94 protein-coding genes, 2 tRNA genes, 3 pseudogenes and 1 riboswitch are annotated in these 115,343 nt (G+C 41.4%); of the genes and pseudogenes, 73 read left to right on the forward strand and 26 right to left on the reverse strand.

Going from position 1 to position 115,343, the window contains the following annotated elements:
• Position 1: 1 nt before the first annotated feature.
• Positions 2-73, forward strand: a tRNA-Gln gene (locus tag SR187_RS00675).
• Between the two features lie 11 nt (positions 74-84).
• Positions 85-168: transfer RNA gene (locus tag SR187_RS00680), tRNA-Leu, on the forward strand.
• A 71-nt stretch (positions 169-239) separates the two neighbouring features.
• On the opposite strand, the gene SR187_RS00685 is transcribed toward SR187_RS00680, so the two are convergent.
• From SR187_RS00685 to SR187_RS00705, 4 genes and pseudogenes are all read right to left on the reverse strand, one after another.
• A complete protein-coding gene (locus SR187_RS00685) occupies positions 240-1,496 on the reverse strand; it encodes an ISL3 family transposase (RefSeq protein ID WP_120171193.1) in 1,257 nt (418 codons plus the stop codon).
• Positions 1,497-1,762: 266 nt separating this feature from the next.
• Positions 1,763-2,965, reverse strand: a complete 1,203-nt coding sequence (locus SR187_RS00690) for an IS110 family RNA-guided transposase (protein ID WP_120171194.1) — start codon at positions 2,963-2,965, stop codon at positions 1,763-1,765.
• A gap of 147 nt (positions 2,966-3,112) precedes the next feature.
• A pseudogene (locus SR187_RS00695) lies at positions 3,113-4,500 on the reverse strand (IS3 family transposase).
• A gap of 19 nt (positions 4,501-4,519) precedes the next feature.
• Positions 4,520-5,418: pseudogene (locus SR187_RS00705) on the reverse strand (ISL3 family transposase); the annotation flags it as partial.
• Between the two features lie 557 nt (positions 5,419-5,975).
• Here SR187_RS00705 and SR187_RS00710 point away from each other — a divergent pair.
• The 8 genes from SR187_RS00710 (at position 5,976) to SR187_RS00745 (ending at position 11,511) form a co-directional block, all read left to right on the forward strand.
• Complete coding sequence (locus SR187_RS00710) at positions 5,976-6,419, forward strand: zinc-dependent MarR family transcriptional regulator (protein WP_120171195.1); 444 nt, start codon at positions 5,976-5,978, stop codon at positions 6,417-6,419.
• A complete protein-coding gene (locus tag SR187_RS00715) occupies positions 6,420-7,124 on the forward strand; it encodes a metal ABC transporter ATP-binding protein (protein WP_024532267.1) in 705 nt (234 codons plus the stop codon).
• Positions 7,102-7,929, forward strand: coding sequence for a metal ABC transporter permease (locus SR187_RS00720; protein ID WP_162496979.1), 828 nt, complete (start codon positions 7,102-7,104; stop codon positions 7,927-7,929). Before SR187_RS00715 ends, SR187_RS00720 begins: the two co-directional genes overlap by 23 nt.
• Before the next feature lie 9 nt (positions 7,930-7,938).
• Positions 7,939-9,456: a zinc ABC transporter substrate-binding protein AdcA gene (locus SR187_RS00725; RefSeq protein WP_120171197.1), complete on the forward strand. Its 1,518-nt coding sequence runs from the start codon at positions 7,939-7,941 to the stop codon at positions 9,454-9,456.
• An 89-nt stretch (positions 9,457-9,545) separates the two neighbouring features.
• Entirely contained in the window at positions 9,546-9,866 is a 321-nt protein-coding gene (locus SR187_RS00730) for a transposase (RefSeq protein WP_120171198.1), read from the forward strand.
• A complete protein-coding gene (locus SR187_RS00735; protein ID WP_120171199.1) occupies positions 9,863-10,747 on the forward strand; it encodes an IS3 family transposase in 885 nt (294 codons plus the stop codon). The genes SR187_RS00730 and SR187_RS00735 overlap by 4 nt, the downstream gene beginning before the upstream one ends.
• 112 nt (positions 10,748-10,859) lie before the next feature.
• Positions 10,860-11,300 carry a CopY/TcrY family copper transport repressor gene (locus SR187_RS00740; RefSeq protein WP_162496980.1) on the forward strand — a complete coding sequence of 147 codons (441 nt, stop codon included), beginning with the start codon at positions 10,860-10,862 and terminating at the stop codon, positions 11,298-11,300.
• 1 nt (position 11,301) lies between these two features.
• Positions 11,302-11,511 (forward strand): heavy-metal-associated domain-containing protein, encoded by a 210-nt coding sequence (locus SR187_RS00745; protein WP_024532271.1) that lies wholly within the window; start codon positions 11,302-11,304, stop codon positions 11,509-11,511.
• Positions 11,512-11,751: 240 nt separating this feature from the next.
• Here SR187_RS00745 and SR187_RS00750 read toward each other — a convergent pair whose 3' ends face one another.
• Positions 11,752-12,153, reverse strand: a complete 402-nt coding sequence (locus SR187_RS00750) for an HIT family protein (RefSeq protein ID WP_024532272.1) — start codon at positions 12,151-12,153, stop codon at positions 11,752-11,754.
• A gap of 59 nt (positions 12,154-12,212) precedes the next feature.
• Positions 12,213-13,469: a tyrosine--tRNA ligase gene (tyrS, locus tag SR187_RS00755; protein WP_120171201.1), complete on the reverse strand. Its 1,257-nt coding sequence runs from the start codon at positions 13,467-13,469 to the stop codon at positions 12,213-12,215.
• A 317-nt stretch (positions 13,470-13,786) separates the two neighbouring features.
• Here tyrS and pbp1b point away from each other — a divergent pair, with 317 nt between their 5' ends.
• The 4 genes from pbp1b (at position 13,787) to SR187_RS00780 (ending at position 24,901) form a co-directional block, all read left to right on the forward strand.
• Complete coding sequence (gene pbp1b / locus SR187_RS00760) at positions 13,787-16,186, forward strand: penicillin-binding protein PBP1B (RefSeq protein ID WP_024532274.1); 2,400 nt, start codon at positions 13,787-13,789, stop codon at positions 16,184-16,186.
• 608 nt (positions 16,187-16,794) lie between these two features.
• On the forward strand, positions 16,795-20,355 hold the full coding sequence (rpoB, locus tag SR187_RS00765) for a DNA-directed RNA polymerase subunit beta (RefSeq protein ID WP_120171202.1): 3,561 nt from the start codon (positions 16,795-16,797) through the stop codon (positions 20,353-20,355).
• A 403-nt stretch (positions 20,356-20,758) separates the two neighbouring features.
• Entirely contained in the window at positions 20,759-24,406 is a 3,648-nt protein-coding gene (gene rpoC / locus SR187_RS00775; protein ID WP_024532259.1) for a DNA-directed RNA polymerase subunit beta', read from the forward strand.
• Between the two features lie 126 nt (positions 24,407-24,532).
• Entirely contained in the window at positions 24,533-24,901 is a 369-nt protein-coding gene (locus SR187_RS00780; RefSeq protein ID WP_120171203.1) for a DUF1033 family protein, read from the forward strand.
• Between the two features lie 37 nt (positions 24,902-24,938).
• Here SR187_RS00780 and SR187_RS00785 read toward each other — a convergent pair whose 3' ends face one another.
• The gene (locus SR187_RS00785) at positions 24,939-25,889 is read right to left on the reverse strand and encodes a S66 family peptidase (protein ID WP_024532257.1); all 951 of its coding nucleotides are present in this window, start codon (positions 25,887-25,889) and stop codon (positions 24,939-24,941) included.
• 161 nt (positions 25,890-26,050) lie between these two features.
• On the opposite strand from SR187_RS00785, the gene comGA reads away from it, so the two are divergent.
• The 11 genes from comGA to SR187_RS00840 all read left to right on the forward strand — a co-directional run bounded on the left by comGA (position 26,051) and on the right by SR187_RS00840 (position 34,117).
• Positions 26,051-27,001, forward strand: a complete 951-nt coding sequence (gene comGA / locus SR187_RS00790; RefSeq protein WP_120171204.1) for a competence type IV pilus ATPase ComGA — start codon at positions 26,051-26,053, stop codon at positions 26,999-27,001.
• Positions 26,922-27,953, forward strand: coding sequence for a competence type IV pilus assembly protein ComGB (gene comGB / locus SR187_RS00795; protein ID WP_120171205.1), 1,032 nt, complete (start codon positions 26,922-26,924; stop codon positions 27,951-27,953). The genes comGA and comGB overlap by 80 nt, the downstream gene beginning before the upstream one ends.
• The gene (gene comGC / locus SR187_RS00800; RefSeq protein WP_024532254.1) at positions 27,950-28,231 is read left to right on the forward strand and encodes a competence type IV pilus major pilin ComGC; all 282 of its coding nucleotides are present in this window, start codon (positions 27,950-27,952) and stop codon (positions 28,229-28,231) included. The genes comGB and comGC overlap by 4 nt, the downstream gene beginning before the upstream one ends.
• Positions 28,218-28,631: a competence type IV pilus minor pilin ComGD gene (gene comGD / locus SR187_RS00805; RefSeq protein WP_024532253.1), complete on the forward strand. Its 414-nt coding sequence runs from the start codon at positions 28,218-28,220 to the stop codon at positions 28,629-28,631. Before comGC ends, comGD begins: the two co-directional genes overlap by 14 nt.
• Positions 28,603-28,896 (forward strand): competence type IV pilus minor pilin ComGE, encoded by a 294-nt coding sequence (gene comGE / locus SR187_RS00810; protein ID WP_120172446.1) that lies wholly within the window; start codon positions 28,603-28,605, stop codon positions 28,894-28,896. The genes comGD and comGE overlap by 29 nt, the downstream gene beginning before the upstream one ends.
• The gene (gene comGF / locus SR187_RS00815; protein ID WP_120171206.1) at positions 28,883-29,317 is read left to right on the forward strand and encodes a competence type IV pilus minor pilin ComGF; all 435 of its coding nucleotides are present in this window, start codon (positions 28,883-28,885) and stop codon (positions 29,315-29,317) included. The genes comGE and comGF overlap by 14 nt, the downstream gene beginning before the upstream one ends.
• The gene (comGG, locus tag SR187_RS00820) at positions 29,295-29,708 is read left to right on the forward strand and encodes a competence type IV pilus minor pilin ComGG (RefSeq protein WP_120171207.1); all 414 of its coding nucleotides are present in this window, start codon (positions 29,295-29,297) and stop codon (positions 29,706-29,708) included. The genes comGF and comGG overlap by 23 nt, the downstream gene beginning before the upstream one ends.
• Before the next feature lie 4 nt (positions 29,709-29,712).
• Entirely contained in the window at positions 29,713-30,666 is a 954-nt protein-coding gene (locus SR187_RS00825; RefSeq protein ID WP_120171208.1) for a class I SAM-dependent methyltransferase, read from the forward strand.
• 49 nt (positions 30,667-30,715) lie between these two features.
• A complete protein-coding gene (locus SR187_RS00830) occupies positions 30,716-31,903 on the forward strand; it encodes an acetate kinase (protein ID WP_120171209.1) in 1,188 nt (395 codons plus the stop codon).
• Between the two features lie 173 nt (positions 31,904-32,076).
• Positions 32,077-32,167, forward strand: a riboswitch (THF riboswitch).
• Positions 32,168-32,207: 40 nt separating this feature from the next.
• On the forward strand, positions 32,208-32,762 hold the full coding sequence (locus SR187_RS00835) for a folate family ECF transporter S component (RefSeq protein WP_120171210.1): 555 nt from the start codon (positions 32,208-32,210) through the stop codon (positions 32,760-32,762).
• A gap of 98 nt (positions 32,763-32,860) precedes the next feature.
• Positions 32,861-34,117: a bifunctional folylpolyglutamate synthase/dihydrofolate synthase gene (locus SR187_RS00840; protein ID WP_120171211.1), complete on the forward strand. Its 1,257-nt coding sequence runs from the start codon at positions 32,861-32,863 to the stop codon at positions 34,115-34,117.
• 313 nt (positions 34,118-34,430) lie between these two features.
• Here the strand turns inward: SR187_RS00840 and pepA are convergent, their stop codons facing one another.
• Positions 34,431-35,492: a glutamyl aminopeptidase gene (pepA, locus tag SR187_RS00845; RefSeq protein WP_120171212.1), complete on the reverse strand. Its 1,062-nt coding sequence runs from the start codon at positions 35,490-35,492 to the stop codon at positions 34,431-34,433.
• Between the two features lie 238 nt (positions 35,493-35,730).
• Here pepA and SR187_RS00850 point away from each other — a divergent pair, with 238 nt between their 5' ends.
• From SR187_RS00850 to ytpR, 3 genes are all read left to right on the forward strand, one after another.
• Positions 35,731-36,015 (forward strand): DUF4651 domain-containing protein, encoded by a 285-nt coding sequence (locus SR187_RS00850; RefSeq protein WP_120171213.1) that lies wholly within the window; start codon positions 35,731-35,733, stop codon positions 36,013-36,015.
• Positions 36,012-36,332, forward strand: a complete 321-nt coding sequence (locus tag SR187_RS00855) for a thioredoxin family protein (protein ID WP_024532243.1) — start codon at positions 36,012-36,014, stop codon at positions 36,330-36,332. Before SR187_RS00850 ends, SR187_RS00855 begins: the two co-directional genes overlap by 4 nt.
• A gap of 75 nt (positions 36,333-36,407) precedes the next feature.
• Positions 36,408-37,031, forward strand: a complete 624-nt coding sequence (gene ytpR / locus SR187_RS00860; RefSeq protein ID WP_120171214.1) for a YtpR family tRNA-binding protein — start codon at positions 36,408-36,410, stop codon at positions 37,029-37,031.
• Positions 37,032-37,065: 34 nt separating this feature from the next.
• Here ytpR and SR187_RS00865 read toward each other — a convergent pair whose 3' ends face one another.
• Positions 37,066-37,845 (reverse strand): DUF2785 domain-containing protein, encoded by a 780-nt coding sequence (locus tag SR187_RS00865; protein WP_120171215.1) that lies wholly within the window; start codon positions 37,843-37,845, stop codon positions 37,066-37,068.
• Positions 37,846-37,909: 64 nt separating this feature from the next.
• Here SR187_RS00865 and SR187_RS00870 point away from each other — a divergent pair, with 64 nt between their 5' ends.
• Positions 37,910-38,305 (forward strand): single-stranded DNA-binding protein, encoded by a 396-nt coding sequence (locus SR187_RS00870; protein ID WP_120171216.1) that lies wholly within the window; start codon positions 37,910-37,912, stop codon positions 38,303-38,305.
• 83 nt (positions 38,306-38,388) lie between these two features.
• Here SR187_RS00870 and SR187_RS00875 read toward each other — a convergent pair whose 3' ends face one another.
• A complete protein-coding gene (locus SR187_RS00875) occupies positions 38,389-38,640 on the reverse strand; it encodes a hypothetical protein (protein WP_120171217.1) in 252 nt (83 codons plus the stop codon).
• A 210-nt stretch (positions 38,641-38,850) separates the two neighbouring features.
• On the opposite strand from SR187_RS00875, the gene groES reads away from it, so the two are divergent.
• The 21 genes from groES to glnA all read left to right on the forward strand — a co-directional run bounded on the left by groES (position 38,851) and on the right by glnA (position 70,028).
• Complete coding sequence (gene groES / locus SR187_RS00880; protein ID WP_024532238.1) at positions 38,851-39,132, forward strand: co-chaperone GroES; 282 nt, start codon at positions 38,851-38,853, stop codon at positions 39,130-39,132.
• 108 nt (positions 39,133-39,240) lie between these two features.
• A complete protein-coding gene (groL, locus tag SR187_RS00885; RefSeq protein ID WP_024532237.1) occupies positions 39,241-40,863 on the forward strand; it encodes a chaperonin GroEL in 1,623 nt (540 codons plus the stop codon).
• Positions 40,864-41,133: 270 nt separating this feature from the next.
• A complete protein-coding gene (gene rpsL / locus SR187_RS00890) occupies positions 41,134-41,547 on the forward strand; it encodes a 30S ribosomal protein S12 (protein ID WP_002940030.1) in 414 nt (137 codons plus the stop codon).
• 16 nt (positions 41,548-41,563) lie between these two features.
• On the forward strand, positions 41,564-42,034 hold the full coding sequence (rpsG, locus tag SR187_RS00895; protein WP_024532236.1) for a 30S ribosomal protein S7: 471 nt from the start codon (positions 41,564-41,566) through the stop codon (positions 42,032-42,034).
• Positions 42,035-42,545: 511 nt separating this feature from the next.
• Positions 42,546-44,627 (forward strand): elongation factor G, encoded by a 2,082-nt coding sequence (gene fusA, locus SR187_RS00905; RefSeq protein ID WP_024532235.1) that lies wholly within the window; start codon positions 42,546-42,548, stop codon positions 44,625-44,627.
• A 564-nt stretch (positions 44,628-45,191) separates the two neighbouring features.
• A complete protein-coding gene (locus tag SR187_RS00910; RefSeq protein ID WP_120171219.1) occupies positions 45,192-47,252 on the forward strand; it encodes a G5 domain-containing protein in 2,061 nt (686 codons plus the stop codon).
• Positions 47,253-47,260: 8 nt separating this feature from the next.
• The gene (locus SR187_RS00915; RefSeq protein WP_120171220.1) at positions 47,261-49,435 is read left to right on the forward strand and encodes a vWA domain-containing protein; all 2,175 of its coding nucleotides are present in this window, start codon (positions 47,261-47,263) and stop codon (positions 49,433-49,435) included.
• Positions 49,375-57,906, forward strand: a complete 8,532-nt coding sequence (locus SR187_RS00920) for an isopeptide-forming domain-containing fimbrial protein (RefSeq protein ID WP_120171221.1) — start codon at positions 49,375-49,377, stop codon at positions 57,904-57,906. The genes SR187_RS00915 and SR187_RS00920 overlap by 61 nt, the downstream gene beginning before the upstream one ends.
• Positions 57,907-58,049: 143 nt before the next feature.
• On the forward strand, positions 58,050-58,625 hold the full coding sequence (locus tag SR187_RS00925) for a TlpA family protein disulfide reductase (RefSeq protein WP_120171222.1): 576 nt from the start codon (positions 58,050-58,052) through the stop codon (positions 58,623-58,625).
• Between the two features lie 250 nt (positions 58,626-58,875).
• Entirely contained in the window at positions 58,876-59,886 is a 1,011-nt protein-coding gene (gene gap, locus SR187_RS00930; RefSeq protein WP_024531842.1) for a type I glyceraldehyde-3-phosphate dehydrogenase, read from the forward strand.
• A 470-nt stretch (positions 59,887-60,356) separates the two neighbouring features.
• Positions 60,357-61,040, forward strand: a complete 684-nt coding sequence (locus SR187_RS00935) for a GntR family transcriptional regulator (protein WP_227984840.1) — start codon at positions 60,357-60,359, stop codon at positions 61,038-61,040.
• A gap of 22 nt (positions 61,041-61,062) precedes the next feature.
• A complete protein-coding gene (locus tag SR187_RS00940) occupies positions 61,063-62,259 on the forward strand; it encodes an iron-containing alcohol dehydrogenase (protein WP_120171224.1) in 1,197 nt (398 codons plus the stop codon).
• A gap of 12 nt (positions 62,260-62,271) precedes the next feature.
• Positions 62,272-63,114 carry an aldo/keto reductase gene (locus SR187_RS00945; RefSeq protein WP_120171225.1) on the forward strand — a complete coding sequence of 281 codons (843 nt, stop codon included), beginning with the start codon at positions 62,272-62,274 and terminating at the stop codon, positions 63,112-63,114.
• A gap of 179 nt (positions 63,115-63,293) precedes the next feature.
• Positions 63,294-64,490 (forward strand): phosphoglycerate kinase, encoded by a 1,197-nt coding sequence (locus tag SR187_RS00950; RefSeq protein WP_024531838.1) that lies wholly within the window; start codon positions 63,294-63,296, stop codon positions 64,488-64,490.
• Between the two features lie 210 nt (positions 64,491-64,700).
• Positions 64,701-65,567 (forward strand): Rgg/GadR/MutR family transcriptional regulator, encoded by an 867-nt coding sequence (locus SR187_RS00955; protein WP_120171226.1) that lies wholly within the window; start codon positions 64,701-64,703, stop codon positions 65,565-65,567.
• A 273-nt stretch (positions 65,568-65,840) separates the two neighbouring features.
• On the forward strand, positions 65,841-66,008 hold the full coding sequence (locus SR187_RS09885; RefSeq protein WP_155971120.1) for a hypothetical protein: 168 nt from the start codon (positions 65,841-65,843) through the stop codon (positions 66,006-66,008).
• A 2-nt stretch (positions 66,009-66,010) separates the two neighbouring features.
• On the forward strand, positions 66,011-66,175 hold the full coding sequence (locus SR187_RS10305) for a class III lanthionine synthetase LanKC N-terminal domain-containing protein (protein ID WP_447466675.1): 165 nt from the start codon (positions 66,011-66,013) through the stop codon (positions 66,173-66,175).
• Positions 66,176-66,208: 33 nt separating this feature from the next.
• Complete coding sequence (locus SR187_RS00960) at positions 66,209-67,450, forward strand: MFS transporter (protein ID WP_120171227.1); 1,242 nt, start codon at positions 66,209-66,211, stop codon at positions 67,448-67,450.
• Between the two features lie 242 nt (positions 67,451-67,692).
• On the forward strand, positions 67,693-68,208 hold the full coding sequence (locus SR187_RS00965) for an FUSC family protein (protein WP_120171228.1): 516 nt from the start codon (positions 67,693-67,695) through the stop codon (positions 68,206-68,208).
• 75 nt (positions 68,209-68,283) lie between these two features.
• Positions 68,284-68,655, forward strand: coding sequence for a MerR family transcriptional regulator (locus SR187_RS00970; RefSeq protein ID WP_024531834.1), 372 nt, complete (start codon positions 68,284-68,286; stop codon positions 68,653-68,655).
• Positions 68,656-68,681: 26 nt separating this feature from the next.
• Complete coding sequence (glnA, locus tag SR187_RS00975; protein ID WP_024531833.1) at positions 68,682-70,028, forward strand: type I glutamate--ammonia ligase; 1,347 nt, start codon at positions 68,682-68,684, stop codon at positions 70,026-70,028.
• Between the two features lie 80 nt (positions 70,029-70,108).
• Here glnA and rnjA read toward each other — a convergent pair whose 3' ends face one another.
• Complete coding sequence (rnjA, locus tag SR187_RS00980) at positions 70,109-71,788, reverse strand: ribonuclease J1 (protein WP_024531832.1); 1,680 nt, start codon at positions 71,786-71,788, stop codon at positions 70,109-70,111.
• Between the two features lie 3 nt (positions 71,789-71,791).
• Complete coding sequence (locus SR187_RS00985; RefSeq protein WP_024531831.1) at positions 71,792-72,022, reverse strand: DNA-dependent RNA polymerase subunit epsilon; 231 nt, start codon at positions 72,020-72,022, stop codon at positions 71,792-71,794.
• A gap of 400 nt (positions 72,023-72,422) precedes the next feature.
• Here SR187_RS00985 and SR187_RS09890 point away from each other — a divergent pair, with 400 nt between their 5' ends.
• The 6 genes and pseudogenes from SR187_RS09890 to tsaD all read left to right on the forward strand — a co-directional run bounded on the left by SR187_RS09890 (position 72,423) and on the right by tsaD (position 75,437).
• Complete coding sequence (locus SR187_RS09890; RefSeq protein ID WP_155963954.1) at positions 72,423-72,596, forward strand: hypothetical protein; 174 nt, start codon at positions 72,423-72,425, stop codon at positions 72,594-72,596.
• Positions 72,597-72,703: 107 nt separating this feature from the next.
• The gene (locus SR187_RS00990) at positions 72,704-72,985 is read left to right on the forward strand and encodes an Rgg family transcriptional regulator (RefSeq protein WP_231996438.1); all 282 of its coding nucleotides are present in this window, start codon (positions 72,704-72,706) and stop codon (positions 72,983-72,985) included.
• A pseudogene (locus SR187_RS10225) lies at positions 72,975-73,220 on the forward strand (ATP-binding cassette domain-containing protein); the annotation flags it as partial. The gene SR187_RS00990 and the pseudogene SR187_RS10225, both read left to right, overlap by 11 nt.
• A gap of 99 nt (positions 73,221-73,319) precedes the next feature.
• Positions 73,320-74,003, forward strand: coding sequence for a tRNA (adenosine(37)-N6)-threonylcarbamoyltransferase complex dimerization subunit type 1 TsaB (gene tsaB / locus SR187_RS01000; RefSeq protein ID WP_120171230.1), 684 nt, complete (start codon positions 73,320-73,322; stop codon positions 74,001-74,003).
• On the forward strand, positions 74,000-74,440 hold the full coding sequence (gene rimI, locus SR187_RS01005) for a ribosomal protein S18-alanine N-acetyltransferase (protein ID WP_120171231.1): 441 nt from the start codon (positions 74,000-74,002) through the stop codon (positions 74,438-74,440). The genes tsaB and rimI overlap by 4 nt, the downstream gene beginning before the upstream one ends.
• On the forward strand, positions 74,430-75,437 hold the full coding sequence (tsaD, locus tag SR187_RS01010; protein ID WP_120171232.1) for a tRNA (adenosine(37)-N6)-threonylcarbamoyltransferase complex transferase subunit TsaD: 1,008 nt from the start codon (positions 74,430-74,432) through the stop codon (positions 75,435-75,437). Before rimI ends, tsaD begins: the two co-directional genes overlap by 11 nt.
• Before the next feature lie 117 nt (positions 75,438-75,554).
• Here the strand turns inward: tsaD and SR187_RS01015 are convergent, their stop codons facing one another.
• Positions 75,555-76,391: an AraC family transcriptional regulator gene (locus SR187_RS01015; RefSeq protein ID WP_024531825.1), complete on the reverse strand. Its 837-nt coding sequence runs from the start codon at positions 76,389-76,391 to the stop codon at positions 75,555-75,557.
• Positions 76,392-76,613: 222 nt separating this feature from the next.
• Here SR187_RS01015 and SR187_RS01020 point away from each other — a divergent pair, with 222 nt between their 5' ends.
• From SR187_RS01020 to SR187_RS01040, 5 genes are all read left to right on the forward strand, one after another.
• Entirely contained in the window at positions 76,614-77,888 is a 1,275-nt protein-coding gene (locus tag SR187_RS01020; RefSeq protein WP_120171233.1) for a sugar ABC transporter substrate-binding protein, read from the forward strand.
• 188 nt (positions 77,889-78,076) lie between these two features.
• Positions 78,077-78,970 carry a carbohydrate ABC transporter permease gene (locus SR187_RS01025; protein ID WP_120171234.1) on the forward strand — a complete coding sequence of 298 codons (894 nt, stop codon included), beginning with the start codon at positions 78,077-78,079 and terminating at the stop codon, positions 78,968-78,970.
• 10 nt (positions 78,971-78,980) lie between these two features.
• Positions 78,981-79,811 carry a carbohydrate ABC transporter permease gene (locus SR187_RS01030; protein ID WP_120171235.1) on the forward strand — a complete coding sequence of 277 codons (831 nt, stop codon included), beginning with the start codon at positions 78,981-78,983 and terminating at the stop codon, positions 79,809-79,811.
• Positions 79,812-79,820: 9 nt separating this feature from the next.
• The gene (locus SR187_RS01035; RefSeq protein WP_120171236.1) at positions 79,821-82,022 is read left to right on the forward strand and encodes an alpha-galactosidase; all 2,202 of its coding nucleotides are present in this window, start codon (positions 79,821-79,823) and stop codon (positions 82,020-82,022) included.
• A 237-nt stretch (positions 82,023-82,259) separates the two neighbouring features.
• Entirely contained in the window at positions 82,260-83,279 is a 1,020-nt protein-coding gene (locus tag SR187_RS01040) for a YeiH family protein (protein ID WP_032537859.1), read from the forward strand.
• Between the two features lie 147 nt (positions 83,280-83,426).
• Here SR187_RS01040 and SR187_RS01045 read toward each other — a convergent pair whose 3' ends face one another.
• From SR187_RS01045 to SR187_RS01060, 4 genes are all read right to left on the reverse strand, one after another.
• Entirely contained in the window at positions 83,427-83,816 is a 390-nt protein-coding gene (locus tag SR187_RS01045) for a hypothetical protein (RefSeq protein WP_120171237.1), read from the reverse strand.
• Between the two features lie 368 nt (positions 83,817-84,184).
• On the reverse strand, positions 84,185-85,807 hold the full coding sequence (locus SR187_RS01050; protein ID WP_120171238.1) for a hypothetical protein: 1,623 nt from the start codon (positions 85,805-85,807) through the stop codon (positions 84,185-84,187).
• A gap of 9 nt (positions 85,808-85,816) precedes the next feature.
• The gene (locus SR187_RS01055) at positions 85,817-86,515 is read right to left on the reverse strand and encodes an ABC transporter ATP-binding protein (protein ID WP_120171239.1); all 699 of its coding nucleotides are present in this window, start codon (positions 86,513-86,515) and stop codon (positions 85,817-85,819) included.
• A 173-nt stretch (positions 86,516-86,688) separates the two neighbouring features.
• Positions 86,689-87,855 (reverse strand): BaiN/RdsA family NAD(P)/FAD-dependent oxidoreductase, encoded by a 1,167-nt coding sequence (locus tag SR187_RS01060; RefSeq protein ID WP_120171240.1) that lies wholly within the window; start codon positions 87,853-87,855, stop codon positions 86,689-86,691.
• Between the two features lie 152 nt (positions 87,856-88,007).
• Between SR187_RS01060 and SR187_RS01065 the strand changes: the two genes are divergently transcribed.
• The gene (locus SR187_RS01065; RefSeq protein ID WP_024531435.1) at positions 88,008-88,505 is read left to right on the forward strand and encodes a DUF536 domain-containing protein; all 498 of its coding nucleotides are present in this window, start codon (positions 88,008-88,010) and stop codon (positions 88,503-88,505) included.
• A gap of 50 nt (positions 88,506-88,555) precedes the next feature.
• Here the strand turns inward: SR187_RS01065 and SR187_RS01070 are convergent, their stop codons facing one another.
• Positions 88,556-89,119, reverse strand: coding sequence for a GNAT family N-acetyltransferase (locus SR187_RS01070; protein WP_029751246.1), 564 nt, complete (start codon positions 89,117-89,119; stop codon positions 88,556-88,558).
• A gap of 87 nt (positions 89,120-89,206) precedes the next feature.
• Here SR187_RS01070 and SR187_RS01075 point away from each other — a divergent pair, with 87 nt between their 5' ends.
• Positions 89,207-90,967, forward strand: coding sequence for a glycerophosphodiester phosphodiesterase (locus SR187_RS01075; protein WP_120171241.1), 1,761 nt, complete (start codon positions 89,207-89,209; stop codon positions 90,965-90,967).
• A gap of 46 nt (positions 90,968-91,013) precedes the next feature.
• On the opposite strand, the gene SR187_RS01080 is transcribed toward SR187_RS01075, so the two are convergent.
• The gene (locus SR187_RS01080; protein ID WP_120171242.1) at positions 91,014-91,313 is read right to left on the reverse strand and encodes a YbaB/EbfC family nucleoid-associated protein; all 300 of its coding nucleotides are present in this window, start codon (positions 91,311-91,313) and stop codon (positions 91,014-91,016) included.
• 185 nt (positions 91,314-91,498) lie between these two features.
• Between SR187_RS01080 and SR187_RS01085 the strand changes: the two genes are divergently transcribed.
• Entirely contained in the window at positions 91,499-92,668 is a 1,170-nt protein-coding gene (locus tag SR187_RS01085; protein WP_120171243.1) for an SIS domain-containing protein, read from the forward strand.
• Between the two features lie 285 nt (positions 92,669-92,953).
• Here SR187_RS01085 and SR187_RS01090 read toward each other — a convergent pair whose 3' ends face one another.
• Positions 92,954-95,224 (reverse strand): Xaa-Pro dipeptidyl-peptidase, encoded by a 2,271-nt coding sequence (locus tag SR187_RS01090; RefSeq protein ID WP_120171244.1) that lies wholly within the window; start codon positions 95,222-95,224, stop codon positions 92,954-92,956.
• A gap of 390 nt (positions 95,225-95,614) precedes the next feature.
• On the opposite strand from SR187_RS01090, the gene SR187_RS01095 reads away from it, so the two are divergent.
• The 7 genes from SR187_RS01095 to SR187_RS01125 all read left to right on the forward strand — a co-directional run bounded on the left by SR187_RS01095 (position 95,615) and on the right by SR187_RS01125 (position 105,934).
• On the forward strand, positions 95,615-96,343 hold the full coding sequence (locus tag SR187_RS01095; RefSeq protein WP_120171245.1) for a CppA N-terminal domain-containing protein: 729 nt from the start codon (positions 95,615-95,617) through the stop codon (positions 96,341-96,343).
• Positions 96,340-97,290, forward strand: a complete 951-nt coding sequence (locus tag SR187_RS01100) for a serine hydrolase domain-containing protein (protein ID WP_120171246.1) — start codon at positions 96,340-96,342, stop codon at positions 97,288-97,290. The genes SR187_RS01095 and SR187_RS01100 overlap by 4 nt, the downstream gene beginning before the upstream one ends.
• A 312-nt stretch (positions 97,291-97,602) precedes the next feature.
• Complete coding sequence (locus tag SR187_RS01105; RefSeq protein WP_120171247.1) at positions 97,603-99,549, forward strand: YSIRK-type signal peptide-containing protein; 1,947 nt, start codon at positions 97,603-97,605, stop codon at positions 99,547-99,549.
• A gap of 124 nt (positions 99,550-99,673) precedes the next feature.
• On the forward strand, positions 99,674-101,269 hold the full coding sequence (locus tag SR187_RS01110; RefSeq protein ID WP_120171248.1) for a YSIRK-type signal peptide-containing protein: 1,596 nt from the start codon (positions 99,674-99,676) through the stop codon (positions 101,267-101,269).
• A 345-nt stretch (positions 101,270-101,614) separates the two neighbouring features.
• Entirely contained in the window at positions 101,615-103,510 is a 1,896-nt protein-coding gene (locus tag SR187_RS01115) for a YSIRK-type signal peptide-containing protein (RefSeq protein ID WP_120171249.1), read from the forward strand.
• A 395-nt stretch (positions 103,511-103,905) separates the two neighbouring features.
• Complete coding sequence (locus tag SR187_RS01120) at positions 103,906-104,577, forward strand: response regulator transcription factor (protein ID WP_120171250.1); 672 nt, start codon at positions 103,906-103,908, stop codon at positions 104,575-104,577.
• Entirely contained in the window at positions 104,558-105,934 is a 1,377-nt protein-coding gene (locus SR187_RS01125; RefSeq protein WP_120171251.1) for a sensor histidine kinase, read from the forward strand. Before SR187_RS01120 ends, SR187_RS01125 begins: the two co-directional genes overlap by 20 nt.
• A gap of 685 nt (positions 105,935-106,619) precedes the next feature.
• Here SR187_RS01125 and SR187_RS01135 read toward each other — a convergent pair.
• From SR187_RS01135 to pflB, 6 genes are all read right to left on the reverse strand, one after another.
• Positions 106,620-108,632 (reverse strand): LPXTG cell wall anchor domain-containing protein, encoded by a 2,013-nt coding sequence (locus SR187_RS01135; protein ID WP_120171253.1) that lies wholly within the window; start codon positions 108,630-108,632, stop codon positions 106,620-106,622.
• 613 nt (positions 108,633-109,245) lie between these two features.
• Complete coding sequence (locus SR187_RS01140; protein WP_120171254.1) at positions 109,246-109,350, reverse strand: putative holin-like toxin; 105 nt, start codon at positions 109,348-109,350, stop codon at positions 109,246-109,248.
• Between the two features lie 346 nt (positions 109,351-109,696).
• Positions 109,697-109,801, reverse strand: a complete 105-nt coding sequence (locus tag SR187_RS01145) for a putative holin-like toxin (protein ID WP_120171254.1) — start codon at positions 109,799-109,801, stop codon at positions 109,697-109,699.
• Between the two features lie 346 nt (positions 109,802-110,147).
• Positions 110,148-110,252, reverse strand: coding sequence for a putative holin-like toxin (locus SR187_RS01150; protein WP_120171254.1), 105 nt, complete (start codon positions 110,250-110,252; stop codon positions 110,148-110,150).
• A 346-nt stretch (positions 110,253-110,598) separates the two neighbouring features.
• On the reverse strand, positions 110,599-110,703 hold the full coding sequence (locus SR187_RS01155; protein ID WP_156010763.1) for a putative holin-like toxin: 105 nt from the start codon (positions 110,701-110,703) through the stop codon (positions 110,599-110,601).
• A 342-nt stretch (positions 110,704-111,045) separates the two neighbouring features.
• Entirely contained in the window at positions 111,046-113,391 is a 2,346-nt protein-coding gene (gene pflB / locus SR187_RS01160) for a formate C-acetyltransferase (RefSeq protein ID WP_024531581.1), read from the reverse strand.
• 316 nt (positions 113,392-113,707) lie between these two features.
• Between pflB and dinB the strand changes: the two genes are divergently transcribed.
• A complete protein-coding gene (gene dinB, locus SR187_RS01165; protein WP_120171255.1) occupies positions 113,708-114,775 on the forward strand; it encodes a DNA polymerase IV in 1,068 nt (355 codons plus the stop codon).
• Between the two features lie 324 nt (positions 114,776-115,099).
• A complete protein-coding gene (locus SR187_RS01170) occupies positions 115,100-115,324 on the forward strand; it encodes a hypothetical protein (RefSeq protein WP_024531583.1) in 225 nt (74 codons plus the stop codon).
• The last annotated feature ends 19 nt before the right edge of the window (positions 115,325-115,343 follow it).

Raw genomic sequence — 115,343 nt, forward strand, 5'->3', positions numbered from 1 at the left:
TTGGGGTATCGCCAAGCGGTAAGGCAAGGGACTTTGACTCCCTCATGCGTTGGTTCGAATCCAGCTACCCCAGTTAAGCTATATGCCGGCGTGGCGGAATTGGCAGACGCGCTGGACTCAAAATCCAGTGTCCTCACGGACGTGCCGGTTCGACCCCGGCCGCCGGTATAGTTAAAAAAGACAAGGTTTCCGAACCTTGTCTTTTTGGTTCTTTGTCAACTGTAGTGGGTGACTTATAGCTAAGCGCGAGAGGAGACGAACTTCGTCTTCTCATTTTTGATGTTCAAGGCGATTAAGATACGTTTCTTGAAATTGTCAAAGTTCTTGTAACCAAAGGCATTGCGCTTGATGTCTTTGATGAGTTTGTTAGTGGCCTCAAGTTTAGCGTTAGAGTAAGGCAATTCAATGGCGTTAGTGATGTAGTTTTTATAGCGAATAAATGTGCTCAAAGCGGTTTTAAAGGTGCGATTGAGATGAGGTAAAGCGTCTTGAATTAAGCCCCAAAACTGCTCAGTATTCTTCTCTTGCAGGTGGAAAAGGAGTAACTGGTACAGGTCATAGTAATCTTTAAGCTCAGGGACCAGTTTGAACATCTTATTGAGACATTCTCTAGGCGTTAGAGTCTCTCTAAAAGATCTAGAGTAGAAAGCCTTAGGAGATAGTTTCCGACTATCTTTTTGAATAAGTCTCCAGTAGTACTTAAGAGCTCTGTATTCAAGAGATTTATCGTCAAATTGCTTCATGATTTCAATACGTGTTTGCTTGAGAGCTCTATTGATGTGCTGGACAATGTGGAAACGATCGAGGACAATTTTGGTATTTGGAAATAATTTCTTAATGAGAGGGATATAGCTCCCTGACATATCGACAGTGACGACTTTAACTTTTTTTCTAGCTTCTTTCGAGTACTTGAAGAAATGATTTCGGATGGTTGTTTGACGTCTGTCATCAAGGATGGTAATGATTTTCTTGGTGTTAAAATCCTGAGCAATGAAGGCCAGTTTTCCCTTCTGGTAGGAGAACTCATCCCAGGAAAGCACTTCTGGCAAAGTAGTGTACTCCTCTTGGAAATGAAATTGCTTGAACTTGCGATAGACAGTAGAGGTAGAGATAGCGAGCTTAGCAGCGATATGGGTAAGAGCCTCTCTGTTGAGCAATAGGTGAGCGATTTTCTGTCTCACTATTTCAGAAATTTGGCAATTTTTCTGAACGAGAGATGTTTCAGAAACAGTTACTTTTCGACAGGACTTGCACTGAAATCGTCTCTTTTTCAAACGAATGAGGCTAGGGAAACCAGCAATCTCAATAAAAGGGATTTTAGAAGGTTTCTGGAAGTCGTATTTGATTTGTTTTCCTTTACAGTGTTTACATTTGGGAGGGTGATAATCAAGTGTAGCGGTGACTTCGATATGGGTATCGTGTTGAATGGCTTTATTTAAGATGATATTTTTGTCTTTAATTCCGATGAGTAATGTGGTATTATTGATGTGTTCCATAAGATACTTTCTAATGAGTTGTTTAAGCGCTTTTCATTATAAGTCTTATGGGACTTTTTTGATACTCAAAAAGCCCTATAATCTCCACAGTGGGGTTTACCCACTACAGAAATTATAGAGCCAGAAAAAAACAAGTCAAGATAGTAACTTTTGTAAGGTTGCTATCTTATTTTTGTCAGTTATTCAGCTAAAAAAGTGTACAGAAAAACAACACCTTATTTTGAATATTTTTGATAAGGTGTTACAATGATAGAGCACAGACAACTTTATTGATTTTGGGTCGAATCGTAATCGTAAAGCTTGTTATGCGTAATGAGGTAATACATTGTCTGAATGAGACGATGTATAGAGGCAATCGTATGTGGCTTAGATGAAGCTATTTGCGATTGTCTTTTTCGTTTCTCATAAAAGTCTGCGATATGGCAAGGATTGGTGTGGCTAGCTGAAGCGATATTGTGAATGCCCTTAAACAGAATCTTTCTGGCATAAGGGTTGCCACGTTTAGTGATGTGTTCCTTGGTCAGGAAGTTCCCAGATTCATAGTGTCTGAGATCAATTCCGATAAAAGCGTTGATTTGATTGGCAGACTGAAACCGACGAATGTCCCCGAGTTCGCCAATAATGCTTGTTGCAGTTGTTTCTGCGATATCAGGAATAGACAGTAGAATGTTGTACTCTGGTAAAGGTTGAGCTAGAATGACCATTTCATCTAAAACCGCTCGTCTGCGTTCAGAAAGTCTAAGTAATTCTTGGGCATAGTAACGAACCTCTTCCATCATCGGAGAGGTTTTCTTGACCGCACAGTAGGACTGTTTGGCGAGTTCAGTTAATTTGTCCGTCAGATAAACAACACGCTTTTCAGAAATGCGTGTTGAAGTAGATTGGCGAATAACCTCCATCAAATGACTTTGAGTTAGGCGCAATACAGACTCCTTACACGGAAAGGCCATGACCAGGTTCCAGTATTGTTCACCAGTTGGCGCTGATAAGATGTGTTCTATCTCAGGGAAAGTGACTTGTAGGACCTTATGTAGCCTATTCTTAGTTCGTACGATATCTTCTGTCAGGTTCTGATAGAAGCGACTTAAATCTCGTAGATTTTGATAGACTTCTTCTTGAACATAAGTCGGTTTACGATTCAGTACAAATTGAGATTGTGCTAGTTTTTCTGCATCAATTTTGTCTGTCTTACGGACACGTAGGCTGTCCAGTTGTTTCTTAGCTTCTAGAGGATTTAGTCGTGTATAAACGTAGCCATTGTCCTCGAGAAAAGCCTGAAGCCGACGAGGATAAACGCCTGTCGCTTCAAAGATAATCTCAGGGTTATGGACAGTTTTCAAATCGTTGGATAAACGAGCGAAGCCTACCGCATTGTTAGGCATGGTGTAGCCATGAACTTTTTCGCCATTGACTAAAATAGCCACTTCCGAATTTGCTTTACTGACATCAATCCCAAATACTGTACGCATGATATTACCTCTTTTGTCTTGAATGATTCCTTGTTTTAGTGATGTCATTTTCAATACACGACGTCAAGCGTCCCACATACTTTGATAACATTCTCCCTAAAACAGGTGTCTTGCCAGTTTTTGTTACGACGTCCAGCGTCAAGCGACTTAACAAGGCACCACTAATTTAACATAAAGAAAAAGTAGTGAGTACTTTCTCCCGTCGGAGATTTCCTCACTACTAATCTTAGTATGTTTTAGTTTTGTCTTAATGCGTGTGTTGTAGTAAAAAATATAGTCTGTAATTGCTCGTTCAAGCTGTTCTAGTGATTTGAAGGTCTTTTCATAGCCATAAAACATCTCGGATTTAAGGATGCCAAAGAAGGATTCCATCATCCCATTGTCAGGGGCATTGCCTTTGCGAGACATGGAAGGACGAATGCCCTTAAATTCCAAAAAATGATGATAGGACTGATGTTGATACTGCCAACCTTGGTCACTATGAAGGATCGTTCCTCGGTAAGAGTTACCTGGAAATGCCTTCTCAAGCATGGTTTGGACTTGTTTTAAGTCTGGCTAGCGTGATAAGGTGAAATCAATAATCTCACTATTATAACCATCAAGAACGGGTGATAGATAGAGCTTTCCTTCTGGTAGAGCAAACTCTGTCACATCTGTATAACACTTCTCATAGGGCTTAGCTGCTTCAAACTGACGATTGATCAGATTAGCAGCCTTCTTCCCAACGTCACCCTGATAGGAAGCATACTTGCGTTTACGGCGGATACGAGCAACCAAACCCATTTCTTGCATCAGGCGTTGAACTTTCTTGTGATTCACACAGAACCCACGATTACGAAGTTCTAAGTGAATCCGACGATAGCCATAATTTCCCTTGTGCCCAGTGTGGATGTCTTGAATCATCTTCTTTAACTCTTTATTCTTATCATCTTTCTCAAGTTGCTTCAGCTGATAATAATAGGTAGCACGGGCTAATTGAGCTGTTGTTAGGAGGTTATCTAGTCGGAATCCTCCCTCAACCATTTCTCTAATTGTTTCTGCCTTTCTCTCGCTAAGGCTTCGTCCCTGAGGCGCAGTTCCCTCAACTTTTTTAGATAGGGCACCTCAGTTCGTAGACGTTCATTTTCGTGCTGAAGGCGCTCCAATTCTGTCATTTCTTCCCAAGTTTTCTTTGGTTTACGTCCCATTTTAGGTATCCTTCCTCTAGGTTTCTCAAGAATAGCATACCCGTTTTTCTTGTATTGCGCTATCCAATTAGGTAGTGTCCCTATATTTGGCAGTGCGTAATCCAGTGAAACGTCTAGTTGAGAACGGCCTCTTAGTAGGACTTCATTTATGATTTCCTCTTTCAGCTCTGGTGAATAGTAGTTGTTTTTCCCTTTTTGGGCACAGTCTAAGCCATGTTTGTCAATCAGTCGGACCAAGTATTGGAGATGAGCTTTATTCACATCAAATTTTTGGCTGAGTTGTGGCCAAGTCCAACCTAATTGTTTTAAGTGATAGATTTCAACTTTATCGTTAGCGTTTAATGTCATAAGAAAAGCACCCCAATCGTTAGATTTTGTATCCAACTTTTGGGGTGCAGTTCAATGTCGTCTTCTCCTTTGTTACATTCAAAGCGAGATAAATCCGTTTTTTAAAATTGTCAAAGTTCTTGAAGCCAAAGGACTTGAGCTTGATGACTTTGATAAGATTATTCGTTGCCTCCAGTTTGGCATTTGAAGTTGAATGAACTTCCAATAACGCTTGAGAGCCTTATATTCAAGAGATTTTCTGTCAAACTGATTCATGACTTGGATACGCACACGGTTTGTAGCTTGGCTAAGATATTGGACAATATGAAAGCGATCTAGCACAATTTTAGCGTTTGGAAATAGTTTCTTAGCGATGTTATAGTAGAGACTAAGCATGTCCATGGTAATGACTTTGACTCGGCTTCTGATCTGTCTAGGATAGCGTAGAAAGTGATTGCGAGTAGTAACCTGAGTCCTTCTGTTAAGGATTGTGATAATGTTTTGTGAGTCAAAGCCTAGTACAATGAAATTCATCTTTCCCTTCTTGAAAGCATATTCGTCCCAATTCATGTGGGCAGGAAGCCAGTTCAGGTCTGTCTTGAACTTGAATTCCTTGAGTTTACGAATGACCGTTGATGGGGAGACAGCTAAGGCCTGAGCAATGGCTGTCATGGATTCTTTTTCGATGAGCTTTTGAGCGATTTTCTGATTGACAACCGTTGCAATTTGGTGGTTTTTCTTGACCAGAGATGTCTCGGCGACAGTTATCTTCCCGCACCTTGACAACGGAAACGCCGTTTGCGCAGTCGGATTAATGTCTTATACCCAGCACATTCCAGATAGGGGATTTTCGATGGTTTGTTGGAAGTCGTATTTGACTGTCTGACCGTGACAGTTGTGACATACAGGTGCTGGATAGTGCAAGCTATCGCTGATTTCTTATATGTATCGCAGTCCTAATAGTTCAAGATAGTGATGTTTGTTTTTTCCTAGAGTCTCAGGATTCTTCGTCAGAGTGTTTATTTTCACTTGGAACTTTTAACGTTTTCATATCTTGTATAGATGAGAAAAGGTGTACGATTTATCCTGCATGGTCTCATCGACATCCCAGACGCAGTACCAACGAATCATGTGACATAGTAGTGATAAAACTTATGTAATGGAAGTAGAGCAGGGAGCTGCTTATTTCAATTCTGTTCCTGAAAAGATGGTAGACTGAAAGCGTGAATGATGACTATTGTTCACAAATATAGAATAGCACAAATAGAATGAGATATGAGGGATTTATGTTCTCTCGTTAAAAGTTAGTTAAACTGTCGTGCGCTAGACTAGCACGCACGGTGGTGTGAGAGGGGCTGGAGATTAACCCCTACCCAATTTTTAGATAGATAGTATATTTGTTTGATTTACGGATAGAGGGTGGAGTGCTTTGCTCTTGTGTTTTTTCCTTATGCGTGATATACTTAATAGGTTAATTAAAGGGTTAAGGGCTTGTTATGAATCATATTGCGTTAGAAATTGAAAAGTGTCTTCATGAAATTGTCTTGAGTTCAGAAAACCAATTGGAGATTCTGGTTGGTTCTTGTAAAAGCACGGTTAAGCTGACGAACACCCAAGAGCATATTTTGATGCTGATTGAAAAAGAGGCTTATACCAATACAGAGATTGCAAAACAGTTAAATGTTAGTCAGGCAGCCATTACAAAGGCAACTAAGTCTCTAGTCGCTCAAGGGCTTTTGGTAGGGGTACGTGATGCGAAAGATGCTCGGATTGTGCGGTTCAGTTTGACAGAGGAGGCTAAGCCGATTGCGGTAGAGCATGCGCATCATCATGCCCATACCCTGGAGGTCTATGAGGAGTTGCTAGCAAATTACAGTGTAGAGGAGCAGGAGCTTATCGGGCGTTTTATGAATGATTTGGTGGAGAAGATTAAGAAATAGATGAGATATATTACGGTTGAAGATTTATCTTTTTACTATGACAAAGAGCCAGTTTTGGAACATATTCATTACCATCTTGATAGTGGTGAGTTTGTGACGCTGACCGGTGAGAATGGAGCTGCTAAGACTACCTTGATTAAAGCTACTCTGGGTATATTAAAGCCCAAGCAAGGGAAGGTATCTATTGCTGAGAAAAGCACCAAGGGGAAGAAGTTACGAATGGCCTATCTGCCTCAGCAAATAGCCAGTTTCAATGCTGGATTCCCAAGTACGGTCTATGAATTTGTAAAATCTGGTCGTTATCCCCGTCAAGGATGGTTTCGTCGGCTGACCGAACACGATGAAAAACATGTACGTATTAGCTTAGAATCTGTTGGTATGTGGGAACATCAGGACAAAAAATTGGGCTCTTTGAGTGGGGGACAAAAGCAACGTGCAGTGATTGCCCGTATGTTTGCATCAGATCCAGATATTTTTGTGTTGGATGAACCTACAACAGGGATGGACAGCGGTACAAAGGAGGCTTTTTATGATTTGATGCATCATTCTACAAAAAAACATGGTAAGTCAGTGTTGATGATTACCCATGATCCGGATGAATTAAGGAAGTATGCAGATAGAAATATCCATTTGATCCGCGATCAGCACTCTCCTTGGCGTTGTTTTAATGTCCATGAAACAGATGGGGAGGTTGCTCGTGTTTGATTTGTCTATTTTTAACTATGACTTTATGCAGCGAGCTTTTTGGGCTATCATTGCCATGAGTCTGTTTTCACCAATTTTGGGTGTATTTCTGATTTTAAGGCGACAAAGTTTGATGAGTGATACACTCAGTCACGTTTCATTGGCTGGTGTGGCTTTCGGTATAGTTTTGGGGATTTCACCAACTGTTTCAACGGTTCTTATCGTGATTGTTGCAGCTATATTCTTGGAATATCTGCGAACGATTTATAAGAATTTTATGGAAATCGGAACAGCTATTCTGATGTCAACTGGTTTGGCTATCTCGTTTATTGTGATGAATAAGTCTGGAGGGAAGTCGGGACTCAATTTGGAACAGTATCTTTTTGGTTCCATTGTGACAATCAGTCAAGAACAGGTGGCAGCACTATTTGGGATTGCCTTGATTGTCATCATACTGACCATGCTCTTTTTACGCCCCATGTATGTTTTGACTTTTGATGAGGATACGGCTTTTGTGGATGGATTACCTGTGCGGGTGATGTCCATTGCTTTCAATATTGTGACCGGTGTTGCGATTGCTTTGATGATTCCCGCTGCTGGAGCTTTGTTGGTTTCGACGATTATGGTTTTACCGGCTTCAATTGCCTTACGCCTAGGAAAAAGTTTTAAGACAGTACTCTTTATGGGGATGGTGATTGGGTTCCTTGGAATGGTTATGGGGTTGCTTACTTCCTATTATATGGAGACACCGGCTAGCGCAAGCATTACATTGATTTTCATTAGTATCTTTTTGCTGGTGAATTTGGTTCAGAAATTAAAAAAATAAGGAGTTAAAATGAAGAAGATTGGCTTATTGATGTTATTTGTTTCAGCTTTATTCTTGGGAGCTTGTGGGAATGGCAAGACTTCTACAAATGGTAAGTTGAATATTGTGACAACCTTTTATCCTGTTTATGAGTTTACCAAACAAGTAGTGGGTGATGAGGCTACTGTTGATTTATTAGTTAAGGCAGGTACCGAAGTTCATGGTTATGAGCCTTCAGCCAAAGATGTTGCGCGTATTCAGGATGCGGATGCCTTTGTATACGAAAACGAAAACATGGAAACTTGGGTTCCTAAGCTTAAGAAATCAATTGACGCGAAAAAGGTTACTGTGATTAACGCTACAGAAGGGATGCTCCTATTACCAGGTGGTGAGAAAGAGCATGAGGGCCATGATCATGGTCATGGGGAGGATGGCCATAGCCATGCTTACGACCCTCATGTATGGTTGTCTCCTGAACGCTCTATTGCCTTGGTAGAAAATATTCGTGATGGTTTGGTCGCTAAATACCCAAATAAGAAGGAAGTCTTTGAGAAAAATACAACAGCCTATATTGAAAAATTGAAGGCCTTGCATGCAAAATATTCTGAAACATTATCTGCGGCTAAGCAAAAATATTTTGTCACTCAGCATACAGCTTTTGCATATCTAGCTTTGGATTATGGTTTGAAACAAGTCTCTATCACAGGCGTTTCAGCAGATAAAGATCCAACGCCATCACGTTTGGCAGAATTGACAAAATATATCAATAAATATGGCATTAAATATATCTATTTTGAGGAGAATGCTTCTAAATCTGTAGCAGAAACCCTTGCCAAAGAAACCGGTGTTCAACTAGATGTGTTGAATCCTCTGGAAAGTTTGACAGACGAAGATATGAAGAAGGGGAAAGATTATATTTCTGTGATGGAAGATAATCTAGCTGCGCTTGAAAAAACAACTTCTCAGGCTGGTTCTGAAATTTTACCAGAGGAAGGCGAAACAACAGCCAAGACGGTCTATAATGGGTATTTTGAAGACAGTGCTATAAAAGATCGTACTCTTTCAGATTATGCTGGAGAATGGCAGTCAGTTTATCCTTATCTTTTAGATGGTACTCTAGATCAAGTTTTTGATTATAAGGCAAAGCTAAAGGGCGGCATGACTGCAAAAGAGTATAAAGATTACTATACTATTGGTTACAAGACAGATGTTGATCATATCAATATAAAAGATGATACAATGGAATTTGTAGTAGGTGACAAAAAAGAGAAGTTTACCTATAAGTATGTTGGTTACAAGGTTTTGACCTATAAAAAAGGGAATCGTGGTGTTCGTTTCTTGTTTGAAGCTACGGATGCTAATGCAGGTAGATTTAAGTATGTGCAATTTAGCGATCACAATATTGCTCCTGTTAAGACTGGTCATTTCCACATCTATTTTGGTGGAGAGAGTCAAGAAAAACTTCTGGAAGAATTGGAAAACTGGCCTACGTATTATCCAAATAGTCTAACTGGCTTGGAGATTGGACAGGAAATGTTAGCACACTAAAAATAAAAAGAAGGCCGAAGAGAAAAGAACCCCTTATAATGGACAGTATAAAAAGTACTATACTGTTCTTATAAGGAGGTTCTTTTCTCATGGCTAAAAAAGGAAGTAAATTTACAAAGTATCCACCTGAATTCAAAATACAAGTAGTCGAGGACTATCTTAGTGGGAAAAGTGGTGGTATGGACTCAATTGTAAAAAAGTATGGCTTGAAATCAAACAATCAAGTCCTCACATGGACTAGAAAATATCACGAAAATCCACAATTGCTCCACCAAGATTTAAGAGGTGCTAAATCAACTGGTCGCCCAAAATCAACCAATCTTGATGAAATGACAATAGAGGAACAGAATGCCTTTCTTCGTATGGAGAATGACATTTTAAAAACCTTAAGGACTCTCCTCAGAAAGTGAGAAGAGTCCACCTTTATCAAGTCGTTGAACAATTGAAAGAACGTTATTCCATCTCCCGTTTATGTGCCTATTTGGGTTTCCCTAGGTCATCATACTACCTCTGGTTAAGCAATGGAAAACCTGAACACAAGCGGTTTAACCCTGACCTAGCACAGGTCATTACAGCTATTTTTAATGAGACTCAGAAAGGTTATCGTTTCATTTGTTATCAACTGAGAAGAAAATACGATATTTTCTGTCATCCTAAAACTGTCCTACGCTATATGCGTATTCTGGGTTTGAAGTCGCCAATTCGAAAGAAACGCTATCATTCTTGCACACAGCGTGAGATAAATGAAAAGGCAAGACACGTCCACTACAACGTGCTTGCCCGAAACTTTAAAGCAGAACGTCCTCTCCAGAAACTAACAACGGATGTCAGTTATGTTTACCACAAACAGGGAAGGATGTTCCTTAGCGTCATAAAAGATTGTTATGACAACTCTATTCTAGCATATACTCTTTCAGATTATAACGATAATCAGCTCGTTTTTGAAAATTTAGACCTCGTCTTCAATGAAAATTGGGATGCCACACACATTTGTGTCTTGCATTCTGATCAAGGTTTTCAGTACACCAACCAACTTTATCTCAGAAAACTAGACCAGTATGGTGTTACGATTTCCCATTCTGGAAAAGGGAATTGTTATGACAATGCTTCTTGTGAAAATTTCTTTTCCCATCTCAAGAGTGAGTCCTTACGACTCTTTCCTCCTAATAACAGAGATGAACTCATCCAACAAATTAAAGAATACATGGACTGGTATAACTATGATAGACCACAAGAAATATTAAAAGGTATGACCCCTATGGAATTCAGGGAGTCATACCTTACTAACTAATATTCTTTTTTACACTGTCTATTTTAGACGGGGCTTGACAAAGAGAATTCGGTCTTTCTTCTTGACATGATTTGACTACAAGTGTAAACTGAAAATAATTGGAGGTGATGCGGTGGAACAGACTATTTCGGCTGCTGAGTGGCAGGTGATGCGAGTGCTATGGGCACAGCCTGGGGTAACCTCTCAGGAAATTATTCAGGCTTTACAGAAGGGGTTCGATTGGCAGGCAACAACGATTAAAACTCTTTTAGGGCGTTTGCGGAAAAAGAATTATCTACGTATGGTCAAGGAAGCTAGCAAGTATCGTTATTATCCGCTGGTTAGTGAAGAAGCACATTTGCAGAGGCAAGTAGAAACTTTGTTAGCGACTATGTGTTCAACAAAACAGGGGCAGGTGGTGGAAAAACTGCTAGACATAGGGATGTTTTCCCAAAAAAGTCTGGAGAATTTGGTGAAAAAAATTCGGCAGTTGCAGGAAACAGCGCCTGAACAGATTGTTTGTCGATGCTTAGCAGGACAATGTACTTGTGGGGGCCATCAGAAAGGAACTTGATATGAAACAACTCTTGAAATTGAAGAATATGTCTTGTCAAAATTGTGTCAAACATGTGACTAAGTATTTATTGGATTTGGAAGGTGTGGAGGAAGTGCACATTCATTTAAAGGAAGGATTGGCTGAGGTTGAGACTTCGGTAGTCTATGGATTGGAGCGCTATCAAGAAGTTCTGGAAGAGACGATTTATGATGTTGAGGAGCTGGTATAGTTTTCTAAAAAATAGGCTTACACATTGCGAATGTACTTTTTAAGATTTGCTCTAATGGGGCGGTTTTAGTCCATTTGTCTGGAATCTTTATGGAAATCTATATCTCCTCTACCTTCTGATTTTGAGTAACGGTTTGGGAAAATCATAAAAGGCTTAGAAGCACATTGGTAAAAATGTGGATACTAAGCCTTTTTTGAATGAGTCGTGTCGAGAATAGGCTCCTTCTACTGGGGAGAAGCATCAAAAGCGTTTTTCGTGACTGTCTTTTAGTGCTTGGAGGAAGTGAGTGAGGTCTAGCTGGATTCGTCTGGGGGATAGCTGCTCCCAAAAATCATCTGTGCGAAAACGAGGAATGAGGTGGATATGGAAGTGGGTACCAGGGTCAAACAAACGATCGTTGCAAGCAAGGGTCACTCCATCAATCGCTAGATGTTGGCAAAGCTGTTCGGTTAGGAGAGCTTCTAAGTCAGCCAACTCGTAGCGGGTGGCCGGGGGAAGTTGACTAAGTTTGTCATAGTGTTGTTTGCTGATAATGAGCAGGTGTCCAGTCTGAATAGGATCGATATCCCATACGATTTTGAAGTTCTCTGTTTGGTAGAGAATATCTTCTTTCCTGATTTGCTCACAAAAAATACAGGTCATAAGCGACTCCTTATAAAAATATGCCAAAAGGAAATCGGTTAGGATTTCCTTTGTTTGTTCTAATAAGTCAATACGGAGTATTTTTTCTTACCGCGGCGGATAACGGTCAGCTCATCATCAATCTTATCACTGTCTGAAAGGGTGTAGTTCAGATCTTGTATGCGTTCACCATTTATATAAATGGCACCGTTTTGCACATCTTCACGAGCTTGACGTTTGGAGCTGACAATACCGGAGGTAACCAGTAGTTCAATGATGTTAAGATTATCATCAGCTTGGACTGCATAGTTAGGAACATTGCTGAGCCCTTGCTTGAGTTCTTTGGCGGAAAGGTTTTTGATGTTTCCAGCAAAAAGTTGCTCGGTAATATTGAGGGCTTGTTTATAAGCTTCTTCACCGTGAACCAAGGTAACTACCTCACGAGCCAAGATTTTTTGAGCTAGACGTTCATGGCGGGCAGCATCAAATTCTTTTTCGATTTCAGTGATTTCATCCAAGCTTAAGAAGGTAAAAATCTTAAGGAAGCGGACAGCATCGTCATCCATGACATTGAGCCAAAATTGGTACATTTCGTAAGGAGAGGTTTTATCAGCATCTAACCAAACGGCATTACCTTCAGACTTACCAAATTTTTTACCGGTTGAGTCGGTAATAAGGGGAACTGTCAAGACATGCCCTTGCTTATCTGCTTTACGGCGGAGCAATTCGGTTCCTGCGGTCATGTTGCCCCACTGATCTGAACCTCCGATTTGTAAAGTGACATTGTGTTTGTCATTCAGTTCGTAGAAATCGTAACCCTGCATGATCTGGTAGGCAAACTCGGTGTAGGAAATTCCTGTTTCAATCCGTTTTTTGACGGATTCCTTGCTCATCATGTAATTAACAGTGTAGTATTTGCCAACATCGCGTAGGAAATCAATGAAACTGATAGAGCTGAACCAATCGTAGTTGTTGACCATCTCAGCCTTGTTTTCTCCGTTTTCAAAATCAAGGAAACGAGATAGTTGGTTTTGGATTTTACCGACCCAGCCATCAACAGTTTCTTTGGTTTGGAGGCTTCGTTCAGCATCTTTGAAGGAAGGGTCTCCAATTAGACCTGTTGCACCACCAACCAGAGCATAGGGCTTGTGTCCAGCTAATTGTAAATGCCGAAGGACTAGGATAGGAACCAAGTGACCTAGATGCAGACTGTCAGCCGTAGGGTCGTAGCCAGAGTAGAAAGAAACTTTTCCTTCTGTTAGGGCTTTTACTAGGGCTTCTTCGTCTGTTGTTTGAAAGACCAAGCCACGAGCTTGGAGTTCTTCAAAAATATTCATTAGACTTTCTCCTTAAAATAAGATACGAGACCGTAAAAATTCGAGAGAAAAATAGGAAATCGACACTGTGTCAACAGACACAAGGAGATTTATCTTTTTTCCGACGAATTTAGGTCGAGTTCAATTAAAAGATACGAGACCGTAAAAATTCGAGAGAAAAATAGGAAATTGACGTATGAGTACTCGACACTAGGAGACATATTCTTTTTCAACGAATTTAGGTCAAAATCAATTATAAAATTTCTTCTTCATTATACCACGAAATTGCGGAAAATAAACAAAATTTGGTATAATGGAGCAATGAGGAGTTATTTATTATGGCATCTAAGATAAATAAGCAAGAACTGAAAAAGAGATTTACTGATATAGGATTGGGAGATAAACTGGGAGTTTTTCTTCGTACATTGAAGGTTTTATCAGATTCGATAGTTGTATTAGCAGTACTATTTAGTCTGTTTGGCGCAGGGGTTGGGGTTGGTTTTGTTGTCAATCTATTTGACAATGTTGAGATTCCTAAGACAGAGGAATTAGTAAAAAAGGTTTCAGCAGTCAGTCGGATTTCAAAAGTTGTCTATTCAGATGGTAGCTTGGTTGCGGAAGTAAATTCTGATTTACTTCGTATGCCAGTTGCTTTAGGAGATGTTTCTGATTACTTAAAGCAGGCTGTGATAGCGACAGAGGATGAAACCTTTGAAACTCATAATGGTGTTGTACCGAAAGCTGTTTTGCGTGCCGCCTTGGGGGCTGTTGGATTTGGTTCTTCTAGTGGTGGTTCAACTTTGACGCAGCAGCTAATTAAGCAACAGTTAGTCGGGGATGCTCCGACCTTTGCTCGTAAGGCCAATGAGATTGTTTCTGCTTTGGCTCTAGAACGAAATATGAGCAAGGAAGAGATTTTGAACACTTACCTAAATGTCTCACCTTTTGGGCGGAATAATCAAGGAAAGAATATTGCTGGTGTAGAAGCAGCAGCTCAAGGTATTTTTGGTAAGTCAGCTAAGGAACTAACTCTACCTCAGGCTGCTTTTATTGCAGGTTTGCCACAGAGTCCGATTACCTACTCTCCATATACATCGGATGGTGCTCGTAAGTCGGATGCCGATATGATTCCTAGTCTTGAGCGTTATCAAGATGTTTTATTCAGCATGTACCGTGCTTCTTTTTTGACGAAGGAAGATTATGAAAGGTATAAAGAATATGATATCAAGCAGGATTTTGTTGCCCCTGCTCCTGTAATGACTGATACCAAAGATTATCTCTATTACGAGGTGATGGAAGAAGCTCAACAGATGATGTTTAATTATTTGGTGAAGCGAGATAAGGTCTCTGAGGGGGATCTAAAAAATGATGAGACAAAAGCCTCATATAAAGAATTAGCTAAACAAGAACTTAGTCAGGGTGGATATACGATTAAGAGTACAGTAGATAAATCTATCTATGCGGCCATGCAATCAGTGGTGGCAAATCATGGATCTGTACTAGATAATGGAAACAAATATGTAGAGACAGGTAGTGTCCTAATTGATAATGCTACGGGGGCTGTTTTAGGTTTTGTAGGTGGTCGTGATTATGCAAAAAATCAAAATAACCATGCCTTTGATACTTTGCGCTCACCGGCTTCAACTATCAAGCCGTTGTTGGCCTATGGCATTGCGATTGATCAAGGGTTGATGGGATCGGCAAGTATTCTTTCCAACTATCCAACTAATTTCTCTAGTGGTCAGCCGATTATGTATGGTACTAGTCGCGGTACAGGAATGATGAACTTACAGACTGCTATTGATATGTCTGTCAATATCCCTGCTTTTTGGACTTATAAGATGTTGCAGAATGCGAACATAGATGTCAAAGGCTACATGGAAAAAATGAATTATCATATTCCAGTGTATGACATTGAAAGTTTGCCACTCGGTGGAGGAATTGAAGTTTCTGTTTCAACGAACACTAATGCTTATCAAGCTCTAGCTAACGGTGGTGTCTACCATAAGCATTATATTGTGGAAAATATTACGGCAGCAGATGGGACGGTGGTATACCAGCATGAAGCTGCTCCTGTCCAGGTTTATTCCAAAGCGACTGCAAGTATTATGAACCAACTCTTGCGACAGGTAGTGAGTTCAGGATATACAACAACATTTAAGAGTCGCTTGAGTGGTCTCAATCCACAGGCGGCAGCATCTGATTTTATCGGGAAAACAGGTACCAGTAACGAGGTGAACGATGTTTGGCTCATGTTATCTACTCCGAGGGTGACTTTGGGGACCTGGGCCGGAAATGATGATAATTCAGAGATGTATGTGTGGACGGGCTACCATAATAACTCACAGTATGTAGCTCACATGGTTGATGCTCTTTATCGGGTTAAGGCAGATATGTTTACGGGACGGTTTGAATTGGATCGAAGTATCCTTGCGTCCAATGTTCTGGCCTCTACTGGTCAACGTCCGGGGATGGCACAGGTCAATGGTCGTCAAGTGACTGTTGGTGGTGCAGTAACCACGAGTTATTGGGCAAAGAATGGTGCGCCTGTAACCAATTATAATTTTATGATTGGGGGTACGGATAATGACCGAGCTCAGGCTTGGAATAGCATTCTTAGCTCGCAAACAAATGTCCCAGATAGTTCAAGCAACTCTAGCTCTCAGGCAACACAGACAACTCAAACGTCTGAAACACAAACGGCAACAGATGAACAAAATAGCGATGATTTTCCTTGATTTTTTCTAGTGACTATGCTATAATGATGTAAATAATTTGTCGTGTGTCTTGTTTGAAATATTGTCCAAACAAGACTTACAGCAGTTAAATCAAACTTTTTTAAAGGAAGATTTAGCTGCTCTTTTTGTGTCTATATGGGATTTTTGTGGTAGATGTTATCTATTCTTAAAGATTCCAAATTTTCAGAAAAAGGATGAATGGTAGTCATTGCAATGACTATTGATACATTAGACCTAAATTAGTGTGAAGAAAAGAAATGCAATCGTTTTGGCTTTAGCTGATGGCTCGCCTCTATGGTGTTCCTTGTGTCCAACGACACGGCATCCCTCTTCTATTTTCACTTTGGTTTCCACGGTCTCGTATCTTTTAATTGAACTCGCCTACAACTCTGTGAAAAAAGATAAACACTTCCTCGGAGGTTTGCCACCGTCGTCGCGTTTCCTATTTTTCTTTGAGTTGCTTACGGCTTAGTATCTTTAATTGAACTCGGGCTACACTCCTGTAGAAAAAGATACATCTCCTTGCAATCCTTAGATTGCTTTGTCGATGTCCTATTTTCTTTTGGAGTGTTAGACGCCCTCGTATCTTATTACAAAGGAGAAAACTTTTGGCAGGACATGAAGTTCAGTACGGCAAGCACCGTACCCGTCGTAGTTTTTCAAGAATCAAGGAAGTTCTTGATTTACCGAATTTGATTGAAATTCAGACAGATTCTTTCCAAGACTTTTTGGACTACGGTTTGAAAGAAGTCTTTGAGGATGTGCTTCCAGTATCAAACTTTACGGATACCATGGAATTGGAATTCGTTGGTTATGAATTGAAAGAGCCTAAGTATACATTGGAAGAGGCACGTGCACATGATGCTAACTACTCAGCCCCTATTTATGTGACTTTCCGCCTTGTCAACAAAGAAACAGGTGAAATCAAGACTCAGGAGGTCTTCTTTGGTGAGTTTCCGATCATGACGGAGATGGGAACCTTTATTATCAACGGTGCAGAACGGATTATTGTTTCTCAGTTGGTTCGTTCACCGGGTGTTTACTTTAATGATAAAGTAGACAAGAATGGTAAAGTTGGTTATGGTTCAACAGTCATCCCGAACCGTGGTGCTTGGTTAGAATTAGAGACTGATTCAAAAGATATTGCTTACACTCGTATTGACCGTACTCGTAAAATTCCGTTCACGACACTTGTGCGTGCTCTTGGTTTTTCAGGTGACGATGAGATTTTTGACATCTTTGGTGATAGTGAGTTGGTTCGCAATACCATTGAAAAGGATATTCACAAAAATCCAGCAGATTCTCGTACCGATGAAGCACTCAAAGAAATTTATGAGCGTCTCCGTCCGGGTGAGCCGAAGACTGCTGAAAGTTCCCGTAGCCTTTTGACTGCTCGTTTCTTTGATTCACGTCGCTATGACTTGGCGCCGGTTGGTCGTTACAAGATCAATAAGAAGCTCAGTCTTCGTACTCGCTTGCTCAACCAGACTCTGGCTGAGCATGTGATTAACGGTGAAACAGGTGAAATTGTTTTGGAAGCTGGCACAGTATTGAGTCGTGATGTGCTTGAAAGAGTAGAAGCTCAGTTTGACGAACTCAACTTGGTGGAATACATTCCAAATGATTCTGCTGTCCTTCTTGAGCCAGTTCTTTTGCAAAAATTTAAGATTGTTGCGCCTAAGGATCCAGAACGAGTTGTGACGGTTATTGGCAATGCCAATCCATCTGAAAATGTTCGTACAGTGACACCTGCGGATATCTTGGCTGAAATGAGCTACTTCCTTAACTTGTCCGAGGGTCTTGGTCGTGTAGATGATATTGACCACTTGGGTAACCGTCGTATCCGTGCGGTTGGTGAGTTGTTGGCAAACCAAGTTCGCATTGGTTTGACGCGTATGGAGCGCAACTTGCGTGAGCGTATGTCCGTTCAAGATAATGAAGTATTGACTCCGCAGCAAATCATCAATATTCGTCCTGTAACGGCTGCTATCAAAGAGTTCTTCGGTTCATCACAGTTGTCTCAGTTCATGGATCAACACAACCCGCTTTCAGAGCTATCTCACAAGCGTCGTCTATCAGCCTTAGGACCTGGTGGTTTGACTCGGGATCGTGCAGGTTATGAAGTTCGAGACGTTCACTACACTCACTATGGTCGTATGTGTCCGATTGAAACACCTGAGGGACCAAACATTGGTTTGATTAACAACTTGTCGTCTTATGGACACCTTAACAAGTATGGTTTCATTCAAACTCCATATCGTAAGATTGACCGTGCAACAGGTACGGTTACTAATGAAATCGTGTGGTTGACAGCCGATGAAGAAGATGCTTATATCGTGGCTCAGTCAACATCACCACTGGATAAAAACAACCGTTTCGTTGACAAGATTGTCATGGGGCGTCACCAAGGGAACAACCAAGAATTTCCTGCTGATTCAGCGGACTTTATGGATGTTTCACCTAAACAGGTAGTTGCGGTTGCGACAGCATGTATCCCTTTCTTGGAAAATGATGACTCTAACCGTGCCCTTATGGGAGCCAACATGCAACGTCAGGCTGTTCCATTGATTGATCCAAAGGCTCCTTACGTTGGTACTGGTATGGAATACCAAGCAGCCCATGATTCTGGTGCGGCTATTATCGCTCAACACAATGGTAAGGTAACCTATGCAGATGCGGACAAGGTAGAAGTTCGCCGCGAGGATGGTTCGCTTGATGTGTACCGCATATCTAAATTCCGCCGTTCAAACTCAGGTACGGCCTATAACCAACGTACACTCGTTAAATTGGGTGATATAGTTGAGAAAGGTGACTTTATCGCAGATGGTCCATCTATGGAAAACGGGGAAATGGCTCTTGGTCAAAACCCAATCGTTGCCTATATGACTTGGGAAGGATACAACTTCGAGGACGCTGTTATTATGAGTGAACGTTTGGTGAAGGATGATGTTTATACATCTGTTCATCTGGAGGAATACGAATCAGAAACACGTGATACGAAGTTAGGTCCTGAAGAAATTACTCGTGAAATTCCAAACGTTGGTGAGGATGCACTCAAAAACTTGGATGAAATGGGAATTATCCGTATCGGTGCAGAAGTTAAAGAAGGCGATATTCTTGTTGGTAAAGTCACACCAAAAGGTGAGAAAGATCTTTCTGCTGAGGAGCGTCTCTTGCATGCTATCTTCGGTGATAAATCACGTGAAGTACGTGATACTTCTCTTCGTGTACCACACGGTGCAGATGGTGTTGTTCGCGATGTGAAAATCTTTACGCGTGCTAACGGTGATGAGCTACAGTCAGGTGTCAATATGCTGGTGCGTGTGTATATCGCTCAAAAACGTAAGATTAAGGTCGGAGATAAGATGGCCGGTCGTCACGGTAACAAGGGTGTCGTTTCTCGTATCGTACCAGTTGAAGATATGCCATATCTTCCAGATGGAACACCAGTTGATATCATGTTGAACCCACTTGGGGTGCCGTCTCGTATGAATATCGGTCAGGTTATGGAACTGCATTTGGGTATGGCTGCTCGTAACTTGGGTATCCATATCGCAACACCGGTTTTCGATGGTGCGAGCTCAGAGGATCTCTGGTCAACTGTTAAAGAAGCAGGAATGGATTCTGATGCCAAGACCATCTTATACGATGGCCGTACTGGTGAACCATTTGATAACCGTGTGTCTGTTGGTGTCATGTACATGATCAAGCTCCATCACATGGTCGATGATAAGCTTCATGCTCGTTCTGTCGGACCATACTCCCTCGTTACGCAACAGCCGCTCGGAGGTAAGGCTCAATTTGGTGGTCAGCGTTTTGGGGAGATGGAGGTTTGGGCACTTGAAGCCTACGGTGCTTCCAATGTTCTTCAAGAAATCTTGACCTACAAGTCAGATGATGTAACAGGTCGTCTGAAAGCTTATGAAGCGATTACGAAAGGTAAGCCAATTCCAAAACCAGGAGTTCCAGAATCCTTCCGCGTTCTTGTCAAAGAATTGCAATCACTTGGTTTGGATATGCGTGTCCTGGATGAAGATAATAATGAAGTAGAATTACGTGACCTTGATGAAGGTGAAGATGACGACATCATCCACGTAGATGATCTTGAAAAAGCGCGTGCGAAAGCCGCTGCAGATGCAGCCGCAGCCTTCGCAGCCGCAGAGGACTAAAAACATCCGGGGGATGTTTTTAGCCCGACTCCTAGAAATACGAAAGAGTCGGAACGTCCGGGGGATGTTTTTAGCCCGACTCCTAGAAATACGAAAGAGTCGGAACGTCCGGGGGATGTTTTTAGCCCGACTCCTAGAAATACGAAAGAGTCGGAACGTCCGGGGGATGTTTTTAGCTCGACTCCTAGAAATACGAAAGAGTCGGAACGTCCGGGGGATGTTTTTAGCTCGACTCCTAGAAATACGAAAGAGTCGGAACATCCGGGGGATGTTTTTAGCCTGACACCTAGAATGTAAAGGTGTCGGTTAGGAAGGAGATAAAAGCCCCTTCCGCTCATTCTCACTATTGAAAAATTCGAGGTATGGGAAACCGACCTCTCACAAGTAAAGAAAGGGATTATTAGTGGTTGATGTAAATCGATTTAAAAGTATGCAAATCACGTTAGCTTCACCAAGCAAGGTCCGCTCATGGTCTTATGGTGAGGTTAAAAAACCTGAAACAATCAACTATCGTACACTCAAGCCAGAACGTGACGGTCTTTTTGACGAGGTGATTTTTGGTCCAACCAAGGATTGGGAGTGTTCATGTGGAAAATACAAGCGTATCCGTTACAAAGGAATTACTTGTGACCGCTGTGGTGTAGAAGTGACTCGTGCCAAAGTTCGTCGTGAGCGTATGGGGCACATCGAGTTGAAGGCACCCATTTCACATATTTGGTATTTCAAGGGGATTCCAAGCCGTATGGGCTTGACCTTGGATATGAGTCCTCGTGCGCTGGAAGAAGTTATCTATTTTGCGGCTTATGTGGTTATCGATCCAAAAGATACCCCGCTTGAGCACAAATCAATCATGACTGAACGTGAGTATCGTGAACGCTTGCGTGAGTATGGTTATGGCTCATTTGTTGCTAAAATGGGAGCAGAAGCCATTCAAGATCTTTTGAAACAAGTTGATCTTCCAAAAGAAATTGCGGCTTTGAAAGAGGAATTAAAAACAGCTTCTGGTCAAAAGCGGATTAAGGCAGTTCGTCGCTTGGACGTACTGGATGCTTTTTACAAATCTGGGAACAAGCCTGAATGGATGATCCTTAACATTCTTCCGGTTATTCCACCAGATTTGCGTCCGATGGTCCAGTTGGATGGGGGGCGTTTTGCTGCTTCTGACTTGAATGAATTGTACCGCCGTGTTATTAACCGTAATAACCGTTTGGCGCGCCTTTTAGAGCTAAATGCTCCAGGAATCATCGTGCAAAACGAGAAACGTATGCTACAAGAAGCGGTTGATGCTTTGATTGATAATGGTCGCCGTGGCCGTCCTATCACAGGACCGGGTAGCCGTCCACTCAAATCGCTCAGCCACATGCTAAAAGGTAAGCAAGGTCGATTCCGTCAAAACTTGCTTGGTAAGCGTGTTGACTTCTCAGGTCGTTCGGTTATCGCTGTTGGTCCAACTCTTAAAATGTACCAATGTGGTGTTCCACGTGAGATGGCTATTGAGTTGTTCAAGCCATTTGTCATGCGTGAAATTGTCGCTCGTGAAATTGCTGGTAACGTAAAGGCTGCAAAACGTTTAATTGAACGTGGGGATGATCGTATTTGGGACATCTTGGAAGAAGTTATCAAAGAACATCCTGTTCTCTTGAACCGTGCACCGACCCTCCACCGTTTGGGTATTCAGGCTTTTGAGCCGGTTCTTATTGATGGTAAGGCTCTTCGTCTGCATCCACTTGTCTGTGAAGCTTATAATGCGGACTTTGACGGTGACCAGATGGCGATTCACGTTCCGTTATCAGAAGAAGCACAGGCAGAAGCTCGTATCCTCATGCTGGCAGCAGAACACATCCTAAACCCTAAAGATGGTAAGCCAGTTGTAACACCGTCTCAAGATATGGTCTTGGGTAACTATTATCTAACCATGGAAGATGCGGGTCGTGAGGGTGAAGGTATGGTCTTTAAAGATGCGGATGAAGCCATTATGGCCTACCGCAATGGTTATGTTCATTTGCACACACGTGTAGGGATTGCAACGGATAGTCTAGATAAGCCTTGGAAGGATAATCAAAAACACAAGGTGATGATGACAACCGTTGGAAAAATCTTGTTCAACGCAATCATGCCAGAAGGTCTGCCTTATTTACAAGAGCCAAATAATGCCAACTTAACTGATGGTACACCAGATAAATACTTCTTGGAACCGGGTTCTGACATCAAAGCGGCTATTGCAGCCTTACCTCTCAATCAACCGTTCAAGAAGAAAAATCTTGGAAATATCATCGCTGAAATCTTCAAACGTTTCCGTACAACAGAAACTTCAGCCCTTCTTGACCGCTTGAAAGACTTGGGTTACTATCATTCAACGCTCGCTGGTTTGACAGTGGGTATTGCAGATATTCCAGTTATTGATAACAAGGCTGAAATCATTGAAGAGTCTCACGAACGCGTAGAGCAAATCAAGAAACAATTCCGTCGTGGTATGATTACCGATGATGAACGATATGCAGCAGTTACTGATGAGTGGCGTTCGGCTAAAGAGAAACTTGAAAAACGCCTTGTTGAAAAACAAGATCCGAAGAACCCTATCGTTATGATGATGGACTCTGGTGCTCGTGGTAACATCTCCAACTTCTCACAGCTTGCGGGTATGCGTGGTCTGATGTCAGCACCGAATGGACGTATCATGGAATTGCCAATCTTGTCTAACTTCCGTGAGGGTCTTTCGGTACTCGAAATGTTCTTCTCAACTCACGGTGCCCGTAAGGGTATGACGGATACGGCCTTGAAGACTGCCGATTCTGGTTACTTGACTCGTCGCTTGGTTGACGTTGCCCAAGATGTGATTATCCGTGAGGATGACTGTGGAACTGACCGGGGTCTTGACATCCGTTCTATTACCGATGGTAAGGAAATGATTGAGCCACTTGAAGAACGTCTTCAAGGACGTTACACCAAGAAAACTGTTAAACATCCTGAAACCGGCGCAGTTATTATCGGTCCAAATCAATTGATTACTGAAGATATTGCCCGTGAAATCGTAAATAGTGGTGTGGAGCAAGTGACTATCCGTAGCGTATTTACATGTAATACTCGACATGGCGTCTGCCGTCACTGCTATGGTATCAACTTGGCAACAGGAGATGCAGTTGAAGTTGGTGAAGCAGTTGGTACGATCGCTGCTCAGTCTATTGGTGAGCCTGGTACACAGCTTACCATGCGTACCTTCCACACGGGTGGTGTAGCCTCAAACAGTGATATTACACAGGGTCTTCCTCGTGTTCAAGAAATCTTTGAAGCGCGTAACCCTAAAGGTGAAGCGGTCATTACCGAGGTCAAAGGTGAAGTCACAGCGATTGAAGAAGATGCTTCGACGCGTACCAAGAAGGTCTTTGTCAAAGGTGTTACGGGCGAAGGTGAGTATGTAGTGCCATTTACAGCTCGTATGAAGGTTGAAGTAGGTGATCAAGTTGCTCGCGGTGCTGCTCTTACAGAAGGTTCTATCCAGCCAAAACGCTTACTTGAAGTTCGTGATGTCTTGGCAGTGGAAACCTATCTTCTTTCTGAAGTTCAAAAAGTTTACCGTAGTCAAGGGGTAGAAATTGGCGACAAACACATTGAGGTTATGGTTCGTCAGATGCTTCGCAAAGTACGTGTTATGGATCCGGGTGATACCGATCTTCTTATGGGGACACTTATGGATATTACTGACTTTACCGATGCCAATGCTGAAGTGGTCATTGCAGGTGGTATTCCAGCGACAGCACGCCCAGTCCTTATGGGGATTACCAAGGCTTCCCTTGAGACTAACTCATTCTTATCGGCGGCATCCTTCCAAGAAACGACTCGTGTTCTTACAGATGCAGCGATTCGTGGTAAACGTGATAACCTTCTTGGTCTTAAAGAAAATGTTATCATCGGTAAGATTATTCCGGCAGGTACAGGTATGGCCCGCTATCGTAATCTTGAACCACAAGCTATCAATGAGGTTGAAATCATTGAAGATACTATAGCTGAAGAGCTTGCTGAGGAAGCTAGGCTTGAAGAAGCGACTGAATAATAGACAAGCACATCTCAATTTGGAGATGTGCTTTTAGCTTTTTTATATAGGGTATTTGGTAAGCAGAATGTTTTCTAAAATTGTACAATTGAGATATAATTGTATAGGAAAAAGGAAGTATGTAGTATGTATCAAGTGATTAAAATGTATGGGGATTTTGAACCATGGTGGTTCCTAGATGGTTGGGAAGAAGATGTTGTCAGTAGGACAGTTTTTGACCGTTATGAGGATGCCATCAATGCTTTTCAGAGAGAGTGGTTGTTGTTATCAGAGAGCTTTCCCATGAGGAAAAGTAAAAATGAGACCATGGTGGCTTTCTGGGATGAATCCGACCGGCATTGGTGTGAGGAATGTGATGAGTATCTGCAACGCTATCATTCACTCATGTTGTTGGAATCTAAGGAACACTTACCCACTGGGATCGCAAATAAATTAAAGCAATCGAGAATGAGACCATGTAAGCTAAATCAAAGTAAGTGTATTAATTATGAATAGGAAAAAGGATTGACCTCAATTGGATCAATCCTTTTTGCTAGTAAAATCTAACTGACAAACTTTCCGTGTCTACTTGCACCTGTCCGCCAATAGTAATGGTAAAGAGAGGTTGAGTATGGGCGAAGTCCAAATCATAAAGTACTGGGATGGTGTTGAGGATGGGGTGCTTATCCAAGATGGCCAAGAGAATTTCTTCAGTCATTTTTGTTTCCTTTGGAAAACGTCCCAATAAGACAGCTTGAGGATTAGGGTAGGCCTGAAGAAGAGCAGCCAAGTGCCGACTGATAACATCGTAGCGATCGTCTTCGGCTTCTTCCAGAAAAAGTATGTACCTATCAGGTTTGGGTGCAAACTCAGTTCCGGTTAGAAGATTAAGCGTTGAGATATTTCCACCTATAGCAATGCCAGAGGCCTGACCTGGATTGTAGACTTTCCAGTCAGTTGGGAAAAAGGTGCGAGGAGTATCAGGTAAGTACCAAGCATCATTAGACCATTGAGAGCTCGGAATCAATTCGTACTGATTTTGCGTAACTGCTTTGAGCCAAGAATCGGTTTGGTACGGTTGACCTTCTTTCATCTTAAAGCTAGAATAGGCCGGTCCCATGTAGGTTTGCATGCCAGTCTTGGCGTAGATGGCATTGAGGAGAGCAGTCGTATCTGAATAGCCGCAGAAAATTTTCGGATTGCGTGCAATCAGGTCATAATCCAGATAAGGCAAGAGTTCGTTACAATTGAAGCCGCCGATGGTTGTCATGATAGCGTCAACTGTCTCATCCGAAAAGGCAACCTCTAAATCTGCCACCCGACTCGCTATGGAAGAAGAATAGAAAATATCATTTTCAAAATAATGCTCAGAAAAAGAAAGTTTGAATCCTAGTTCTTCCAATTTTTCTTTTGCTGCCAAATTGGCCTCAAAGCCACCGATTCTCTCAATAGAAGATGATGGGCTAACGATGCGAATATGATTGCCTTGTCTTAATTTTTCCATAGTTACCTCTAAATTCTTTTATATTCTATAAAAAATCAAAAGTTGATCTTGTCAACTGTCTTATTTCCAAGTATTACTATTGGTTTTTTTATTTTCATTGAGTATAACAAAATTTTTCCAAAAAACAAGCTATTTTGCGAATAAAAAGGTAAGGAGGTATTATGATTCAAGAAAAAGCAAGACAGATGGTGGAACAAGCAGTGCTTGCTAGGGTTAGCGACCTTTATTTGGTTCCGCGAGGGGAGTCCTATCAGCTCTATCATCGGATTATGGATGAACGAGTATTTTTGCAGGAATTGAATGAAGAAGAAGTGACAGCCATCATCAGTCATTTCAAGTTTTTGGCTGGTTTGAATGTCGGTGAAAAGCGTCGCAGTCAGCAAGGTTCTTGTGATTATAATTATGGTTCAGGGCAGATCTCCCTCCGCTTGTCCACTGTTGGTGATTACCGAGGTAAGGAGAGTTTGGTGATTCGATTGCTGTACGATAATGATAAGGAACTCAAGTTTTGGTTTGAGGCAGCAGAGCGGATTGCTAGGGAAATCAAGGGGCGAGGACTCTACCTTTTTTCGGGTCCGGTCGGCTCTGGCAAAACCACGCTTATGTACCATCTTGCTAGGTTGAAATTTCCAGATAAACAGATTTTAACGATTGAAGATCCGGTAGAAATCAAACAGGAAGATATGCTCCAACTTCAGCTCAATGAAGCGATTGGGGCAACGTATGACAATCTGATTAAGCTGTCTCTTCGTCATCGGCCGGATTTACTGATTATTGGGGAAATACGAGATGCAGAAACAGCAAGGGCAGTCATTCGTGCTAGTCTGACAGGTGCAACAGTTTTTTCTACTGTCCATGCTCGCAGTATTTCAGGGGTCTATGCTCGGATGCTAGAGCTGGGTGTCAGTACAGAGGAGTTAAATAATGCCCTTCAAGGAATTGCTTATCAACGTTTGATTGGGGGAGGGGGTGTTGTAGATTTTGCTAAAGAAAACTTCCAAAACCATTCTGCTGACCAGTGGAACCAACAGATTGATAGCCTTTTTGCAGCAGGATATATCAGTCATAGGCAGGCAGAGACAGAAAAGATTGTCTTTGGATCACCAGCGTAAGGTGATTGAATTATTTAACAATCTCTTTGCAAGTGGTTTTCATTTGGGAGAAATTGTGGATTTTCTCAGGCGCAGTCAGCTCCTAGCGGACCGTTACACACAGGTTTTATCAGATGGACTGTTGGCTGGTAAACCATTTTCTAGCCTTCTAGCGGATCTTCGTTTTTCGGATGCTGTTGTCACTCAGGTTTCTCTTGCAGAAGTTCATGGTAATACTAGTTTGAGTCTGTTCCACATCCAGTCCTATCTGGAAAATGTCAGTAAAATCCGTAAAAAATTGATCGAGGTTGCCACTTATCCAGTCATTTTACTGGCTTTTCTTCTCCTGATTGTAGTAGGCTTGAAAAACTATCTCTTGCCGCAATTGGAAGAAGAAAACATAGCAACGGTGTTGATTAACCACTTACCAGCTATTTTTTTATCCGTAGTTTTCTTATTATCGGTAGGAGTTTTAGCAGGTCTTACTTGCTATCGCAAAGCGAGCAAAATCAAGGTCTTTTCACGCTTGGTTGCTTTGCCATTTTTGGGAAAAGTTATCCAAACCTATCTAACAGCGTATTATGCTAGGGAGTGGGGAAGTCTAATCGGTCAGGGCTTAGAAATGCCACAGATTGTGGAGTTGATGCAGACACAGCGGTCGCAATTATTCAGAGAGATTGGAGAAGATTTAGAATCAGCTCTTTCAAATGGTCAGAGCTTCCATTATCATATTCAGTCCTATCCATTTTTCAAGCGAGAGTTGAGTTTGATTATTGAGTATGGACAAGTCAAATCCAAACTGGGAAGCGAGTTAGCATTGTATGCAGCGGAGTGTTGGGAAGAATTTTTCTCCCGAGTCAATAGGGCCATGCAGTTGATTCAACCGCTAGTCTTTCTCTTTGTAGCCTTGATGGTCGTTCTTATCTACGCAGCCATGTTGCTGCCTATTTATCAGAATATGGAGTTAAAATGAAAAAAATCATCGAAATGAAGAATAAAGCCTTTACACTGGTAGAGATGTTAGTTGTTCTTTTAATTATTAGTGTTCTCTTGTTGCTTTTTGTGCCGAATTTGAGTAAGCACAGCGAAACTGTCCAGAAGAAAGGAAATGAAGCGGTTGTTAAAATTGTAGAAAGTCAGCAAGAACTCTATCAATTGGAACACGGTCATCAACCTTCAGCAGAAGAGTTAAAAAATAAAGGATACATCACGGAAAAACAGCTAGAGCAATATCAGAATGCGAAGAAATAAGCATAGTTTGCCTGCCTTTACCCTTTTAGAAAGTCTTCTGGCTTTATTTGTAGTCAGTCTTCTAACCCTCATCCTGTCTGGAACCGTTCAAAGAACCTTTCAAGTCGTGCAAGAACAAGTTTTTCTTTGGGAATTTGAGGCTCTTTATAAGGACAGTCAACAGTTGGCCGCAAATTTTCAGCAAGAACTCACTCTCAAGATAAATGAAGAAAGTCTCACTAATGGCTACCAGACAGTCCGAGTGCCTAGGCAGGTTACCGTTTTAGAGGAGAAGAGCCTTGTGTTTTATAAAAATGGGGGCAACTCCTCTCTGGCTAAAATCCGTTTTCGACTGAAGGGAAAGACAGTGACTTATCAATTATATATGGGGAGTGGTCGTTATAAAAAATCAGAAGAATAAGGCCTATGTTTTGCTAGAAAGTTTGGTAGCATTGGCGGTCTTTGTTGCTATTTGTAGCTTGCTTCTATCAGCTATAACTGCTGGCCGGAGGCGTCAGGCTTGGGAATTAAAACAACAGGAAATTCTCAATCTGGCTCAGATGGCTGTGCAGACCAAGCAACATCATTTGGTACTCAATGGTGTGGAGGTGACTGTACAACGGAGTTCAAATCAATTAGTCGTTTTTCACGAAGGGAAGGAGGTTTTGCACATTGCTAAAAACTAGGGCTCCAGCTTTTACCCTTTTAGAATGTTTAGTGGCTTTGGTCATCCTGTCGGGGAGTCTCTTAGTATTTGAAGGATTAAGCAAATTGATTTCTCATGAAGTTCGTTACCAAAGCAAGGTACTTCAAAAGGATTGGCTCCTTTTCTCGGATCAGCTGCGTGCAGAATGGGCTCAGGCGGCTTTGGTTAGAGTTGAGAATAACAGAATCTACATCAATAAGGAAGGTCAAGGCCTTGCCTTTGGAAAATCACGTTCGGATGATTTTCGGAAGACGAATGAGAAGGGGCAAGGGTATCAGCCTATGTTATACGGTCTTCAAGCGACGGAAATTGTTCAAGAGGGAAGACTAGTTAGAATGGATTTTACCTTTACAAATGGAGAGGAGCGAACTTTTATCTATGCTTTTGAAAAAACAGGTTAAGGCAGGTATTTTACTCTATGCCCTGTTGATGCTGGCAATCTTTAGCTTCATTCTTCAGTTTTATCTCAATCGCCAGATAGCAGAAAGTCAGCTAGTACAAGTATCTAGGCAGCAAGCTACAGCTTATATCATGGCTCGATGGACCTTGGAGGATATGTTGGCAGATCAAGAGACAAGAGTACAAGAAAAAGAAGAGGGAGTATCTACTCAGAAATTACAAGCTGAACACCTCAATCCACTCAGCGAAGGACGAAATTTTTATTCGACAGGTGAGGTTGCTTACAGACGAGAAAATCAGTCTGTAAAGCTTGTTGTTCGGTTAAGTGATGGTAAAAGCTTTAGCTATCAGTTTCCAATCCCTAGTCAAAATGAGGGATTTTTGATAAGATAAGGGTATGAATTTTGAAAAGATTGAACAGGTCTATGACCTGCTATTAGAAAATGTACAGACCATCCAAAATCAGTTGGGTACGAATATTTATGATGCCATGATTGAGCAGAATGCAGCCTACGTAGCTGGCCAGCATGAGATTGATTTGATTGCAAGGAACAACCAGACTATGAAAGGTTTAGACTTGACTAAGGAAGAATGGCGTCGTTCCTATCAATTTCTCTTAATCAAGGCCAATCAGACGGAACCTCTTCAGTATAATCATCAATTTACACCAGATTCAATAGGCTTTATCTTGTCATTTTTAGTGGATCAGCTTATTTCAACTCCACGAGTGACAATCTTAGAAATCGGATCAGGGACAGGAAATTTAGCCCAGACTATTCTCAATGCTAGCCAGAAAAAACTAGATTATCTTGGTATTGAAGTGGATGACCTTTTGATCGACTTATCAGCCGGTATCGCAGATGTCATGGAGGCAGAAATTAGCTTTGCTCAAGGTGATGCAGTGCGTCCGCAGATTTTGAAGGAAAGCCAAGTCATTTTAAGTGATTTGCCGATTGGCTACTATCCAGATGACCAGATTGCTAGTCGCTATCAGGTAGCCAGTCAGACGGAGCATACCTACGCTCACCATTTGCTCATGGAACAATCTCTCAAGTATCTTGAGAAAGATGGATTTGCCATTCTCTTGGCTCCCAATGACCTTTTGACTAGTCCACAAAGCGACCTATTGAAAATCTGGCTACAGGAGCAGGCCAATATTGTAGCTATGATTGCTCTTCCGCCAACCTTATTTGGAAAAGCTGCCATGGCTAAGTCTATTTTTATTCTACAAAAACAAACAGCTAGAGCACTGACTCCCTTTGTTTACCCTTTGCAAAGTCTCCAAGACCCGGAGACAGTTCAACAGTTTATGATCAATTTTAAAAATTGGAAGCAAGAAAATGCAATTTGAGTGAAAATTTGATATACTAGTTGGGAAAACGCTTTAAAAGAGGTAAGTTATGTCAAAAACAATCGCTATTAACGCAGGTAGTTCTAGTTTGAAATGGCAACTCTATCAAATGCCAGAAGAAACCGTATTAGCAGCAGGAATCATTGAGCGTATCGGCTTGAAGGATTCCATCTCGACAGTCAAGTATGACGGGAAAAAAGAGAGCGAAGTTCTAGATATTCCTAATCACACAGTAGCTGTCAAGATTCTTCTGCAAGATTTGCTCAAGCACAATATTATTGCTGCTTATGAAGAAATCACTGGTATAGGTCACCGTGTGGTTGCTGGCGGAGAAATTTTCAAAGAATCAACAGTCATTGGTCAAAAAGAGATTCAGCAAATTGAGGAATTGAGTGCCTTGGCACCTCTTCATAATCCAGCTCACGTAGCAGCGATGCGTGCGTTTGAAGAAGTATTGCCAGAAGTTGTGAATGTTGCTGTCTTTGATACAGCCTTTCATACTACCATGCCAAGACATGCCTATCTCTATCCAATTCCGCAAAAGTACTATACTGACCACAAAGTTCGTAAATATGGTGCTCACGGGACTAGCCACTTTTATGTGGCTCATGAAGCCGCAAAAGTACTAGGGCGTCCAATTGATGAATTGAAGCTGATTACCGCTCATATCGGAAATGGAGTATCTATTACCGCTAATTACCATGGACAGTCAGTGGATACGTCAATGGGGTTCACACCGCTTGCTGGTCCAATGATGGGAACCCGTTCAGGTGATATTGACCCTGCAATCATTCCTTATTTGATTGCGAATGTCGAGGAATTAAAAGATGCAGCAGATGTAGTCAACATGCTCAATAAACAATCTGGTCTACTTGGTGTATCTGGTTACTCAAGTGATATGCGAGATATTGAGTCTGGTTTGCAAGATAAAAATCCAGATGCAGTTTTAGCCTATAACATCTTTATTGACCGTATCAAGAAATTTATCGGCCAATACCTAGCAGTTCTCAATGGTGCAGATGCGATTGTCTTTACCGCAGGGATGGGTGAGAATGCGCCGCTCATGCGTAACGATGTAGTTGAAGGTTTATCTTGGTTTGGCATCAAGTTGGATCCAGCTAAAAATGTATTTGGTAGCTATGGCGATATTTCAACACCAGAATCAAAAGTTCGTGTTTTGGTTATCCCAACAGATGAAGAGTTGGTTATCGCGCGAGAAGTTGAACGTTTGAAATAACAGATGAACTGGCAGGCAGAGGCTTGTCAGTTTTTCTTATTCATCACTAGGACGGATGTCGATATAACCTAGAGTCGGGCGAGGTGAGAGCTATACTGTAGCGTCGTTCAATAAACCATAGAAACTGGTAAAAATCTAGGCAATGTGGTAGAATAGACGGGCAAAGGAATTTGCACAGAGTAGGTGGTTTGCGTTAAGTGTGTGTGGATGGGATGTTGCCACACAACGAAGCGATAAGCGCGGTAAACCATTGCATCCGCTGTCGAAAACGACAGCTCCGTTTTAAAAAGGAGCGTTTGATTTTATGGGAAAGAAAATTCCACAGATGACTGTGCAGCTCATTGCTGCCATTGCCATTTCATTGACTATGGTCATGGTCATTGAAAACTATTTCTCTATTCGTTTATCCGAAATACTGCAGATCCAGTTCACTTTTATTCCAAAGACGATTTTGGGAGCTGTTGCGGGTCCGGTTTGGGCTGCGATTGCAGCCGGGATTTCAGATCCTGTGGTGGCCTTGATGGGTGGGCAGCCGTTTATTTTTACATGGATTTTTATAGAAGCCGTTTCAGCCTTCATCTATGGTTGGTTCTATTATCAAAAACCTTTAGATGTGCAGAACAAGCAAGATTGGTTCTATGTGGCAGGAGTTGTCTTTCTCATCCAACTGGTTATCTCATTTGTATTAACACCTCTTGCCTTACACATTCACTATGGAACACCATGGATTGCTCTATATAGTATTCGCTTGGTCAAGGCAGTTTTCGAAATTCCTTTTAGAATTTTAGTGACCATGTTGATATTACCTGCCTTACAACGGATTCCAGACTTTCGGAAGTTGATGGGGCTGAAAAAATAATAAACAAAAGCAACAATCATCCCTTGTTGCTTCTTTTTGTAGAACAGAATGGCTTATTTATCAGTTGATTCTCATTAAAGATAGTAAGAAAGGAATTTATGAATTATCAAGAAACCATGCAGTGGCTGGCAAGTCGTCCTGCTTCAGATTTAGAGAATGGAGTAGCACGTGTGCAATGGCTTTTGGAGCGATGGGGGCATCCTCAATTACAGTTGCCAACGGTTCATTTTGTAGGGACGAATGGTAAGGGGTCCACCTTAAACGCCTTACAGTCCATTCTTCAATCGTCAGGCTACAGCGTTGGGCGCTTTACCTCGCCGTCTATTATTGATTTTAGGGAACAAATCGTCTTTCAAAATGAGATGATTTCAGAAGAAGATTTTGCCAGCATTGTGACGGATTTGCTCCCATCTATTGAAGAGTTGGATAAGGCTGACAGATTGGGTACTATTTCTGAGTTTGAGATTGTGGTGGTTGCTATGTTTGTCTATTTTGCTGATTATCGGCGACCAGATATTCTCTTGGTTGAAGCTGGTATGGGTGGCTTACTTGATGCAACCAATGTTCTTTCGCCTCTAGTAGTGGTTTGTCCCTCAATTGGATTGGACCATCAGGCTTTCCTTGGGGATACCCATGCAGACATTGCCAGACATAAGGTGGCTGTTCTGCGTGAGGGAGTTCCACTTGTCTATGCGACAGACCAGCCAGAAGTAGCTCACATTTTTGAAGAGCAGGCTTGCAGATTACAAAGTCGGACGTACGCTTTAGAGCGAGATATTCTTTTGGAAAGTAGCGATGCCGATTTTGCAGTATCTACTTTACTTGGTAGGGTAGACGGCTTAACCTTGCAGATGCAGGGACAGCATCAAAAGGCCAATGCAGCTCTGGCAGTGACAGCAGCCCAACTATTGAAAACTGAATTCCCAGTTATTACGAATGATACCATCCGCCAAGGTTTATCCCAAGCCATTTGGCCGGGACGTTTAGAGATGATCCTGCCTAATCTGATGATTGATGGTGCCCATAATAATGAGAGTATAGCCGTTCTCCGACAGTTGATAGTAGATAGGTATGTAGACCGCGATTGTGAGATTCTATTTGCGGCGATCAACACTAAACCCATAGATCAAATGATACAGATCTTGGAGCAGGTTGGTTCTGTCACTGTTACTAGTTTTGACGATAATAGGGCAGTAAGATTAGCTGATTACCCAGCGGACTGTGCACGTGTTGAAACCTATCAGGAGTGGCTTGCACAGCTAGATTTGAAAAATCCAGACAAGCTTTATATCATCACAGGTTCGCTTTACTTTATAACCCATGTTCGGAAGTATATCTTGGAACATATTTTATGACATTGCTACTTTATTGCTTAGATACCTAAAAAACTTCATTTTCTGAACGTAGCATCAAATAATGAGCTTATCCTCCTTAGCTTCGATTTTTCCTATTCCAAGCGATACACGAACCAAGCTGTTTTGGAGAAATTGAGCGAATCTATCGGAGCAGCTCGACTGATATTATTCGGCTCATAAAATTAACTAAAATAGTTAAGTCTTGTTTCAGAAACGAAACAAAAAGAACACAGAAATACCGCATTCTTGAATCGTACCAAGTCACTATTTCTGTGTTTTTATTAGTTGTTTCTTTTAGCTCAGGCTTTGAGGGTTAATAATTTTTAATCAGGTCAACAGTTGAACGGTCTAATTTTTTAACTAGAGCCTGCAAGAAAGCTTGTGCTTCTAAAAAATCATCCATGCTGTAGAGTGTTTGGTGTGAGTGGATGTAACGCGCGCAGACACCGATAGTGGTTGATGGGACTCCTTGGTTTTTTAAATGAGCAGCTCCAGCGTCTGTACCACCTTTGCCACAATAGTATTGAAATTTAACACCTGCTTCTTCGGCAGTCGTCAGGAGGAAGTCTTTCATATTTTTTAGAAGGATATGACCAGGATCGTAGAATCGAAGGAGAGTTCCGTCACCGACTTTGCCTTGGTCACCGTAAATATCTCCAGCAGGGGAACAGTCAACAGCTAGGAAAATATCAGGATTGAATTTGGTTGTAGAAGCATGAGCACCACGCAATCCAACTTCTTCTTGTACATTGGCTCCTGCAATCAGTTGGTTAGGAAGAACTTGTCCGGATAGATGTTCTAATAATTCGGTCACCATAAGGACACCAAAGCGGTTGTCCCAAGCCTTAGAGATGACATTTTTTCCGTTGGCGGTGAGGATTGTCTCATTTTTAGGGACCAATACATCTCCGGGACGTATACCAAAAGTCCATGCTTCATCATAATTGGCAAATCCAGCATCGAAAATGATGTCCGCGATAGCAGGCAAACCAGGTGTATTGCCACCACGGGAAAGATGGGGAGGTACTGAGCCCGAAATTGCAGGAATCGTACGTCCATCTTGCAAATGGAGAGTAAAGGCTTGACTAGATACGACCAGCGGATTCCAGCCACCTAACTCTACCACACGGAATGTACCATCAGGTTTGATCTGGCTAATCATAAAGCCTACTTCATCCATATGAGCGGCTACTAAAATACGTGGTGCATGTTCAACGCTTGCTTTTCGAATGCCGAAGATTCCACCTAGACCATCGGTTTCGATATGGTCTACATGCGGCGTAATTTTCTGACGAATGTGGTTGCGGACCTCACTTTCAAAGCCAGGTAGACTTTGCAATTCGGTTACTTCCTTGATTTTTTCAAATAGGGTCATTTGTTTTGCCTCCATGACATTGTTACTACTATTTTATCATGAAGTGGCTAAGCTTGTCCCAAAGAACTAGGAAATTTTATTTTGTGATAGGTAGATTCTGTTGATGAGGATATAGTTTTATATATTATAAACATCCTCAAAATAATGAAGAAACGCTTTATTTTCTGTTATCTCAGCTATTACAGACTCCAATGATATTTTCAGGAAAATTCTTAGAAATTGTGATAAAATAGTCCGTATGAAAAAGAAAAAAACAGCCTTACTAGCAGGCTTATTGGGGGTAGGTGTGCTCACCGCTAGTGCTCAATTTTACCGTAAAATCCAAGAGGAACGTAAAAAAGCACAGGCCTTGCAAGAGGTGCGTGAATTTTTCGCTGATTTAGGAGAGATAGCAACAGTTTACGTGGATGAAACAGCTTCAACGCAGGATGTCCTGATTGGCGGGGTTGTGATGGAAGCGGGTCAGATATTTTTGTTTGAAAATGTCCGAGGTTCGATTCGTTATGAGGAGGAGAAGAGATGATTTTTCCAACGACTATTGAAGAAGTCGCTCAACTGATTGAAGATGGCAAGCCAACGGTTTTCCTATTTGTAACAACTTGGTGTGGGGATTGTCACTATATTAAACCACATTTGCCAGCCATTGAAGCAGAATTTCCTGATTTGACTTTTGTTCAATTAGATCGGGATGATTTTATGTCTTTAGCACAGCAATGGGCGATTTTAGGGATTCCGAGCTTAGTCGTTCTGAAAAACGGTCAAGAAATTGGTCGTTTTGTAGATAAAAATCGCAAGACCAAAGAAGAAATTATCAACTTTTTAACTGGATTGGATATGTAGTCTTTCGGTATGATTTAGGTAACGAAAACTTGACCTTATAGTTGGTATTTGTTGAGAAGAGATTAAGGAGAAAAAATGATTTTTACATACAATAGAGAACATGTCGGCGATGTTCTCATGGTTATCGTGATGGAAAACAAGGGGCAAGCAGTTGCTTTTGAGCGTAAGGGAAAAGTGGCGCGTGTATTCCTGGCAGAGACAGGTCAGACAGTAGCTTGGAATATCTTTGAAGTGTCAAAATTAGTGGAACTTGCTGGTAAGGGTCAGGTGTTTTTGACAGATGAGCAAGTGGCTGTTTTGAATGCAGAATTATCCAAAGAAGGTTTTGCAGAAAGCTTGGTCAATGACAACAGTCCGAAATTTGTTGTCGGTCAGATTGCGGAATTGGTTCCTCATCCAGACAGCGACCACCTCAATATCTGTCAGGTCAATGTCGGTGACAAAACGGTGCAAATCGTAGCTGGTGCGCCAAATGCTGCACAAGGATTGAAAACTATTGTGGCTCTTCCGGGGGCAATGATGCCGAGCGGTAGCCTAATCTTCCCAGGAAAATTGCGCGGTGAAGATAGTTTTGGTATGATGTGCAGTCCACGTGAATTGCCTCTACCAAACGCACCACAAGTCCGTGGTATTATCGAATTAGACGACTCCGCAGTGGTCGGAGAGGCCTTTGATCCAGTTAAACACTGGAAGGGATAGAAAAAGAAGAATTGGTCGATTTTGGCCAATTCTTTTATGTTGGTTCAATTTTTCCTTCAATAGCCTGTTCGATTTCTTCGGTCAATGCTTGATGTGACCTAAGTTGGAAGTAAAGACTAGACAGAAAATGTTGGAGATTGAGCCACCGGAAGTAGTCTACTGGTTCTTGATTTGGAAAGTCCAGCTTGCTAATCCATTCCGTCAGCTCTTGGCTGGACACTTTTTCATTCAGCAGGAGGTAGACAGGGATTTGTGCCAGACGGATTTCCTCGCCAGCTGAGAAAACTTTACTTTGTTTAGTTAGACAAGTGACAATAGTTTGCCAGACTTCTTTGTTTTTTTCAGCGGGAAATTGATCATGACAGCTTGCAGCCAGAAGAAAATCTGCTCCGTGGGCAGCAGTGTGGATCCAACCGAGTTTTTCATCATAGCCAGACCAATCATTCTCAATCGCCAAATAATCCAAGGCCTGCTGGAAGAGTAGCTCGCGGTCGTTAGTGCTTAAAAATGCATGATAAATAGACTCTGGCTCATTATCGACAGACAGCAACAGAGAGTAAAGTAAGCAAATAAAACTTCGTTTTTGTGTGGAGCCTTCCAGGGAAAATGGCTTGGTTTCTTGAGAGAATTGCAGTAGCGACTGTGCTTGTTCTCTTGTAATCAAGCCCTCCAAAAAGATATGGCAAAAACTAGCATAGACCAGTTCGTCGCGTATAGTAGGGTCTGGATGGCCGATGTTTTCTAACAGCCAGATTAGTTCCTGATTGGTATACGATTGGGTGGATTGTAGCTTTGAGATAAGGATGTTTTTCATAAATTTTCTCCTTTTTCATCATTTTACCATCATTCCTACGAATAGATAAGTAGGAGGATAAAAAATGTATAATAAAACTATTGTGATTGGTCGCTTGACGGCTCAACCTGAATTGACCCAGACATCCACCGGGAAAAAACTGACCCGTGTAACGATTGCAGTCAACAGACGTTTCAAGACGGAGAATGGTGAACGTGAGGCGGATTTCCTCAATGTGATTTTCTGGGGGAAATTGGCGGAAACGCTTGTTTCCTACGGAAGTAAAGGAAGTCTGATTTCTATTGATGGAGAATTGCGAACTCGAAAATACGAAAAAGACGGAAGCAACCACTATGTGACCGAAATCTTGGGTCAGACCTTCCAACTGTTAGAAAGCCGAGCTCAACGTGCCATGCGTGAAAATAATGTAGGTGATGATCTTGCAGATCTAGTTTTAGAAGAGGAAGAATTACCATTCTAAGGCAGAGTTAGTCGATCAATGGAAAAGACGGATAATGCACGGTAGTTCAATTGTTGAAACGTCAGTTTGACTGGCGTTTTTTGCTATCTTTGTTTCCGATTGTTCAACCATTCTAACACGATGACAACAAGAGATACGATAAAGACTCCGTAGAAGAAAAAGACAGCATAGTGTGGATATGTAAAGAGAAGTAACCAGATGGACCAAAGAAAATAGGCAAATGCTATCTTCCCCCAGAAACCTAGCTTGCGCTTTAAAAACCATTCTGCAAAATCTTCATGAAGGGAGAAGCGACTTTTATAGTAATCGTTCTTCAAATCTCGAAGGAATTTCATCTTTGAATCTCCTTATTGCTTTACTGTTATGAACAGTATAGCATACATACATTAGCCAATAATAATATGCTGCTCTGTTTTCTCAGACCTGAGATGGATTTTGTAAAAACTTGGTAGAATTGTCTTGACTATTTTTGACCGAGTGATACAATAAGAATTGTAATTAGCACTCATCGTTAAAGAGTGCTAAAGTTAGAAGGAGGATCAACTATGTTGAAACCATTGGGCGATCGTATCGTCGTAAAATTTGAAGAAAAAGAACAAACAGTTGGCGGTTTTGTCCTAGCTGGAGCTAGCCAAGAAAAAACGAGGGAAGCAAGTGTGCTTGCAGTTGGAAAAGGGATTCACACCTTTAATGGTGACCTAGTAGCACCAGAAGTAGCAGTTGGTGACAAGGTTTTGGTTGATGCTCATGCTGGGCTTGAGGTTAAAGACGGTGATCAAACTGTCCATATTGTCCGTGAATCAGATATTTTAGCAATTATCGGATAAGAGAACATAGTAGAAAGGATTTAATCCGTCTGGAAAGCTACGAGAATGAGGTGATTTGCTTTGTAATTCCCATCACTTCTTGCTTTCTGACGGAATTGGTAGCATAAAATGGCAAAAGAAATTAAATTTGCAGCAGACGCTCGTGAGAGCATGGTTCGTGGTGTTGATATTTTGGCGGATACTGTTAAGGTAACCTTGGGACCTAAGGGTCGTAATGTTGTTTTGGAAAAGGCCTATGGCTCTCCTCTCATCACAAATGATGGTGTAACCATTGCTAAGGAAATTGAGTTGGAAGACCATTTTGAAAATATGGGTGCTAAACTGGTGTCTGAAGTGGCTTCAAAAACCAATGATATTGCAGGGGATGGAACAACTACCGCAACACTTTTAACGCAAGCCATTGTTCGTGAAGGGTTGAAAAACGTAACTGCCGGTGCTAACCCAATCGGTATCCGTCGCGGTATCGAAGCAGCGGTCACAACAGCAGTTGAGGCCTTGAAGGCGCAAGCAATTCCAGTTTCAAGCAAAGAAGCTATTGCCCAAGTAGCTGCTGTATCATCTCGTTCTGAAAAAGTCGGTGAATACATCTCTGAAGCCATGGAACGCGTGGGTAAAGACGGTGTAATTACTATTGAAGAATCTCGTGGCATGGAAACAGAGCTGGATGTCGTAGAAGGTATGCAGTTTGACCGTGGTTATCTTTCACAATACATGGTGACAGACAATGAAAAAATGGTGGCAGAACTTGAAAATCCATTTATTTTGATTACAGATAAGAAAATTTCTCATATCCAAGATATATTGCCATTGTTGGAGAGCATTTTGCAGACCAATCGTCCACTTTTGATCATTGCTGACGATGTAGATGGCGAGGCCTTGCCGACCCTTGTTCTCAATAAAATTCGTGGTACTTTTAACGTTGTAGCTGTCAAAGCACCTGGATTTGGCGATCGTCGCAAGGCTATGTTGGAAGACATTGCTATCTTGACGGGTGGAACAGTCATTACTGAGGACCTTGGTTTGGACTTGAAAGATGCGACAATTGAGGCTCTCGGTCAGGCAGCTAAGGTTGTCGTTGATAAAGATGGCACAACTATTGTAGAAGGTGCCGGAAATCCAGAAGCTATCAGCAATCGTGTAGCAGTGATTAAGTCACAAATTGAGGGAACCACTTCTGAGTTTGATCGCGAGAAATTACAAGAACGCCTAGCGAAGTTGTCTGGTGGCGTGGCAGTGATTAAGGTCGGTGCTGCAACAGAAACTGAGCTGAAAGAAATGAAACTTCGTATAGAAGACGCTCTCAATGCAACACGTGCTGCGGTTGAAGAAGGAATTGTTGCCGGTGGTGGTACAGCTCTTGTAAATGTGATCAATAGCGTAGCTCAGCTTGAACTAAAAGGCGATGATGAAACAGGACGAAATATCGTTCTTCGCGCTCTAGAAGAGCCAGTTCGTCAGATTGCTTACAATGCTGGTTATGAAGGCTCTGTTATCATTGATAAGTTGAAAAACTCAGAGTTTGGCACAGGTTTCAACGCAGCGACAGGTGAGTGGGTCAATATGATTGAAGCAGGGATCATTGATCCAGTTAAAGTGACACGTTCAGCCCTTCAAAATGCAGCTTCAGTAGCTAGCTTGATTTTGACAACAGAGGCAGTCGTTGCTAATAAGCCAGAACCAGCAGCCCCAGCTATGCCACAAGGTATGGATGGTATGGGTATGGGCTACTAATGCTCGGCTATACTCGTCATAATTATCGTTTTATTTTTGATTCCCTGATAAAAATATACACGAAAGCACAGTCACAAGGCTGTGTTTTTTTGATAAAATTTGTTTGACAAGACCCACGGGATGTGGTATTATGTTAGACGGTACTTTTTACTTTTGGTCTCTCAAGAGTGTACAGGGACGTGCTGACAAATGTTGCAAAAGTACACACAGATAGAGGTTGTCACCAATGCTCTGTCACCAAAAATAAAAAATATATACAGGAGAATGTAGATGCCTACAATTAACCAGTTGGTACGCAAACCACGTAAGTCTAAAGTAGAAAAATCTAAATCACCAGCTTTGAACGTTGGTTATAACAGCCGTAAAAAAGTTCAAACAAACGTTTCATCACCACAAAAACGTGGCGTTGCAACTCGTGTCGGAACAATGACACCTAAAAAACCTAACTCAGCCCTTCGTAAATTCGCTCGTGTGCGTTTGAGCAACTTGATTGAAGTGACTGCCTACATCCCAGGTATCGGCCACAATTTGCAAGAGCACAGTGTTGTTCTTCTCCGTGGTGGACGTGTAAAGGACCTTCCAGGGGTACGTTACCATATCGTTCGTGGTGCACTTGATACTGCAGGTGTTAACGATCGTAAGCAAGGCCGTTCTAAATACGGTACAAAACGTCCAAAAGGCTAAGAAGGGGGAAATATAAATGAGTCGTAAAAATCAAGCGCCTAAGCGCGAAGTATTGCCAGATCCATTGTATAACTCAAAATTGGTAACTCGTTTGATTAACCGTGTTATGTTGGATGGTAAACGTGGTACAGCTGCATCAATCGTTTATGGTGCTTTCGAGCAAATCAAAGAAGCAACTGGCAACGATGCACTTGAAGTATTTGAAACAGCGATGGAAAACATCATGCCTGTATTGGAAGTACGCGCACGCCGTGTCGGTGGTTCTAACTACCAAGTTCCAGTTGAAGTTCGTCCAGAGCGTCGTACGACACTTGGTCTTCGTTGGTTGGTGACCATTGCACGTAACCGTGGTGAGCATACGATGATTGATCGTCTTGCAAAAGAAATCATGGATGCGGCTAACAACACAGGTGCAGCTGTTAAGAAACGTGAAGATACTCACAAAATGGCAGAAGCAAACCGTGCATTTGCACACTTCCGCTGGTAAGATAGGATGTGAGGACGTTAAGAAAATTCAAGGAAAAATAGGAAATCAGACGATGGACCTTAAGGTCCAAGGAAGATTTACACCTAAAGGTAGCCACACTTGTAATTGGCTAAAGCCAAAACAATTGCGTCTCTTTTTTCCAGAATTTTTAGTCCGAACTCAACTAATTAAGATACGAGGGCGTCAAGCAACTCCTAGCCAAAATAGGGAATCGAAGCAGATTGTTGTGCAATCAATGAGATTCCTCTTTTTGTCAGAGAGTTGTAGCCCGAGTTCAATTAAGATGTGAGAGCGTTAAGAATGTTCAAGGAAAAATAAGAACTAGGCCGGTCCCTAGGAGGAGTGAACTTTTTTCCAGAACTTTTAGCTCGAACTCAATTAGGATAGTGGTTCCACCTCATCCATTTCACACCATTAGTAAGCAATCAAGCGGGTGGGATTTGCCCACTCGCTTTTCTTAAAGTATGGTATAATCAAAATAGAAAACTAAAAATATAGGAGAACAAACCTCATGGCACGCGAATTTTCATTAGAAAAAACTCGTAATATCGGTATCATGGCGCACGTTGACGCAGGTAAAACGACGACAACTGAGCGTATTCTTTACTACACTGGTAAAATCCACAAAATCGGTGAAACTCACGAAGGTGCATCACAAATGGACTGGATGGAGCAAGAGCAAGAACGTGGTATCACAATCACATCTGCTGCGACAACAGCACAATGGAATAACCACCGTGTAAACATCATCGACACACCAGGACACGTGGACTTCACAATTGAAGTACAACGTTCACTTCGCGTTCTTGATGGTGCTGTAACCGTCCTTGACTCACAATCAGGTGTTGAGCCACAAACTGAAACAGTATGGCGTCAGGCGACTGAATACGGTGTTCCACGTATCGTATTTGCTAACAAAATGGATAAAATCGGTGCTGACTTCCTTTACTCAGTATCAACGCTTCATGATCGTTTGCAAGCAAATGCTCATCCAATTCAATTACCAATCGGTTCTGAAGATGAATTCCGTGGTATCATTGACTTGATCAAGATGAAAGCTGAAATCTATACCAATGACCTTGGTACAGACATCCTTGAAGAAGATATTCCGGCTGAATACCTTGAGCAAGCACAAGAATACCGTGAAAAATTGGTTGAAGCAGTAGCTGAAACGGATGAAGACTTGATGATGAAATACCTTGAAGGTGAAGAAATCACTAACGAAGAATTGAAAGCTGGTATCCGTAAAGCGACCATCAACGTTGAATTCTTCCCAGTATTGTGTGGTTCTGCCTTCAAAAACAAAGGTGTTCAATTGATGCTTGATGCGGTTATTGACTACCTTCCAAGCCCAGTTGATATTCCTGCTATCAAGGGTATCAATCCAGACACAGACGCAGAAGAAGAGCGTCCAGCGTCTGACGAAGAGCCATTTGCAGCTCTTGCCTTCAAGATTATGACAGACCCATTCGTAGGTCGTTTGACATTCTTCCGTGTGTACTCAGGTGTCCTCAACAGTGGCTCATACGTGATGAACACTTCTAAAGGTAAACGTGAGCGTATCGGACGTATCCTCCAAATGCACGCAAACAGCCGTCAAGAAATCGAAACGGTTTACTCAGGAGACATCGCAGCTGCGGTTGGTTTGAAAGACACGACAACTGGTGACTCATTGACAGATGAAAAAGCTAAGGTTATCCTTGAGTCCATCAACGTTCCAGAACCAGTTATCCAATTGATGGTTGAGCCTAAGTCTAAGGCAGACCAAGACAAGATGGGTGTTGCCCTTTCTAAATTGGCTGAAGAGGATCCAACATTCCGTGTTGAAACAAACGTTGAAACTGGTGAAACAGTTATCTCTGGTATGGGTGAGTTGCACTTGGATGTCCTTGTTGACCGTATGCGCCGTGAATTTAAGGTTGAAGCAAACGTAGGTGCTCCTCAAGTATCTTACCGTGAAACCTTCCGTGCACAAACTTCTGCTCGTGGTTTCTTCAAACGCCAGTCTGGTGGTAAAGGTCAATTCGGTGATGTTTGGATTGAATTTACTCCAAACGAAGAAGGAAAAGGTTTCGAGTTCGAGAATGCAATCGTCGGCGGTGTGGTTCCACGTGAGTTCATCCCTGCGGTTGAAAAAGGTCTCGTAGAATCTATGGCCAATGGTGTGCTTGCTGGTTATCCAATCGTTGACGTGAAAGCTAAGCTGTACGATGGTTCATACCACGATGTCGACTCATCTGAAACAGCCTTCAAAGTGGCAGCATCTCTTGCCCTTAAAGAAGCTGCTAAGTCAGCTCAACCAACTATCCTTGAGCCAATGATGCTTGTAACCATCACTGCGCCAGAAGATAACCTTGGTGACGTTATGGGTCACGTGACTGCACGTCGTGGTCGTGTTGACGGTATGGAAGCTCGTGGTAATACACAAATCGTTCGTGCTTATGTACCACTTGCTGAAATGTTTGGTTACGCAACAGTTCTTCGTTCGGCTACACAAGGTCGCGGTACTTTCATGATGGTATTTGACCACTACGAAGATGTACCAAAATCTGTACAGGATGAAATTATCAAGAAAAATGGTGGCAATGCTTAATGGCTAGCCCAGGCACCTTCGGGTGCCTTTTTTGTGTTTGCGAATCCTTTTTTAGAAAGAAAATTAAATAGGAAAGTTTTGACCGTGTCTTTATCTGGGGATACGGTCAAATTATTGGAGTAAAAAAAACGATCTTGTCTTGGAACTCACATTGATAAAAGTCTCAAATGAAACTGGTATTGTCGTAGACAACAAGGTAATTCTTTTTTAGGTGGTGGCTTTATGGCACAATAGAGTCTGAGTATTATTAGAAGCTTTGGCATAGAAAGAAAAGCATATCTTGACAAGCATATTGGCTATATTGGGGTGAAAAACGATAAGGAGGACATCTGTAAAATAGTTATTTTCAAAGATTATCATTAGCCTTTCTACATACTATAATTACTCGATATACAGATGAAAATAATTTTTGATTAGATTGTAAATAGATTAAGTTGATTATCTAAGTTTACTTTGTGTAAATTTGATGCATCAAACTAATTGACTTTTGGTCCCATAAGAGGTACAATATCTTAGGTATTTTATTTATATAAAATATTTTATTAAACAAAAGGAGAGGGACTTATGAAAAATAAAAAGTTCCAAGGACTAGTCGGACTAGCACTTATTGCAAGTTTAGTAAATCCATTGCCATGGTTTGAGAATGTAAATTTATTGGATTCAGTGAAGGTGTTAGCTGCTGAGGAAGATACACCGCCAGAAGATATTGAAGAGCCGGATGCTCGGGAACTCCAAGTTTTAAACCAACTAGATGCAAAACTTAGTGAATTTGAAGAATATTTGAATGCAAATAATACTGAGGAGGCACAATATTTCTTGGAAGATGAGAAAGAAAATATTGAACGCTGGCTAACTGCCACTTCGAAAACAGCTAGAGGGCAAGCCTCTGCTAAACGTTGGAACTCTCTCCTTGCTCGTCATAACGGGACTGGTGACGTGACACCTAAACCAGTTATCACTACTAAAGATGTAACGACTACAGTTGATATTGACTTTACTACTACTCGTGTTGCAAGTGTAACAATGGAAGAAGGAAAGGAAGTTATTACGACCCCAGGTGTCAAAGGTGTTCGCACAATTATTTACACAGTAACATATACAGATGGTGTTGAAACTAACCGTACTGAAAAAAGTAACGTTGTAACGAAGGAACCAGTCAACCAAGTGGTAACTTATGGTACTAAAAAGCCTGAGGTTACACCAACTGTTACAACTACAGAAGAGACAAAAACAGAAGTTGTACCGTTTACAGAAATCAGAGAAAATGATCCAAACCTTGAGGCAGGCAAAGAAGTTGTCGCTACTGAAGGTAAAAATGGCGTTCGTACGATTGTTTATACAGTGACGAAGAAGGATGGAACTGAAACTGGTCGTGTGGTCAAGAGTGATACCATCACTACTCCAGCTGTTAATAAAGTCATCAAGGTTGGTACTAAAAAGCCAGCAGTTCCTGTTGTAACGACAGAAGAAGTTAGTGAAACCAAGTCTGTACCATTTGAAACAATCCGCGAAAACGATCCAAACCTTGAGGCAGGCAAAGAAGTTGTCGCTACTGAAGGTAAAAATGGCGTTCGTACGATTGTTTATACAGTGACGAAGAAGGATGGAACTGAAACTGGTCGTGTGGTCAAGAGTGATACCATTACTACTCCGGCTGTTAATAAAGTCATCAAGGTTGGTACTAAAAAGCCAGTAGTTCCCGTTGTAACGACAGAAGAAGTTAGTGAAACCAAGTCTGTACCATTTGAAACAATTCGTGAAAATGATCCAAACCTTGAGGCAGGCAAAGAAGTTGTCGCTACCGAAGGAAAAGAAGGTGTTCGTACGATTGTTTATACAGTGACGAAGACAGATGGCGTTGAGACTAGTCGTGTAGTCAAGAGTGACACCATTACTACTCCAGCTGTCAATAAAGTCATCAAGGTTGGAACAAAAACAACCACTTCTCCTGTTGTAACGACAGAAGAAGTTAGCGAAACCAAGCCCGTACCATTTGAAACAATCCGTGAAGAAGATCCAAACCTTGAGGCAGGCAAAGAAGTTGTCGCTGCCGAAGGCAAAGAAGGTGTTCGTACGATTGTTTATACAGTGACGAAGACAGATGGCGTTGAGACCAGTCGTGTGGTTAAGAGCGATAGCGTTACGACTCCAGCTGTTAATAAAGTCATCAAGGTTGGAACAAAAACAACCACTTCTCCTGTTGTAACGACAGAAGAAGTTAGCGAAACCAAGCCCGTACCATTTGAAACAATCCGCGAAAATGATCCAAACCTTGAGGCAGGCAAAGAAGTTGTTGCTGCCGAAGGTAAGGAAGGTGTCCGTACGATTGTTTACACTGTTACTAAGATAGATGGTGTTGAAACTGGTCGTGTAGTCAAGAGTGATACCATCACTACTCCAGCTGTTAATAAAGTTATTAAGGTTGGAACAAAGAGATCTGTAGCTACGCCAGTTGCTACAGCAAAAGAGAATAAGTCAAAAACTGAAAATAAAAACAAGACAAAAGTTGTTGATGGAAAAGTGTTGCCAGAAACTGGTGAACAATCATCAGGTTTAGCGGTGATAGGCTTGACTCTACTGGTAGGGCTTTTAACATTTGTAAAAAATAAAAGGAAAAAGTCGTAATACATAGTATGAATAAGAAACAAAATCGCAGCAAGCTAAAAAAACTCACAAGTTGGATAGCATCTTTTGTGATGATTGTTGCGCTTGGCATTAGCATAACCAAGGGAGTCTTTATCAAAGCTGTAGAGCTTGGGAAAGTAGGAACTAATACTGTAGCTACCCAAGAAGGTTGTGCTATTAAGATTGAGACAACTGAGAAAGTTTCATGGACCCTGCCTCGTCAGCCAATTGACTTGGTTATTTTGCAGGATACATCTGGCTCTTTCAAAGATACTATCCATCATGTGCAAACAGCTCTGAAGGAATTAACAAGGCCTGTTAAATTAGAGGACTATAATGAAAATGATCCTCGTTTAGTTTTTACAGATAATCCAGAAACCACAGACCGTGTTATGATTAACACCTTCCAAGGTCTTGATGGAGGCTATACTTATGATATTCCCTCAGGTGGCTATTATGATCCTTATGGATACTGGGTGCCATCAACGGATAGTAACTTTACTTCATATTGGTCAACTAATTGGCAGACTAATCCTGATTTGGTCTACAAATACAATTCAAGTGCACTTTTAACAAATAAAGATGCTATTGATAGCGCTATTGATGCATTCAAGACTGATGGTGGTACACCTACAGTTCCTGCTATTGAGGACACTATCGCTAAGTATAATGAAATCAAGGGAACAATGAGCAATAACCGTAAAACGGTATTCTTGTTAGTTACCGATGGTGTTGCAAATGGTGTCCGTAAAAATGGAAACGTTGTTATAGAAAGAAGTAATTATAGAGATTACGTACTACAAAGATATTTCCAAAGCCGAGGAGTTGAAGGATCAGAACGCTATATTCCTGAGGCCTCTCAAAACTATCTTGCACGTGCTAAAGAACTGGAAGAAGCTGGAACTAAGCTTAAAGAATTAGTAAAATCTGATGATGGAAATACACAAAATGATGGTGCAGTAGTAGTTGGTTTTTGGGAGGAAGTGGCTGGTTTCACCAAGGGATCTCAGTATGGAACCACTTATTTAGAAGGCTTTGGAAATACAGGTGTTGATACAGGTGATACGCGGACAGTACAGGAAGTATTCCATCAAGCACTACGGTCTGTGGCGACAAGCGATAAGTACTATGTAAATGAGCAGTCTGATCCTAAATCTTTTGCTGATAGGATTCTCAAGTCAGTAGCACAGGCTCTTGTGAAAGAGGATGTTCAGGGTGAGTTTACAGTAACGGAAGGTTATACAGTTAAATCTGTTACTATCAACAAGAAAAAGATCGTTGATGTTGTCAAAGATCCGACTAAAGAAATCCGTGGAACTATCAAGCAAGTAGGGCAAAAAGTCACCATTTCTGTCCCTGAAAGTGTTTTCAATCCTGGAGAAAATAATTTTGATTATGAGTTGAATCATGTTGAAGATCCTGAAACTCTCTCTGAAGAAGATGAAAAGGAGCCAGCAGATGACTATGTTCCAAGTAAGAAAAATGTAACAGTTGGGCAACTTACAGGTACGTTTAAAGTTGGAAAGCATGAAACTGCAATGATTGGTTCAAAAATTCCAACAAGTGTGGAAGTCACTGATCTTAAGTACTGCTATCCAAATGTGACGAAAACTATCACAGATCAAGATAAGAGTAATGATATTGGTACACTTCAGGGGTATCCAGAAGGAGCAATTCGTCCATCTTATGCTGCGAATTTGACAGAGGCAAGTGAGAACTTCAGCTATGATCTTACTTATCGTATGAATAACTTGCCACTTAATGTCAAGAAAAACTTTATGTTGGTTGATGAGCTTGACTATCGTCTAGAATATAAGTCTGCTTATGTGACAGACACTAGTGGAGCACGGACGAACTTTGAAGTTAAGACAAAAGAGGTCGCAGATCCTTACACAGGTAAAACTCAAACAGTTGTATATGCAGTCATTCCACCAAAAGCTGGTGATACTAGCAATCCGAATGTTAACGAAGGTCTTTATGGCGGGCACAAATTTGCGCGTTATACTCTCCATATCGAGACAAAGATCAAAGATGACTATACTTACAAAAATAATCCAGAAGCCTATAAAGCTCTCATTCAAGAGAATGATGGTTACGGTATTTTGAACCAAGGTAAGATTATTTGGGAGATAATCCAACGGATCCAAGAGCTTCAGTTCGTCGTTCGAATGCAGTTTACGTAGTGCCTCCTGTCGAAACCGACATCAAGAAGGATGTTCAGTCTGTGGATGGAATCGGTGAGGGCTATGTTAAGGATCAAGACCAACTTTACCTTGGTACACGTTCGCAAGAGTACTACTATAATGTAGAATCTGCTTGGCCAGGTATTGCGAAAAGCTATATCCTTTCTGATACATTAGTTGATGAGTTGGAGGTTCTTGAAGCTAAGATTACAGTCAACGGGAAAGCAGTTGATGCCTTGACACAAAAAATAGTTACTTCTGGTCAGACGGTTACATTGAATTTAGGAGAAGCAGATTTTAATTCGCGTGCAATTTCACGACAAATTACCACTGCAAACAGGGGCAATAAAGGTCCTGCTGTTATCAAGTTAACCATCAAAGCAAGAATTAAGGATAAGGCAGATTTGACCAAGTATGTTGTAAATGGTCAAATCAAAGTTCCAAACAAGGCTACAGTTGAACTGAATGGAAAACCACAAACGTCAAATACAGTTTACGTAACTCCAGATGAACCAGCTCCAAGTAAGAAAATCAATTCGACACTTGATGTGCTGCATACAACAAAGAGCAGCGAAGCATTTGAGTTCAACATTCAGACAAAACTTCCTAGAGATATTAAGAGCTATAAGTCTTATAAGATTACAGATAAATTGGACAGTCGTCTTGAATTGACCAATAGTCCAGCGCCATATGTGAAAGAGCCATATGCTCAGCATTTTGATGTAACCCATGATGCAGCAACGAACACAGTTACAGCAACAGCTAAAGCTACAAGTCTTTCTACCTTGACAGGTGGAGAAATGGTTGAGTTAGTCATCCCAGCTAAAATCAAGGATGGCACTTCAGTCGAAGAAATTCCAAATACTTCTAAGATTGTATATGAAACTCCAACGAGTGGTGGCGAAAAAGAAACTCCACCGACTCCACCAGTTGTTGTGACTCCTCCACCGCTAATTGAAAAGCAAGTCAATGCAAAACAGCATGCGGATTTAACCAAACGTGATGAAGTATTTGAGTACACTATCAAATCATCTGTTCCAAAAGGTGCAGAGACCTTTGAAATCACGGATGAGCTAGACGAGGTGCTTGAATTTGCTGGCAATCAAGGTGATGTTGTCGTTAAAATTGCAGATACAGCCGTAACTGATAAAGTTACAATCACAAGATCTGAACGTAACCTAGGTATCAAGTTTACGAAGGAACAGCTAACGGCTGATGCTGGTAAGGCTATTGTCATCACTTTCAAAGCTAAGATTCGCGGAGATGTGAACTTATCAGTAGATAAGTATACTCAGGATGGAACGATAAAAGTTCCGAACAAGGCAAAATATACCTTGAATAACAATCCTAAGGAGTCTAACACTGTAACAGTTACTCCGCCGCCTCCAACTCCACCAACAGTTGAGAAGAAGGTAAATGATAAAGTACATGAAACCTTAGGACAACGTAATCAAACATTTGATTACAGCATCGCAACACAGGTTCCGACAGATGCGAAGAGTTTCGTGATTACTGACGAACTAAAAGAAGTTCTTGAGTTTGCCGGTAACGATGGTAAGGGTGAGGTAGTTGTTAAGATTGGTGATGCAATAGTCACAAACACTACGGACGTAAAAACTGAAAATCAAACCTTAACAGTCAGCTTGACCGCCGACCAGTTAGCAAAACTTCAAGGTCAAAAAGTCTTAGTAACCTTTAAAGCTAAGATCCGTGCCAATGTCAACCTGACAGGCTACTTGGTAGAAGGAAGCGATACTATCAAGGTTCCAAATACTGCAAGCATTAGCGTTGATAATAACCCTAAAGTGAACTCACAACCTGTAACGGTTACTCCACCGACTCCAACCCCACCAACAGTTGAGAAGAAGGTGAATAATAAAGAACATGAAGCCTTAGGACAACGCGACCAAATGTTTGAATATAGCATTGAAACGCAGGTTCCGACAGATGCGAAGAGTTTCGTGATTACTGACGAACTAAAAGAAGTTCTTGAGTTTGCCGGTAACGATGGTAAGGGTGAAGTAGTTGTTAAGATTGATGAAGCAGATGTCACAAATAAAACAACTGTGGAAGTTAAGGATCAAACCTTGACAGTCAGCTTGACCGCCGACCAGTTAGCGAAACATCAAGGTCAAAAAGTCTTAATAACCTTTAAGGCTAAGATTCGTGCCAATGTAAACTTGATAGCTTACTTAGAAAAAGCAAGCAATACCATCAAGGTTCCAAATACCGCAAGTATTCGTGTTGATAATAACCCGAAAGTGGATTCACGACCTGTAACGGTTACCCCACCGACTCCAGATACTCCAACGATTGTTAAAAAAGTTAACAATAAAGATCACGAAGACTTGACTAAACGGGATGAGGAGTTTGAGTACACTATTCAAACCCAAGTTCCGACAGATGCGAAGAGCTTTGTGATTACCGACGAATTGAAAGAGGTTCTTGAGTTTGTAGGTAAAGATGGTAAAAATGGTGTAACTGTTAAGATTGGCGAGACAGATGTTACAAATAACACAACTGTCAAGATTGAGAATCGAACCTTAACAGTCAGCTTGACAGATGACCAGTTGGTGAAATATCAAGGTCAAAAAGTCTTGGTAACCTTTAAGGCTAAGATTGTTGCAAATGCAGATTTAACAGCCTATACAGCAAATGGTACGACTAAGGTGCCAAATACTGCAAACTTTGTTATCAATAATGACTTTACAACCAAGAAGGAAACAGAGCCAGTCACTGTAACCCCTCCAGGTGAGACACCGACACCTAAGAAAACAGTCAATGATAAGCAAGCTGAAAAACTATCAAACCTTGATGAAGTATTTACCTATAAGGTAACAGCAGAAGTTCCAAAAAATACTGCTGGCTTTACGAAGTTTGAGCTAAGTGATGACTTAGAAGATATTCTAACAATCACTGAAACCGGTGTGACGGTTGGTGATGCTACCTTAGATAAGGGAATGACAGTTACCAGCCCGAAAGATGCTAATGCAGACAGTGGTAAAGTAACAGCAGCTCTTCCAACCAATGAAATTTCTAAGTATGCAGGTAAAACTGTTGTTCTGACGATTAAAGCTCGTATTAAAGAAGGTGTACAAAGCTTTGAGCTGGCAAAATACATTACAGCTGATAATCAGGAAGGCTCTATTCCAAACAAAGCTACTCTGACAGTAGGCGATAAGCCAGATCAAAAGAAAGATTCTAATAATGTTCCAGTTACACCTCCGAGTGAGGATCCTACGGTTACCAAGAAAATCAATGATAAGTTGGAACACTTGGATACTGAAACAGCAACAAACTATACTTATAACATTAAGACTAAGTTGCCTGCGGACATTACAACATACAAGAAATTTGTTATCAGTGATGAATTGGACGCTGAATTAGCTGTTCAAGGCAAGCCAGTTATTTCTGGACCTGCAGCTCAGTTCTTCGATGTAAAAGTAGAAGGACAACTTGTTACTGCAACAATGAAAAACTTTGTAACTGCTCAGGAATTAGCAGGTAAAGAAGTTGAGCTTGTTATTGTATCTCAGATTCGTAAGGGGGTAACTACACAAAATATCCCTAACATTGCACGTATAACCTATCAGAATAGGACACATGCGGCTGGTACACCGGATAGTAAAAAAGATACCCCTCCAGTCACTGTAACGCCACCAGGTGAGACACCGACTGTTGAGAAGAAGATTAACAAAGACTTGACAGAAGCGACTGTTCTACCAGAGTCGAACTACACTTACAACATCACCTCACTTCTACCGGTTGATATCACACGCTACAAAGCTTATGCGATTGTCGATGAGTTGGATGAAAACCTAGCAATCCAAGGTACACCAGTGATGGCTGAGATTGATGGTGTTGATATAACTCAGTTCTTCGATGTTAAAGTAGTTGGTCAAAAAGTCACTGCAACCATGAAGAACTTCGAAAATGCAGCTGCCTTAACTGGTAAGAAGGTCGAATTGGTGATTACAGCACAAGTGAAGTCAACGAGCAAGGCTCCTAAGATTGACAACACTGCAAAAGTGACATACCAAAACAAATCACACGTGGACGGAACTCCAGATAGCGAGACCCCACCAACTCCACCTGTGACAGTAACTCCTCCTCCTGTTACTAAGAAGATCAATGAAACTCTTGATCACTTGGATACAGCGACGAAGACAAACTATAATTACAACATCAAGACCGTTCTTCCAAGTGATATTGCTTCTTACAAGACCTTTGTGATTAACGATGACTTGGATAAGGATCTTGAAGTACAAGGCACACCAATCATCAAAGATGATGCGGCTAAGTTCTTCAAAGTTACTGTAGACGGTCAGAAAGTCCGTGCAACAATCACCGACTTCAATGCGGCGAAAGCATACGCAGGTAAAGAGGTTGAACTCGTTATCGTTTCTCAAATCCGTGAAGGTGTGACACGTCAGGCTATCCCTAACCAAACTACTATTACTTACACGAACAAAGTGAAAGTAGGTGGTGAGCCAGGTGATACAACAACGACTCCACCGACCCCTCCAGTCACCGTAACACCACCAGGTGAGACACCGACTGTTGAGAAGAAGATTAACAAAGACTTGACAGAAGCGACTGTTCTACCAGAGTCGAACTACACCTACAACATCACCTCACTTCTACCAGTTGACATCACACGCTACAAAGCTTATGCGATTGTCGATGAGTTGGATGAAAACCTAGCAATCCAAGGTACACCAGTGATGGCTGAGATTGATGGTGTTGATATGACTCAGTTCTTCGATGTTAAAGTAGCTGGTCAAAAAGTCACTGCAACCATGAAGAACTTCAAAGATGCAGCTGCCCTAGCTGGTAAGAAGGTCGAATTGGTGATTACAGCACAAGTGAAGTCAACGAGCAAGGCTCCTAAGATTGACAACACTGCAAAAGTGACATACCAAAACAAATCACACGTGGACGGAACTCCAGATAGCGAGACCCCACCAACTCCACCTGTGACAGTAACTCCTCCTCCTGTTACTAAGAAGATCAATGAAACTCTTGATCACTTGGATACAGCGACGAAGACAAACTACAATTACAACATCAAGACCGTTCTTCCAAGTGATATTGCTTCTTACAAGACCTTTGTGATTAACGATGACTTGGATAAGGATCTTGAAGTACAAGGCACACCAATCATCAAAGGTGATGCGGCTAAGTTCTTCAAAGTTACTGTAGACGGTCAGAAAGTCCGTGCAACAATCACCGACTTCAGTGCGGCGAGAGCATACGCAGGTAAAGAGGTTGAACTCGTTATCGTTTCTCAAATCCGTGAAGGTGTGACACGTCAGGCTATCCCTAACCAAACTACTATCACTTACACGAACAAAGTGAAAGCAGGTGGTGAGCCAGGTGATACAACAACGACTCCACCGACCCCTCCAGTTACTGTCACACCACCAGGTGAAGATCCAACGGTTGAGAAGAAGATTAACAATACGCTTGATCATTTGGATGTAGACACTGAAAAAGATTATACTTATAACATCACAACAACCCTACCGGTTGACATTACAAGTTATAAGAAATTTGCGATTGTCGATGTATTGGATAAAGACCTTGCTGTTCAAGGTACACCAACTATCACCGGTGAAGCAGCGAAATTCTTTGATGTGAAAGTAGATGGACAGACTGTTACAGCTGCGATGAAAGACTTCAAGAATGCCAAAGACTTGGCAGGCAAGAAGGTTGAACTCGTTATTGTTTCTCAAATCCGCGAAGGTGTGACACGTCAAGCTATTCCAAATACCGCGAAAGTGACTTACCAGAACAAATCACATGTAGATGGCACTCCAGATAGCGAGACTCCACCGACCCCTCCAGTCACTGTCACACCACCAGGTGAAGATCCAACGGTTGAGAAGAAGATTAACAATACGCTTGATCATTTGGATGTAGACACTGAAAAAGATTATACTTATAACATCACAACAACCCTACCGGTTGACATTACAAGTTATAAGAAATTTGTGATTGTCGATGTATTGGATAAAGACCTTGCTGTTCAAGGTACACCAACTATCATCGGCGAAGCAGCGAAATTCTTTGATGTGAAAGTAGATGGACAGACTGTTACAGCTACGATGAAAGACTTCAAGAATGCCAAAGACTTGGCAGGCAAGAAGGTCGAACTGGTAATCGTATCGCAAGTTCGCGAAGGTGTAACACGTCAAGCTATTCCAAATACCGCGAAAGTAGAGTTTACGAATAAAGCGGGACAAGTTGGTGAGAAAGAAACGAAACCTGTAACGGTCACTCCACCAACACCAAATACACCTCCGATTGAGAAGAAAGTAAATGGTGCAGAAAGTGCAGATCTAGCTAGTCGTCAAGAAGTATTTACTTACACAATTGATACAATTGTTCCGACTGGGGCTTTTGCCTTTGAAGTAAGTGATACATTAAAAGATGTTTTGACGTTTGAAGGCGCTGTGACTGCAACCTTATCAGGTAAATCAATCGCACAAAGTCAAATTTCTATTGACGGACAGACCGTCACCGTTAAATTGACGAAACAACAAGTTCGAGAACAAGCAGGCAAACCGCTTCATATCGAATTTTCTGCGAAGGTCAAGGATGGTGTTGATTTGACACCATATATGACAAACGGTAAGACAAGTATTCCAAATACTGCAAACTATATTGTCAACAATGACCCAGCAACGAAGAAGGATTCGAATACTGTTCCGGTTTATCCACCGACTCCAAACGAACCTGGCATTGATAAGAAAATCAATCGTGATTTGACACATCTTAATGTGGAAGTTAATAAATCGTACATGTACAACGTAACGGCGAACCTTCCACAAGATATTGCTACGTATCGTGAATTTGTAATAACAGATACTCTTGAGTCTGTACTTGCAATCAATGGAGATGTGGTTGCCTATGTGGATGGTTATGCAACTGATGCAGTTAAGGTAACGGTTGAAGGGAACCGTGTTGTAGCAACTGTTGTAGATTTTGCAAAACTTGCTGGATTTAAACAAATCCAACTTTACATTCCTGCTTATATCAAGTCTGATGCTGATTTGACTGCTTATGTGACAAATAATGTTGCAAGCATTCCAAATACTGCTAGCCTTGAGTTTACAGATAGCAATGGAGTGAAGAAACGTAAAGATACTACTCCAGTAACAGTGACTCCGCCGACACCTGATACCCCACCAACTCCACCGGTGAATCCTCCACAACCAGGAACACCTGTGAAGACAGTTAGTCGTGTAGAGGGCTTGGAACAAACAAATTATCTGGCTCTTCTACAAGCAACGGAATCGTTCCGCTTCGACATTAAATCAGTTGTTCCAACGGACGAAGCTGAAGACAGACGGTTGAATCTAACAAGCATCACTATCACCGATCAATTGGATCCGCTATTCACTGTGGACAAAGCTAAAGTGGCTGTGAAACTAACAAATGCACCGACATCAAATGCAAATTATATTGATGAAGATGTAGAAAAAGCACAAGCAGAACTTGATGCTGAAAAAGCTAAGTTGGAAGAAATTAAGAAATCTAGCCAAACAGAAGCTAGTGCGGCAGCTCTTTCAGAGGCGCAGAAAGTAGTTGCAAGACTAGAGACTGAATTAGCTGAGGCTCAAGCTAAGCTGACAGAACTTAAGACGTCAGCAACATCAGCGACAACAGAGTCCTCCTCATCCACAGAAGTATCGGCAGCCAATCCGGTAGATATGATTGCTACTGATCATTCTTCAGAAATCGCTGCACAAGAGGTAGTTATAGCAGAACTCCAAGCTAAATTGGAGGCTGCAAAACAAAGAGTACAAGCAGCACAAGAAGTCTTGGCCAAAGCAAAAACTCCTTCCGAAGTGAAAGTTGAAGCTGATAATCAAGAAAAAGTTGTAGTTGCAAAACAAAAAGTTCTTGATGAAGCGAAAGAAAAACAAGCTAAAGTTCAAGAACGTGTGGAACAATTTGCTAAAGTCAATGACAAAGGTGAATTGACAGCGGAAGCAATTGCTGCTCTAGGTGGAACCATTAAAGTAGACGGACAATTTGTAACGGTTGACTTTACGGATGAATATACTATGGAAGCCTTGAAAGGTTATACCGTAAATGTGATTATTTACTCAAGCATCACAGATGTGAATGCCTTGACAATTGATCACTTTACTAAGGGTATTGATAATACTGCAACAGTACAATTCAATCATGACCCAAGTGATAATCTTACTAAGAAGACAAACAAGGTAACTGTAGTACCGCCTAAGAATGAGACACCGCCACCACCGGCAACACCTGATAAACCAAAAGGTGACTTGCCAACTCCACCAACTCCACCAACAGAACCAACACCGCCACCTTCTTCAGGACCAATTCTTCCGAAAACAGGTACTAATGAAAACGGGGTGTATGCTATCGTTGGTATCATTCTTGGAGCCTTGACCTTTGTGCTTAGAAAACGCAAGGATAACGATAGTCTCTAAGAGAATCTATAGGCATCTTGCATGCTTTAACAAGGACAACCCGGGTTTTAGTCACAAAGAACTACGAACTCGGGTTGTTTTTGACTTTTGAAATTGTAAATTATGATATACTACTACTTAGAAAGGAATTATGGAGAAAAAATATGAAAAAAAGAGAAATTTTCACGATTTCTGTAATAGCAATTCTTGTTGTAAGTGCAGCTATTTATTTGGGAATGACAGCCAATTTAACACAAAGCAGCCCCGCCAAAACAGAGGTCAGTCAAAGCTCAAGTCAGCCTTCTGATTCAGAACTTCGCTCCTTGACAGAAACCATCAATAAAAGTAAGTTTTTAGATGCAAATGACAAAGAAATGACTTTGGCGAATTTTGCAGATAAACCATCCATTGTTGTATTTTGGGCGAGCTGGTGTCCAGATTGTCAAGCGCAATTACCTATTTTAGCTAAGTTGTATGAGAAGTACGGTAAGGATGTCAACTTTGTATTTTTAAATGTTGTAGATGGAACACGTGAAACGAAAGTGAATGGTCAGAAATATTTGACTGAAAAATATCCATTTACCTATTATCAGGATAAAGGTATGAGTGTTGCTGATAGTATGGGGGTGAAGAATATCCCAACAATGTTCATATTGAATAAAAAGAAGGAAATAGTAACAGCATTTCGTGGTAACCGAACAGAAGAAGTTATAGCCACAGCACTTGAGGCCGTAAAATAATAGTATCTAACGAATCTTACTTTGATCAGACAGACAGTAATACCGAAATAGAAATCAAATCTATTGTTTTTTCGGACACCTGTAGATGCTTTTCTACAGTATACAAAGTCTTGCAATTTTCGGTAAATAATTATATAATAAAAATGTTGAAAAGATGCTTGTAGGCTTACAAGTTAATATTTTCACAAAAGGATTAAAAGGCATGCCTTTTAAAATATAGAACTCGATTTTCATAAGGAGGAAATCATTCATGGTAGTTAAAGTTGGTATTAACGGTTTCGGACGTATCGGTCGTCTTGCTTTCCGTCGTATCCAAAACGTTGAAGGTGTTGAAGTAACTCGTATCAATGACCTTACAGATCCAGTGATGCTTGCACACTTGTTGAAGTATGACACAACTCAAGGTCGTTTTGATGGTACTGTTGAAGTTAAAGACGGTGGTTTTGAAGTTAACGGTAAATTCGTTAAAGTTTCTGCTGAGCGTGAGCCAGGAAACATTGACTGGGCTACTGATGGCGTAGATATTGTTTTGGAAGCAACAGGTTTCTTTGCTTCTAAAGAAAAAGCTGAGCAACACATTCACGCTAACGGTGCTAAGAAAGTTGTTATTACTGCTCCTGGTGGTAACGATGTGAAGACAGTTGTTTTCAACACTAACCACGACATCCTTGACGGTACTGAAACAGTTATCTCAGGTGCTTCATGTACTACAAACTGTTTGGCACCAATGGCTAAAGCTCTTCACGATGCGTTTGGCGTTCAAAAAGGTTTGATGACTACAATCCACGGTTACACTGGTGACCAAATGGTTCTTGACGGACCACACCGTGGTGGTGACCTTCGTCGTGCTCGTGCTGCTGCAGCAAACATCGTTCCTAACTCAACTGGTGCAGCTAAAGCTATCGGTTTGGTAATCCCAGAATTGAATGGTAAACTTGATGGTGCCGCACAACGTGTTCCAGTTCCAACAGGTTCTGTAACTGAATTGGTTGCGACTCTTGATAAGAAAGTAACTGCTGACGAAGTAAACGCTGCTATGAAAGCTGCTGCTACTGAATCATTCGGTTACACTGAAGATCCACTTGTATCTTCAGACATCGTGGGTATCTCATTCGGTTCATTGTTTGACGCAACTCAAACTAAAGTAATTGAAGTGGATGGCGAGCAATTGGTGAAAGTTGTATCATGGTACGACAACGAAATGTCTTACACTGCACAACTTGTACGTACGCTTGAGTACTTTGCAAAAATTGCTAAATAATTTTGGTTTTATTGAAAAAGAAGGACTTCGGTCCTTCTTTTTTGTGTGCCATGGAAGTAGAGCGAAGGATTGGACAACCAATGACAATCTCTTAAATTAGGGTTGCCTATTCCACTTCTTTGTCTGAAAAGACAGTAGTTCAAAAGTATAAATGGCGGTTATGACAGGATGGAACAAATAGAATGACTCTACAGAATGAGAGGTAAGAGAGTCTATGTACTCGTTAAAAGTTAGTTGACAAACGGTAGCCACGGTGGTATGAGATTGACCTTACTTGATTCTGTAGTGATTGTGAGGTCTAAAGATGCATTTAGAAGTTATGCATTTATCTTGCTTTTGTCAGAGACTGTCTAAAAAATAGAATTTTATTTTTAAAAGTATATACTTTTAAAAAAATATGTTATACTTATGATGTAAAGGGAAAGAGAGGAGGGAGTTTTATCGGAAAAATAAAACCGAGGTATCTTGTTATCTGTCAGGATATACGTGAAAAAATCCAAGAAGGAACCTATGCCATCAATGATAAATTGCCGGATGGTCAAACGCTGGCTAGTCAATATGGAGTTAGTCTATTGACCCTAAAGCGTGCCTTGGATTTGTTGGTGGCAGAAGGCTTTATTATTCGCCGTCGGGGAGATGGTACTCTGGTTAGGGATTGGAAAAGCAAGGGGTTATCTCGCTTGTATTCATTGAAAGGAACCTATCACGATTATAGGGAGCATGTAACTTCTAAAATCCTTAAGTTCGAGGTTATTCATCCATCCGCTCAGGTTGCCAGTAAATTATGCGTCAATCAAGATAGCTTTGTCTATGAAATTCAACGACTAAGAATCCTGGATGATCGGCCAATCATTATGGAGTATAGCTACATGCCTGTTGATGTCATTCCAGGATTAAGTACGAAACATTTGGAACAATCTATCTATGGCTACATACAGGATGAGCTAGGATATAAGATTCACAGTGCCTTTGTAAAGGTCGCTGGAGTTCGTCCCAATGCTATAGAACAGCTAGAAATGAATCTCTCAGACACGGACTTTCTAATGGAGACCGAACGAGTTAGCTCCTTGGGGAATTGTAAGACCTTTGAATACTCGATTGCTCGTCACTTGCCAGATGTCTTTCATTTTGAGACCGTTATCTTTCATCACTAATTAACTTTGGAAAGGAAATAAGATGAGAAATTTTCGCTTGCAAATTCCAACGGATATCCGTTTTGGAAGGGAGCGCTTGGCTGAATTGCCAGAGGTTTTATCAGCCTTTGGGAAAAGAGTGCTTTTTGCTTACGGAGGTGGTTCGATCAAAAAATCTGGTCTCTATGATAAGATTACTCAGCTTTTAAACGAAAATGATTTTACAGTTGTCGAATTAGCAGGGATTGAGCCAAATCCCCGCATTGAATCGGTTCGTCAAGGTGCAAGCTTGATCCGTGACAATGACTTGGAAGTCATCTTGGCTGTTGGTGGGGGATCAGTTGTAGATGCCAGTAAGGTCATGGCAGCAGCCGTTTACTATGATGGGGATGCTTGGGACTTGGTTGAAGATTCTAGTCTGATTGGCAAGGCCATTCCGATTGTTGATGTACTGACCCTAGCTGCTACAGGGACGGAGATGAATCGCGATGCGGTGATTTCGAATATGGCCATCAATGAAAAGCTCGACACCAGTGGTTGGGAATTGATTCCAAGAGCTTCTTTCTTAGATCCGAGTTTGACTTTTACGGTTTCCAAGTGGCAAACTGCTGCAGGAGCCGCAGATATGATGAGTCATCTTTTTGAGCAATACTTTAATCGTACGGAAGGAGTAGATGTTCAGGATAGTATAGCAGAAGGTCTGCTAAAAACCATCATCAAGCATGCCCCTGTAGCTATCCAAGAACCTGAAAACTACACTGCTCGGGCTAACTTGCTCTGGGCTTCAACTCTGGCTCTCAATGGTTTGGTTTCTAAAGGTCGTATTGATGGTTGGACTTGTCATCCGATTGAACACGAACTATCCGCTTATTATGATATTACTCACGGTATTGGCCTGGCTATTTTGACACCACGCTGGATGAAGTTCTGCATTGATACAGATCCAACAACTCATACAAAATTTGCAACTTACGCTCGTACCGTCTGGGGACTTGATGGAGGTTCTGATGAAGAATTAGCAAGACAAGCTGTTGCAAAGACTTACCACTTCTTTGAAAGTCAACTGGAAATCCCTATGACTTTGCCTGAAGTCGGTATTGAAAATCAAGATTTGGTCAGGGAGATGAGCGAGAAGGCGGTTGAGCATGGTAATCTTGGCCAAAATATTTTTGTGACTTTGGATGTGTCAGATGTAGAACAGATCATCTCAGCATCCTTTAACCCAATGAAAACATTTTAATGGAGGACATTCATGGAAAACTATACTTTATCTAACGGTGTAAAAATCCCAAAAATTGGTTTTGGAACTTGGCAAATCTCAGAAGGGGAAGAGGTTTACAATAGTGTCAGTCATGCCCTCAAACTTGGCTATACTCACGTGGATACTGCTCAGATTTACGGTAATGAGGTGGGTGTTGGTCGCGCGATTGCAGATAGCGGCTTGTCTCGTGAGGATATTTTCTTGACGACCAAGGTTTGGAATGATAAGCATGATTATGAATTAGCAAAAGCTTCAATTGATGAATCTTTGGAAAAATTAGGTGTTGATTATGTAGATTTGCTGTTGATTCACTGGCCAAATCCGATAGCCTTGCGTGAAAATGATGCATGGAAGTTAGGGAATGCCGGTGCTTGGAAGGCTATGGAAGAGGCCTACAAGGCTGGAAAAGTCCGAGCAATAGGCGTCTCTAATTTTATGATTCGGCATCTGCAAGCTCTCTTTGAAACGGCTGAAATCAAGCCTCATGTTAATCAAGTTCTATTGGCACCTGGTTGTCCTCAAGAAGAATTGGCTCATTTCTGCCGTCAGCATGATATTTTGCTAGAGGCATACAGTCCTCTTGGAACAGGCTCTATCTTTAGCAATTCGGTAGTTCAAGAAATTGCAACAAAATACGAGAAATCCGTTGCTCAAGTCGCTTTGCGGTGGTCTTTAGAAAAAGGTTTCTTACCGTTGCCAAAATCTGTTACTCCTAAAAATATTGAAGCCAATTTGCAAATCTTTGATTTTGAGCTGACTGTAGAAGATATTGCAGAATTGGATAAGGTTGAAGGGGTTAGTCAGCAGAAAGATCCTGACCAAGTTGGTTTTTAACGAAGAGGAGACTATAATATAAAAAGAAAAAACAAGCAGACATTCGGATATGCAGAGTTACCCTTGAAAAGGGAGAGTATATAATGTTACATTCCTCACAACATTGGATGTTTCTATCGTCATTTACCAAATAATATGCTATAATGAGTAGGATAAAAAATTTTAAGGAGTCTTATCTAATGGCAAAATTGACTGTTAAAGATGTTGATTTGAAAGGTAAAAAAGTTCTTGTTCGTGTGGACTTCAACGTACCTTTGAAAGATGGTGTTATCACCAACGATAACCGTATTACTGCGGCTCTTCCAACAATCAAGTATATTCTTGAACAAGGTGGACGTGCCATCCTCTTCTCTCACCTTGGTCGTGTGAAAGAAGAAGCCGATAAAGAAGGCAAATCATTGGCTCCTGTAGCTAAGGCCTTGGCTGAAAAACTTGGTCAAGATGTTGTTTTCCCTGGTAGCACTCGCGGTAGCGACTTGGAAGCAGCTATCAATGCTTTGGAAGACGGGCAAGTTCTCCTTGTTGAAAATACTCGTTTTGAAGATGTTGATGGTAAGAAAGAATCTAAAAACGACGAAGAACTTGGTAAATACTGGGCTTCACTCGGTGACGGTATCTTCGTTAATGATGCATTTGGTACTGCACACCGTGCACATGCATCAAACGTTGGTATCTCAGCTAACGTAGAAAAAGCAGTCGCAGGTTTCCTTTTGGAAAACGAAATTGCTTATATCCAAGAAGCAGTTGAAACACCAGAGCGTCCATTTGTGGCTATCCTTGGCGGTTCAAAAGTATCTGACAAGATCGGTGTTATCGAAAACTTGCTTGAAAAAGCTGATAAAGTCCTTATCGGTGGTGGTATGACGTATACCTTCTACAAAGCGCAAGGTATTGAAATCGGTAACTCACTTGTAGAAGAAGATAAATTGGATATTGCAAAAGCTCTTCTTGAAAAAGCAAATGGTAAATTGATCTTGCCGGTTGACTCAAAAGAAGCAAATGCATTTGCTGGTTATGACGTAGTACGTGATACAGAAGGCGAAGCTGTTTCAGAAGGTTTCCTTGGTCTTGACATTGGTCCGAAATCAATCGCTAAATTTGAAGCTGAACTAGAAGGCGCTAAAACTGTTGTTTGGAATGGACCAATGGGTGTCTTTGAAAACCCTGACTTCCAAGCTGGTACTATCGGTGTGATGGATGCTATCGTAAAACAACCAGGCGTTAAATCCATCATCGGTGGTGGTGACTCAGCAGCAGCAGCCATCAACCTTGGCCGTGCAGACAAGTTCTCATGGATTTCTACTGGTGGTGGTGCAAGTATGGAGTTGCTGGAGGGTAAAGTTTTACCTGGTCTTTCTGCACTTACTGAAAAATAAGCATTTCCAACGAAAAGCCTTGAAAAATCAAGGTTTTTCTCGTATTCTCTCTGTTTTCCAAGTATAATGGGCTTAGAATGTCGGAGTGAGGAGAAAAACAAACCACCATGAGTCTATTCTTTTAGAAAAATTTGCAACAATCAAGCTATAAAGTTCTTTAAAACTTGGGATTGAACATTCTCACTAAAATTGTTTTATGAGGAGAAAAATATGAACTACATGGGTGAAATATTTAAAGATTTAAGGACGAGCAGAAAAATTTCTCTGAAGGAAGCTACAGGGGGGAAATTTTCTTATTCCATGTTAAGTAAATTTGAAAATGGAGAATCAGATATAACCATTTCAAAATTACTCATTGCTTTAGAAAATATTGATACAGAATTAGCTGAGTTTGTTTATCTAGTTAGAGGCTTTCAACCAACAGCCTATGATGCATTAAAAGCTAGTATATGGGATGCAAGAAATAAGCGAGACTTATCTCTATTACAAAAAATGCATCAAAATGAGATGAATGAGTATGAAATTCATAAAAAAGATAGTCATTTACTAAAAGCCCTCATTATTAAAGGTCACATGTGTTTATTTGATGATAATGTTGAAATAAGTGATCAAGAATTAAAGTTTTTGTATGATTATTTGTTTTTTATAGATATATGGGGAGAGTTTGAGCTGAAATTATTTTCTGATGTCGCCACTTTGTTACCATTAGATTTATATTTTCAATATACCAGAGAAATGCTTCAAAAAGCTGATTTTTTGGGAGATTTAAGAAAAAATAAAAACTATATACATACAATCTTATTGAATGGGCTATTTAAGTCTATAAATGAAAAAAAATTAAGCAAGGCAGCCTATTTTGATAAACAAATAAAGAATCATTTTTTTGAGGAAAATGATAGTTATTTACGAATAGTGTACATGTTTGCAGATGGACAACATGATTGTATCAAAGGAGATAAGGAAAACGGCATCAAGAAAATGGAGACGTCAGTGGAAATTTTAGAACATTTAAATTGTACAGATAGTGCAGAATATTATCTGAATAGCATGAAGCACTGGCTGAAAACTGTTGAATAAATTAAAATGTGATAGTTTAAATAAAAAAGAGTTTATCTAAAAAAAACCTTTGTTATAGAGTTTTTTTGCGGATAACTCTTTTTTTTTTTGAGTGATAAAATATGAAAACTTTATTTTGAATACTGTTTAGTAAGTTATAATGTGCTTATAAAAAATAGAGGAGGAAAATGATATGATACAATTTGCACTTGAAGCAAGCAAATGTTCTGAACCAATTCAAGATATTGTCGTGACAGATAAATGTCAAGTTCACTTGATAGAAATGAGAGTACGATGAAAAATACAATTTTAACAAAATACTGCAATTCAGAAGAAGCAGAAAATTCAAATACAAAAAGTTTTGAAGAAACATTTGAACGATATATTGAAAGTAAAATAAAAGAAATAGTACATAATCCTAAGAAATATCCATTTATAAAAATTATCAACAATGGAAAATAAATATGAAGTCATCACAGTTTAAGTACCATGAAATAAGTTGGTATGATCTACCTGAATTTGGATTTAAAATTCATATTTCAGGAACTATAGAAAACTACACGGACATGTATGAGTTGGTCATTCCTTATTTGATTTCTAAGAATGTCTCGTTTAAATGCTTAGAATAAGTCAATACAAAGAAATATATTTTGAGGTGGGCGATGAAATTATTATTTAAAAACAGTGTATATAGAGTAATAACTTTTTCGAGAATGTTGAATTCCTTGGGTTCATATATCTATAATTTAGTTTTTATTATCTATGCATCCAGTTTACCCCAAGCTACTTTTGCTGTATTTATAGCGAATATGGTTACAGTTATTCCGACAGTTTTTACATTTTGGGTGGGGATAAAGGCCGATCGCACTCGAAATAAGGTGCGATTGATGATTGCTGTTGGCTTTATCCAAGCTATCTTATTTACCTTAGTTGCTTTTATGATTGAGAATAAAACCTTTTTTGTGTTTTCTTTCGTTTGTCTATTAAATGTAGTTAGCGATGTATTAAGTGACTATGCTTCTGGTTTACGTCTCCCTATTTTACAAAAAAATATTCAGAAAGAGGACTTGTTTGAAGCTTATTCTTTTTCCCAATTTTCTTCATACCTGTGTAATATAGTGGGACAAACTTTCGGTGTGTGGTTGCTTACGGTATCAAATAATAACTTTTCCTTTGTAGCAATAATAAACGCATTGTCGTTTGTACTATCTGCTGTTGTCCTTTTAATGAATAAGAAAAAACTGAGTCATGAACCTGTTATTGCTTCAGATCAACAAGATTCTTTATTAAAACAATTCAAAGAAATGTACAGCAATATGAATGATATTTTTAAAAAATCAAACAACACTTCTTTTATAAAAATATTATTATCAATATTGGTTATAAATGCGTTGGGTGGAGCAGTTAGTAGTATTTACAATTTCTATTTTATGCAACACGGATTATTTAGCTTGAGTTATGGTCAATCTCTGCTTGTAGTTCAAATCGTATTATTGGTAGGGGCTATTTGGGGTAGCTTAACTCCGCATGATTATTTTGCAAAGAAAAGCTTTTCTACTCTGTTGGTAATCAACAGCTCTCTTTTTGGGATTCTTGGATTTGTAAATTCCACTTTTTCCAGTCCACTATTTGGAATAGTTGTATTGTTCTTTGCTGCTTATATAATGGGAAAATCAGTCCCTAAATTAGATGCTCTACTTATGGAGAGTCTACCTTCAAATATTTTAGCACAAAGCAATAATTTTTTAGGAATGTTGTTCACACTATCACTTCCTGTTGGAACATTCATTTTTTCCTCTTTAGCAACCTATAATATAAATATTACTTGGTTTGTATTTACTATTGTTTCAATGGTTGCCCTATTTTTCTCTACTAGTAAAGATTTACAGAGTAATGAAAAGTAATCATTTAGTGACATTCCAGAGGAAGTTAAAAATTTAATTTTAAGGGAATCTTAGACAGATTTGCAGTCAGTGATGGGGATGACAAGAGAGCATCCCTATTTTTGTGTATGATCTGCGGTATAAAGAGGTAAACGTAGGATGTTTTTTGATTGTCATTTCTGGTTCATTCATCGAATGATAAAAAGAAGCGTCACTTCCAGCTTTAGAGCATATTTTAAGGAGAATCATGGTAGAATAGAGATATGTTTAAGAAGTATAGATTTGATCCAAAGAAATTTAGATTAGGCATGCGGACCTTTAAGTCAGGTTTAGCAGTTTTTTTGGTGATTTTATTATTTACCTGTGTGGGGTGGCAGGGTGTTCAAATTGCAGCGCTGACAACGGTTTTTAGTTTGCGGGAAGATTTTGATCAGAGTGTGCACTTTGGTGCGTCGCGCATTTTAGGAAATACCATAGGTGGTCTATATGCCTTGCTATTTTTTATCATCAATGGTCTCTTTCATAATCATTATCTGGTGACACTTATTTTGGTTCCGATCTGTGTTATGTTGACCATCATGACCAATGTGGCAATGAACAATAAGGCAGGAATCATTGGTGCAGTGTCAGCTATGCTGATCATCTCTCTTTCTATTCCGGCTGGGAACACGATTCAGTATGTTTTCATTCGGGTTTTTGAGACATTTATAGGTGTCTTTATTGCTATTTTAGTCAATTATGATATAAACATAATAAAAAAGCGCTTTCAAAATAAATGATGTAATAAAATATAACATTATCTATTGACCTAAAAAATGTTTTCTCCTATAATGATAGGCAGAAAGGAGTTCGTTATGAGAGAAAAAGAGTTTCGTCGTTCTTTAGCTATCTTTCCGATTGGCAGCGTAATGAAATTGACTGACTTAACAGCCCGTCAAATTCGTTACTACGAAGATCAAGGCTTGATTAAACCGGATCGAAATGAGGGCAACCGTCGCTTGTATTCTCTAAATGATATGGATTTACTCCTAGAAATCAAGGATTTTTTGAATGAGGGATTGAATATTGCCGCGATTAAAAAGGAATATGCAAACCGTGAGGCAAAGGCCAAGCTTCAAAAACAACAGAAAACCTTGACGGATGAGGATGTACGCCGCATCTTACATGACGAATTCAGTCGTCAAGGGCGATTTTCAAGTCCTAGCTCCATTTTTCGTTCATCATAATGAGTTTTTTAATAGAGGAGAAAACAATGGCATTTACAGTAGCGGACATCCAGCGTGATATAAAAGAGAAAAATGTTACCTTCCTGCGTCTAATGTTTACAGATATTATGGGAGTAATGAAAAACGTAGAAATTCCGGCAACCGATGAGCAGGTAGATAAGGTTCTATCAAACAAGGTGATGTTTGATGGTTCATCTATTGAGGGGTTCGTTCGTATCAATGAATCAGATATGTATCTTTACCCTGACCTGAACACTTGGACTATCTTCCCTTGGGGTGATGAAAATGGTCGTGTAGCAGGGTTGATTTGTGATATTTATACAACAGAAGGGAAGCCGTTTGCAGGTGACCCTCGTGGGAACTTGAAAAAATCTCTTCGCCACATGGAAGAAGTTGGTTTTTCATCCTTTAACCTTGGACCAGAGCCAGAATTTTTCCTCTTTAAGATGGACGAGCAAGGCAATCCAACACTTGAAGTGAACGACAAGGGTGGGTACTTTGATCTGGCACCAACAGATCTTGCAGATAATACCCGTCGTGAGATTGTTAATGTGTTGACAGAGATGGGCTTTGAAGTAGAAGCGAGCCATCATGAGGTAGCTGTTGGGCAGCATGAAATTGACTTTAAGTATGCGGACGTTTTGAAGGCTTGTGATAATATCCAGATTTTCAAATTGGTTGTAAAAACGATTGCCCGCAAGCATGGTCTGTATGCAACCTTTATGGCGAAGCCTAAGTTTGGTATTGCAGGTTCTGGTATGCACTGTAATATGTCTTTGTTTGATAAAGAGGGGAATAATGCCTTCTTTGACCCGGAAGATCCACGTGGTATGCAATTATCAGAGACAGCCTATCATTTCCTTGGTGGCTTGATTCAGCACGCTTACAATTATACTGCGATTACAAATCCGACAGTCAACTCCTACAAGCGCTTGGTTCCGGGGTTTGAAGCTCCTGTCTATATTGCTTGGGCAGGTAAAAACCGATCGCCTTTGGTACGTGTTCCAGCTTCGCGTGGTATGGGAACACGTTTGGAATTGCGTTCGGTCGATCCGACAGCCAATCCCTACTTGGCGATGGCTGTCCTCTTAGAAGTTGGTTTGCATGGGATTGAACACAAGCTTGAAGCGCCAGCACCGGTAGAGTCAAATATTTATGCTATGTCCGATGAAGAACGCCATGAAGTCGGAATTACAGATCTTCCGTCAACACTCCACAACGCCTTGAAAGCTCTTCGTGAGGATGAAGTGGTGCGTGCAGCCTTGGGAGAACATATCTACATAAACTTTGTAGAAGCGAAGAAAATTGAATGGGCGAGTTACGCAACCTACGTCTCACAATGGGAAATTGATAATTATTTAGATTTGTACTAAGAAGAGGCCGACAGGCTTCTTTTTTATGGAAAATAAAAAAGATTGAAGGGTGCACAGAAAGGCTTCTTCAATCTTTTTCGTTAACGATCTGGTGTGAGGAGCATGGGAATAATAATCGGCTCACGTTCTGTTTTTTCGTAGAGGAATGGACGTAGGGCATTGACGATTGCACCGTTGACCGTTTGAATATTGGCATCTTTGTTTCTCATAGCGATACGGATGGCGTTAAAGAGGACGCGTTGGCTTTCGCGAATGAGATCGCCAGATTCTCTCATATAGATAAAACCACGACTGAGGATGTCTGGGCCTGCCAAAATCATTTTAGACTGGAAGTCAACGGTTGCAACAGCTAGAACGACACCGTCTTCTGACAAATCGCGACGATCTTTGAGGACAGCAGCACCGATTTCACCGATACGGTTTCCGTCAACGTAGATGTCCTGAGCGTTGAATTGACCAGCAATTCGTGCAGAGTTCTTTGTGAGAGCTAGCACATCTCCGTTTTCCATGATGAAAATGTTATCTTTTGGAACACCAGTATCTACTGCCAGACCAGCATGGATTTTTTGCATGCGGTATTCACCATGTACAGGCATGAAGTATTTTGGCTTGATGAGGCGCAACATGAGTTTTTGTTCTTGTTGGCCACCGTGTCCGGATGTATGAATGTTATTGATTTTACCGTGGATAACATCAACACCAGCTTCAATCAAGATATTGATGAGTTTGTTTACTCCTGTGGTATTTCCCGGAATAGGGCTAGATGAGAAGATAACGGTATCTCCTGGCTGGAGTTGAACCTGGCGGTGTGTGCCATGAGCAATACGTGATAGAGCCGCCATCGGTTCGCCCTGACTCCCTGTACAGAGAATCATAATCTCGCTGGCTGGGTATTCTTTGATTTCGTTTGGTTCGATGAAGGTATGTTTGGGAACCTTGATGTAGCCTAGTTCAATACCGTTAGCGATAGCTTTCTCCATAGAACGACCAAAAACTGCAATTTTACGTCCAGTTTTAACCGCTGCATCTGCTGCTTGTTGGAGTCGGAAAATGTTGGAGGCAAAAGAGGCAAAGATGATACGTCCGTGGATACCTTCGATCAGTTTCATGATGGATTGACCGACCACCTTTTCTGAATTGGTAAAGGTTGGAATTTCTGCGTTGGTTGAGTCGGATAAGAGGCAGAGCACCCCTTCTTCTCCAAGCGCTGCCATGCGGTGCAAGTCAGCGGGCTCTCCAACGGGTGTCAGGTCAAACTTGAAGTCACCAGTACAAACAATTTTTCCCTGAGGGGTGTCAATGACGATACCGAGTGGTTCGGGGATAGAGTGGGTGGTCCGGAAGAAGGTGACTTTTAGGTGTTTAAAGGTCAGTTCGGTGTTGTGGTTGATTTCATGCAAAGATGCGTCACGCAGTAGACCATGTTCTTCTAATTTGCCGCGAATAAGAGCAAGGGCAAGCGGACCGGCATAGATAGGGATATTGGCTTGCTTGAGCAAGAATGGGATACCACCGATATGGTCTTCGTGTCCGTGGGTAATGACTAGGCATTTGATACGGTCTAGATTTTCAACGATGTAGGAGTAGTCCGGGATAACGTAGTCGATACCTAATAGGTCATCTTCTGGGAACTTGATGCCTGCATCGACAATGATAATTTCATTCTTGTATTCGATACCGTAGGTATTTTTCCCGATCTCACCCAAACCACCGATGGCGAAAACACCAACTTCATGAGGTTTTAGATTAACTGATGACATGAATTAAAACTCCGTAATTTTGAAATCTGCATGCTCTTTCTCGTATTCAAGGTGATTGTCTGATAAGAGGTCAATAAATTCAATGTTGTATTCTGGGCGATTTGTTTCAACTAATTCGCGGGCAATGATCCGACCTTCTAATTCTGATGGAGCATCGATGTCTAGGTAGAGTGCGCGTGTTTGTTCGCGTCGAGGGCTAATTTTTGATTCTTGATAGAATACTTTGTAAATCATGTGTGGTATAGTTCCTTTCTTTTGACTGGCAACTACGAAAAAAGCCCCAAACAGTCAATCTGTTTGGTAGTTGTTATTCAATTTTCTTGAGTTGTCGATTTCTTCAGTCTAATTATTACTCCTTATTATATCATAAAAATGGTATTGGTAAAAGGAATTGATAGGGAAATGAAAGGTGTAATGGTTTTCAGAAAAAAGAAGTCAAGGATTGTGATTGATATACAAAGTTGACAAAAATATTATTCGTTATTATGATAAATGTAAGTGGTATTTTCGGTTACTAAATAAAAAGGAGAGGGCCATGGAAAACGTACCGCAAGTAGGTCTAGGTGAGTTTTATAGCGAACTTCGTCGTTCTTGATTGGTTAAGCAAAAAGATGTCGTCGGTGGAGAGTTTACGATGGCTCAGTTGTCGCACTTTGAGTCAGGTAAGTCTATGTTGGCAGCAGACAAATTGATACTGGCAGTTGAGGGCATCAACATGACCATGGAGGAATTTACCTATAAGTATCATGGTTATAAAGAAGCGCCACATATCGAACTAGCCAATCTAATTTCGGATCTGTATTACTAGCAAGATAGGGAGGGGTTGTTGGCATTGTTTGGATCAGACCTTTTGAAAGCCGAGGGTCCCTCTATGCAAGACTAAATGGAATTGTCATTAAGGTAGCACTTGTTGCTTTGGATGGGGGAGATCATTTTGACGAGGAGGATAAGAAGTTTCTCGCTGATTATCTATTTGCCATTGAGGAATGGATGAGTTTTGAGTTGTATTTGTTTTTAAATGCTCAAATGTTGTTGAATGACAATATGATCGTTAGTTTATTATCTGAGCTGAAGAATGAATCTACGAGTTACCGAAATTTAAGAAAGTATAGAGATTATTTGAAAAAAATACTTATCAATTCGGTTGGCTTGCTGAATGAATTTACAGATATTCTTAATGTAAAAAGTAGAGAATAATGGCGAAAATATCTCAGGTGGTTAGCGAGTTCGTTTAGAAATTGCACGCTTCCTCTTGCGGAAAAAGGATGTTCTTTTGGCGGATGAGGTTACGGCAGCCTTGGATGAGAAAAATGGTAAGGCTGTTCGTCAGCTTTTACATTTCTTGCCAATCATGATAGTAGAAATTGCTCATCATATTGATGACGATATTCGGTATAATCAAGTATTGGAATTGAAAAGAGGAGAGAAATAGAAGGGACTGGGAAATAGTTATCTCAGGCTTTTCCATTATTTGAAAAATTCCCCAAGATAGCTTACAATAGGGGGTAGCATTGTATAGAAAGAGAAAACCATGAAAATTTTAGCTTTAGATAGCTCCAATCAGGCCTTGTCTGTGGCTTTGGTGGAGGATGACCGTTTGCGGGCGGAGACCCTCCTGACCATCAAGAAAAATCATAGTATCAGCCTGATGCCTGTTATTGATTTTTTGATGGAACAGGTGGGGTGGATACCAAAAGACTTGGATAGAATCATCGTGGCACAGGGACCTGGTTCGTACACAGGTCTCCGAGTAGCGGTAGCAACTGCTAAAACCCTAGCTTATACCTTAAAGATTGAGCTGGTGGGAATCTCTAGCCTTTATGCCTTGGTACCTCCGGGGCTTTCTGGTTTGGTGGTTCCCCTCATTGACGCCCGCCGTAACCATGTTTATGCAGGTATTTATGAAAATGGCAGAGCGGTAGAAGCGGATAAGTATTGGTCTTTTGAGGAATTGATAACTAGTTTGTCAGCTAGAGAAAACCTTACTTTTGTGGGAGAGGTGACAAACTTTGTCACACAGATTGATGAAGCGTTGCCAGCGGCAACCTGTCAAGCTAGTTTTCCATCGGCCTATCAGATAGCCCTGCTTGGAAAGGACTTGCCAGCGGTTGATGTGATGAATTTTGAGCCGAATTATCTCAAGCGAGTTGAAGCAGAGGAAAATTGGCTCAGGGACAATGAAGCAGGTTCAGAAAGCTATATTAAACGTGTATGATAGAGATTAGGCAATACGATAGGCAAGTAGATTTAGCGGCAGAAATTTACGCTGTCATGGCTTGTGTTTATCAGGTATCTCCTTGGACTTTGGAGCAGATTCGATTGGATATGGCAGGGGAGCATACCTACTATTATCTAGCTTATGCAGGTCAAGAGGTGGTTGGTTTTCTGGCTGTTCAGACGGTGTTGGATGAAATGGAAATTTTGCAGATTGCTGTCAAGACTAATTTTCAGAGGCGGGGAATTGCTAGTCTCCTGTTGGCTTGTGTGATGGAATGGGAAGGGGACATCTTTCTCGAAGTGAGGGAGTCCAACTTAGCAGCTCAGTCCCTCTATACACGCCAACATTTTACTAAAATAGGAAAACGAAAGAGCTATTACCGTTATCCTATCGAGGATGCAGTGATAATGAAGAGAGAACGTGATGAAAGATAGATTGATTTTGGCGATTGAGACTTCTTGTGATGAGACCTCAGTGGCTGTTTTACGCAATGAAGCGGAACTGTTGTCCAATGTAATTGCTAGCCAAATTTCCAGCCACCAGCGTTTTGGTGGTGTGGTACCAGAGGTAGCTAGTCGCCACCATGTGGAGGTGATTACGGCCTGTATTGATGAGGCCTTGCTGGAGGCAGGGGTAACTGCTGGAGAATTGACAGCTGTAGCGGTGACTTATGGACCGGGTCTGGTTGGAGCGCTCTTGGTCGGTCTTTCAGCAGCTAAAGCTTTTGCTTGGGCCAATGGTCTACCCCTGATTCCGGTTAACCACATGGCAGGACACTTAATGGCGGCGCGTGCGGTAAAGGAGTTGGAATTTCCACTTCTAGCACTCTTGGTCAGCGGTGGGCATACAGAGTTAGTCTATGTGTCAGAGGCAGGTGACTATAAGATTATCGGTGAAACGCGAGATGATGCAGTCGGTGAGGCTTATGATAAGGTGGGGCGAGTGATGGGGCTTTCCTATCCGGCAGGTCGGGTTATTGATGAGCTGGCCCGTGAGGGGAAAGATATTTATGACTTCCCTCGTGCTATGATTAAGGAAGATAATCTGGAATTTTCATTCTCTGGTCTCAAATCGGCCTTTATCAATCTCTACCACAATGCCCAACAAAAAGGGGAGGTATTATCCAAGGCGAACCTGTCTGCTTCTTTCCAAGCCTGTGTTTTGGATATTCTTATGGCCAAGACCAAGAAAGCACTGGAACGATACCCTGTGAAAACCTTGGTCGTAGCAGGTGGTGTAGCAGCCAATCAAGGCTTGCGAGAACGTCTGGCAGCGGAAATGACAGATGTAGAGGTTATCATCCCACCGCTTCGTCTCTGTGGCGACAATGCAGGTATGATTGCCTTAGCGGCGGTTAGTGAGTACAATAGGAAGAATGTTGCAGGCTGGGACTTGAATGCCAAACCAAGTTTGGCTTTTGAGAGCCTATAGTTTATGAAAATAACATTGAACTGGGTGTACTTTAATCATTTGTACCCTCATTCTCTGGCGTTTATATTTAACAAAAGGATAAAAACAACCTCTTACGGTCGTGCAATCGTAAGAGGTTTATTTATGAATCTTTCGCCAGCGATTTGGGGACATTTGATAGTGTCTCTTAAAGGCAGTTGAGAAATTGAATTGATTGGAATAACCGATTTCTTCAGCGATTTCCTGCAAGGTCTTGTTAGTGTTTTTCAGGAGTTCACAGGCCTCGCTTAAACGATATTGAATGATGAACTGCTGCGGAGAGATGTTCATTTGTTCTTTGAACAGCCGACTGAAATAGTGGCGATTGAGGTTGCAAAATTGTGCCAAATCATCAACGGAGATAGCTTTTTCATAGTTTCGTTCCACAAAATTGATGGCCTCACGAATATAAAATTCCTTATTTTCATCATGTCTACTGCTCGTTTTTGTTAACGAGCAGTCTATCAAGGAGGAAATAAATAGATAGAGATGACCAAGAAGAAGTGCACTTTTCTGATGATGCAGTGCGAGAATCTGTTTCATCTCATAATAGACTGGGCTGGTAGTTGGGGTGTCCCTTTGTGAAAAGATGGGTTGTTCCTTTGAAAGCCCAGCCTGACGCAGAAAGTGTTCTGTTTTCAATCCATCAAATTCAATCCAAATGTATGTCCAAGGGTTTTGCTCGTCTGCCTGATAGCTACAGATAGTATCTGGTGAGATGAGGAAGCCTTGTCCAGCTTTTAGAGGGTAGTCTCTCTGGTTAGAAGTATCGTAAAAAGTTCCTGATCCGGAGATAACATAATGGAACAGATAGTGTTGTTTCATGGTTGGACCAAATGAATGAAGCGGTTGACAGGCTTCCATGCCAAATTGGATAGGATAAAAGTCGACGTAAGAACGATTGTTAAAAACGTAAAACTCAGGTTGTATCGCCATCAGTAATTCTCCCTATCTCCCCACATTTTTTGTAAAGGCTTACAATCAGTATAGCATATTTATATGCAAATGTGACATTTTATTTGGAAAAATTAGAAAATATCCCAAAATCATATAGAAGATGTCAAATATTCCTATTCTATAAAAAATCACTTACATGGTATAGTTATCTTAGAAAACAACGTAAGTCGAATGATTCGACAAAAGAAAAGGGGTATTACGATGAAGAAATGTGGGCGCTATGTAGCATTGGTTGCAGCTGCTAGTCTTTTGGTAGCCTGCTCTAGTTCTAAGGGGTCTAGTGGTGCAACGAAGGAAAGTAGCTCTGGAAAAACTGAATTGTCCTATGCAATTTGGGACTCAGGTCAAGAGCCTGGACTGAGAAAAATTGCAGATGAGTTTGAGAAAAAGAATCCAAATATTAAAATCAATATTCAGGTGTCGGACTGGGATTCTTACTGGACTATGTTAGAAGCTGGTGCTACAGGTGGTTCGTTGCCGGATACTTTCTGGATGCACTCAAATGAAATCCATCGCTATGGAGCTAATGATATGCTACTCCCACTGGATGAGTATCTTGCTAAGAGTGAGGATGCGAAGTTAGCGAATTTTCCAGACGGTTTGAACAAAATTTACAATATCAAGGGTAAGCAGTATGCTATTCCGAAGGACTTTGATACGATTGGTCTTTGGTACAATAAGAAATTATTTGATGAGGCAGGTATTCCCTATCCAGATGATACCTGGGATTGGAATAAGCTGAAAGAAGTTGCCAAGAAGTTAACGAAAGAAGACGGTAGTCAATACGGTTTTGGCGCTGGTTTAAGCAATCAAGAAGGCTATTACAACTTTATCTATCAAAATGGTGGTAAGGTAATCACAGACAATCTCAAATCAGGTTATGATGATCCTAAGACAATTGAAGCTTTAAATTATTATTTCAGCTTTGTGAAAGAAAAGCTGTCTCCGGCAATTACAGTGGATAAGGAGCGAGCTGAGGTCTTCCAAAATGGTCGAGTTGCCATGAGTCTCTTCGGTTCTTGGAATTTAGCTGGCTTCACTGCAAATGACTATATTCGCAAAAATGCGGATGTAGCTGTCTTGCCGAAGGGACCAGATGGAACTCGTGCAACTATCTTTAATGGTTTGGGGCATGCTATTTCTGCTAAAACGAAGAATCCAGAAGCGGCTTGGAAGTGGGTTGAATATCTCAGCTCAAAAGAAGCTCAAGAAATGCAAGCGACCTTGGGTGTAGCTATCTCAGCTTACAAAGGCGCAGCCAACACTTGGGTAGAGTCAAATAAAAATTTTGCGATTAAGAACTACGTGGATATGGTGGAGTATGCACAGATCCGTCCGTATTCACAATCAACCATCAAGTGGGAAGATAAGGCTTATGAACTATTGAAACCAGCCTACCTTGGTGAAAAAACAACAGAAGCTGCTGCCAAGGAAACAGCAGATATGATGAATGCAGAATTAGCAACTGAGAAATAGCCAGGAGGTCTAGGGAAGTAAATCTCTTCCCCGGACCTTCTTATACTCTATGAAAAGCAAATGGAGAGCACAGCTTATGTTTTCTATCGAAGTCGGTCTGACGATTTGCTTGGGTCATCTCTGGTGGTGTTTTACACTTAATATTGATGTTCATTGAGTATGCTGATAAAAATAGAAGGATGGGTAGTATGTTTCGGAAAAAGGGAAGTTTAAACGAGGCAATTTGGGGCTGGGCGATGGTTGCACCGACAATTGTTGGTTTAATAGTGCTCAACATTATTCCCATTTTTCAAACCATGAAGATGAGTTTCCACAAGAGTGGGGATTTTGGGAAGAATGATATGTTTGTTGGTCTAGCAAATTACCAACGGATGCTAGGAGATGCACAGGTATGGCAGGCGACATGGAATACCATGAAGTATACGATTTTGGTCGTTCCAGCTACGGTTGCACTGGCTATGTTGTTGGCGGTCCTACTCAATTCCAAAATAAAAGGTAAGCATGTTTATCGGACCATTTTTTTCCTACCTATGGTTGCGGCGCCAGCTGCTGTAACCATGGTTTGGAGATGGTTGTATAATACTGATTTTGGTTTGATTAACTATGTTTTACGCCGCTTGGGGTTTGGAGCTGTTAACTGGATTGAGGACCCTAAGATTGCTCTGTATTCCATTGCTCTTATCGGAATTTGGAGTACAGTCGGGTACAGTATGATTTTGATTTTAGCAGGTTTACAAGAGATTCCTACGGATTTCTACGAGGCGGCTCGTATCGACGGTGCCAGTCCAATCAAGCAATTCTTCTCCATCACCCTGCCACTTGTTTCTCCGACTCTTTTCTTTGTAGTAGTGACTAGTGTCATTCAATCCATGCAGGTATTTGATGTGATTTATATGATGGAGGACATTCGTAGTCCAGCTTATGATAAGACGGTGTCTTTGGTTTATCTATTTTACAATAATTCCTTCAAGTATTCAGACAAGGGATATGGATCCACTATCGTCATGCTCTTACTATTGATTATTCTTGTGATTACCTTTGTTCAGATGAAGGTACAGAAAAAATGGGTACATTACCAGTAAGGAGGTTCATGTGAAACACTCGGCTTTTAAATCAACTATCTGGATGCATGTCTTTCTGATTATGGTGGCATTGGGAATGCTTATCCCCTTTATCTGGATGGTATTGACATCTTTTAAAACAGTAACAGAATCCACTCAGATGAATCCCTTCCAAATTTTACCAAGTAAGTGGATAGTTAATAACTATACGGAAGCTATTCGAACCAATAACTTTCCTATTCTTTATGTTAATACGATTTTGATGATGTTGTGGCGAATCTTCAGCTCGGTCATGTTTTCTGCTATGGCAGCCTACGCTTTTGCACGACTGGAATTTCCGGGACGAGATTTCTTGTTTGGTCTGGTCCTTTTCCAAATGATGGTACCGCCGCAATTATTTGTCATTCCGCAGTATTTGATGATTGACCAACTCGGTATGCGCAATACGATTTTTGCTTTAGTCTTTCCGGGACTGGTCAGTGCATTTGGAACGTTCCTGTTACGTCAATTTTTCATGGGGCTTCCAAAAGAATTGGAAGAATCTGCTAAGTTGGATGGCTGTAATATTGGACAAACTTTTTTCAAGGTGATGTTACCCTTGGCTAAGTCTGGTCTGATTGCCTTGGCGATTTTCACGGCTCTGTTTGCTTTTAAAGATTTGTTGTGGCCATTGATTATCAACTCAGAAGCGGATAAAGCAACTCTGTCCAGTGCCCTTTCTAAAATTCAAGGTGCTTATGCGGTTAATTATCCTCAACTAATGGCAGCAAGTGTCTTGGCCATTTGGCCTATGCTTGTTCTTTACGTGGTATTTCAGAAGCAATTTATTCAAGGGATTGCCACATCTGGTGGAAAATTATAGGAGGCTACAATGGGAATTATCTTTCATCAAGAGACAAGGGAATTCCATCTTTACAATGATTTTATCAGCTATGTATTAACGGTATTGCCAAACGGTCATATTGGGAATCTGTACTACGGAAAACGAGTGACAGAGACAGTTTCCTATCAGTATGTCCGCGAGGATGAATATCGGGCGCTAACATCATTTCTAGTTGATGATGGCTCGTCCTTCTCACTCCAGTATGCCAATCCAGAATTTGCTTGCTATGGGACGACAGATTATTTTTCGCCGGCCTTTGAATTAGTGCAAAAAGATGGTAGTGCCTTGTCACATTTTGTCTATCAAGGGCATAACATCTATTCAGGCCGATCGGTTTTGCAGGGCCTTCCTTATCTTTATTTAGACGAGGATAGTCAGGCAGAGAGTTTAGACATTTATTTGGTGGACAAGAAATCTCAAACTCGTCTAGTCCTGTCCTATACGATTTTTAGAGATTATCCAGCGGTTACACGTTCAGCTCGTTTTGAGCAGCTAGGAGAGGAATCTATTCGTTTAAATCGTGCTCTGAGCCTGACTCTTTGTCTACCAGATATGGACTATGACTGGATTCATCTAGATGGAGCTTGGGGGAGGGAACGACACGTACAAGTATCTCCCCTGCATCAGGGCTGCCAATCTATTTATAGTCTGAAAGGGGCAAGCAGTGCTGAGCACAATCCCTTTATGGCCCTAAAACGCCCAACTGCTGACGAACATCAAGGAGAGGTGCTTGGTTTTGCTCTGGTTTACAGCGGAAATTTCTTAGCCCAAGTTGATGTCAGTTCCTTCCGAAAGGTTCGTGTCAGTATGGGGATTCATCCAGAGAGATTTTCTTGGAAACTAGAGCAGGGAGAGGTTTTTCAGACTCCTGAAGTCGTCATGGTTTACAGTGACCAAGGTTTGAATGGTATGAGTCAAACCTATCATGGTCTCTTCCAAAAGCACTTGGTAAGAGGTTACTGGCGTGATCAGGAACGACCTGTCCTACTGAATAATTGGGAAGCCATGAATTTTGATTTTGATGAAGAAAAGATTATTTCTTTGGCCAAGGCAGCTTCAGATTTGGGTGTTGAATTATTCGTCATGGATGATGGATGGTTTGGGAAACGCAACCATGATCGAGCGGGTTTAGGGGATTGGATAGTCAATCGGGAAAAGCTGCCGAGTGGCTTAACGGGAATCATTGAGCAGATACATGCTATGGGGATGCAGTTTGGGCTGTGGATTGAACCTGAAATGGTAAATAAGGATAGTAATCTATATCAGGAGCATCCAGATTGGATTCTTCATCATCCTTGCCATAGTCCGTCACATGGTCGCCATCAGTATACCTTGGATTTATCAAGAGAAGAAGTTTATCAAAATATCTACAGTCAACTCCATCGCCTCTTATCAGAGCATGAGATTGATTATATCAAATGGGATATGAATCGTTATATGACAGAAGTTTATAGTTGTACACGAGAAGCAGACCGTCAAGGCGAGATATTCCATCGTTATATCCTCAATTTGTATCGTTTGTACGATAATTTGCTTGAAGCCTTTCCAAAAGTTCTCTTTGAGTCTTGTTCCAGCGGTGGAGCAAGATTTGATCCAGGAATGCTTTATTATGCACCACAAACTTGGACCAGTGATGATACGGATGCTATGGAACGCTTGAAAATTCAATATGGCACTAGTATGGTTTATCCCTTGAATAGCATGGGATGTCATGTTTCGGCCTGTCCCAACCAGCAACTAGGACGCTCTACTCCTTTAGCTACTCGTGCGAATGTTGCCTTTTTTGGCAGTTTTGGTTACGAACTTGATTTGTTTGAATGCAATCAAGAGGAACTAGAAGCTATACGAGAGCAAATCACCTTTTATAAAACCTATAGAGAAGTTTTCCAACAAGGGCTTTTCACACGACTTAAAAGTCCATTTGAAGGAGAGGTAACAGCGTGGCAGGTTCAATCCTCAGACGAGAAACAAGTGATCGTCGGCTACTATCGTCGTTTAACGACAGCAAACCTTGCCTATGACCGGCTTCGCTTGTGTGATCTAGATGCGGAAGCTCGTTACCAAGTAGATGGGGTTACCTACACCGGCAGCCAACTGATGTATACCGGATTGTCTATTCAACACGGAGACCATGTTGGAGAAAATAAGGATTTTACTTCTTGGATTAAGGTTCTTGAGAAACAATCTTAGTCTCCCTATCCGCAGACTCAGCATCCCTGCTGGGTCTGTTTTCTAGAAGACGATTTGATGTATAGACACCTATTTTTCCCTAGCCGATATGAGTGGAATCATGGTATGAGTTGAAAAACAGTTATCATTATGAGAGAATGAGAAGATAGTTCTCCAGTGCATGTATGAAATAACCATACTCAATGAAAATCAAAAACAGATGAGTAAGTGTGTACTGGTTCTAGAAGGGAGTTATTGATGAAAGAAAATACCAAAGGTGTCGGACTTTGCTTCTTACTGGCTTTGTTGGGGCAATGGTTAGGTGGACTATTGCCGTTAGTGGGTGGTTCTGTCTTAGCTCTCCTAATCGGCCTGTTCTTAAACCCCTATATACCTAGAGAAAGTACCTTTCAGTCAGGCTTGACTTTTACTTCCAAGAAGCTCCTACAATATGCAGTAGTTTTCTTAGGATTTGGACTAAATTTGTCAGTAGTCTTTGCAGTCGGACAACAATCGCTTCCGATTATTCTTTCTACTATCAGTCTAGCCTTGTGTTTGGCTTTTCTGATGTGGAAATACTTACCAATCTCAGCGCATTTAGCAACGCTGATTGGTGTAGGGACTTCTATTTGTGGAGGCTCAGCTATTGCGGCGACCGCACCGATTATCAAGGCAGATGATGAGGAAGTAGCTCAGGCCATTTCCGTTATCTTCTTGTTTAACATCCTAGCTGCCTTGCTTTTTCCCAGCTTGGCAACCTGGCTCGGTTTCTCGACAGATTCAGGTCAGGCCTTTGGGATGTTCGCTGGAACAGCGGTCAATGATACGTCCTCGGTGACAGCAGCAGCTTCTACTTGGGATGGGCTGCATGGACTGGGGAGTCAGACTCTGGATACTGCGGTGATGGTCAAGTTGACACGCACCTTAGCGATTATTCCTATTACGACAGGCTTGGCCATCTGGCAAACCCGTGGCAAGACGGTAAACGCAGACAGGAAGTCGCTCTTGGCAAACTTTCCGACTTTTATCCTATATTTTATTTTAGCTAGTTTGGTGACAACAGTGGCAAGTGCATGCGGTGTCAGTTCTGAGGTATTTGCCCCTCTCAAACACCTATCCAAGTTTTTCATCTGTATGGCTATGGCAGCAATCGGCTTGCGAACCAATCTCATCAACCTACTGAAAAAAGGTCGCTCAGCTCTCCTAGTTGGTCTAGCCTGCTGGATTGGAATTACGGTACTAACCTTGGGATTACAAGCAGCATTGGGAATATGGTAATAGTCTACGAAAATTGAATAGAAAAAGCCAAACACCTTGTACGATGTTTGGCTTTAGTCTGAGATAGTTAGTATGAAAATCACTAAAGCATTAAATAACATATTTTCCCATTTTGACTAACTTATAAATAATTGGGAAATGGCTTTGTTATTTAAAGTAAAGGCGTTTACTGATTTTTTCTACTCCTTTATTATAACCCCATTTATAAAAATCTTTTAATTTTCTTTCAATGCCTTTATTATTAGATCTTCTATGATAAAACCCATCTTCTTGCCCTTTATCGTAGACTTCTCTAGCTTTTTGACCTTCTGCATATTGTTCTCTATAGTAAAGAAATACGGAATCACTTGCGTTCATACCTTTTTTAGAAAAGCCATCTTCAAATCCTCTCCTTGAGATGTCATCGTCTTTAGTTAGATTTACTCTCTTAATAACATCATTTACATCGAGACCATAAGAATAAGCATGAGCTGTTGAATCAGATGTGATAGTAATAGCTGCAAGCAATAAACCCGTTAATAGAACTTTTTTTAACATTGAGTGCGACTCCTTTATTTATTTTTTTGAAAGAGAGGGGATCCCTTCTCTCTTCCTGACATGCTTATTGTACCAAACTTCCAATGATCGGAACTGTTTATTATCTGCAGGTAATCTGTTTTTTTTCTGTTTTTTTGTAAGCGCATTCTTTTGAGTGTAGTGACAAGTTAAGATGGAATTGTCTGAACAAGGTTTTAGGCACTATAAGAAGCCATTAAGCGATTTGTGTACAATACATAGAATGTCTTAAAGTGCAAATCCGAGTCTTCTGAGAGGTTTTAGATTTAGCCTAAGTGATTTGTTATGTCGAGAAAATTTTAGTCAATAAGCCGAAACAGCCTCTCGAATGAGAAGGCTGTGTTTTACTATTATGCTTTCAGTCGGAAGGTTTTTGGTGCTTTCTTTAGCAGTAGCCAGTATCCAATGGCTACATAGGCAAGCATCCCCAGAGAAACCAATAAAATGTAGGTCTGGCTGCTGATTCTTAGCCGGGTATTGAGATAGGCGATCCAGTAGAGAGCACCACTGAGGAAACGATAGACAGGGTTGACCACTTCCATGTCCTTGGTAAAGGGTTGGAGGATGTAATAAATAAACAAATCATGGAAGGAAAAGAGTGCGGTCAGGCTGGTGAGAAGAAGCGCTGTCAACAGGTAGCTTGAGAGAGGAAGACTGGCGCGAGTCAAGATAAGCAGACTCAGCAATAAACTTCCAGAAAAACAAGCATTCCATTTTGCAGTCTGAGCAAAACGATAGTTAAAACCAGCGATAATGGTCTTTGGCTCACGATAAAATGGATAATGAAGCATAGAAATATCGCAGTTAACAAAGACCATTTGGGCAACAGCCTTCCCCATAGAGGCAACGTACATAATCATAAAAGCAAATGGAAGAGCCGCAATATAGTCAGTATTTGCTATCTTAAAATCAGCCTTGAAAAACCAGATAATAGCTTCCAAACTAAGTAGAATAGCTAGAAGCAAAACCAGACGAAACCGCAATTTTTTGAATAGGATGGAGTGGTAGCGGTCAAATAGCAGAGCATTTAAGTAAGTCATGCCAGACAGATGGGATAGATCTTTTCCTTTGTCTAAGCTCAGCTTATCTTGCATTTGCAGTCCTTGACGAGTATAATCATTGCCCTTTGTTAATTCCGCAATTTTCTTGTCCATCTGCAATGATTCGTCCATACAATGTTGAAGATAATCTAGATCATTGGTCTGCTTCTTCAAATAACGATAGCCAGCCCAGATTAAAAAAGGTTGACATGCTAGAGCTAGCAAAAGGAATTTGCTAGAGAGTTGATTTTTAAAGAAGAACAGAAGTCCAAGGATAAGGAAAGCACTAATCATAATCCCCCATGACTGCCAAGAATTTTGACGGACCAGTATGCGACGATTAAATAATAAGCGATTAGTAGCGTGTCCAGCAAAATGCCCAGCGGGAATCGTTAATAGTCCCACAGGGAAATAAATCCATTCCCCTGTAGAAAAGCAGTATACCAAAAGAGCAGGAAGATAGTAAAGGCTTGTCAGGATAGGCTCTACAAAGAGCTGACTTTGGAGAAAACTAGAGTGAGATAGATCGAAATTCTGCATAAATTCCCGGTCGGCTTTGGCGATAAAAGGCTCAAAACCCTTGCTAAAGCGATAGCCGTAGCCGACAAAAATCATCCAGGAAGTAAAGCCCAAAAGCCAGACAGTTTCTTGATGGTGGAGTGGAGCAGAATGTTTTTGTAATAGGTTGACCACAAAGGTGGCAATGCCAAAATAAATAGCCAACCAAATTCCTTTTACAAAGAGCCGACTAGGAATGGTCAGAAAGTGGAGAACAAAGAAAAGACCAGACTTGAGATCGTAAGCTTTAAAAATTGTTGCTGGAATCTTCTTGCCCAGTAACGGGAGTTTTCTTAAGTAATAGAAAAATCCATTTATAGACCGATAAAGATTGTACTTTTCTTTATACCAAAAATAACGCAGTATAGTTTTCATATCAACCTCCTATTCAGCTGTCAGAAGGTCCACGATTTCCTCTTCAAAATCAGGATCGTGCAATTTATCACTCGAAACAGCCTGCAATTCTCTATGATGAAGAAGAACAATCTCGTCGCAGAGGTCTTGGGCTAATTGTAGAATATGGGTGGAGAAAATGATAACAGAATCCTTTTTTGCCTCGCGGATTAACTGCTTAAACTCATGTGCAGCTACCGGATCAAAGGAAGTCAATGGCTCATCTAACAAGAGAACGGTAGGCTGGACAATCAAGGATAGGAGCAACTGAACCTTATTTTGCATTCCATGGGAAAAATCTTTTAGCAAGCGGTGTTGGTCATTTTCTTCAATACCAACCAAGCTCAGCCATTCCTCGGGGCTAAGATGCGATTTAAGCTGGTTTTTGTGAATATCCATGTAAAAACGAATAAACTCAAAAGCTGTCATAAAAGCAGGCAACTGAGGATGGGTTTGTGTAAAACCGATGTCTGTATTCTCATAGTCATGAGTCTGCCCGTCTTCAAAAAAGTAAATACTGCCGCTGTCCAAGGTCAAATTACGGGCGATACAGTTAAAAAGCGTTGTTTTACCAGCTCCATTCCTTCCCAACAAGCCATAAATTTTCCCTTTTTCAAACTGAAAAGAAGCACCTTCTAGAATAATCTTATGATCAAATTTTTTTGAAACAGATGATAAATGTAGCTGCATGGGGATCCTCCTTGTTACATTGTTATAAATCTATCATACAACAAAAAACAAAAAAATTCAAGCAAAGTTTGCTTGAATATCTAGTAATAGGCACGAAAATAGCCAGCCGAATGAGGACACATAATTATGGGATGGAAACTTGAATAACCAAACCTAAAAGTAGCTTATCCAAGCTATGAACTACCCGCTACCCAGCCGGTTGCCAAACAGTAGGTGATGTTGAACCCACCTGTGTGAGCATTGATATCCAGAACTTCCCCAGCAAAGTGCAGACCGGGAACTTTTTTACTCTCCAGAGTTTTAGGGTTGATTTCTTTGAGATCAATGCCTCCCTTAGTAACAAAGGATTTTGCCAGAGACATTTTACCGCTAATTTGAATCGGTAAGGCTTTGAGGTGCTTGAGGAGGCTGGCTAATTCTTTATGAGTCACCTGCTTGACCTTACAATCATGAGACTCTGCGAAAAAATCGGCCAACCGCTCCGGAATGAGCTCCCGGAGTGCATTCTTAACGGATTTTTCTCGATTTTTTTCCAAATGCTCAGCCAAATCTTGCTCAGAATAAGCTGGCAATATGTCTAAAAAGACGGTTTCTCCACCCTTAATAAAACTTGACAAGCGAAGGGCAGCAGGACCGGACAAACCAAAGTGGGTAAAAAGTAAGTCATGAGTGATGATATGTTTGCCATAGGTAAGAGTGACATCGTCCAAAGAAATGCCCTGGAGTTTTTTGTGGGGGAAATCGGTCAAAATCGGACTTTCAGCAGCTTCAATATCCGTAACCTCAAGGTTAAAATGCCGAGCGATGTCGTGACCGAAACCAGTCGATCCAGTAGAAGGATAGGTTTTACCACCAGTAGTGACAATCAGCTGAGGAGCAGTAAAGGTTTCTGTAGCAGTCTTGACATGAAAGAGCTCACCCACCTTGCGGACGGAGACAACTTCCGTCCCTGTGTGAATCTCCACTCCATTTTCTAGCATCTTCATCTCAAGGCACTTGATAATCGTTTGGGAACGATCAGTAGTCGGAAAGACACGACCGTGGTCTTCTACCTTGAGTTGGACTCCATTTTCTTGGAAAAAATGAATAATATCATGATTGTCAAATTGAGAAAAAACGCTGTATAAAAACCGACCATTACCAGGAATACCAGCTAACAGGTCTTCTAGTGTCCCATTGTTGGTGACATTGCACCGTCCACCACCGGTTCCGGCCAATTTCTTCCCCAATCGCTTATTTTTCTCAAGGAGCAAGGTTTTTTTACCATAAAAACTCGCAGCAATAGCCGCCATCATACCAGCGGGTCCTGCTCCGATAATAATCGTATCTACTGTATTCATGCCTTTATTGTACCATAAAATACCAGAGGTGACAGCTAATCCTTTTTTGGTGTCAGAAATGCCTTGATTATTCCCATAAATTTGACAGGGATAGGCTTCTGTGGTAATATTTTAGTGATATAAACTAGAGGAATACAAGTACCGAGGATATTATGGGAATCGAAAAGACAGTCAGCGAGTTAGCTGAGATTTTGGGAGTGAGCCGTCAGGCTATGAACAACCGAGTAAAATCACTTCCGGAAGAGTTTGTAGAAAAAAATGACAAGGGGGTGACCGTTGTCAATCGTGCTGGCTTGATTAAGTTGGAGGAAATCTACAAAACAACCATTTTTGAAGATGAGCCGATTAGTGATGAAGTCAAGCACCGTGAACTAATGGAGATTTTAGTTGACGAGAAGAATGCTGAAATCATTCGCCTCTACAGCCAATTAAAAGCCAAGGATAAACAGCTTGCAGAAAAAGATGAACAGTTGCGCGTGAAAGATGTGCAAATTGCAGAAAAAGACAAGCAACTAGATCAGCAACAACAACTGACGCTTAAAGCCATGGCAGATAAGGAAGTTCTCAAGCTGGAGCTAGATGAAGTCAAGGCACAAGCAGAGGAAGGGCAGCAAGCTAAGAGTTTTTTTGCTCGTTTGTTTGGAAAATAAAATCAATTCGTTACAAAAAAAGTTGAAGTTGGATGATAATCTATCCAGCTTCAACTTTTTTGTTGCCTTTTTTCAATCTGTAAAGTCCACTCTTCCCTCAATATACCATATTTGACAGAATCCCAGTAATGTCCTTGCCAGTAGCGAACTTTTCGGATTTGAGCCTCCTTCACCATCCCAATTTTTTCAGCAGCTCGCATCATACGGTGGTTCCCAGACCAAGTGGTGAGGCCAATATGCTCCAAGTTGATAGTCGTTTTGAAAATCTGTCCCACCCACATATCAAGAGCTTTTGTACCGTAGCCACCATTCCAATATTGCTCATCGTAGATGACGATACCGATTTCTAGCCAACGGGTCTTTTCATCCTCCCAATGCTGGGTAACAATCCCTATTGGTTGCTGGTCAATGAAGATTCCCCAAACGTTGTGTGCTAAGTGGAAGTCATACATCCTACTCATCCGAAAAGCCTCAAAGTCAGGATACATCTGGTAATCTTCAAAATAGGGGCCATCCCATTTTTTCCATTCAGGTTGGGACTGGCTATAACCGATTTGCCAAATCTGATACAACTGAGCCTCTATCAGCGGAGCAATTGTCACTTCTTGGGTCATAATTTTTCCTCCTATGCCAATACCGTACCATTGTAACATAGATAAAGAAGGCTTGCAATTCCTACCAAAATATGGGACACTAGAATCATGAATAAATTACAACGAGAATTTCAAAAAATGTATTACAATCTGGACAAGATTCTCCTTCTTTTTTGTACTCTCTTCACCGTGATGGAGTTTGTCTGGATACCACTCAACTCTTGGATTTCTGAAGGATTATTGGCTATGACGGGCTATGCCTATCTCTCCCCGACCAATCTACTATCAGTTCTTTCGGAAAATCTTTTTGTGACAGGGCTCTTTCTGCTCCTATTTCTTATAAACATAGCCATTGCTTACTTGGAGTTAGCTCTGTTATTTACAGGAGTCTGGCACTTATTGGATGAAAAAGTGAAGCACCTACCGGACTATATGCGGGATGTACGAGATAGTATGTTAGCAATTATCCGTCATAGCAGCGTTGCAAAGGTACTATTTCTCCTTTTATATTCAGTCATTCTCCTACCGTTTTTACGACGAATTTTAAATATTTACTATTTTAACAAAATTGTCGTGCCACAATTTATCCTAGACTACCTGTTAGATACACCTTGGGTAGCAGCAGTCATTGTGATTACCCTCCTCGTTTTTTTCTGGCTAGCGACCCGGTTTATGTATGCCTTGCCGGAAATTTATTTTACACACAGAAGTGTCAAGGAGTCCATTGTCTACTCATGGGAGAAGACCAAGGGATGGCAACAAGTGGAATCATTGGTTAACCTTATCTGGCTAATCACCTTTCCTGTCCTCCTCTTTACAGGAGTGGGCTTTCTCCTCTATGTTGTACAGGTCTTATTTGATAACTATTTACCAAGCATTTCCATTGGTCTAGTAGTCATTTCCTACACGCTACTAAAGTTGCTCTATTATGGCATAATCGCCCTGTTTATGATTGGATTTGTCAGCCTCTTGACAGGAAAACAGTTACCTATCTATCGCCGCAAACGCCTGCGCCACGGACTGCGTTTAGTCATCTTATTGCTCTCTGGCCTATTTTTTGGAATTCAAGGTGTCCTGACCCTCTATTATCCATTCCATACGCTACCAGTCACCATTTCTCATAGAGGAGTGGATGATGGCAATGCTGTGCAGAACTCTGTGGAAGGACTGGAAAAAACATCTAGACTCAAACCAGATTATATCGAGATGGATGTTCAGGAGACCAAGGATGGTCAATTTGTTGTCATGCATGATACCGACCTATTGGCTTTAACGGGCAATCCTGGAGGGACACACGATTATACCCTAGCAGAGTTGACAGCAATGACAGCATCAGAAAATGGCTTGGCAGCTCCGGTTCCTTCTTTTGACACCTATCTAGACAAAGCCGATGAGCTGGGGCAAAAATTATTAGTGGAAATCAAGGTGACCAAGGCCGATTCGCCAAACCTAACACGAAACTTTCTGAAAAAATACGGGAGTCGCTTGCTTGCCAAGGGGCATCAAATGCAGTCCTTAGATTATCAGACGATTGCTGACATCAAGCAGTATGACGAACAACTTGTTTCTTTATTTATATTACCTTTTAACTCAATTTATCCAACAACGGTTGCAGATGGTTACACCATGGAATACACTTCCTTGGACAAACACTTTATGCTAAAATCTTGGTTCCGTGGTAAATCAGTCTATGCTTGGACACCCAATAATCGAGAAACGATGACGAAGATGGTCTTGTTACAAGTTGACGGTATTATTACAGATAAAATGACCGAGTTGAAAAAACTGATGGAAGAACTTCAGACCGAATATCACTATGCTGACCTTTTCTTCCTACAATTCCAGTCTTTACTATACAACTTTGAATAAACACAATAAAAGACGCGAAGGTTGGACCCAATCGCGTCTTTTGGCATTAGAATGGCAATTTACCAGCAAAAGCACCAAGTTTTTTCTGTGTTTCATCATCAATTTTTGCAAGAGCAGCATTGACGGCTTGTAGTGTCATATCCTGCAAGGTTTCAAGATCGTCTGCATCAACGACTTCCGGTTTAAAGTCGATAGAAACCAACTTTTTATCACCAGAAAAGGTCGCTCTTACCAAGTCTTGAGCAGATGTACCTGTAAATTGAGCAGCAGCCAATTCAGCTTGGCTCTTCTCCATTTGCTTTTGCATTTTTTGAGCCTGTTTCATCAGATTTTGCATATTTATCATAAGCCAATAGTCTCCTTAAAGTAACTTGTCAAGCTATTATACACTATTTCTAGGAAGTTTGGTAGTTTTGTGAGAAAGAAGGTTAGCCTGTCTTAATATATTAAACTATTTTTTGATTGACTTTAAAGGATACATTCGCTATAATAAAAGAAAAAGTGGTTATAACCAGATGCCAAGGAGGAGTTATGTTTCGTTTAGAAAAAGAAGAACTCGAACGATTGGGCGCTATTATTACAGCAAAAGAGATTTTCCAGCAGCCCAGTCTGTGGAAGGAAGTCCATCAGTTGTACGTAGAGAAGTTGGAAGTCATTGAACGCTTTCTTGCTGACCTCAAGGAAAAACATGATAGTCTCCATGTTATATTTACCGGTGCAGGAACTTCTGATTTCGTAGGTCAAAGTATTGTCAATTATCTTAATCAAGTCAACGATCTGAAGCACATTCGCTTTTCTGCTATCGGGACGGTTGAACTAGTTGGACGTCCCCATGATTACCTTCAAGCAGATCTTCCGACTGTCTTGGTATCCTTTGCTCGTTCTGGCAATTCACCTGAGAGCTTGGCAGCGGTAGAAGTAGCAAAACAACTCATCAATCAACTCTACCAAGTCACCATTACCTGCGCTCCAGAAGGAAAGCTTGCTCTTGTAGCTAAAGGAGATGCAGAAAATCTCCTACTCTTGCAGCCATCAGGCTCTAACGATAAAGGTTTTGCCATGACAGGGAGCTATAGTTGCATGGCACTAACAGCACTTTTGGTCTTTTCACCAGCTAGTCAGGCAGAAAAGGCAGACTGGGTAGAGACGATTGTCCGTCTGGGTCAGGATGTTTTAGATCGTGAAGACTATGTGCAGGAATTGATAAACCTTGACTTTGAGCGCGTGATTTATCTGGGTGCCGGTGATTTTTATGGACTTGCCCATGAGGCTCAGTTGAAAATCCTTGAGCTAACAGCAGGTAAAATTGCGACCCTGTACGAATCACCACTTGGCTTTCGCCATGGACCAAAATCCTTCATCAACGATAAAACCCTCGTCTTCTTATTTGTCTCAAATGATGCCTATACCCGCCAGTACGATATTGACTTGCTCAATGAAGTTCATGGAGATGGTATAGCAACTCGGACAGTTGCTCTTTCAGCAAGTCCATTAGAAGGAACGACAGCTCCAAGCTTTGTTTTGGCAGAAGGTGGTGCCAGTCTACCAGATGTGTGCTTAACCTTCCCCTATATCATCTTTGCTCAAACCGTATCCATCATGGCGGCTATCAAATGTGAAAACTTACCAGATACACCATCACCGACCGGCACAGTCAATCGTGTGGTACAAGGAGTTACCATCCACCCGCTAGAAAACTAGAAGAAAATGAGTCATAACCCACTTTAGATTGAAGAAAAAGTCCAGTTTGGACAAACTCTTCAATCTTTTTTTGCAGTCGGCAGTAAAAAACTCCCAGAAATGTTGGAATAATAACATTTCTGAGAGTTTAATGACGAACCATAACTGAAAACTTCAAAATGATAAGAATAGCTGTTTTGATAAATCGGAATCAGGAAAAACACCTACAAACGCTCTTAGAGTATGAAAGCTTGTTTTGCTGGTAAGCTAGAATCACTGTAGTGACAAGCATTGACTTACCAACAGTTAGCTATAGGGCAGTACCATGTGTGATTGGTCCAAATCAATACTGATTTGCCAGTCGTGATTATCCCGAATGGTGCATTCAAAATCAGTGGTATAGAGGATAAGGCGGAGTTTGTCGCCTTTTTTCAATTTGTAGATTGTCGGTTGCAAGTCCCAACCAATCGTCATCCACTGGTCTGGGACAACTGCTTCGACAGTCATGAGGTTAGATCGGTTTTGAAGGTTGATAAAGCCCTTAGTAATGACTCGGTGAGGAGTATCTACAAAAGGAAGTTCGACCAGGTTTTCTTGGGCGTAGTAACGACCATTGTCCACGCTAGCCCGAGCTATCGGGCTAGGAATAGGTGTCAGTCGCTTCGTAGACCCCACATCCAACAGATGGGCAGACAGGAGTCCCTTGGAAAGACTAGATTTGACCTGTAACTGAAGATGAACCCTACCATTGAGATGGATGTCTCGGTCCACCTCTATATCGACAGTGATCTGATTGGCCTTATCCGTAAAGAGATCTTGATGGAAGGTAGGATAGGATTTGCAGTATGTTTCAAAGGTTTTCTCATCGTATCGGTTTTGAATGACCGCCTTCTCCTGTCCAAGTGAGAAGCGATGTTGATGGTTTCCGCCAAAAGTCTCCAAGCTGATCCAATTTTGCTCGGCTTGGTTGTCCTGCCAGATGACAGAAGGTAGTTGATAGCCATTGTCATAGCCCAGCAATTTCTGGCTGAGCAGGGCATTCATGGACTCGCGGAAGTCGATGGATTGCCAGTTGTTCATATAGACATGGGCACCATTATGGAAAAAAAGGTGCTTCTTGATGTGAGCAGGCAGGGCATGAAACATATTCCAGACATGAATTGGCTTGACGTTCCAGTCCTGTGATCCGTGGGTGAAGACCACTTCACATCTGACCTTGTCAGCTTGGAGCAAGTAGTTGCGATCCTGCCAGTATTGATTGTAATCACCGGTGGTACGGTCGAGAGAGTCTCGTTCGGCAGCAAGCCCCTTTTCGTAGTTCTTGCGATTGCGGAGAAAGTCGCCAGCTTGCAGGCTCTTAGAGTAGGTCAGAGCGGTCAAACTATCCAAATCTTCACCGGGATAGCCACCGGGACTGGTCACGAGACCATTTTCACGATAGTAGTCATACCAAGAAGAAATACCAGCTTCTGCGATGATAACTTCTAGCCCCTTGACACCCGTTGTCGCTAAAGCATTGGACATAGTACCTAGATAGGATAGTCCCGTTGTCGCTACCTTGCCATTTGCCCAATCAGCCTTGACCTCTAGCGAGCGCGTGTGATCTGTATAGGCTTTGCTACGACCGCCCAACCAGTCAATGACTGCCTTGTAGCCTTCTACCTGCTGATAGTCACCGGAGGTCATGTAGCCAGTGGAGCCGAGTGTCCCCACGCCTGAGACATGAAGACTGGCAAAACCACGAGCCAGGAAGTAATCATTGAGGGAGTAAGAGCTGATGTGCCCCAGTTTCTCAGTAGCAGAGCTGATAGGCAACTTGCGCTGGTCTAGTGCAAGCCTTGTAAAGCTAGGTTCCTTGACGAGGATGTCTCCAACAGGTTTTTCAGCCAACTCCCCTTCCATCTTGTGGAGAGCCTTGTCACTAGCAACTTCATTGACCCCTTGATGATAGGGACTGTTGGTAATGACAGCAGGAATTTTTCCAGCAAAATGAGGACGAAGGATCGAGACCTTAACCAAGTCGGTCTGCCCGCTCCCTGCCGTATCAACAGGTGTTTCAACATAGACCACCTCACGAATGAGATGATTGGTCGAAAAAGTTGCCAGAGATTTTCCATTGAAGAAATGATAGGTGTTCTCCTCCGGGATAAAATTATCGCTGACCAGGCGGTCAATCAAGGTATTTCCAGATTTTGTCCGAGTATTGAGCAGTTGATAGAGATTTTCAATCAAGTGACCATAGACGATTGGGAAATTGGTCTTCTCCACAAATTCCATCACATCGGTATAGTCAAAATGAGGAACAAAACCAAGCAGTTGTAAAGCAACCTGATAAAATACCTGCTCTGTCAAATCGCAGTCCGACTGGAAAAACGTCAGCAAATCCATATCCCAATCCGCAATCATATTGGACAAGGCAAAATCCGTATTTTCCGTCAAAAAATGACATCTTCTAACAAACGTTTCTAGATTTTTTTTACCGCTTGCCTCTGCATCCAAAGGAAAACCAACCGCAGCCAGTTCCTGTAGGCAAGTAGCATCATCTTGTTTGATGAAAGAAAATTGATTAAAACGCATACCCTCTCCTTCTTTCTTAAAATTCATCTGTATTAGCTATTATATCCGATAAGACTCCATTTGTCTAAAATTTATCAGTATTAACTACCGTTGAAAGATGAAACCATAGCCTAGGAAACTTGATACTTAGACGAGTAAAAATGGCTGTTATAAAACCAAAAAATATTAGTGCGGCAAAAAGGTCTCATCAGCCAAAACTAAACCAATTTGAGATGATTTTGACGGTAGCTTAGACTATTTTGATAGGATTTTAGTCCACTTTGTTTTTCCGCCTACCATTTCTCAGATTATCGGAGCTAAAAGTAGCCCGAAATACTATAATTATTTGTAAAATAGTGAAAATTTTTATACAATACAATATTGTAGAGTGATTGAGGAGAAAAACATATCGTGTTGAGAAAGAATGAAGCGATAGTTCCTGTTTTGCGTATCAATAACAGAGCTATCAACCTAGTATTTTTAGAAGAACATCTAGGAATGAAAAACAAATTGGAAGATGGTCCCTTTGCTGAGTTGGGGGACAGTTCAGAAGTCAAGCTCGTCTTGATGGAGTCACCAGGAACAAGGACACGTGCTGTTAGAGGGACTAAAAAACTAAACAAAATCGTGATAAAAGTAGATAATGCCTCAGAAATTGAGACCTTGTTAGCCCAAGGAACTCCCTTTAGCAAACTCTATCAAGGGCAAAATGGCTATGCATTTGAAGCGGTATCTCCCGAAGGAGATACTTTCTTACTCTATGCTGAGGACTCAGTTGCTGACTTGAAAGAGATACTACCTCCTGTTCCCTTTATTGCTCAGGAAGAATTTTCAGGTCTGACTACCTTTACTGTAGAATCCATCTGGATCAATACCCCACAACCAAGTACCAGTCAAGCCTTTTACCAAGCCATCCTGCCCAACCAGACCTTCTTACGCTTTGTTCAAGCAGAAGGAGTAGACTTGCTGGCACCTGCAGAACAGGTCTGGGATTTGGACAGCGTGCGTTTCCCAGTAGAACAGAGCTTTGCTTGGACAGATTTGGAAAGTCGCTTGACAGATCCATTCTTTAAAGACAGGAAAGAAACCTTTATCCAGACAGTAGACCCTAGCGGCATCGAATGTTGGTTTGAAAAATGAGACAGGTGATTATTGACAACATTCTAGAGCAGATTGAACAAGGAGTCTATCCCGGAGCCAGTCTGGCTCTTTTTTCTAAGGGAAAGTGGCAGGAATATTATCTAGGGACCCTGGATGGCCAACAACCAGTCAAACCGAGCTTGACCTATGACCTAGGCTCTGTTTCCAAAGTGGTCGGGGTAGGGACTCTTGCGATTTTTTTGGTAAATAGCGGAGCTTTGGAGCTAGATAGGACCTTGCAGTCGTACTATCCAGCCTTTGCTGATAGCCGAGTAACCATCCGACAACTCCTGACCCATACTAGTGGCATTGATCCCTTTATCCCCCACCGAGATAGCCTGACTGCCGATCAACTCAAAGAAGCCATTTTACAGATCAAGGTGACCGACGATAGGCATTTTTTCTATACCGACCTCAATTTTCTCCTGCTAGGCTTTTTGTTGGAAGAGCTGACAGACGAGTCGCTAGACAAGCTGTTTCAGCGGCATATTTTTCAGCCCTTTGGCATGATGCAAACTTCCTTTGGTCCAGTTTCAGAAGCTGTACCAACTGTTCGAGGAGCAAAGGCTGGCGTGGTTCATGATCCTAAGGCACGAGTCTTGGGACATCATGCAGGTAGTGCAGGACTGTTTTCAACGATTGAGGACTTGCAAATCTTTTTGGAGCAGTACCTGACAGAAGATTTTGCGGCTGAGTTGACCCGAGACTATGGTTTTGATGAAAAACGTGAGCGTTCGCTAGCTTGGGATAAGAAGGGGAGTTGGTTATCGCATACAGGCTATACAGGGACCTTTATCATGTACAATCGCCCCCTACAACAAGCAGTCATTTTCCTATCCAATCGAACCTTTGAAAGGGATGAACGAACCCAATGGAAACAAGATAGAAATCAAATTATGGCTCTGATTCGTCAGACATTGGAAAAAGAAGCAGCAGAAGATTGTTAGCTCTCCTCTCAGCAGAGATGATTGTCCTATCAATCAGTCGAAAAAAGCCCCCAACTACAGCGATAGTTGGGGGCTTTTTTGATGGGTCAATGTGACCATAGGAAGAGGGAAGATGACGGTGGTTGACTCCGAAAATATACCCACTGTCATCAGGCAAAAAGCCAATATTTTTATGAATAGATAAAAAATAGACAAAGAATAGAAAGACGATAGAATGCGCTTTCTTAATTGGTGTATACTAGAGTTGTAAAATTTGCTATCACTATCGCCTTTTTGTGATCGTGATTGGATAGGAGGTACTCGATTCAAGTAATGAAATACAAAAAGCACCGGCGTTATAGTATTCGGAAGCTACATGTAGGAGCTGGCTCGGTCATTATCGGGACAATTCTACTTGCAGGAACACCGATGCAAAGCGTTCAAGCTCAAGAGCAGGGGATGCCAACAACCTCCTCCTTGAGTGAACAAAATGGATCAGGGCACCCCTCTGATTCTAGCGGGAAAGGAGGAGATGCAGAGGCTAATTCTAGTGCCTCATCAAAAGACAATCAGTCACCTTCGGCAGGAACTTCCGCTCTGCCAGCAGGAGCACTGGACACCTCAGCATCCACATCAGAAAGAACACCTTCTTCAGGGTTGGGGCTGGGTCACCAGTCATCTGCTTCTTCTACTTCCCTGCTCAGCGAAGCTAGCAACATATCACTGACGAATGGTCAAGCCGGTAAGCAAAATTCTCTACCTAGCAGTAAGCAATCAACTACGGTCAGCATGGCTTATCGGGAAGATGTCAAAGAGGTGGACGGCAGTGTTGATTATGAACTGTCCTATGATAGGGATGCAGAGAATAAGGCAACCATCGTCAAGTGGGCGGTGACAATCAATAAGAAGGATGAGTCATGGACCAATCCGAGATTTGTCTTTGCTTTTCCCAAGGGCGTAGAGGTTCAAGAAGATATTGAAAGCACCTCAGATGTGTTTAAAGACTTCAAGTTTTCAGATTTTAAACGTGGCGGTAATGGCGAAGACCAGAGTTACTGGAAATCTGAAAGAAGCACAGACTTAAATGACTATAATGCTGAATGGTATCGGCATGTATACTGGTCGGGAGCAGAGAATCATAAACTGACCTCTGACAAGTTTGAAACACTACTCAACATAACAATCGCATCAGGTATCATAAATGTTATCAAAGGAGAAGGAACATTTACTTTTAAGATAAAAGTTCCGGATAATAGTGATGTAAATCCTTTCAACATGCCCTTGCTGGCAGGAATTAACCAGTTTAGTTGGTCACATTGGTACCGCTTCAAAGGAGAAGTTCCGAAAGAGGGTGTTCAAAAACCGCAATTCCCAGATAAAGGTACGAATGGTCTAGGTGATGGTACAGCCAAGATTCTTCCAGGACCAAGGCCAGAGCCATCTGTACCTAAGGTGCCAGAGGTACCGAAGAAACCGGCACCTACCCCTCCGGAACAACCACGAGTGACACCGCCGGCACCATCTCAGCCGAAAGGCGAGATGATACCAATGCCAACTCCACCGATGAAGCCGGAAGGAAGACCTGAGGAAAATAGACCGAAAGGTGAGGAACCACGGGTAGAACTCCCACCAGCAGAGAAGCCACGAGGTGAAATGAAGCCAGCTCCGGTTCCGCCAATGAAACCGGACTCAAGCCCATCTCTGCCAGAGGCACCGAAGAGGGACATCCCACAGAATGAACAACCTCAGATGGAAGTGCCACAGCCAGAGGTAACACCGAAACCACAGGATGAAATAATACCTATACCGGAGTTACCTATGAAACCAGACCCAACACCACCGGCGCCGGATAAAGCTCCTGCCCTACCAAGGAAACCGGAGCAACCGAAAGGCGAAATAATGCCGTCACCGGTATTACCGCTGAAACCGGACTCATCTGCACCGGAGTCGCCAAAAATGGACAAACCAAAAGCTGAGAAGCCGAAGTTAGGACAACAACCAGAGGTGACACCGAAACAACAAGATGAGATCAAACCTCTGCCAGTGGAACCAATAAAACCAAGCCCGGTACCATCTGTATCAGCGCAACCAAAAGTAGAAGCACCGAAGGTTGAACAGCCACGAGCTGAGCAACCACAAGCAACGCAATCAAGTCCTCAAGCCAAAGCTGGTGCCAAAGAGTTGCCAAATACAGGTGATGGATTATCCATTCTCCCATGGTTAGGTAGTGGTTTGTTGGGAATGCTAGGAGTTGTCTATATGAGAAAGAGAAAGAAATAACCCATTTCTGACGAGTAGGGTAGAGGAAACATCAGGTTAATCGCCATATTTTCTCTATCCTGAACTCCAAGCAAGAAATGTATGAAAGTATATCAAAGATAGTATAAGAGAGGAATTATTCATAATGGATAAGTCAACAAAGAAACAACGTTACAGTCTTCGTAAGACACAGATGGGAGTCGGCTCGGTATTGCTAGCGACTATCCTTTTGACCGCAGGAGCTGCGAAAGCAGAGGATAGTGTTATAGGGCAGGGAGGCGGTTTAGGTCTCACTGATGGTATCCAAGGCAAGAATGGACCACAAATTATGAGTCTAACACCGGACGGAGGAGGCCGTCGAAATCCAGGGGATGATAGAAAACCGCAGGTTGATGATGAGGCTCCTAGAACACCAAGGTTGCTTGATGGAGGCACTCAGGATGGTTTGGGAGATGGTGGTAAAACAAAGGTTGAGTCTTTAGCTGGTCCAGATGGTTCTGGTCATGGAGGAAAACATTTAGGTCTAAATTTAGGTGGCGCATATATCTATGGAAACGGTGACCGTCCCGAGGTAGAAGATCCAAGGATACATGTCCCAGAAAAAGGTAATGAGAAAGAAGAGCCTAAGCCAGAAGAAACACCAATACCACTGCCACGAGTGCAAGACCAGCCTCAACCAACTCCAAAATCAAAACCAGAAGAAACACCTAAATCAGCTCCACTAAAGGCTAAACCTCAAGCTCAACCTCAAAGCTCACCGTCAGGACATTCAAATGTAAATAGTGGAACAACTACAGCCTTAGTTCTTGCTTATAAGTTAGAAGATAGTGATAAGGTTGAAAAGGTAAAAGAAGGTCAAATCAAAACAAAAGAAGAATTAGAGCAGGCTGTGGAGGAGACTGTAGCTTCTAATAAGGATAAGTATCCATACTTTGATCGACTTGATAGACCGGATGGAGTTATATTACTGTTTAGTAAGTTTAAGGCAAATATATTTATTAAAACAGTTGGAGAAGATGGAACTAGCACGGTAAGCTATCCATTCTATAATGAACAGAAGTTCAAGAAAGAAATCGAAGACTTGGAAAAAGGCTTCGCCGACACCTATGATGTGAAGCGTGAAGATAGTAAAGATAGCGAAGGTGTCACAACAGTTACTTTGACCTTGACTAAGAAAGGTCTCAAGCCACAAGTAACACCTCAACCAGAAAAACCATCAACACCAGAGGTAGCACCAAAACCAGATGACAAACCATCTGTACCATCTAAACCAGAGGTAGCGCCAAAACCAGATGAGAAACCATCTGTACCATCTACACCAGAGGTAGCACCAAAACCAGGTGAGAAACCATCTGTACCATCTAAACCAGAAGTGGCACCAAAACCAGATGACAAACCATCTATACCAGAACCAGAAAAACTTGAGATGGATAAATCAATGAAAGTGGTACCAGGCAAGCCGAAGAAAGCAACGCCAGAAGCACAAGTACCAGAAGCACAAGTGCCACAAGTACCACAAGTACAAGTACCACAGTCTCAAGCACCACAGCTTCCATCACCTAAGGAAGAAGTAGCTAAGGTTCAACAACAACCAAGAGCTATTCAATCAAGCGCTCCAGCTAAATCTGGTGGCAAGCAGTTACCAAATACAGGTGAAGCAGCATCTATCCTCACCTTGGTAGGAAGCGGAATGCTTGGATTGCTAGGCTTGGCTTTCACAAAAAAGAGAAAAACTAAATAGTTTTTTAAAAAAAATAGGGTATAGAAAAAACCTATACCTGTGATCGTATCTTTCCACTTTTCTACAGTTTCTCTCTAACGAGTTAGATTAGGATTGTAAGCTATTCTATCTACCTAACTTTTCACGGAAAAGATACGATTACAAATGATAGATTTTATAGGGCATAGGGATACACTTATGCCCTAAATCTATTCGAGTCTACTCTAGGGACTCATTTTACAAAAGGAGTTGTTTATATAAGATAATGATAATGCCGAGGAGTCAAAGGTGACTCCAGTGCTAAGCGAGTTGCTTGGGCTTTGGCAGTAGCGAACTGCACTAAATACGATATGAGGAGGTAGTTATATGATGAAACGTGCAAGAAAACAATGTTACAGTATCAGGAAGCTGCAGGTAGGAGTCGGCTCAGTTATGCTTGGGACGATTTTGTTAGCGATAACATCCGCGCAGAATGTACAGGCTCAAGAGACTTCCCCTTCCAGTGGGACGGACGGAGCGACACAAGTAACTTCTGGTCTCGGAGTTGCAGGAAGTGACACAACGATTGTTCACAGTATCTCTCAAGATACTTCATCCCAATCTTCAACCCCATCATCCACACCCTCTTCAACAATCAGTTCTACTGCGGCACCCACCTCAAGCAGCCAGCAATTCCCTCTCAGCGAGGCTAAGAATACCTCAGAAGCTGTGAATACCTCAGTAGTGGCTGACAGCCTAACAATCAGTGAAAACTCTACCCCCACTACTAAGCAATCCAAGACGGTCAATATGGCTTATCGCGAAGATGAGAAAAATGTAGATGGTAGCATTGATTACACGACCAGCTATATAAGAGATGAGGCAAAGAAGGAAACTATAGTTAACTGGGCGGTGACGGTTAATAAAAAGAATGAGACTTGGAATGGTCCAAGGATTGTCTTTGCTTTTCCTAAGGGAGTAGAGGTTCAAGAAGAAATCACTAGTCCTTCAGGGGCATTTGAAAATGTTAAATTCTCAGATTTTAAGCGTGACGGAGGAGAGTCTAAGAAATATTGGAAAGCAGATCAGAAAGAAGATTCTAAATGGTTTAAAGAAGAATGGGATTGGCATGTTTCTTGGGCTGGTGTGGATAAACAAGGCTTTTCTCCAGAGCAATTCCAAACTCTTGTTAACTTAGCTAGTGGTGTTTTTTACGCTATAAGTGGTACCGGCACCTTCACTTTTAAACTCAAAGTTCCAGATGCTAGCACCATCAACCCTTATGACCTACCTTTGTTAGCAGGAATAAATCAGTTTGGAGGATTGACGGCAAGTTGGTACCGTTTCAAGGGAGAGGTGCCAAAGGGGAATATTCCAAATCCACATTTCCCAGGGTCAGCCGGGGGGAACGGTGGCTTGACAAATGGCGGAGCCATCATTACTCCCGCACCAAAACAACCAACCCCTCAGCTACCAACCCCTTTAGAAAAACCTAAGGTCGAGGCGCCACCAAGCAATGAGATAAAACCAAAACCAGCCTTGCCAATGCAGTCGACCCCTCCAGCAACAGGTGAGCAAAAACGCCAGTTGGAATCAATCAAAGTCTTACCATTGGTGCCAGAGACATCGCCAGCAATTCCCGAACAACCGAAACCTGACAGACCAAAAGATGAGCTGAAACCAGCACCGGTCTTACCATTGGTGCCAAATGTAACCCCACCGAAAGCTGATCAGTTGAAACCTGAACAGCCAGAGCGCAGGATTATGCCAGCACCCGTTCTACCGATGAATCCAGACACAGCCCCTGTGGTACCTGAGCAACCGAAGCCTGATAAGCCAAAGACCCAAGGCGAGCTGATAGCAGTACCGATAGTTCCTATAAAACCTGAGGTTGACGCACCGAAAAATACTCCTAAGCTCAACAGACCACAGCTCAGAATTCCGCACATTGAATTGCCTAAGGACGAGAAACCAAAAGGAATGCCGAAGCCACAAGGTGAGCTAAAACCTATCGAAGTATTGCCACTACGACCAGAATCAGCACCAAGCACATCAGAAAAAATCAAAGCGGCAGTACCACAAGTAGGAGCAAGTCAGGCTGCAAGACCGCACGTGGATTCATCCAAAGTTTCACAATCAACGACAATGCAAACAAGCAAACCAGCCAAGTCTACTACCAAGCACCTACCAGATACAGGCGAAGCACCATCTGTATTCCCATGGCTGGGCGCTGGTTTGATTGGATTGATGGGAGTAGCTTATATCAGAAAAAATAAAAAATAAAGCGCCACTTATCAAATGAGATACACAACGATCTCTCTCCCATCAATTATAATAATCCCATAAAGACAAGTACCAAGAGAGGACAACTCGTCCTCTCTTTCTTGTCCTTCTTAAAGAATATCGCCTATCAATTCCAATAATCAGCCCTTCTCTATGAGAAAAACGCTGTAGACTCTTCATAAGAGCGGAAAAGATACGAAGTAATACCCCCATACCTACTGCCTCTCAAAAAACCGTAAGAAAGGCAATAACAGACGTATAGACCATAAACTTTACCAGTTATATATTTTTTTTACGAACATTTAGTGATTTTTTAAACAGACGACTAGTAAGGTTTATCATTTTAGGGTATAATTGTTGACATAGAGTAAACTTTTTAGTAGAAGGAGAAATTTATGACACGTATTTTAATAGTTGAAGATGATGCCGTTATCAACCAAGTTCTCGCTGAGTTTCTAAAAGAGCATCAGTACGAAATTGTTTCCTGTCTTGACGGACAAAAAGCTTTGGAGTATTTTGAGACTGAAAAATTTGATCTAATCATCTTGGATATTATGGTTCCAAATGTTAGCGGCTTGGATATACTGAAAAAGATCCGTAAAACTTCTCAAGTGCCTGTCATAATGCTAACAGCTATGGATGATGAGTATACTCAGCTTGTTAGCTTCAACCACCTCATTAGTGATTATGTCGTTAAACCCTTTTCCCCTCTTATTTTGATGAAGAGAATCGAAAATGTTTTTCGTCAAAGTGAAACCGCTAACATTATCGAAATCAGTGGCGTTGTCATTGATTTGGAAGCATCGGAAGTCTACGTTGATAATGAAACGCTTCCACTCACTAAAACAGAGTACGAAGTTTTGGAAATGCTAGCAAAACACAAGGGGAAATTAGTAACTCGTGACCAGCTTATGAATGCTATTTGGGGCTATACCGAATTGGAAGGACGTATTCTAGACAATCATATCAAAAACATCCGCAAGAAAGTGCCTCAAATTCCTCTAGTAACCCTAGTTGGAAGAGGTTACAAGATCGAGGAAGAAGAAAATGAACATGAACATAGCTAGAAAACAGTTTATAGGCTTAAGTATCACCTTAGTCTTGACCGCTCTATTCCTACTAGGAATCTCTTATTACACCTTACCAATTTATTACAATCAAACCCAAAAGCAAGTACTTGAAATCCAATACGACCAAGTTGTCCAAGAGTTGAACAATCAATCGAAAGAGGAGATGATTGCCACTCTAGAAAGGCTAGATAAAAAGTACGACGCTCTTTTTTTCTCCCTATCTAGTAGAAATGGAAATCCTGTTTATCCTAGCAGAGAAGCCCTAAGTCTTTACAAGGCAGAGGTTGAAGATAAAGTAGAAGCAGATATGAACGAAATCGGTGTTTGGACAGAAACAGTTACAGCGAAGGATGGTGAGCTATTTATCCTGAGCGGTCAATATATCTTTCCCTCTCTAACCAATATCACTCAGTTCCTCTTGACGCTCTATCCATTTGTCACCCTGATTTTCCTCGTCCTTGCAGGTCTTGCGGCCTTTATCTACAGTCGTTTATCCACCAAGCGAATTCAAATCCTTTCCACACAAACTCGGCGCATGCAATCCTTAGAACCTGGTCTAGCCTGTGACAGTCGTGGCCGGGACGAGGTTTCCAACTTGGCAAAAGATATTAACAGTCTGTATAACAATCTACTCACCAGTATTGAGCATCTAGAGATTGAAAAACAACAAGTGATTGAGCGAGAAAAGCAAAAGTCGGAGTTCTTTCGCATGACCTCTCACGAACTCAAAACCCCTATCGCCAGTATGATGGGGATTGTTGAAGGAATGATGTATGGAGTGGGTGATTTTAAGGACAGGGATAAATATTTAAGAAAATGCCACGATATCTTGCAAGAACAGTCCAAACTAGTTCAGTCTATTTTAGAAGTTTCCAAGGTAACCATGCTCCTCCAATCAGATGGCGCTACTTTCTCCCTAAAAGAAATGTTGGAAGGATTTTTGCCCGCCTACGAGACATTAGCCCTTATCAAGCAACATCAATTTGCTGTTTCGCTAGAAGAATTATCCGTCACAGCAGATAAGATTTACTTGGAAAAAGCCTTAAAAAATCTCCTAGACAATGCCTTTCGCTATACACCTGAGGGAGGAAAAATTGACCTAACCCTTACAGGCAACCAGTTGACCATCCGCAATGAAATTGCTCAAGTCCTTACAGAAGAACAAATGAAGCAAATTTTTCAACTGTTCTATCGACCAGATTTTAGCCGCAATCGCCAAGATGGCGGTACAGGCTTAGGACTTTATATTGTTGACCGCATCCTGACAAGACATCAGTTCGAATACGAGATGTATCAGGAAAATCATTGCATGATTTTCTGTATCCGATTCTCAGAGCAAGGTGCTCAAGAATAGTCACCTAATCCTCTAAGAAAGAGCAGACAATAGCCTTACCTTACGTAAGACAAGAATTTACATTTAATGTAACTCACTCGTAGTGTCAGTCGGAGAAAGAGGTGCAAGGCACGGGAATGGTAGTAGTGAGATGTTGCCAAGCCACCTACTATACCCGTCCTCAACTCGACTAGCATTCAAGTACCAGCTATTTGCAAAAGTAAATACCTATACAAGAATATCAAATCCCCCAACTACTGCGGTAGTTGAGGGATTTTTTAGATGAACGGTGTAATTTGTGGTCTATCCAACCATTTGCAGAAGCCATGTCAGAAGAATATCAACCCATCAGCAGCCATCTTAAAGCATTGATGTTATGGTCTGCTTGAATAAAAAGGGAAGAAAATACTGGTCTGTCAAGCTGTTGACCCAAGTTGCCCAACCATTTTTAACGCCTCAAAATTATGAAAGATGTCCATCATCCAACGCCAAAAAGCTTGGGACAAAAAGATTTTCAATTTTGAAAATCTCAATTATTAAGTCCTTTAGACCTAGAATTGAACAGAAAAAGCGAACAAACCAAGATTCTGATTGTCAGAAAACTGGTTTTGTTCGCTTTTTATATATGAAATCGGACTATTGTCCCGACCTCTTTGCGATTATTCATGATACAAGAAGTGATAGTACATCACCCTATGCAGAAACTTTATTTTTTGTTTCTTCTGTTCATGCGGCTTACGCCTAGGAGTCCTAGCAAGCCACTTCCCAGCCATGCAAGCATAGATGGTGCATCACCTGTATTTGGCAAGGTCTTAGCTTGGGCTTTAGAAGCCATTTGTCTTGGTGCTGGACGTTTGGTCTCTCCCTGCACTTTTTCAGTTGCCTCTGGATGTCTCTTATGGCTTGGTACTGGAAGGATTTCAGTTTTCTTACCACCTGGTTTTGGTGTACCTTCAGGTTTTACCATTGGCTTATCTTCACGTGGAGACATTTCTTCTTTTGATTTTGGTGAGCGTTGTGGATCAGTGTCCGGTACATGAGGACGGTGTTGTGGGTCCACATCCGGCACCTTAGGAGAGTGTGGATCTACATCTGGTACATGAGGACGACTTGGGTCAGTGTCTGGCACTTGAGGGCGTTGAGGTTTCACCTCTGGCACTTGAGGACGACTTGGGTCAGTATCTGGAGTCTGAGGTTTTCTCTCTGCCAACTGTTTCTTAAGGTCTTCAACTTGTTTGTTGAGTTTTTCCTTATCTGCTTCAAGTGTCTTAACTTTACCTTCAGACTCTGCCAGTTGTTTCTTAAGGTCTTCAACTTGTTTGCTGAGAGCTTCCTTATCCGCTTCGAGTGTCTTAATCTTGTCTTCCAAGTCTGCCAACTGTTTCTTAAGGTCTTCAATTTGCTTGCTGAGAGCTTCCTTATCCGCTTCGAGTTTATTGACTTTTTCTTGGCTCTCTGCGAGTTGTTGAGCTCTTTCAGTGAGTTTATTTTCCTTGTCAATCAGTTCCTTCGTGAGACGTTGTACCTCAGCTTCTAGCTGCTTCTCTTTCTCAGACTGATCTTCTTGTTTGCCTTGGCGCAATTTTTCTAGCTCTTGCTTAGCCTTGGCCAACTCTTGCTCCAGATTTGCTTTCTCTTTCTTCAAGCGATCAACTTCCTCTGTCAATTCAAGGTTTTTCTTGATAAGGTCGGATTTGCCGCTTTCTTTCAAGAGTTTTTCAAGATTTTTCTGCTCTTTTTCTAGTTTTTCTTTTTCTTCCTTGAGTTTGTCAAGTTGGTGTTCTGAATCTGATAATTTTTTCAGGAGCTCAGTATTTTCATCAATAAGTCGTTGTCTTTCTTCCTTGAGTTTATCATTTTCCTGAGTGGTTGAATCAAGTTTTTTCTTTAATTCGTCTAATTGTTTTTGCAAGTCTTCTTTTTTAGCTTCTAATTCACTCTTTTCTTGATGAATTTTTATAGATTCACCCTGAGCCTCCTCAATTTTTTGTTTGGCTTCGGATAGTTGTTGTTCTAGTTCACCAATCTTTTGTTGAGTCTCTTCTTTCTGTTTCTGTAATTGTTCTTGTAAATCTACTATGCGTTTTCTTAGTCCATCCTGATCCTTTTGTTTAAATAGTTCTAAATCTTCCCTCAATTCTTCACGAAGAGATTCCAAATCTTTTTTCCCTTGTTCGAGCTGCTTGATTTTGTTCTCAAGCTCTGTTTTTTCTTTTTGAGCTTCTTCGAACTTATGTTTAAAATCATCACGTAGTTTATCAAAATTTTCTGCTTGTTTTTTAAGCTCTTCAAGCTCTTGTTTAATTCGCTCGTAGTTCTCAGGTATTTCACCTAGTTTACCATCAGCAAATCTCTTACCAATATCTTCAAGGACCATCTGGCGAAGTTTCTGCAAAGCTTCACGATCACCACTTACTAGAACACCGAGAAAATCAATTCCTCCATCCTTATAAAGCTCACGTAATGTTTCCGGCTTCAACTTGGAAATAGCATCTGTAATTTTTTTCTTTACTTCATCATTTTTATCAACTTCTTTGTCAACTATTACCTTAGCTAGATTACTTGCTGCCTCATCCTTAGAAATAACTTTATTTCGTTCATTGTGCGTATTTTGATGATTATTCGCCAACACGGGTGTTGAGACATAAAAAGAACCTGCCATTAGGGAGGTGAGCAGAGCTGCTCTACATGACAGCTTTATAATACTTCTAGAGTTCATACGTTGTACCTTTATTCTTTCGTAATATATCCATATTGTATCACAAAAACCGAACTTTTATAGGAGTTTGATCCTGTTATATCTGTTTTTTTTGTGTAGACTATCTGTAGATAATCTGTAGATTTTATTGTTGTATATGTCTTTACACCCCGCACAAAACCTTTAAACAAGCATTGTTATCGGTATCATTACGCATTTATTACCTAGTATGTCACCCCTATTTCAAGCGTAGTCCCAGCCAGAAAAGCCATTTGACAAAGAGTTAGAAATAGAGTAAACTATTAGCCCCTGCGCTCTGTCTGTCACAATTTCAGCGTATTTATCATCCTTATGGCTGGGGGCTACATCCTTTTGTAAAGAGCGTTTGATACAGACAGTCCATCTATGTACAGTAGAAAAGTACAACTGATAAGAGAAGCTTGCCTCACAAGCTCATCTCCCACCTTTCAACAACTCAGTGGTTAATGTCATATTTGACTATTTTTCCCCCTTGGAGTATAATGGAGATAGAAAAAGCAGTTGCGCAAACAACTGCTCTAGCAGAACCGATTAAGACGGTGGCTTTCTAATAGTTATTCAAAAAATAACCGTTAACTCGCCAAAGTTTAGACGGTTATTTTTTGTTGTTGTCTTTGAAAATTTTGTAGCACAGACTGACTAGGGCGACAGTAAAACTGGCAAAACCTAGGATAAGCTGCGTTACTTCAAAGCCTGTCAACTTAAAGCTCCTCCTTTCCGTCAGATTTTGATGAATCGCCCATGGGCATCACCTACCTTTCAGAAGTTAGAGCCACCGTCTTTATGAGGTTATATTGCTGTAACAGCTATCTCCTCACATCCCTATAGATGGGAAACTTTTCTGCGATACTTATTATAGTATGTTTTCATGAAAAATATTGTTTTTACATTTAAATTTTTTATCATTTGACTATTTTTCCCCCTTGGAGTATAATGGAGATAGAAAAAGCAGTTGCGCAAACAACTGCTCTAGCAGAACCGATTAAGACGGTGGCTTTCTAATAGTTATTCAAAAAATAACCGTTAACTCGCCAAAGTTTAGACGGTTATTTTTTGTTGTTGTCTTTGAAAATTTTGTAGCACAGACTGACTAGGGCGACAGTAAAACTGGCAAAACCTAGGATAAGCTGCGTTACTTCAAAGCCTGTCAACTTAAAGCTCCTCCTTTCCGTCAGATTTTGATGAATCGCCCATGGGCATCACCTACCTTTCAGAAGTTAGAGCCACCGTCTTTATGAGGTTATATTGCTGTAACAGCTATCTCCTCACATCCCTATAGATGGGAAACTTTTCTGCGATACTTATTATAGTATGTTTTCATGAAAAATATTGTTTTTACATTTAAATTTTTTATCATTTGACTATTTTTCCCCCTTGGAGTATAATGGAGATAGAAAAAGCAGTTGCGCAAACAACTGCTCTAGCAGAACCGATTAAGACGGTGGCTTTCTAATAGTTATTCAAAAAATAACCGTTAACTCGCCAAAGTTTAGACGGTTATTTTTTGTTGTTGTCTTTGAAAATTTTGTAGCACAGACTGACTAGGGCGACAGTAAAACTGGCAAAACCTAGGATAAGCTGCGTTACTTCAAAGCCTGTCAACTTAAAGCTCCTCCTTTCCGTCAGATTTTGATGAATCGCCCATGGGCATCACCTACCTTTCAGAAGTTAGAGCCACCGTCTTTATGAGGTTATATTGCTGTAACAGCTATCTCCTCACATCCCTATAGATGGGAAACTTTTCTGCGATACTTATTATAGTATGTTTTCATGAAAAATATTGTTTTTACATTTAAATTTTTTATCATTTGACTATTTTTCCCCCTTGGAGTATAATGGAGATAGAAAAAGCAGTTGCGCAAACAACTGCTCTAGCAGAACCGATTAAGACGGTGGCTTTCTAATAGTTATTCAAAAAATAACCGTTAACTGGCCAAAGTTTAGACGGTTATTTTTTGTTGTCGTCTTTGAAAATTTTGTAGCACAGACTGACTAGGGCGACAGTAAAACTGGCAAAACCTAGGATAAGCTGCGTTACTTCAAAGCCTGTCAACTTAAAGCTCCTCCTTTCCGTCAGATTTTGATGAATCGCCCATGGGCATCACCTACCTTTCAGAAGTTAGAGCCACCGTCTTTATGAGGCTGTATTGCTGTAACAGCTATCTCCTCACATCCCTATAGATGGGAAACTTTTCTGCACTTCAATTATACCATAAGTTGTATGAAAAATCAGATGGTTTTCAGTAAATAAGCTCATATACTAGTGGTTTTTCAACTTATAGATGTTGAGAAAGTAGGTGGCATTACCTATATGATGGTGCTGTCTGTCTGTGATTGATGGAATCTGAGGATAAAAAAGAACTCACAGTTTTAAACTGCGAGTTCTTTTGTGATATTAAGCTTGACCTGACACTTCGGCAGCGTGGTCATCCATTGAAAGAACTTCGTGGAAGACACGTTGTGTCAATTCAGTTTTTTGTTCTTTAGTGAGGTATTTAGTATTTACGCAGTATCCAGAGATACGTACGATTACATCCTCGCCAGCCATAATCTTGTCATACACATCATTCAAGTCCATAACGTTCAAGTTAACGTGCTGACCACCTTGTTCAAAGTAACCGTCAAGAATGGTTACTAGGTTGTTGACTTGCTCATCAAAGGTCTTACCAAGTGCTTTTGGAGAAACCTGAGTTGTCAAGGAGATACCGTCATTAGCGTGCTTGAAGTTGAGCTTAGAAAGGGTATTCAAGTTTTGCAACCAACCGCCACGTGATTTAGAAGTTGGGTTTGCACCTGGTGGGAAGAATTCTACCTTAGAAGTATTGACAGAGCCATCTTCGTTGAGGAATACGCCGCGGTGAACTGGTGAGTTCGCAGTTTGTTTGGAGTAGGCAACGTTTGAAGTAATGGTCAAGATAGACACAGTTGCTTCAGCATTCTTGTAGAGTTTATGCTTGTTCAAGCGTGAGAAGAATGCTTCCATAAGCCATTTTGCGATGTCATCTACACGGTCATCATCTTCACCGTAACGTGGGAAGTCACCTGTTACTTCGTAGTCGTAGATAAAGCCATCCTCGTCACGGATTGGTTTTACTTGTGCGTATTTGATTGCTGACAATGAGTCAACAGTATTGGCAAAACCACAGATACCGAAGCCCATGTTTGCACGGAGGTGCGTTGGTAAGAAGGCCATTTGTACAGCTTCGTAGTTGTACTTATCTGTCATGTAGTGGATGATGTTCATGGCATCGACATAGGTATCTGTCAGCCAGTCAAGAGCTTTTTCAAAGTTGGCAATAACTTGATCGTAGTCGAAGATTTCAGAAGTGTTTGGCTCAACACCGTCAAATACTTTGTAGTCTTTGTGAACATCGTCATAACCGTTGTTCCAGCTTGAAAGAAGGGCTTTAAGGACGTTTACACGCGCACCGAAGTACTGGATGTTGTGGCGTTGGTCTTCACTTTCTGGATCAAGTGGTGATACACAGCAAGAGATACATGACATTTCACCGTAGCCGTCTTTTGCCATTGTCGTTACACCTTCATATTGGATAGAAGAGTGTTTGTGGCTCATGGCCATACAGTAGCGGCGGAATGCGTACGGAAGTTGGTCTGACCAGAGAACTGTCAAGTTTGGCTCTGGAGAGTTGCCGATGTTGTCAAGGGTGTTGAGGAAGCGATAGTCCATCTTAGTCACACGGTGACGACCATCGTTACCCATACCAGCCATAGATGTTGTCAGGAAGGTTGGATCACCAGAGTAGATTTCGTCGAAGGCTTTTGTACGAGCGAATTTCACTGTACGAAGTTTTAATACGAAGTCGTCAACGAATTCTTGAATTTCTGACTCTGTAAATGTACCACGAGCCAAGTCACGTTCTGCGTAGATGTCAAGAACGATTGGCACACGACCGAGTGAAGTTGCTGCACCGTTGATCACACGACATACTGCCATAAAGGCGATGTTTGTCCATTGGATCGCTTCTTTGGTGTTCATCGCAGGCTTGCGAACATCAACGCCGTAGAGGTCACCCAAGCGAACAACTTGTTGGAGCGCCTGATATTGGAGGTTGATTTCTTCACGGAGGCGGATAGACTCTTCGTCAATCTCAGTGATGCCATTCCAATCGGCTACTTTTTCTTCCATCAAGTAGTCTGCACCATAGAGAGCCAAGCGAGCGTACATACCAATGATACGACCACGTGAGTAAGCGTCTGGAAGACCAGAAACGTGGTGTGAGTGGCGAGCTCGGCGAATATCAGCAGTGTAGGCGCGGAAGATACCGTCGTTTACAGTTGTTGCATGTTTTGTGTAAATTTCATGGAGTAGCGGGTCTGGAGTATAACCGTTTTCAACAAGCGTTGTTTCAGCCATACGGATACCACCACGTGGCATGAAGTTTAGTTTGAAGAGTTCGTCGTTTTGGATACCAAAGATGAGCTCGTTTTCTTTGTCAATGAAACCAGCAGGGATGTCAGCGATAGAAGTTGCACGATCTACGTCCATTGGGAAGCGAGTGTCTTCGTAGCCTGCTTTTGTTTCTTCGATGATTTTTTTGATATGAAGTGAACGCTCAGTTGGGCCTGTGAGGAAGCTTTCGTCTCCATCGTATGGAGTGTAGTTAGCTTGTACAAAGCGTGTTACGCTTGCTTTGTCTTGCCAGTCTGTACCTTTAAAGCCTTCCCAGGCTTGGGCGAAAATGTCTTCAGTAACATTTTTTGTTTTAACGTTTGTTGACATGAGGGTTCTCCTTTTATACATTTTGGTATCAATACCAACATGCTATTATTATACCATTTGAAAACACTTTCTACAAGATAAAAATGCTTGAAAATAAATGAAAAAACTTTCAAGCAAATATGAAAAGGCATGAAAATGTTTGTTGATATTTTCACAGAAAATTTCTTGTACAGCCTGCAAAAACAGATGGAGCAAGGAATATTTTAGGGATTGCTAGTATGTAATCTTGGTTGATAAAGGAATCTCAAATGCTGAAACTTCCTATAGAATATAGTATAATGGAACCAGTTGAAGCACTGGGGGAGAAAAGGTAGTCATGTTAATTTTTCCATTGATCAATGATTTATCTCGCAAGATTATTCATGTGGACATGGATGCTTTTTTTGCTGCGATTGAAGTGAGAGACCATCCTGATTTGAAAGGAAAGCCGGTCGTCATCGGTGCAGATCCTAGGTTATCTGGTGGTCGAGGAGTGGTGTCAACTTGCAATTATGAGGCGCGTGCTTTTGGGATTCATTCGGCCATGTCCTCCAAAGAGGCTTATGAGCGCTGTCCTCAGGCTATTTTTATCTCAGGTAATTATGAAAAATATCAGGAGGTTGGAGGGCAGGTACGAGATATTTTCTATCGCTATACGGACTTGGTGGAGCCTATGTCGATTGATGAGGCTTATCTAGATGTGACCGATAATAAGCTCGGCATTCGCTCGGCAGTGAAGATTGCTAAGCTCATCCAGTACGATATTTGGAACGAGCTACATTTGACTGCTTCGGCAGGGGTATCTTATAATAAATTTTTGGCTAAGATCGCTTCTGATATGAAAAAGCCACATGGCTTAACCTTGATTTTGCCAGAAGAGGCGGTTAGTGTTTTGGCTGCTTTGCCTGTTGAAAAGTTTCATGGAGTCGGCAAGAAAACGGTTGAACGCTTACATGCTATGGAAGTTTATACAGGAGCTGATCTATTGAAACTACCTGAGATGGAGTTGATTGACCGTTTTGGTCGTTTTGGATATGACCTCTATCGGAGGGCTAGAGGGATTTCTAATGCTCCTGTCAGGGTCAATCGTGTTCGCAAGTCTATCGGTAAGGAAAAGACTTACCGTAAGCTACTTTACCGAGAAGAAGATGCACAAAAGGAGCTAGCCAGCCTTTGTCAACGTGTGGTTGCTAGTCTTGTGAGAAATGGTAAAAAGGGAAAAACCATCGTTCTTAAAATTCGTTATGGAGATTTTTCAACCTTGACTAAACGCCATAGTTTGGAAGATGCGACAGATCAGATGGAAGTGATTGAACATCAGATTCGTCAGCTATTTGAAGAGGTTGGGCAGGCAGAAAGAGGGATTCGTTTGTTGGGAGTGACGGTGACAAATTTTCAAGCTTGAAAGGTATGGGGGATTGAGTTGATTTGTCATTTTTTTATTTCTCATTGGGAGTCTGCTAGTTTATTGAGCCGGAAGTAGAAAGTTCTCGGTTTTTTGTCGATTTTAGAATTGTTAAGAATTTGTTCAGAATCTGGTAAGATTTGAGGGGTAGAATAGAAGTATCAAAAATCTAATCTATTTTTGGTAGTGGGTCTTTCTAGATTGACAGATATAATTGATAGGGGGATGATGGACTTATCCTATATTTCTAGTCAGTCAAGAGTCTCAACATTTTTATCTTTATCACTATCATCGAAAAACTAATGAATCAAAGGAGGATTTCAAATGAAATCAACAACTTTCGGCAAAAAAATGATGGCTTTAGGAATGATTGCAGCGCTTGCTACTACAATGGTTGCGTGTGGTGCTAAGAACAATAAAAAAACGGATTCTAGTTCTCAAAAAACAGAGCAGTCCAGTACTAAAAAAGATATGAAGAAGGATACAAAATCATCAAGTACTGAGAAAAGTACTACCAGCTCATCCACTAAAAAATCTGGTAGCAACTAATTAGTCCACTCCCTCTCGT

This window comes from Streptococcus ruminantium, assembly GCF_003609975.1.
Classification (GTDB): Bacteria; Bacillota; Bacilli; order Lactobacillales; family Streptococcaceae; genus Streptococcus; species Streptococcus ruminantium.

What these genes read in the sequence shown, in the direction of transcription:
- SR187_RS00685 (WP_120171193.1), bottom strand. Translation starts at nt 1,496, where the DNA reads ATGGAACACATCAATAATACCACATTACTCATCGGAATTAAAGACAAA.
- SR187_RS00690 (WP_120171194.1), bottom strand. Translation starts at nt 2,965, where the DNA reads ATGCGTACAGTATTTGGGATTGATGTCAGTAAAGCAAATTCGGAAGTG.
- SR187_RS00710 (WP_120171195.1), top strand. Translation starts at nt 5,976, where the DNA reads ATGAATCATATTGCGTTAGAAATTGAAAAGTGTCTTCATGAAATTGTC.
- SR187_RS00715 (WP_024532267.1), top strand. Translation starts at nt 6,420, where the DNA reads ATGAGATATATTACGGTTGAAGATTTATCTTTTTACTATGACAAAGAG.
- SR187_RS00720 (WP_162496979.1), top strand. Translation starts at nt 7,102, where the DNA reads ATGGGGAGGTTGCTCGTGTTTGATTTGTCTATTTTTAACTATGACTTT.
- SR187_RS00725 (WP_120171197.1), top strand. Translation starts at nt 7,939, where the DNA reads ATGAAGAAGATTGGCTTATTGATGTTATTTGTTTCAGCTTTATTCTTG.
- SR187_RS00730 (WP_120171198.1), top strand. Translation starts at nt 9,546, where the DNA reads ATGGCTAAAAAAGGAAGTAAATTTACAAAGTATCCACCTGAATTCAAA.
- SR187_RS00745 (WP_024532271.1), top strand. Translation starts at nt 11,302, where the DNA reads ATGAAACAACTCTTGAAATTGAAGAATATGTCTTGTCAAAATTGTGTC.
- SR187_RS00750 (WP_024532272.1), bottom strand. Translation starts at nt 12,153, where the DNA reads ATGACCTGTATTTTTTGTGAGCAAATCAGGAAAGAAGATATTCTCTAC.
- tyrS (WP_120171201.1), bottom strand. Translation starts at nt 13,469, where the DNA reads ATGAATATTTTTGAAGAACTCCAAGCTCGTGGCTTGGTCTTTCAAACA.
- pbp1b (WP_024532274.1), top strand. Translation starts at nt 13,787, where the DNA reads ATGGCATCTAAGATAAATAAGCAAGAACTGAAAAAGAGATTTACTGAT.
- SR187_RS00780 (WP_120171203.1), top strand. Translation starts at nt 24,533, where the DNA reads ATGTATCAAGTGATTAAAATGTATGGGGATTTTGAACCATGGTGGTTC.
- SR187_RS00785 (WP_024532257.1), bottom strand. Translation starts at nt 25,889, where the DNA reads ATGGAAAAATTAAGACAAGGCAATCATATTCGCATCGTTAGCCCATCA.
- comGA (WP_120171204.1), top strand. Translation starts at nt 26,051, where the DNA reads ATGATTCAAGAAAAAGCAAGACAGATGGTGGAACAAGCAGTGCTTGCT.
- comGC (WP_024532254.1), top strand. Translation starts at nt 27,950, where the DNA reads ATGAAAAAAATCATCGAAATGAAGAATAAAGCCTTTACACTGGTAGAG.
- comGD (WP_024532253.1), top strand. Translation starts at nt 28,218, where the DNA reads ATGCGAAGAAATAAGCATAGTTTGCCTGCCTTTACCCTTTTAGAAAGT.
- comGG (WP_120171207.1), top strand. Translation starts at nt 29,295, where the DNA reads ATGCTTTTGAAAAAACAGGTTAAGGCAGGTATTTTACTCTATGCCCTG.
- SR187_RS00825 (WP_120171208.1), top strand. Translation starts at nt 29,713, where the DNA reads ATGAATTTTGAAAAGATTGAACAGGTCTATGACCTGCTATTAGAAAAT.
- SR187_RS00830 (WP_120171209.1), top strand. Translation starts at nt 30,716, where the DNA reads ATGTCAAAAACAATCGCTATTAACGCAGGTAGTTCTAGTTTGAAATGG.
- SR187_RS00835 (WP_120171210.1), top strand. Translation starts at nt 32,208, where the DNA reads ATGGGAAAGAAAATTCCACAGATGACTGTGCAGCTCATTGCTGCCATT.
- SR187_RS00840 (WP_120171211.1), top strand. Translation starts at nt 32,861, where the DNA reads ATGAATTATCAAGAAACCATGCAGTGGCTGGCAAGTCGTCCTGCTTCA.
- pepA (WP_120171212.1), bottom strand. Translation starts at nt 35,492, where the DNA reads ATGACCCTATTTGAAAAAATCAAGGAAGTAACCGAATTGCAAAGTCTA.
- SR187_RS00850 (WP_120171213.1), top strand. Translation starts at nt 35,731, where the DNA reads ATGAAAAAGAAAAAAACAGCCTTACTAGCAGGCTTATTGGGGGTAGGT.
- SR187_RS00855 (WP_024532243.1), top strand. Translation starts at nt 36,012, where the DNA reads ATGATTTTTCCAACGACTATTGAAGAAGTCGCTCAACTGATTGAAGAT.
- ytpR (WP_120171214.1), top strand. Translation starts at nt 36,408, where the DNA reads ATGATTTTTACATACAATAGAGAACATGTCGGCGATGTTCTCATGGTT.
- SR187_RS00865 (WP_120171215.1), bottom strand. Translation starts at nt 37,845, where the DNA reads ATGAAAAACATCCTTATCTCAAAGCTACAATCCACCCAATCGTATACC.
- SR187_RS00870 (WP_120171216.1), top strand. Translation starts at nt 37,910, where the DNA reads ATGTATAATAAAACTATTGTGATTGGTCGCTTGACGGCTCAACCTGAA.
- SR187_RS00875 (WP_120171217.1), bottom strand. Translation starts at nt 38,640, where the DNA reads ATGAAATTCCTTCGAGATTTGAAGAACGATTACTATAAAAGTCGCTTC.
- groES (WP_024532238.1), top strand. Translation starts at nt 38,851, where the DNA reads ATGTTGAAACCATTGGGCGATCGTATCGTCGTAAAATTTGAAGAAAAA.
- groL (WP_024532237.1), top strand. Translation starts at nt 39,241, where the DNA reads ATGGCAAAAGAAATTAAATTTGCAGCAGACGCTCGTGAGAGCATGGTT.
- rpsL (WP_002940030.1), top strand. Translation starts at nt 41,134, where the DNA reads ATGCCTACAATTAACCAGTTGGTACGCAAACCACGTAAGTCTAAAGTA.
- rpsG (WP_024532236.1), top strand. Translation starts at nt 41,564, where the DNA reads ATGAGTCGTAAAAATCAAGCGCCTAAGCGCGAAGTATTGCCAGATCCA.
- fusA (WP_024532235.1), top strand. Translation starts at nt 42,546, where the DNA reads ATGGCACGCGAATTTTCATTAGAAAAAACTCGTAATATCGGTATCATG.
- SR187_RS00910 (WP_120171219.1), top strand. Translation starts at nt 45,192, where the DNA reads ATGAAAAATAAAAAGTTCCAAGGACTAGTCGGACTAGCACTTATTGCA.
- SR187_RS00915 (WP_120171220.1), top strand. Translation starts at nt 47,261, where the DNA reads ATGAATAAGAAACAAAATCGCAGCAAGCTAAAAAAACTCACAAGTTGG.
- SR187_RS00925 (WP_120171222.1), top strand. Translation starts at nt 58,050, where the DNA reads ATGAAAAAAAGAGAAATTTTCACGATTTCTGTAATAGCAATTCTTGTT.
- gap (WP_024531842.1), top strand. Translation starts at nt 58,876, where the DNA reads ATGGTAGTTAAAGTTGGTATTAACGGTTTCGGACGTATCGGTCGTCTT.
- SR187_RS00940 (WP_120171224.1), top strand. Translation starts at nt 61,063, where the DNA reads ATGAGAAATTTTCGCTTGCAAATTCCAACGGATATCCGTTTTGGAAGG.
- SR187_RS00945 (WP_120171225.1), top strand. Translation starts at nt 62,272, where the DNA reads ATGGAAAACTATACTTTATCTAACGGTGTAAAAATCCCAAAAATTGGT.
- SR187_RS00950 (WP_024531838.1), top strand. Translation starts at nt 63,294, where the DNA reads ATGGCAAAATTGACTGTTAAAGATGTTGATTTGAAAGGTAAAAAAGTT.
- SR187_RS00955 (WP_120171226.1), top strand. Translation starts at nt 64,701, where the DNA reads ATGAACTACATGGGTGAAATATTTAAAGATTTAAGGACGAGCAGAAAA.
- SR187_RS09885 (WP_155971120.1), top strand. Translation starts at nt 65,841, where the DNA reads ATGAAAAATACAATTTTAACAAAATACTGCAATTCAGAAGAAGCAGAA.
- SR187_RS10305 (WP_447466675.1), top strand. Translation starts at nt 66,011, where the DNA reads ATGAAGTCATCACAGTTTAAGTACCATGAAATAAGTTGGTATGATCTA.
- SR187_RS00960 (WP_120171227.1), top strand. Translation starts at nt 66,209, where the DNA reads ATGAAATTATTATTTAAAAACAGTGTATATAGAGTAATAACTTTTTCG.
- SR187_RS00965 (WP_120171228.1), top strand. Translation starts at nt 67,693, where the DNA reads ATGTTTAAGAAGTATAGATTTGATCCAAAGAAATTTAGATTAGGCATG.
- SR187_RS00970 (WP_024531834.1), top strand. Translation starts at nt 68,284, where the DNA reads ATGAGAGAAAAAGAGTTTCGTCGTTCTTTAGCTATCTTTCCGATTGGC.
- glnA (WP_024531833.1), top strand. Translation starts at nt 68,682, where the DNA reads ATGGCATTTACAGTAGCGGACATCCAGCGTGATATAAAAGAGAAAAAT.
- rnjA (WP_024531832.1), bottom strand. Translation starts at nt 71,788, where the DNA reads ATGTCATCAGTTAATCTAAAACCTCATGAAGTTGGTGTTTTCGCCATC.
- SR187_RS00985 (WP_024531831.1), bottom strand. Translation starts at nt 72,022, where the DNA reads ATGATTTACAAAGTATTCTATCAAGAATCAAAAATTAGCCCTCGACGC.
- SR187_RS09890 (WP_155963954.1), top strand. Translation starts at nt 72,423, where the DNA reads ATGGCTCAGTTGTCGCACTTTGAGTCAGGTAAGTCTATGTTGGCAGCA.
- tsaB (WP_120171230.1), top strand. Translation starts at nt 73,320, where the DNA reads ATGAAAATTTTAGCTTTAGATAGCTCCAATCAGGCCTTGTCTGTGGCT.
- rimI (WP_120171231.1), top strand. Translation starts at nt 74,000, where the DNA reads ATGATAGAGATTAGGCAATACGATAGGCAAGTAGATTTAGCGGCAGAA.
- tsaD (WP_120171232.1), top strand. Translation starts at nt 74,430, where the DNA reads ATGAAAGATAGATTGATTTTGGCGATTGAGACTTCTTGTGATGAGACC.
- SR187_RS01015 (WP_024531825.1), bottom strand. Translation starts at nt 76,391, where the DNA reads ATGGCGATACAACCTGAGTTTTACGTTTTTAACAATCGTTCTTACGTC.
- SR187_RS01020 (WP_120171233.1), top strand. Translation starts at nt 76,614, where the DNA reads ATGAAGAAATGTGGGCGCTATGTAGCATTGGTTGCAGCTGCTAGTCTT.
- SR187_RS01025 (WP_120171234.1), top strand. Translation starts at nt 78,077, where the DNA reads ATGTTTCGGAAAAAGGGAAGTTTAAACGAGGCAATTTGGGGCTGGGCG.
- SR187_RS01035 (WP_120171236.1), top strand. Translation starts at nt 79,821, where the DNA reads ATGGGAATTATCTTTCATCAAGAGACAAGGGAATTCCATCTTTACAAT.
- SR187_RS01040 (WP_032537859.1), top strand. Translation starts at nt 82,260, where the DNA reads ATGAAAGAAAATACCAAAGGTGTCGGACTTTGCTTCTTACTGGCTTTG.
- SR187_RS01045 (WP_120171237.1), bottom strand. Translation starts at nt 83,816, where the DNA reads ATGTTAAAAAAAGTTCTATTAACGGGTTTATTGCTTGCAGCTATTACT.
- SR187_RS01050 (WP_120171238.1), bottom strand. Translation starts at nt 85,807, where the DNA reads ATGAAAACTATACTGCGTTATTTTTGGTATAAAGAAAAGTACAATCTT.
- SR187_RS01055 (WP_120171239.1), bottom strand. Translation starts at nt 86,515, where the DNA reads ATGCAGCTACATTTATCATCTGTTTCAAAAAAATTTGATCATAAGATT.
- SR187_RS01060 (WP_120171240.1), bottom strand. Translation starts at nt 87,855, where the DNA reads ATGAATACAGTAGATACGATTATTATCGGAGCAGGACCCGCTGGTATG.
- SR187_RS01065 (WP_024531435.1), top strand. Translation starts at nt 88,008, where the DNA reads ATGGGAATCGAAAAGACAGTCAGCGAGTTAGCTGAGATTTTGGGAGTG.
- SR187_RS01070 (WP_029751246.1), bottom strand. Translation starts at nt 89,119, where the DNA reads ATGACCCAAGAAGTGACAATTGCTCCGCTGATAGAGGCTCAGTTGTAT.
- SR187_RS01075 (WP_120171241.1), top strand. Translation starts at nt 89,207, where the DNA reads ATGAATAAATTACAACGAGAATTTCAAAAAATGTATTACAATCTGGAC.
- SR187_RS01080 (WP_120171242.1), bottom strand. Translation starts at nt 91,313, where the DNA reads ATGATAAATATGCAAAATCTGATGAAACAGGCTCAAAAAATGCAAAAG.
- SR187_RS01085 (WP_120171243.1), top strand. Translation starts at nt 91,499, where the DNA reads ATGTTTCGTTTAGAAAAAGAAGAACTCGAACGATTGGGCGCTATTATT.
- SR187_RS01090 (WP_120171244.1), bottom strand. Translation starts at nt 95,224, where the DNA reads ATGCGTTTTAATCAATTTTCTTTCATCAAACAAGATGATGCTACTTGC.
- SR187_RS01100 (WP_120171246.1), top strand. Translation starts at nt 96,340, where the DNA reads ATGAGACAGGTGATTATTGACAACATTCTAGAGCAGATTGAACAAGGA.
- SR187_RS01105 (WP_120171247.1), top strand. Translation starts at nt 97,603, where the DNA reads ATGAAATACAAAAAGCACCGGCGTTATAGTATTCGGAAGCTACATGTA.
- SR187_RS01110 (WP_120171248.1), top strand. Translation starts at nt 99,674, where the DNA reads ATGGATAAGTCAACAAAGAAACAACGTTACAGTCTTCGTAAGACACAG.
- SR187_RS01115 (WP_120171249.1), top strand. Translation starts at nt 101,615, where the DNA reads ATGATGAAACGTGCAAGAAAACAATGTTACAGTATCAGGAAGCTGCAG.
- SR187_RS01120 (WP_120171250.1), top strand. Translation starts at nt 103,906, where the DNA reads ATGACACGTATTTTAATAGTTGAAGATGATGCCGTTATCAACCAAGTT.
- SR187_RS01125 (WP_120171251.1), top strand. Translation starts at nt 104,558, where the DNA reads ATGAACATGAACATAGCTAGAAAACAGTTTATAGGCTTAAGTATCACC.
- SR187_RS01135 (WP_120171253.1), bottom strand. Translation starts at nt 108,632, where the DNA reads ATGAACTCTAGAAGTATTATAAAGCTGTCATGTAGAGCAGCTCTGCTC.
- pflB (WP_024531581.1), bottom strand. Translation starts at nt 113,391, where the DNA reads ATGTCAACAAACGTTAAAACAAAAAATGTTACTGAAGACATTTTCGCC.
- dinB (WP_120171255.1), top strand. Translation starts at nt 113,708, where the DNA reads ATGTTAATTTTTCCATTGATCAATGATTTATCTCGCAAGATTATTCAT.
- SR187_RS01170 (WP_024531583.1), top strand. Translation starts at nt 115,100, where the DNA reads ATGAAATCAACAACTTTCGGCAAAAAAATGATGGCTTTAGGAATGATT.